Origin of the sequence: Rathayibacter rhapontici, assembly GCF_001995175.1 — a bacterium.
Taxonomy (GTDB): domain Bacteria; phylum Actinomycetota; class Actinomycetes; order Actinomycetales; family Microbacteriaceae; genus Rathayibacter.
The window spans coordinates 1-97,292 of the sequence record NZ_MUKN01000005.1 but is presented as its reverse complement, the minus strand read 5'-3'; the positions used below and the strand labels follow the sequence as shown (position 1 = coordinate 97,292).

The following is a 97,292-nucleotide window of genomic DNA, read 5'->3' as shown; positions in this document are numbered from 1 at the left end:
CCTGCACGCGCACGCGCCCCTCCCGCACGGCGTCGACGGCCTCGGGATCGCCGCCGGTGCTGACGAGGCCGACGGGCGACCAGCGGTCCGCGGCGGCCTCGGGGAGCTCCGACGCCTCGGCGAGACCCGGGAGCGCGACGAGGTTGACCCGCGGAGCCGCGTTGTCGGCCGCGAGGAGCGCGTCGAGCTCGTCGGCCCGCCCCTCCGCGGCCAGGGCGCGGCGCAGCGCCTTGACGATCCAGAGCGGATGCGAGCTCAGCGCGGCGATGCGGTCGTCGGCCGAGACGGCGGCGGCCGAGACGCGCTCCCGCCACTCCTCGGACGAGCCCCGCGAGACCGAGCGCAGTACGGCGTTCGCAAAGGCGACCGCCCCGCGGGAGCCGTCGGCGGCCACGAGCGCGACGCTCTCGTTCACGGCGGCGTGCGGAGCGACCCGGGTGCTGAGCAGCTGGTGCACGCCGAGGCGGAGCGCGTCGAGGACGGGGGCGTCGACGGACTCGATCGGGCGGCCCGCCGCCAGCACGATCACCCGGTCGTAGTAGCCGGACATCCGCAGGGTCCCGTAGCAGAGCTCGGTCGCGAGACCCGCATCGGCCGGCGAGAGCTCGGCGGCGCGGATCCGGCCGGGCAGGACGAGGTTGGCGTAGGCGTCGGACCCGCTGACGGCGCGCAGCACGTCGTAGGCGACGCGGCGGGCCGGCGCCGCCTCGCGGCGGCCGCTCATCGCAGCACCGTGCTCTCGCGCAGGCCCCTGGCCCAGTCGGCGGCGGCCATCGGCTTCTTGCCCGCGGGCTGCACGGTCACGAGCTCGACGGCTCCGTCGCCGGTGCCGACCAGCGCGCGGCCCTGATCGACGAGCACGCGGCCGGGCTCGAGCGCCGGGCCCTCCTGGACCGCACGGGCCGCGAGCACCTTCAGCCGGGCGTCGCCGACGGCGGCGGAGGCGCCGGGCTCCGGAGTCGTGCCGCGAAGGAGCGCGAGGACGCGGGCGCTCGGCGCGGTCCAGTCGAGTCGACCGTCCGACACGTCGAGCTTGGGAGCGAGCGTCACCTCGCCGGACTGCGGCACGGCCCGGGCGGTGCCCGCGGCGATCGCCTCGACGACCTCGACCGTCAGCCCGGCACCGGAGTCGGCGAGCACCTCGAGCAGCTCCCCCGCCGTCCGGTCGCGGACCTCCTCCGACAGCTCCGCGTAGACGTCCCCGGCGTCGAGCTCCGCGACCAGCTGAAACACGCTCGCGCCGATCGTCTCCTCCCCCGCCATCAGCGCGCGCTGCACCGGCGCCGCTCCCCGCCAGCGCGGCAGGAGCGAGAAGTGCAGGTTGATCCAGCCGTGGGCGGGCACGGCGAGCAGCCGGGCGCGCACGAGTCCGCCGTAGGCGACGATCACGCCGAGCTCGGGCGCCAGCGCCTCGAGGCGGTCGGTGACGGCCTCGTCGAGGCGGTTCGCCTTCAGGACGGGGAGGCCGAGCTCCTCCGCGACGACGGCGACGGGCGAGGGCGTCAGCACGCGCTTGCGCCCGACGGGCGCGTCCTCGCGGGTGACGACGGCCACGATCTCGTGACCGGAGGCGGCGAGGGCCCGCAGGGTCGGGACGGCGGGGGCCGGAGTGCCGGCGAAGACGAGGCGCACGAGGGGCTCCTGGGTGGCGGTGGTGCGGGTGGGACTAGAGGATGTCGGGATCGTCGAGGCGGACCCGCAGCTTCGGGGCCGGGCGGAAGCGGCCGGGGGTGGTCGGCGGACGGCGGCGGCGAGTGGCGTTGCGCACGACCGCGGAGCGGAGCCGAGCAGCGACTTCCGCACCGCGAGCGTAGTCGAACCGCACGATGGCCCGGACGGAGCCGTCCTCCAGCCCGACCGGGCCGAGCACCTCGTGCCGGTCGCTCTCGTCCAGCGCGTCGAGCGCCTCCTCGACCGCGTGGGCGTCGCCGCTGACGGTGGCCAGGCGCACCGCGGGCGGGAAGCGCAGGGCGCGCCGCTCCAGCAGCTCGGCGCGGAGGTACTCGGCCTGGCGCCAGGTGGCCAGGGCGGTCGCGATCCGTCCGCCGACTCCGACGAGCAGGACAGGGGCACCGGGCCGGGCCAGAGCGGCGGCGTTCGACCAGGTGCGCAGGGCGTCGTCGGCGACGCGCAGGCTCTCGCGGGCCAGCATCCGCTCGCCGTCGAGGAGGAGGACGGCGTGGTAGCCGCCGTCCGCCCGGGGCTCGGCGCCCCGGGTCGCGACGACCAGCGCGGGCTCGTCCGGCAGGGTCAGCACCGGGCGCTGCCCGTCGGCGACCACCACCTTCGCTCCCGGGAACGCCCGGCCGAGCTCCTCGGCCGTGCGACCGGCGCCGAGGGTCACGAGCCGGAGCGCGGTGGCCTCGCAGACCGAGCAGTGCCACTCGGCGGCGATCAGGCCGCACCAGCCGCAGCTGGGCCGGGCCCCGGCGGCGTGCACGGCGAGCGGACCCTGGCAGCGGTTGCAGCGGGCGACCGTCCGGCAGCGGGCGCAGGCGACGACGGGCGCGTAGCCCGGGCGCGCGACCTGGACCAGGACGGGGCCGGAGTCGAGACCGATGCGAGCCTGCCGCCAGGCCGACGAGGGGATGCGGGCCGCGGCGTCGTGCTCGTCGGCCGCCGACTGCTGGGCGGTCGGCACCACGTGCGGCCGCTTCGCGGGGCGCGGCTCGACCTCCGCCGCGAAGGCGATCTCGACGAGGCGCTCGACCTCGACCGTGCGGGTGTGGCCGAGGAGGACGAGTCCCGCTCCGCTCTGCTCCTGGCGCACGAGCGCGACGTCGCGGGCGTGGGCGTAGGGCGCGAGAGGCTCGGCGAACAGCGGGTCGCCGTCGTCCCAGAGCGCGATCAGGCGCGGGGCCCGCGAGGGCGCGTAGAGCACGGAGCGGTTCCCGACGATCACCCGCGGACCCGGCCCGAGGCAGCGGAGGAACGCTCCGTAGCGCTCCGCTCCCTTCTGCCGGGCGTCGAGCCGCACGACGAGCTCCGCCGGCAGCAGATCCGCCAGCGCGAGCTCGAGCTGCTCCTGGTCGCGGTAGTCCGGCACCGCCAGGATCGCGTCGCCGCCCGCGACCACGGTGTTGCGCGCGAGCTCGGCGAGGGTCAGCGCCCAGCCGCCGACCCATGTGCCCGTCGAGAGCTGCACCGGCGCGGGCACCGCTCCCACGGCGAGGCGGCCGCTCAGGGCCAGGGAGTCGAAGGCGTCGGCGGCGTACCCGGCGACGGGAGCCGCCGCCACGGGCACCGGGACGACGACCGGCTCCGCCGCGAGGTGCGCGCGCTCGACCCGGACGTGCCGGCGCGGCACGGCCAGGCGCAGCACGTCGCTCGCCCCTCCGGCGGCCCGGTCGGCCACCCGGCGCGCCAGTGCCCACACCTCGGGCGTGAGCACGACCACCGGTGAGACCAGCTCCTCGATCGCGCTGAGCGTGCGACGTGCTCGGACCCCTCGCCGACCTCGACGACGAAGGCGTCGGCGATGCGCCCGCCGGTGCGCAACGGGACGCGCACCCGGACGCCCGGGCGCACGTCCGACCGCAGCGACTCGGGGACGGCGTAGTCCAGGAGCCGGTCGAGCTGGGGCAGCGGCGAGTCCAGGAGGACGCGCGCGACGGCGTCCGACGCGCCGGAGGAGGTCTCCACCGCCTGCGCCGCGCCCGCTACGAGAGACCCGCGGCGGAGCGGAGGTCGTCGACGCGGTCGAGGCGCTCCCAGGTGAAGTCGGGGAGCTCGCGGCCGAAGTGGCCGTAGACCGAGGTCTGCGAGTAGATCGGGCGGAGCAGGTCGAGCGCGTGGATGATGGCGGCGGGACGCAGATCGAAGACGGAGCGGATCGCTCCGTGATCTGCTCGTCGGGGATCGTGCCGGTGCCGAACGACTCGACGTAGAGGCCGACCGGAGCGGCCTTGCCGATCGCGTAGGCGACCTGCACCTCGAGGCGCCGGGCGAGACCGGCCGCGACGGCGTTCTTGGCGACCCAGCGCATCGCGTAGGCGGCCGAGCGGTCGACCTTCGACGGGTCCTTGCCCGAGAACGCGCCGCCGCCGTGCCGCGAGGCCCCGCCGTAGGTGTCGACGATGATCTTGCGGCCGGTGAGCCCGGCGTCGCCCTGCGGGCCGCCGATCTCGAAGCGGCCGGTCGGGTTGATCAGCAGGCGGACGGCGGAGGAGTCGAGGTCGACCGTCTCGAGGACCGGCCGGATCACGTGCGCCTCGATGTCGGCGTGGATCGTCTCGGTGCTCACGTGCTCGGCGTGCTGCGTCGAGAGCACCACCGTGTCGATCGAGCGCGGGGTCGTGCCGTCGTAGCCGACGGTGACCTGGGTCTTGCCGTCGGGGCGGAGGTAGTCGAGCTCGCCCGACTTGCGCACGGCCGCGAGGCGCTCGGCGAGCCGGTGCGAGAGCCAGCTCGGCAGGGGCATGTACTCGGGGGTCTCGTCGGTGGCGAAGCCGAACATCAGGCCCTGGTCGCCGGCACCCTGCCGGTCGAAGGCGTCGTCGTCGGCGGCGTCGGTGCGCACCTCGAGAGCGGTGTCGACACCGGCGGCGATCTGGGGCGACTGCTGCCCGATCGAGACGGAGACGCCGCAGGAGCGCCCGTCGAATCCCTTCTCGGAGGAGTCGTAGCCGATCTCGACGATCGTGTCGCGGACGATCTTGGGGATCTCGACGTAGCCGGTGGTCGAGACCTCGCCGGCGACGTGCACGAGGCCGGTGGTGACGAGGGTCTCGACGGCGACGCGGCTCCTGGGGTCCTCGCGCAGCAGCGCGTCGAGGATGCGGTCCGAGATCTGGTCGCAGATCTTGTCGGGGTGCCCCTCGGTCACGGACTCGGAGGTGAACAGGCGGAGCGATCCGGAGGAGGTCATGCGGGGGGTCTCATTTCGTTCCGGGAACTGTTCGGCCGGGGCGTCGGGCGCGGCCGGCTCACGGGGAGCGGGATGACCGGCGACGGCAGCGGGGCGCGGCGGCGTGCGGACACGGATCGCCGGGCTCGGGGGTGTTCCGCGCCCGACCGGCGGAGGTGCCGCGCTCGGACCCGGTCCGCGCACGCACGGGACCGCCTGAGAGCAGCCGCCGTCGGCTAGCGCGCGACCACGTCGAGGACGCGGTCGGCCACCGACGCCTTCGTGCCGGAAGCCTCGATCACTATATCGCCGGCCCGATCCAGGACCACGACGGTGTTGCTGTCGCTCTGGAAGCCCTCGGTCCAGCCGACCCTGTTGAGGACGAGCAGGTCGCAGCCCTTGCGCGCGATCTTGGCGCGTCCGAGGGCCAGCATCGCCTCGCGGTCGGTCTCGGTCTCGGCGGCGAAGCCGACGACGAGCTGGTTCCCCGTCTTCGCCGCGGCGATCTCGGCGAGGATGTCCGGGTTCTTGACGAGCTCGAGGACGAGACGGTCGCCCTGCTGCTCCTTCTTGATCTTCGACTCCGAGACGTCGGCCGGCCGGTAGTCGGCCACGGCGGCGGCCATGATCACGATGTCGGCGTCCGCGGCGGCCGCGAGTGCCGCCTCCCGCAGCTCGAGCGCCGTGCCGACGGCGACGACCTCGACCCCGCGGGGCGCCTCGATGTCGAGGTTGGCGGCGAGCACGGTGACGCTCGCTCCCCTGGCCGCGGCGGCGAGGGCGAGGGCGACGCCCTGGCGACCGCTCGAGCGGTTGCCCACGAAGCGGACGGGGTCCAGAGGCTCGCGGGTGCCACCCGCGGTCACGAGGACGCGGAGCCCCTCGAGGTCGCGCTTCGCGCCGACCGAGCGGCCGTGGACGGCGAGGGCCTCGGCGACGATCGTCGCGGGCTCCTCCATCCGCCCCGGTCCGGAATCGGACCCGGTCAGCTGACCCGAGGCGGGGCCGACGAGGTGCACGCCGCGCGAGCGGAGCGTCTCGACATTCGCGGCGGTGGCGGGGTTCGCCCACATCTCGGTGTGCATCGCGGGGGCGACGACGAGCGGGGCGGTGCTCGCGAGCACGGTGTTGCCGAGGAGGTCGTCGGCGAGCCCGGTCGCGAGCTTGGCGAGGGTGTGCGCGGTCGCCGGGGCGATGACGATCAGGTCGGCCGCCTGGCCGATCGCCACGTGCCGGACCTCGGCGACGCCCTCGTAGAGCTCGGTGTGCACGGCGTTCCGCGAGATCGCCTCGAGAGTCGGCTTCCCGACGAAGCGGAGCGCGGCCTCGGTGGCCACGACGTGGACGTCGTGACCCTCGAGGACCAGCGCGCGCACCACGCCGACCGCCTTGTAGGCGGCGATGCCGCCGGTGATCCCGACGACGACGTTCAGCCGCCGAGCGGTCTTCTGCGAGGAGCGCACCCGGAGGGGGCCGGACTACTCGGCGAGGGGCTGGGCGACGAGCTTGTCCTCGTTGATCTCGTGGAGAGCGACCGAGAGCGGCTTGTCGTCGATGGTCGAGTCGACCAGCGGGCCGACGTTGTCGAACAGGCTGCCCTCGTGGAGGTCGGCGTAGTAGTCGTTGATCTGGCGAGCGCGCTTGGAGGCGAAGATCACCAGCGCGTACTTCGAGTCGACCTTCGAGAGGAGCTCGTCGATGGGCGGGTCGATGATGCCGAGGTTGTTGGCCATGGTGTCTCCTTGTTGGCGTGTCAGCCACTGCGGGGCGCGTGAGCGCCGATCTGCGGCTCCGGAGGAGCTCGACGCGGCGGCGCCTGGGGGCTGGGCCCTGTCGGCGGTCGGGGCGTCGGCCCGGAGGTGGTCGGTGGCCCGGACGTCAGCGGCCCGGGTCGGCGGGCGCGCCGTCGGAACGAGGCGACATCAATTCTACGACCTCGCGAGCCGCTTCGGGCACGGTGCTGTTCACGACCGCGAAATCGAACTCGTCCTGCGCGGCCAGCTCGATGCGCGCGGTCGCCAGACGGCGCTGCTGCTCCTCCGGGCTCTCGGTCCCCCGGCCGACGAGTCGACGCACGAGCTCGTCCCAGCTCGGCGGCAGGAGGAAGACGAGCCGCGCGTCCGGCATCCGCTCGCGGACCTGCCGTGCGCCCTGGATGTCGATCTCGAGCATGACCTGGCGCCCCTGGGCGAGAGCGGCGTCGATCGGCCCGCGCGGGGTGCCGTAGCGGTAGGCGTTGTGGACGGTCGCGTACTCGAGGAACTCGCCCGCCTCGACCATGCGGTCGAACTCGGCGTCGTCGATGAAGTAGTAGCTGACGCCGTCGATCTCGCCAGGGCGCGGCGCACGGGTCGTCGCCGAGACGGACAGCAGCACCTCGGGGTAGTTCTCGCGGATGTAGGTGGACACGGTGCCCTTGCCGACCGCGGTCGGTCCGGCGAGGACGACGAGGCGGGTGCGCTCCCCGCGGCGCTGACGCGCCTCGCGCTGCTCGAGGAACGAGTGCAGCCCCTCCACCTGACGGCGGCCGAGGCGCCCAGGCGCTTGGACGGCGCGATCTGCAGCTGCTCCATCACGCGCGGGGTCTTGACCACGCCGAGGGCGGGCACCGAGCGCAGGAGCTCGCTCACGCGCATCCGCCCCTCGACTCCGGTGGGATCGCTCTGGGCGGCGGCGAGCACCGCCGTCGCGGGACGCTCGCCGGACGCGACGTCCTTCTTCACGCCGGCACGGGCGCGCCGGGCGGCGATGGCCGCGGCGGAGGCGGCGCGGCGGTCGACCTCCGGAGGCGACGGCCGGCGGGCGGCGGCGAGGGACCCGGGATCGGCGGGGGCGGCTTCAGCGGACAAGGGTCTCCTGGATGTCTCGGGCACGGCGGTCGATCTCGGCGGCGATCCCGTCGGGACCGGCACCGAGCACGCTGCGCGACTCGCTCACGAGAGTCGTCGCCGCGAGTGCCCCGAAGAGCCGCGGTGCGTCCGCGGCGCCGGCGCCCTGATGGCCGAAGCCGGGTGCCAGCACCGGGAGCCCGGGGGCCGGCGCCGTGTCCGTCCGGATGCCGTAGTCGCCCAGGGCGACGGTGGCCCCGAGCACGACGCCGATCGAGCCGATCGGGGAGCGCGCGTGGTGCGCGTTCCAGGATGCCACGTCCGCCAGCACGGCGCTGGCCAGCGGGGACCCCGCGTGCTCGCCGTCCTGCACGAGCGCGCGCTGCACGGGTCCCGCCTCCGGGTTCGAGGTGGCGGCGAGGACGAAGACGCCCTTCCCCGCCTCCTCCGCGAGCTCGAGCATGCCGTCGAGGGAGCCGAGCCCCTGATAGGCGGAGGCGGTCATCGCGTCGGCTTCGAGAGGCGAGCCGGGGCGCAGCCACGCCTCGGCGTAGGCGGTGACGCTCGTGCCGATGTCGCCGCGCTTGACGTCGGCGATCACGAGGAGCCCGGCCGCGCGCGCGTCGGCGAGGACGCGCTCGAGCGCGAGGTAGCCCGCCGAGCCGTGGCGCTCGAAGAACGCGACCTGCGGCTTCACCACGCCCACGCGCCCCGCCGCGGCCTCGACGACGCGGCGGCCGAACGACTCCAGCCCCGCGGCGTCGTCGCCCAGCCCCCACGCGTCCAGGAGGAACGCGTGGGGGTCGATGCCGACGCAGAGCTGTCCGTGCTCGTCGAAGGCGCGCTCGAGGCGCGCTCCGAAGGCTCGGTCACGCCAGGCGCTCCGCCCGACGCAGGGCGTAGTCCTGCAGGCTCGTGACCTCGAAGGGCTCGCCAGCCACGTCGAGCGAGGCGACGGCGGCGGCCAGCTGGGCGATGGTGGTGAACAGCGGCTTGTCGGCGGCGACCGCTGCGGCGCGGATCTCGTACCCGTCCGCGCGGGACGCTCCTCCGCTGGGCGTGTTGATGACCACGTCGACCTCGTCCCGGCTGACGAGCTCGACGATCGACGGGGAGTCGCCGACGGCCTCCTCGCTGTACTTGCGCACGACCCTGGTCCGGATGCCGTTGCGGTTCAGCACCTCGGCGGTCCCCTCCGTCGCGAGGATTTCGAAGCCGAGCTGGCGCAGACGGAGCGCCGGCAGGACGATGGCGCGCTTGTCGCGGTCGGCGACCGAGATGAAGACGGTCCCGGAGGAGGGCATGCCGCCGTAGGCCGCGTCCTGGCTCTTCTTGAAGGCCCGGGGGAAGTCGCGGTCGATGCCCATGACCTCTCCGGTCGAGCGCATCTCGGGGCCGAGGAGCGAGTCGACGATCTGGCCCTCCTTGGTGCGGAAGCGCTTGAAGGGCAGGACCGCCTCCTTGACGGCGATCGGCGAGTCCATCGGCACGTCGGAGCCGTCGCGCTCGGGCAGCAGGCCCTCGGCCTTGAGCTCGGCGATGGTCTCGCCGACCATCAGGCGCGACGCCGCCTTCGCCAGCGGGATGCCGAGCGCCTTCGAGACGAAGGGCACGGTGCGCGAGGCGCGGGGGTTCGCCTCGAGGACGTAGAGCACGCCCTGGCCGATCGCGAACTGCACGTTGAGGAGTCCGCGGACCCCGACGCCCTGCGCGATGGCGAGCGTCGCGTCGCGGACCTCGTCGATCTGCCGGCGGCCGAGGGTCACGGGCGGCAGGGTGCACGCCGAGTCGCCGGAGTGGATCCCGGCCTCCTCGATGTGCTCCATCACTCCGCCGATGTAGAGCTGCTCGCCGTCGTAGAGCGCGTCGACGTCGATCTCGATCGCGTCGTCCAGGAAGCGGTCGACGAGCAGCGGGTGCGTCGCGTCGATGATGCCCTGGTCGGCCATCCGCTCGAAGTAGTCCTCGAGCTGCGCGGCGCCGTACACGATCTCCATGCCGCGGCCGCCGAGGACGAACGACGGGCGGACGAGGACGGGGAAGCCGATGCCCGTCGCGACGCCGAGCGCCCCCTCGAGGTCGATCGCGGTGCCGTTGCGCGGCGCGAGCAGACCCGCCTCGTCGAGGATGCGCGAGAACGCGCCGCGCTCCTCCGCGAGATCGATCGCCTCGGGAGTCGTGCCGAGGATCGGGACCCCCGCCTCCTCGAGGCCCTTCGCCAGGCCCAGGGCGGTCTGGCCGCCGAGCTGGACGACGACGCCGACGAGCTCGCCGGACTGCGACTCCGCGTGGATCACCTCGAGGACGTCCTCGAGGGTCAGGGGCTCGAAGTACAGGCGGTCCGAGGTGTCGTAGTCGGTCGAGACGGTCTCGGGGTTGCAGTTGATCATGATCGTCTCGTAGCCGGCCTCCGAGAGGGCGAACGAGGCGTGCACGCACGAGTAGTCGAACTCGACGCCCTGCCCGATGCGGTTCGGGCCGGAGCCGAGGATGACGACCTTGCGGCGGTCGGCCGCCACGACCTCGGTCTCCTCGTCGTAGGAGGAGTAGTGGTACGGGGTGAGCGCGGGGAACTCCCCCGCGCACGTGTCGACGGTCTTGTAGACGGGGCGGACGGCCAGCTCGTAGCGGGTGGCGCGCACCTCGGCCTCGTCGAGACCGCGGAGCTCCGCGATCTGCAGGTCCGAGAATCCGTGGTCCTTCGCCAGGCGCAGCAGCCCCGCGTCCAGCGACGGATGCTCGCGCACCAGGTCGGCGATCTCGTTGATCAGCACGATCTGGTCGAGGAACCAGGGGTCGATCTTCGTCGACTCGAAGGCCTGCTCGACGCTCGCGCCGAGACGCAGCGCCTGCTGCACCGTGACGATGCGGCCGTCGGTCGGGGTCTCCGCGATCTCGAGGAGCTCCTCGACCGAGTGCGTCTGCTCGCCCCAGTGGAAGGAGGAGCCGCGCTTCTCGAGCGAGCGGAGCGCCTTCTGCAGGGCCTGGGCGTAGTTGCGGCCGATCGCCATGGCCTCGCCGACCGACTTCATGGTGGTCGTCAGCGTCTTGTCGGCTGCAGGGAACTTCTCGAACGCGAAGCGCGGGACCTTGACCACGACGTAGTCGAGCGTCGGCTCGAAGCTCGCCGGGGTGACCTTCGTGATGTCGTTCGGGATCTCGTCGAGGCGGTAGCCGATGGCCAGCTTCGCCGCGATCTTCGCGATCGGGAAGCCGGTCGCCTTGGAGGCGAGGGCCGACGAGCGCGAGACGCGCGGGTTCATCTCGATGACGATGATCCGGCCGTCGGCGGGGTCGACCGCGAACTGGATGTTGCAGCCGCCGGTGTCCACTCCCACGTCGCGGATGATCCGGATGCCGATGTCGCGCAGCTTCTGGTACTCGCGGTCGGTCAGCGTGAGCGCGGGGGCGACGGTGATCGAGTCGCCCGTGTGCACGCCGACCGGGTCGACGTTCTCGATCGAGCAGACGACGACCGTGTTGTCGGCGGTGTCGCGCATGAGCTCGAGCTCGTACTCCTTCCAGCCGAGGATCGACTCCTCGAGGAGCACCTCGGTCGTGGGGCTCTGGTGCAGTCCGTCGCCGACCATGCGCACGAGCTCCTCGCGGGTGTACGCGAAGCCGGAGCCGAGACCGCCCATGGTGAAGGACGGGCGGATGACGAGCGGGTAGCCGAGGTCCTCGGCGTACTCGATCGCCTCCTCCACCGTGTGCGCGATGTAGGACTTCGCGACGTCGCGCCCGCGTCGAGCACGAGCTGCTTGAAGATCTGGCGGTCCTCGCCGCGGTTGATCGCCTCGAAGCTCGCGCCGATCAGCTCGACGTCGTACTTCTCGAGGATCCCGAGGTCGTGCAGCTGGATCGCCGCGTTGAGGGCGGTCTGACCGCCGAGGGTCGGCAGGATCGCGTCCGGCTTCTCCTTGGCGATGATCGCCTCGATCGCCTGCGGGGTGATCGGCTCGACGTAGGTGGCGTCGGCGAAGTCGGGGTCGGTCATGATCGTCGCCGGGTTGGAGTTGACGAGGATCACGCGCACCCCCTCGGCGCGCAGGACGCGGCAGGCCTGGGTGCCCGAGTAGTCGAACTCGACCGCCTGGCCGATCACGATCGGGCCGGAGCCGATGACGAGGACGCTGTTGATGTCTTCCCTGCGCGGCATTACTTCTGCTCTCCGGTGGTGCTGGTCGAAAGGATGTCGTTCGCGGGCTCGGCGCCGCCCTGCTCGGTCGTGCGCTGCACGACCATCGCGCGGAAGCGGTCGAAGAGGTAGTTCGAGTCGTGCGGTCCGGCGGCCGCCTCGGGGTGGTACTGCACCGAGAAGGCGGGGATGTCGAGGCAGCGCAGGCCCTCCACGACCGAGTCGTTGAGGCTGTAGTGGCTGACCTCGACGCGGCCGAAGCCCTCGGGCGAATCGAGCTCGCCGTCGATGGGCGCGTCCACCGCGAAGCCGTGGTTCTGCGCGGTGATCTCGACGCGGCCCGTGAGCTTGTCGAGCACCGGCTGGTTGATGCCGCGGTGCCCGAAGGGCAGCTTGTAGGTGCCGAAGCCGAGCGCGCGGCCCAGGAGCTGGTTGCCGAAGCAGATGCCGAAGAAGGGCAGGTCGGCGCGCAGCGTCGTGCGCAGCAGGTCGACGTGGCGGTCGGAGGCCTCCGGGTCGCCCGGTCCGTTCGAGAAGAACAGCGCGGACGGGTCGAGCGCGAGGACCTCGTCGGCGGTGACCGACTCCGGGAGCACGTGGACGTCGAAGCCGCGCTCCGACAGGTAGTGCACGGTCGAGGTCTTCACTCCGAGGTCGATGACCGCGACCGAGCCCACGCGCTCGCCCTGGGCGGGCACCGTGTACTGCTCGGTCGTCGAGACGGCGGAGGAGAGGTTCATCCCCTCCATCTGCGCGCCGCCGAGGACCAGCGCGAGCTGCTCCTCCTCCCCCAGGGCGAGGTCCTCGCCCGAGAAGACGCCGGCGCGCATCGAGCCGGCCGAGCGGATGTGGCGCGTGATCGCACGGGTGTCGACACCCGAGATGCCGACGATACCGTCGGCCTCGAGGTCGTCGTCGAGCGAGCGCTGGGCGCGGAAGTTCGAGACCACGCGGGAGGGGTCGCGGACGACGTAGCCGGCGACCCAGATGCGGCGCGACTCCTTGTCCTCGTCGTTGGTCCCGGTGTTGCCGATGTGCGGCGCGGTCTGCACGACGATCTGCCCGGCGTAGGACGGGTCGGTCAGGGTCTCCTGGTAGCCGGTCATGCCGGTCGCGAAGACGATCTCGCCGAGGGTGCGCCCGCGCGCGCCGTAGGCCTGACCCGAGAATCGTCGCCCGTCCTCGAGGACGAGGACGGCGGTGGGTTCGGTGCTGAGGCGTGACGTTGGCACGGACTAGGAGCTTCTGGTCGGGGGAGGAGCCGCCGTCGGCGGCTCCCGGGGTGGAGGGGGAGGTATCGGGGCCGGCGAGCCGGCGGAGCTCGGCGACGAGGTGCCGGCGCAGGGCCGGCTCGGCGACGCGGAGGTAGGAGTCGACCGTCTCGGCGCCGCGCGGCGACCACGAGAGGACGAGCAGCCCGCCCTCCTCGACGGCGCGGTCGATGGCGTAGCTGCCCTCGCCCGCTCCGCGCAGCAGGGCCGCGGGGATCACGGTCTCGCGCTCGCCGACCGGGGCGAGGACGACGCCGCGCTCGTGCAGCCGCAGCGTCGCCCTCCCGCGGAAGCCGAGGCCCGGCAGCACCACGCGTTCGAGCGGCTGCTCGAAGCGGGTCGTGGCGACGTAGGGCAGCTCGACCGACTCGAGCTCGGCGCCCAGCGACTCGGCCGGCACGGCCTCCGGCGCGAGGTCGGCGGAGCGGCGGCGGCGCGCGCGCCACGACAGGATCATCCCGGCGAACACCAGGACGACGAGCGCGGCGATGACGATCGTGATGACGGACCTATCCACGGGCGGACCTCGCGGCGGCGGCGACCTCGGCGGCGTCGACGAGCTCGCCGTCGAGAACGGTGGGGTAGCCGTGGTGGAACGTCGCGACGACGCGGCCGGGGAGCTCGCGCCCGAGGTAGGGCGAGTTCGCGCTGCGGCCGCGCAGGTCGGCGGTCGAGAAGCGGCGGCGCGCCTCCGGGTCGTAGAGCACGACGTTCGCGGGGGCGCCGACCGCGAGGCCGCGGTCGTAGCCCTCGAGCCTGCCGATTCGCGCCGGCGCGGCGGAGAGGACGCGCGCGACGTCCGACCAGGTCATCCGGCCGTCGTCGACGACGGCGGCGTGGACGACCGAGAGCGCGCTCTCGAGACCGACCATGCCGAAGGCGGCGGCGTCCCACTCGCAGTCCTTGGCCTCGACGGGGTGCGGGGCGTGGTCGGTCGCGACGATGTCGATCGTGCCGTCGGCGAGGGCCTCGCACAGGGCCAGGACGTCCTCGTCGCGGCGCAGCGGCGGGTTCACCTTGAAGCGGGCGTCGTAGCCGCCGCCCTCGTCGCCCCCGGCGATCAGCTGCTCGGTGAGCAGCAGGTGGTGCGGAGTCACCTCGGCGGTCACGTCGATCCCCCGCGCCTTCGCCCAGCGGATCACATCGACGGAGCCGGCGGTCGAGACGTGGCAGACGTGCAGGCGGGAGCGACGTGCTCGGCCAGCAGGACGTCGCGGGCGATGATCGCCTCCTCCGCCACCGCGGGCCAGCCGGTCAGCCCGAGGGCGCTGGAGACGGCTCCCTCGTTCATCTGGGCGCCGATCGTGAGCCGCGGCTCCTGCGCGTGCTGCGCGACGACTCCGTCGAAGGCCTTCACGTACTCGAGCGCACGGCGCATCAGCAGCGCGTCCGAGACGCACTTCCCGTCGTCCGAGAAGACCCGGACCGCGGCCCGGCTGCGGGCCATCGCGCCGAGCTCGGCGAGGGACTCCCCTGCGAGGCCCACGGTGACGGCTCCGATCGGCCGGACCGTCGCGTAGCCGGCGTCCTCGCCCAGGCTCTGCACCTGCTCGACGACACCGGCCGTGTCCTGCACCGGCGAGGTGTTGGCCATCGCGAAGACGGCGGTGAAGCCCCCCGCGGCGGCGGCGCGCGATCCGGTGAGCACGGTCTCGCTCTGCTCGAAGCCGGGCTCGCGGAGGTGGGTGTGCAGGTCGACCAGGCCGGGCAGCGCCAGCAGGCCGTCGGCGTCGACGACGCGGGCCCCGCTGGAGTCGAGGTCGGCGCCGATGTCGACGACGACCCCGCCGTCGATCAGGACGTCGGCGGTGCTCTCGTCGGCGAGGGTCGCTCCCGAGATCAGGATCCGACCGTGTCCGCGGGTGCTCGTCGGTGGCGTGCTCATCAGTGGATCTCCCGTTCGCCGGACAGCAGCAGGTAGAGCGCGGCCATCCGGACCGAGACTCCGTTGGTGACCTGTTCGAGCACCGTGGAGCGGCTCGAATCGGCGGCGGCCGAGGAGATCTCGACGCCCCTGTTCATGGGTCCGGGGTGCATGACGATGGTATCGGGGCCCAAGCGGGCGAGGCGCTCGTCGTCGAGACCCCAGATGCGCGCGTACTCGCGTCCGTTGGGGAAGAAGCCGCTCGACATCCGCTCGAGCTGGATGCGCAGCAGCATCACGACGTCGGGCAGGCCCGAGTCGATCGCGTCGTCGAGGTCGAAGCGGATCGTCGCGGGCCAGCCGGCGGTGTCGACCGGCACGAGGGTGGGCGGAGCGACGAGGGTCACCTCGGCGCCGAGCGCCGTCAGCAGCCAGACGTTCGACCGCGCCACCCGCGAGTGCAGGATGTCGCCGACGATGGTGACCGCGACTCCGTCGAGGCCCTTGCCGCGCGACGCCGACGCGCCGTGCAGCCGCCGCCGGATGGTGAACGCGTCGAGCAGCGCCTGGGTGGGGTGCTCGTGCGTCCCGTCGCCGGCGTCAGGATCGACGCGTCGATCCATCCGCTCGCCGCGAGGACGGCGGGGGCGCCCGAGGCGCCGTGCCGCACGACGACGCCGTCGGCGCCCATCGCGGCCAGGGTCTGCGCGGTGTCCTTCAGGCTCTCGCCCTTCGAGACGCTGGAGCCCTTGGCGCTGAAGTTGATCACGTCGGCCGAGAGCCGCTTGGCGGCCGCCTCGAACGAGATGCGGGTGCGGGTGGAGTCCTCGAAGAAGAGGTTGACGACCGTCTTCCCGCGCAGCGTCGGCAGCTTCTTCACCTCGCGGTTCTGCACGTCCGCCATGTCCTCGGCGATGTCGAGGAGGCCGATCGCGGAGGAGCGGTCGAGGTCCCGGGTGGAGAGCAGGTGCTTCACGCGCCGCTCCGTCCGTCGGTCGCGCCGTCGAGCGCGGGGGCGGACTCGATCGCGACCAGGTCCTCGCCGTCGGTCTCGACCAGGCGCACGTTGATCCTCTCGCTGAGGCTGCTCGGAAGGTTCTTGCCCACGAAGTCGGCGCGGATGGGGAGCTCGCGGTGGCCGCGGTCGACCAGCGCGGCGAGGCGGACGGCCCGCGGGCGGCCGATGTCGCTCAGGGCGTCGAGAGCGGCGCGGATGGTCCGTCCCGAGAAGAGGACGTCGTCGACGAGCACCACGGTGCGGCCGTCGATGCTCGCGGGGACCGTCGTCCTGGCGGGCGTGCGCACGGGGTGCCGGGAGAGGTCGTCCCGGTACATCGTCACGTCGAGAGCGCCGGCGAACACGGGCGACGCCTCGGGCTCGATGCGGGCGATGGTGTCGGCGATCCGTCGGGCGAGGACCACGCCGCGGGTGGGGATCCCGAGGATCACCAGCGACTGCGCTCCCCGGTTCGACTCGAGGATCTCGTGGGCGATGCGCGTCAGAGCGCGCGAGATGTCAGCGCCGTTCAGCACGATGCGTGCCGTCACACCGACCTCCTTCCCCGTCTCTCCGGACGGCCTTAAAGGAAATGTCCCCCCGAGTATAGGGGGAGCTCGACGGCGCCCGGCTCCGTGCGGCCGACGGTGCGGCCGAGGGCCGGAGTGGCCGGCGACCGGTCGCCGGACGTCGCCGTACCCCCTCGAAGGGAGGCGGATCAGCAGAAGAGAACGCCCGTTCCCCCACCGTCCCCGATAGCCTGGCATCCTGTGACGACGGCGCGCCGCCCCTCCTCCCGTCGCACGTTCCGCCCGCCCCTCCCGCGGAACGCCCCCGGCGCACTCCCCCGAGCGACCCGCTCACGTCCCGGCCGCCGTGCCCGCCGGAAGTAAGGATCCTCTCCATGACCACGTCCCCCTTCGGCGCAGCCCCGATCTCGCGCCGTACCGTCCTCGCCGGATCGATCGCGGGGATCGGTGCGACGATCGTGCTGGCCTCCCCCGCGGCCGCGGCGCCGGACTACTCCGTGATCCCCCGGCTGCTCGGCGAGATCTCGCGCACCGACACCGTCCTGTCGCGGGTGGGTCGCACGCCCTACGAGATCATCGACGTCTCGATCGGCGGCGACCGGACCCGGCTCTTCGTGCCGCACAGCGCCGCGCCGAGCCTCGCCTCCGCGCGGACCTTCCTCTGGTACTACCACGCCAACGGGAGCAGCTACGCGGCTCTGTCCGGTGCCTTCCAGTACGCGGCCGATCAGGCCGTGGACCGCGGCTTCGTCTGCATCTGCCCGAACTACGGCGGCAGCGAGTGGACCGGGCCCAAGGCGATCACGGCCCACGGCAACGCCGTGAAGTGGGTCACCGCGCAGTGGAAGGTCGGCGCCAGCTTCCTCCGCTCCAACTCCGGTGGCGGCACCCTGCTGAGCTGGGCGTACGGCAACCGGCTCGTGCCGAACATCCGCGGTGCCTACATCGCCAGCGGCACCTTCGACATGGCCGACATCGCCGAGCGCGATCCTCTGCGCGTCCTGCCGCCTACGGCAACGACCTCTCCACCGTCCCGGCCACGAACCCGGCGCTGCTGCCGCAGTCGGTCTGGGCCGCGACGCGGCTGCGGATCACCGGCTCGGACGACGACACGATCGTCCCGCTCGCGAAGCACGGCCTCGCGCTGCACGAGAAGGCGCTGCCGGTTGCGAAGGAGACGAGCGTCGTCCGCCACTCCGGCGAGGGCGCTCCCTACGGTCACGTGGTGCCGAGCCTCACCAACAAGGACATGCTCGACACGTTCGACCGCTGGCTGGCCGAGGGGCCCGTCGACGGGACGCCGAACCCGCCGCAGCCCGCCGCCCCGGGCGCGGGCACCTACCAGAACGGATCGGCGTCGATCGTCACCGAGGGCACCTGGTCGACGCTCTCGGCCTCGGCCGACAACGGCGGCAGCATCTCCTACTCCACCAGCACGGGAGCCTCGGCGTCGCTCACCTTCACCGGGACCGCCGTGAGCTGGGTCAGCCGCCGCACGAGCTCCTCCGGCACCAACGAGGTCTACCTCGACGGCGTCCTGGTCGCCTCGGTCGACCGCTACAGCGCGTCCACCCAGTACGCGCGCACGGTGTGGACCAGCGGCCCCCTCGCCGCCGGTGCGCACACGATCACGATCAAGCGCGGCAGCACGAGGAACCCGTCCTCGACCGGGTCGAACATCATCCTCGACGCCTTCGTCGTCGAGGACACCCCCTTGACTTCACCGCCGACTCCGGCGGCGGCCGGACCCGGCACCTACCAGAACGGCGACGCGGCGATCGTCACCGAGGGGAACTGGTCGTCGCTGTCGTCCTCCGCGGACAACGGCGGCAGCATCTCGTACTCGACCAGCGTCGGCGCCTCGGCCGCACTGACGTTCTCGGGGACGAGGGTCAGCTGGGTGAGCCGGCGCACATCGTCCTCCGGCACCAACGAGGTGTACCTCGACGGCGTGCTCGTCACCACCGTCGACCGCTACAGCGCGTCGACGAAGTACAACCAGACCGTGTGGACGAGCGACGCGCTCCCCGCCGGCCCGCACACGATCACGATCAAGCGCGGCAGCACCAGGAACGCCGCCTCGAGCGGCTCGAACCTGATCCTGGACGCGATCGTCGTCTCCTGAGACGGGACCGGGCGGCCCGTTGCCGTGAGGGGACGGACCGCCCGGTCGTCGGTGCAGCGCTCGGAGGCGACGGTCAGGCGGGGGTGCGCGACTCCGCCACCGACGCCAGCAGGCCGTTGATGAAGCCCGCGGAGTCGTCGGTCGAGAGGACCGTCGCGGCCTCGACGGCCTCCGAGATGGCCACGCCGTCCGGGACCTGGTCGTTGTGCAGGATCTCCCACACGCCGATCCGGAGGATCGCGCGGTCGACGAGGGGCATGCGCGCGAGCGTCCAGCCCTTCGAGAGGCGCTCGATCAGCGCGTCGATCTCGTCGGCGTTGTCGATGACGCCGTCGACGATCTCCCGCGCGTAGAGCCAGGACGCTTCACGAGCGGGCTCGTGGACCGCTCGCTCCGCCTCGGCACGCAGCGACTCGGTGAGGGGGATCTGCCGGACGTCGGCGTTGTAGATGATGTCGAGGGCGCGCTTGCGCGCCTTCGTGCGTGCGCTCACGGACGGCCCGGCTCAGCTGACGCGGCCGAGGTAGTCGCCCGTGCGGGTGTCGACCTTGACCTTCGTGCCCTGCTCGAGGAAGAGCGGGACCTGGATCTGGTAGCCGGTCTCGACGGTGGCGGGCTTGGTGCCGCCGGTCGAGCGGTCGCCCTGCAGGCCCGGCTCGGTGTAGGTGATCTCGAGCACCACGGAGGCGGGCAGGTCGATGTAGAGCGGGTCGCCGTCGTGCAGCGCCAGGGTGACGTTCTGGTTCTCCAGCATGAAGTTGGCCGCGTCGCCGACGACCGCCTCGGGCACGGTGATCTGGTCGTAGTCGGACGTGTCCATGAACACGAAGTCCTGGCCGTCGCGGTAGAGGTACTGGAAGTCGCGACGGTCGACGTTCGCCGTGTCGATCTTCGCGCCCGCGTTGAACGTCTTGTCGACGACCTTGCCGGTGAGGACGTTCTTCATCTTGGTGCGGACGAACGCGCCGCCCTTGCCCGGCTTGACGTGCTGGAAGTCGATGACGTTCCAGAGCTGACCGTCGATGTTGAGGACGGTGCCGTTCTTGATGTCGGTGGTAGAGGCCATGCGAAGGGGGATCCGTTTCGGTGGAAGTCTGCTGCCGGTGGGCCCGACTCCGGGCGCGGCGATATCGGCCGGTACGGCTGACCCGTCGAGTGTAGTCGATGGGCCGGGCGGGGCCGAGGGAGCCTGGACGCCGGGTGCGAATCCGCACACGGCCCTCGCCGAGGGGGGAGGGTGGGAGCACGTCACGAGAGGAGACCCGCCATGCCGGACGTCACGACACCCTTCGACTCGGGATCGGCCGACGCCGCGTTCGCCGCGGTCCCGATCGTCATCGCCGCGGTCGTCGTCCTGATGGTGGTCCTGATCGTCGTGAACCTGCGACGCGCGAAGAAGCTGGGTGTGAATCCGCTCACCCTCGAGACCGACCTCGCGGCGAAGCTCGCGAAGGACGGCTTCGGCGGCGGGCGGACCCTGCGCGAGCGCCTCGCCGAGCTCGACCGGCTGCGCGCCGACGGCACCCTCACCGCCGAGGAGCACGCCGCGGCGAGACGCGCGGCGCTCGAGGGCCGCACCTGAGCGGAGCGGCCCCGCGGTCCTAGGAGCCGATCTCCTGGTAGGCGGCGAACAGCAGCGACGTCTCGGGCCCCTGCAGGATGCTCGGGCGCGCGATGTCGTCGAGCACGACGAAGCGCAGGATTCCCGCACGGGACTTCTTGTCGCGCTGCATCGCGGCGAGGAGCGTCTCCCAGCGGCCCAGCGGGTAGCTGGTCGGCAGGGTGAGGGACTCGAGGACGCTCCTGTGGCGGTCGACCGCGGCGTCGCTCAGGGTTCCGGTGAGCCGGGAGAGCTCGGCGGCGAAGACCATCCCGACCGAGACCGCCGCGCCGTGGCGCCACTGGTAGCGCTCGGCGTGCTCGATGGCGTGGCCGAGGGTGTGGCCGTAGTTCAGGATCTCGCGGAGCCCCTGGTCGGTGAAGTCCTCGCCGACCACGCGCGCCTTGATGCCGATCGACAGCTCGACCAGGCGCCGGAACTCCTCGGACGTCGGGTCCGTCGCCAGATCGACGTCGGACTCGATGATGTCGAGGATCTGCGGCTCGGCGATCAGGCCGTACTTCACGATCTCGCCGAAGCCGGCGAGGATCTCGTTGCGCGGAAGGCTTGAGAGCACGTCGAGATCGGCGACGACGGCGCGCGGCGCGTGGAAGGCGCCGACGAGGTTCTTGCCCTCGGCCGTGTTGATCCCGGTCTTGCCGCCCACGGCCGCGTCGACCATCCCGAGCACCGTGGTGGGCACTTGCACGACGTCGACACCGCGGAGCCAGGTCGCCGCGACGAAGCCGGCGAGGTCGGTGATCGCTCCCCCGCCGAACCCGACGACGACGTCCGTGCGGGTGAAGTCCGACTGGCCCATGACCTGCCAGCAGAAGGCCGCGACCTCGACGCGCTTGGCCGCCTCCGCATCCGGGACCTCGGCCAGGAGCACCTCGTAGCGCTCGAGCAGGCTCTCGCGGATCTCGGCGGCCAGGACCGCGAGGGTCGGCGGGTGCACGATGAGCACCTTGGCCGCGCGCGGGCCGATGGCGTCGGCGAGGCCGTCGAGGAGCCCGCGGCCGACGGTGATGTCGTAGCCGGTGGCGCCTGTCACGGTGATGGCGGTGGAGCCGTCGTTCATGGGAGTCTTCCGCTCGGGCGGCCGGAGGGGGCCGCCGGGTCGTCTGCACGGCCGCCGGCGGCGGTCGCGTCGTGCCGGGAGTCGTTCCCGCTCGCGCGCACCCAGTCGGCGATCTCCGCGGCGATCGCGGTGATCGGCCGACGAGAGGTGTCGACCGTGAGGTCGGCGAGCGCGTCGTAGAGCGGACGGCGCTGCTCGTGCAGGCGCGTCCAGTCCGCGACTCCGCCGCGCACGAGCGGTCTGCTGCCCGAGCCGAGGCGGTCGCGGACGCCTCGGCCGTCGTGGTCAGCAGGACCACCGGCACCTCGGCCAGATCGGCGCGGGTGAGCGGATCGAGCACCGCTCCCCCGCCGAGGCTGAGCACGACGTCGCGGCGCACCGCGCGGGCGACGACGAGCCGCTCCTCCCGCCGGAAGGCCGCTTCGCCGTGGGCGTCGAAGTAGGCGGAGATGGGGCCGTGGCTCGCGACGAAGTCGGCGTCGGAGTCGACGAACGGCGCGGCCAGGGACTTCGCGACCCGCTTCCCGATGGTGGTCTTCCCGGCCCCCATGGGACCGATGAACACCACTCGGGCGCGGGCCGCGCCGGTATCGTGTCCGGCCATCAGCGCTCTCGCCGCGGGGCGGGGGCGGGCATCAGGACGCTCCGAGGGCCGGGTTGCTCGCCGTGGCGGTCCGCAGCTCGTCCGGGATCGCGTCGAGGTAGCCGCGCAGGTTGCGGCGCGTCTCGCCGATGCTGTCGCCGCCGAACTTCTCGAGGACGGCGTCGGCCAGCACCAGCGCGACCATCGCCTCGGCGACGACGCCGGAGGCGGGCACCGCGCACACGTCCGAGCGCTGGTGGTGCGCGCCGGCCGCCTCGCCGGTGGCGACGTCGACCGTGCGCAGGGCGTGGGGGACGGTGGCGATCGGCTTCATGCCGGCCCGCACGCGCAGGACCGTGCCGGTGCTCATGCCGCCCTCGGTGCCGCCCGCACGGTCGCTGGAGCGCGAGATGCCGGCGGCGTCCTGGAAGAGCTCGTCGTGCGCCTCGGAGCCGCGGCGCGTCGTCGTGAGGAAGCCGTCGCCGACCTCGACGCCCTTGATCGCTTGGATGCCCATGAGCGCGGCGGCGAGCTGCGAATCGAGGCGGCGGTCCCAGTGGACGTAGGAGCCCAGACCCGGCGGCAGGCCGTAGGCGAGGACCTCGACGACGCCGCCGAGGGTGTCGCCGTCGTCGTGCGCCCGGTCGACCTCGGCCACCATCAGGGCGCTCGTCGCGGCGTCGTGGCAGCGCAGCGGATCCGCGTCCAGCGCGTCGACGTCGGCGGCGGACGGCAGGGGCGAGCCCTCGGGGACCCGCACGGGGCCGATCGCGAGGGTGTGGCTGACGAGCTCGATGCCGAGCTCGCCGAGGAAGCGGCGGGCGATCGCGCCCAGGCTCACCCGTGCGGCGGTCTCGCGGGCGGACGCGCGCTCGAGGACGTTGCGCGACTCGGCGAAGCCGTACTTCTGCATGCCGACGAGGTCGGCGTGACCGGGCCGCGGCCGCGTCAGCGCGGCTCCGCGCCCCTTGGGCAGGGTCTCGGGGTCGCGCGGCTCGGCCGACATCACGTCGACCCAGCGCGGCCACTCGGTGTTGCCGATGCGCAGGGCGATGGGGCTGCCCATGGAGGCGCCGTGGCGGATCCCGGAGGAGACGGTGAGCTCGTCCTGCTCGAAGTTCATCCGTGCGCCGCGGCCGTAGCCGAGCTTGCGCCGAGCGAGATCGCTGCGGATGTCCTCGAGTGAGACGGGGACCCCCGCGGGGAGTCCTTCGAGGACGGCGATGAGTTCGGGACCGTGGGATTCCCCGGCCGTGAGCCAACGGAGCATCCTCCGATTCTCGCACACGGGGCCGGAGCGCACCGCCGCAGCGCGGGCCAGCGCTCGGTCCCCGGCCGCTCAGGCGGCGTCGGCCAGGGCGGCGCGCATGGCCGCGAGGACCTCGTCCTCCCGGGGCAGGGGGACTGCGGGATCCCCGGCCACGAAGATCCGGACCTGCACCAGGGCCTGGTGCAGCAGCATGCCGAGCCCGGAGACGACGGGAGAGCCCTCGGCCCGCCAGCGGACGGCGAGGGGGCTCGGCCACGGCGAGTACGCGACGTCGAAGAGCGTCGAGGCGGCGACGACGGCGTCGGGCACCGCGAGAGCCCCGGATGCGCCGCCGGGGAGCGTCGAGACGACGAGCGGACGCGGCTCCCCCGACTCCCAGTCCTCGAACGAGCGGATGTCGAGCACCGCGCCGAGGGCCGCCGCGACCGGGCGCAGGGGCTCGGCGCGCTCCGGCGACCTGGCGGTGACGGTGATGCGGGTCGCGCCCCGCTCGGCCGCGGCGGCCATCGCCGAGGCGGCCGTCGCACCGGCGCGAGGATCTCGACGTGATCGGACGCGGGGACCCCCGCCTCGCTCAGCGCCCGGACGATGCCGGCGACGTCGGTGTTGAAGCCGCGCCGCCGCACGACGCCGTCCGTGCGCTCGATCAGCACGGTGTTGACCGCGCCGGTCGCGCGCGCGACCCGGTCCTCCTCGTCCAGCAGGGGCCGGACCGCGTGCTTCAGCGGCATCGTCAGCGAGAGCCCGTGCCACTGCGCGATCGGATCGGCGAGCACGGCCGCGAGGGCCGCCTCCGTCGTCTCGAGTGCCGTGTAGCTCCAGTCGAGCCCCAGCACGCCGTAGGCGGCGGCGTGCAGGGCCGGCGACTTCGAGTGCGCGATCGGCGATCCGAGGACCGCCAGGCGCGCACCCGACGTCACTGGTACTCCGGGTTCGCCCGCATCCACGACTGCCACTGGTCCACCGCGGCGTTGTGCTCGGCGTCGGTGGTCGAGTACACGGTCTCGCCCGTCTCGAGGTTCACCGTGACGAAGTACATCCAGGTGCCCTCGGCGGGGCGCAGGACGGCCTCGATCGCGACGTCGCCGGGGTTCGAGATCGGAGCGGGCGGCAGGCCGTCGCGCTGGTAGGTGTTGTAGACGTTGTTCACGTCGCCGCGCTCGGCGTCGGTCGTCGACACCCGGTCGGTCGCTCCCGTGCCGTAGGCGACGGTCGCGTCGGACTGCAGCCGCCAGCCCTGGTCGAGGCGGTTCTGGAACACGCGCGCGACCTTCGGGAAGTCCTCGGCGATCCGCGCCTCGCGCTGCACGAGCGACGCGAACACGACGACCCGGTAGCGGTCCTCCGGAGCGACCTGCGCCTCGTCGAGCGCCTGGAACATCCGCGTCACGAGCGTCTGCAGGATGTCGTGCGCGGGGGTGCTCGGATCGACGTCGTACGTCGCCGGGAAGAGGAAGCCCTCGAGGCTGGTCGCCTCGGCCGGGAGTCCGTAGGAGCCGAAGTCCGCGGCGGCCGCCTGGAGCTCCTCGAGGGGCACCCCCGTGCCGTCCGCGATCAGCGGCAGCGCACCCGCGAGGGCCGTCCCCTCGGGGATGACGAAGGTGTTCGCCAGGCGCGTCGAGTCGGAGTCGAGCAGTGCGGCCAGGGCCGACTTCGCGCTCATCTCGGCCTTGAGCGAGTAGGCGCCGGGCTGGAACACCGGCTCGGGCGCGTGGAGACGAGGAGCTCGTAGAAGGGCGCGTACGACTTGATCACGCCGTCCGAGACGAGGTTGCTCGCGATGTCGCTGCCGCCGTCGCCCTGGTGGATCGTGAACACGACCTCGCTCGTCCCGGTGCCGGCGTAGTCGGCCGCCTCCGGTTCGGCGAAGAGCGCGCGGACGGGCTCGACGAACATCGTCACGGCGACGGCGACGAGCGCGACGAAGACGCCGAACGCGAGGAGGCCGCCGATCAGGCCCCGGCGGCTGCGGCGCGCGCGCGGCGCGCCGCCGGAGCGCGCACGACGACGCCGCGTGGAGGCGCCCGCGCGGGGTGGGCGGGCTCGACCGCGGCACCGCGGTCGCGCGCGACGGGGACATCGGGGCCGGAGAAGAGGCGGTCGAGCTGATCCGCGCCGGACGACGACGTCGCGGCCTCACTCGAACCGGGGAGCGGTTCGCGGTCCGGAGGGAGCTGACTCGGCTGATCGGCGCCGCGGTCGTCGCGGCGGCTCGGGGGGACGTCGGTCACGGGTGGGTCGTCCTTCGTTCGGTTCGAGCGGGGATCCGGCGGGGAGACCGCTGGAGCGCTCGGAATCGATGGCGTGCTGCAGGATCACCACGGCGGCGACCTGGTCGATCACGGCGCGGGAGCCGCGGGTGTCGCGTCCGGAGCGGTGGAGGGCGCTCTGCGCCGTCACCGTCGACAGACGTTCGTCGACGAGCCGGACCGGCGCACGGGGCACCGCTGCGGCCAGACGCGCGGCGAACGCGCGCGCGTCGTCGGTGGAGGCCGTCTCGGCCCCCGAGAGCGACAGGGGCAGTCCGACGACGACGCCGACCGCTCCGTGCTCCTCGGCGATCGCCGCGAGGCGCGCGATGTCCGCGCTCCCCTCGGCGTCCTGCTCGCGGGCGACGGTCTCGACCGGCACCGCGAGGAGGCCGTCGGCGTCGCAGCGGGCGACACCGATGCGGGAGCGGCCCACATCGATGCCGAGCCGGACGCCGAACCGCTCCATGCTCAGCGCGTCGCTTCCGCGACCACGGCCTCGAGGGCGGCGCCGATCGCCGAGACGTCCGAGCCTCCGCCCTGGGCGAGGTCCGGCTTGCCGCCGCCACCGCCGCCGAGCACGCCCGCGGCGAGCTTGGCGAGCACGCCCGCCTTGGCGCCGGAGTCGCGCGCGGCCTGGTTGGTCGCGACGATCACGGCGGGCTTGCCCGACACGTCGGCGGCGAGGGCCACGACGGCCGGCTCGGAGCCGAGGCGCTCGCGCACGGAGGTGACGAGCGAGCGGAGCTCGTCGCTCGAGCCCGCCGTGCCGACGTTCTCGGCGACGATCGCGACCCCGTTCACCCGGCGCTGGTTCGCGACGATCGCGGGCACCCGGTCGGCGAGGGCCTTCGCCTCGAAGGCGGCGATCCGCTTCTCGGCGGCCTTGAGGCTCGCGACGAGGTCGGCGATCCGCTCGGGCAGCTGCTCGCGCGGCGTCTTCAGCGACGACGAGATCGTGCTGACGAGTGCGCGCTCGGCGGCGAGATCCTGGAACGCCTCGCGGCCCACGAGCGACTCGACCCGGCGGTTCGTGGATCCGACGGACGACTCGCTGACGAGGCTGATCAGCCCGATCTCGGAGGAGCTCCCCACGTGGGTGCCCGCGCACAGCTCGCGCGACCAGGGGCCGCCGATGTCGACGACGCGCACGACCTCGCCGTACTTCTCGCCGAACAGCGCCATCGCGCCGAGCGCCTTGGCCTCGTCGAGCGGCAGCTCGCGGGTGACGACCTCGAGGTTGTCGCGGATCGCGGTGTTCGCGATGTCCTCGATCTCGCTGCGGGTGTCGAGCGACAGCGCCTGGTTCCAGGAGAAGTCGAGGCGGAGGTAGCCGGCCTTGTTGTAGGAGCCGGACTGGTGCGCCTGCGGGCCGAGGACCTGGCGGAGCGCCGCGTGGATCAGGTGCGTGCCGGAGTGCGCCTGCGTCGCCCCGCGCCTCCAGTCGCGGTCGACGACCGAGGTGGCGGCGTCGCCGACCCCGACCTCGCCGCTCGCGACCTGGACGGTGTGGCTGATGAGCCCCTTCACGGGCTTCTGCACGTCGAGGACCTCGAGGTCGAAGCCGTTGCCGACGATGCGGCCGGCGTCGGCCTCCTGCCCGCCGGACTCGGCGTAGAGCGAGGTGGCCTCGAGGATCACCTCGGCGATGTCGCCCGCCGACGCCTTCGTGACGGACTGCCCGCCGACCACGAGGCCGACGATGCGGGACTCCGTGTCGAGCACGTCGTAGCCGGTGAACAGCGTCTCGCCGTGCGCACGGAACGCCGCGTACACCGAGAGGTCGGCGAGGGCCGACTTCTTCGACTTCGCATCGGCCTTGGCGCGGGCGCGCTGCGCTGACATCAGCGAGTCGAACGCCTCGCGGTCGACGCGGAGCCCCGACTCCTCGGCGATCTCGAGGGTGAGGTCGATCGGGAAGCCGAAGGTGTCGTGCAGGAGGAACGCGGTGTCGCCCGGGAGCGTCTCCGCCTCGGCCTTCTTGGTCTTGAGCACCGCGAGGTCGAGGATCTCGGTGCCCGCGGCGAGGGTGCGCAGGAACGCCTCCTCCTCGCCGAACGCACTCGTCGACAGACGCTCGTACTCCGTCTGCACCTCGGGGTAGGCGGAGGCCATCGCGTCGCGCGAGGCGGCGAACAGCTCCGGGAACACGGCGGTGTCCACGCCGAGCAGGCGCATGGCGCGCACCGTGCGGCGCATCAGGCGGCGCAGGATGTAGCCGCGCCCTTCGTTCGACGGAGTGACGCCGTCGGACAGCAGCATGAGCGAGGAGCGCACGTGGTCGGCGATGACGCGCATGCGCACGTCGTCCTCGTGGTCGGCGCCGTAGCGGCGGCCCGAGAGCTCGGCCGCGCGGTCGAGGACCGGGCGGACCTGGTCGATCTCGTACATGTTCTCGACGCCCTGCTTGAGGAACGCGACGCGCTCGAGACCCATGCCGGTGTCGATGTTCTTGCGCGGCAGCTCGCCGAGGATGTCGAAGTCGACCTTGCTCGTGCCCTCCCCGCGCAGGTACTGCATGAAGACGAGGTTCCAGATCTCGACGTAGCGGTCGTCGTCGGTGGCGGGGCCGCCGTCGATGCCGTAGGCGGGGCCGCGGTCGAAGAATATCTCGGAGCAGGGGCCGGCCGGACCGGGCTGGCCGGTGGACCAGTAGTTCGTGTCCTTGTCCAGACGCTGGATCCGCTCGTCGGGCAGGCCCGCGATCCTCTTCCACAGCGCGATGGCCTCGTCGTCGTCCTTGTAGACGGTGACCCAGAGGTCCTTCTCGTCGAAGCCCAGGCCGCCGTCGCCCTCGGCGCCGGTCAGGAGCTCCCAGGCGTAGCCGATCGCCCCCTCCTTGAAGTAGTCGCCGAAGGAGAAGTTGCCGTTCATCTGGAAGAACGTGCCGTGACGCGGAGTCTTGCCGACCTCTTCGATGTCGTTGGTGCGGATGCACTTCTGCACGCTGGTCGCGCGCGGGTACGGCGCGGGGACCACTCCGGTCAGGTACGGCACGAACGGCACCATGCCGGCGACGGTGAAGAGGAGGCTCGGGTCCTCGCTGACGAGCGAGGCGGACGGCACCACGGTGTGACCGCGGCTTCCGAAGAAGTCGAGCCAGCGGGTGCGGATTTCGGCGGTCTGCATGGGTTCCGTTACGTGTTCGGTCGGTGTCGACGCGGGAGTGGCCGGACGGCCGGGAGTGCGGGCGGGGTCAGCCCTCGCCGATGGCGGCCTTCAACTCGGCCTCCCGCTGGTGGTAGCCCTCGGCGACGGCGTCGCCGAGCTCCTTCGCCTTCCGGTTGATGTCCTCGAAGAGGCGGGCGCCGGCGGTGGTGCGGGCGGCCTGGTGCGCGAGCGCGAAGCCGAGGCCGATCCCGACGACGACCAGGACGAGGTTCTTCACGGTGGTTCCTTCCGCGGCGGTGGGTGACGGACGGCGCGGCGGTGCGCGACGACCGGATCGATTCTAGGGCGCGAGCCTGCGGCTACCGGGAGGAGGACCTGCGGGCGGGCTTGGAGCGCTTCGCCGCGGTCCTCCCGGCGGCCTCCCCGACCTTGTCGGCCGTCCGCCCGGCCACCAGCACCGCGCGGACGCCGGCCGTGAAGCCGGCGAGCTTGATCAGCGGCCCGCCGATGGTCGCCGCCGTGAGGGCGACGAGGGCGTTCACGTTCCCCGTGACCTCGGCCACGTCCTTGGTGATCGTGTCGACGCGGGCGAGCTGCTGGTTCGCCTCGCGGAGCGTGGAGGCCGACTCGTCGAGGATCGGGGTGAGGCCGTCGCTGGCCTGCTTGATCGCCTCGCTGGTGCTGTCGAAGACGCGACCGAGCTTCCAGAGCGGGATCGCGGCGATCGCGACCAGGATCGCGAACACTCCCGCGGCGATGAGTCCTGCGATGTCTCCACCGGACACGGTGACCTCCGTTCGGCGCCGCCCGATGCGGCACTCCAGCCTAGCGACGAGGCGCGGGCGGAGTCGGCAGGCGCCGCGGCAGGCCGCGGGCGGCGGGCGCGGCGTCCCGGGGACGGCAGAAGGCCCCGGCGGTGAGCCGGGGCCTTCTGGGACGTCGGTCGAGCGACCGGGTCAGGAGTGGATCAGCGGGCGGCGTAGTACTCGACGACCAGCTGGACCTCGCAGGTCACGGGGACCTCGGCGCGCTTCGGACGGCGCAGCAGCGTCGCCTGGAGCTTGTCGATCTCGACCTCGAGGTAGCCCGGGGTCTTGGGGAGCACATCGACGTGTCCACCGGCGGCGGCGACCTGGAAGGGCTCGGTGCCCTCGGAACGCTGCTTGACGTGGATGACCTGGCCCGGCTTCACGCGGAAGGAGGGACGGTCGACGATCTTGCCGTCGACGAGGATGTGACGGTGGGTCACGAACTGGCGGGCCTGCGCGGTGGTGCGGGCGAAGCCGGAGCGGAGGACGAGGGCGTCGAGGCGCATCTCGAGGAGCTCGACCAGGTTCTCACCGGTCAGGCCCTGGGTGCGGCGGGCCTCGCCGAAGGCGATGCGGAGCTGCTTCTCGCGGATGCCGTACTGGGCGCGCAGACGCTGCTTCTCACGCAGGCGGACCGCGTAGTCGGAGTCGGCCTTGCGCTTCGAGCGGCCGTGCTCACCGGGAGCGTAGGGACGCTTCTCGAGGTAGCGGGCGGCCTTCGGGGTCAGCGGGATGCCGAGGGCGCGCGAGAGGCGCGTCTTCGAGCGTGAACGTGAGGTGGTCGACACTGTGGTCCTTCCAAGGTCTGAGAGGTTCGGTCGCAGCTCTCGCCGACGGGCTCCGGGTGGAGCACGGGCGCCGTGGTCGTGTCCGCTCGCGGGTGCGCGCGGAAGGGTGACCGCGGTGACGAGCTGCGCGATTCAGAGGGATGCGCTGCTCCGCTCGGCTACAGAGCGGTGGGCAACCGGAGAAGACTATCACGGACGAGCCGCATCCCTCGGCCCGGATGGGCCTCCGCCCGACGACTCACGAGCCCCGGATGATCCTCATCAGCTTCGACAGCCGCGCCGAGACGTCGCGCTCGTTGCCGTGCTCGGTCGGCTCGTAGTACCGGGCGCCGTCGAGCGAGTCCGGCAGGTACTGCTGCTGCAGGACTCCCAGCTCGGCGTCGTGCGGGTAGCGGTAGCCCTTCCCGTGGCCGAGGCGCTTGGCGCCCGGGTAGTGCGCGTCGCGCAGGTGCGGCGGCACCCGGCCCGCCCTGCCCGCGCGCACGTCGGCGATGGCCGCGTCCAGCGCCGTGTAGGAGGCGTTCGACTTGGGAGCGGTCGCGAGGTGGACGACGGCCTGCGCGAGCGGGATCCGCCCCTCCGGCATGCCGATGAGCTGGACGGCGTCCGCGGCCGCCACCGCGATGACCAGCGCCTGCGGATCGGCCATGCCGATGTCCTCCGAGGCCGACACGATGATGCGGCGCGCGATGAACCGCGGATCCTCCCCCGCCTCGATCATCCGGGCGAGGTAGTGCAGTGCCGCATCGACGTCGGAGCCGCGGATCGACTTGATGAACGCGCTGATGACGTCGTAGTGCTCGTCGCCGTTGCGGTCGTAGCGCAGGAGCGCCCGGTCGACCGCGCGCGCCACGACCTCGGTGGTGATGAGCGGGAGCTCGGGCTCCTGGGCGGGGGCGTCCTCCTCGACCGGGGCGGCGGCGTCGTCGTCCTCGTCGTCCTCGTCCTCGGAGTCGGACGCGCGCGCGGCCCGGTCCGCCTCCCTCGCGTCCGAGCGCGCGGACGTCGCCGCCGCCTCGAGCGCCGTCAGCGCCCGGCGCGCGTCGCCCGAGGCCAGCCGGACGATGCTCGCCCGCGCCTCGGGATCGAGGGCGACGGTTCCGCGGAGCCCGCGCTCGTCGACGAGGGCGCGATCGACCAGGATCCCGAGGTCGTCGTCGCTCAGCGGCTCGAGGGTGAGCAGGAGCGAGCGCGACAGCAGGGGCGCGATCACCGAGAAGGACGGGTTCTCGGTCGTCGCGGCGATCAGGATGACCCAGCCGTTCTCGACTCCCGGCAGCAGCGCGTCCTGCTGCGCCTTGGTGAAGCGGTGGATCTCGTCGAGGAACAGCACGGTCGAGGTGCCGTAGAGATCGCGCGTCGAGAGCGCCTCCTCCATCACCTGCCGCACGTCCTTCACTCCGGCCGTGACCGCCGAGAGCTCGACGAAGCGGCGGCCGCTGGAGTGCGCGACGGCCTGGGCGAGCGTCGTCTTGCCGGTGCCGGGCGGGCCCCACAGGATGACCGACACGGCGCCGCGCTCCCCCGTCGTGTCGGCGGCGAGGGCGACGAGGGGCGAGCCCCGCGTCAGCAGGTGGCGCTGCCCGGCGACCTCGTCGAGGCTGCGCGGGCGCATCCGCACGGCGAGCGGAGTCGCCCCCGAGCGGAGTCCTGCCTGCTGCATGGTCATGCGCACCAGCGTAACCAGGGGCTCCGACACGGGCCCCGGCACGGGCGGAGCGCCGTGTGGAGTCGCTGCGCCGATTCTCGTAGGCTCCTCTCGGTCTGCGCCTGCGCGCGGAGCGCCGCGCCGCCGGGGCGCGACCGGAGACGTCGGAGGAACACGTGGCCCAGGGAAAGTCGAACGATCGCGAGGCGCGCACCCGGCTCCGGGCCTACCAGGCCCGCCAGACCCTGCACCGCACGCGGGCGAGGCGCCGCCGACGCGACAACGTGATCGCCGCGGTGGCCGGGGTCGTCGTGATCGCCCTCGCCGTCCTCGCCCAGCTCCTCTACTTCTCGGGCGGACCGGGCACCCCCGTCGCCGAGCCGTCCTCGAGCGCGAGCGCCGCTCGGACACCCGCCCCCACCGGCGAGAACACGGGCGACGTGCCCTCGGCTGACCTCGCCCAGGGCCGCGACTGGACCGGCGAGATGACGATCAACGCCGATCCGCTGGGGATCACGCTCGCGGGCGCCGCGGCCCCGCAGGCCGTCTCCTCCTTCCTCTCCCTGGCGCAGTCCGGCTTCTACGACGCGTCTCCTGCCACCGCCTGACCACCGAGGGCCTGTTCGTCCTCCAGTGCGGCGACCCCGACGGCGACGGCACCGGCGGACCGGGCTACAGCTACGGCCCGGTCGAGAACGCCCCGGAGGACGGGCTGTACCCGGCCGGGACCATCGCGATGGCGCGGCAGTCCGGAAACGGCTACAGCCAGGGCAGCCAGTTCTTCGTCGTCTACGAGGACACCACGCTCCCCGCCGACGCCGCCGGCGGCTACACCGTGATCGGTCAGGTGACCTCCGGGCTCGACGCCCTCGTGGCGGACGTCGTCGCGAAGGGCACGGCCGACGGATCCGCCGACGGCGCGCCCGCCGAGCCGGTCGCGATCACCTCCGTCTCGCTCCAGTAGACGCGCTGCGACCGGCCGTCGCCCGCGGGGCAGGAGCCGGGGGCGCCCCCGTGCAATAGGCTGATCGTCACTGCCCGTTCGCGGCCGAGCGCGGTACCCGGCCTACCGGCCGTCGAGCCCGATCGGCCACCCGACGCGACGGACATCGAACAGCACGACATCGAACAGCAAGGTGAGGCTCCGAGCGATGAGTGACCAGCAGCCGTGGGGACGAGTCGACGACGACGGGACGGTCTACGTCCGAGTCGGAGACGGTGAGCGCGAGGTCGGCCAGTACCCCGATGCCACCCCCGAGGAGGCGCTCGCCTACTACGAGCGCAAGTACACCGAGCTGGCCGGGCAGGTCTCCCTGCTCGAGCAGCGGGCGAAGCGCGGGGCCCCCGCCGCCGACGTCGCCCGGACGGTGCAGTCGCTGACCGCGGCGATCGCCGAGGCGCACGCCGTCGGCGATCTCGAGGCCCTGCAGACCCGCGTCAGCGCCCTGAGCGGATCGGTCGAGGACCTCACCGAGCAGCAGGCCGCCGAGTCGAAGGCCGTGCTGGCCGAGGCACTCGCGTACCGCGAGGCGATCGTGGCCGAGGCCGAGGCCCTCGCGGCCGTGGATCCCGCCAAGACGCAGTGGAAGCAGGCGAGCGCGGCGATCGACGATCTGTTCGCCCGCTGGCAGAGCCACCAGCAGCAGGGTCCGCGCCTCCCCAAGAACGAGGCCAACGAGCTCTGGCGCCGCTTCCGCGGGGCCCGCACCACGATCGAGCAGAACCGCAAGGCGTTCTTCGCCGACCTCGACTCCGCGCACCGAGAGGCGAAGGCGGCGAAGCAGTCGCTGATCGACCAGGCCGAGGCGCTCGTGCCGCGCGGCGCCGACGCGATCCCGGAGTACCGCACCCTCCTCGAGAGCTGGCGGGTCGCCGGTCGCGCCGGCAAGCGGTTCGACGACGCCCTCTGGGCCCGGTTCAAGGCGGCCGGCGATGCGATCTACGGCGCGAAGGCCGAGATCGTCGCGCAGGAGAGCGTCGAGTACACCGAGAACCTCGATCGCAAGCTCGCCCTCCTCGAGGAGGCCGAGCCGCTCCTGCAGGAGCAGGACCGCGAGAAGGCCAAGCGCGCCCTCCTCTCCATCCAGGAGCGCTGGGACGAGGTGGGCCGCGTGCCCCGCGAGCAGGTCCGCACCATCGAGGATCGGCTCCGCAAGGTCGAGGCTCACGTGCGCAAGCTCGACGAGGAGCACTGGAACCGCAGCAATCCCGAGCGCAAGGCCCGCTCCGAGGGCCTCGCGTCGCAGCTCACCTCGGCGATCCAGAAACTGCAGGACGAGCTCGACGAGGCGAAGGCCCGCGGCGACCGCGCCGCCATCGCCCAGGCGCAGGAGGCGCTCGACGCCCGCAAGGTGTGGCTGGACGCCCTGGGCTGATCGGAGGGTCCTCCCTCCCCTGCGCCGATCCCTCCACAGATCGGCGCGAACGCCTCCGGAGGGGAGGCGCGTCGTCCACTCTCGAGGGATGACGCGCCTCCCCTCCGTTCTGCTCCCCGGACACCTCCCGCTCGCCGAGCTGTGCGCCGCCCGCCTCGACGGCGAGCTCCGCGCGCTCGACGAGGGCTTCGTGCTCTGCGATCTGCCGACCGGAGCGGCGGAGCGGGGCGCGGCTCTGCTCGCGGTCCTGCCGCGGGGCACCGTCGCCGACCGCTCGAGCGCCGCGTGGGTGCACGGAGCGATGACCGAGCCGCCCGCGCTGCACAGCGCCTCGATCGACCGGGAGCATCGCCTCCGGCCGCAGCCTCGTGCCCGCGTGCGCTTCCACGAGGTCCGGCTGCCCGCCGCGGACGTCGTCTCGATCGGCGGCTGCCCGGTCACGACTCCGGTGCGCACCCTGATCGACCTGACCCGCGTCCCGGACGCCTGCGACGACTCCCTGCTCCGGTCGCTCGCGCTGACGACCGTCACCGCTCTGGAGGACGTCCTCGCCGCACTCGAGGCGGCGGGGAGCGCCGTAGCAGGACGCCGCATCGCCGAGCGCCGGCTGACGGCCGCGCTGAGCGCGCGGCCGCCGTCAGGGCCTCTCAGCCCGCGTTGACCCGGTACACGTCGTAGACGGCGTCGATGCGCCGGACGGCGTTCAGCACGCGGTCGAGGTGGGTGGTGTCGCCCATCTCGAAGACGAAGCGGCTGATCGCGAGCCGGTCGCTGGAGGTCGACACCGTCGCCGAGAGGATGTTGACGTGGTGCTCCGAGAGCACGCGCGTGACATCGCTCAGCAGACCGGAGCGGTCCAGCGCCTCGACCTGGATCTGCACCAGGAAGATGCTCTTGGAGGACGGCGCCCACTCCACGTCCACGATCCGCTCGGGCTCCTTCAGGAGCTCCTGCACGTTGTGGCAGTTGGCCTGGTGCACCGAGACCCCGGCTCCGCGCGTGACGAAGCCGACGATCTGATCGCCCGGGACCGGGGTGCAGCACTTCGCGAGCTTGACCAGGATGTCCGGCGCTCCCTTGACCAGGACGCCCGACTCGCTGCTGCGGCTCCGCGGTCGCGGGGAGCGCGGCAGCGTGACCTCGTTCTCGTCCGACTCCGGATCGCCCTGGATCGACGCGACGACCTTCTCGAGCACCGACTGCGTCGACACGTGGCCCTCGCCGACGGCGGCGTAGAGCGCCTCCACGTCGTTGTAGCGCAGCTGGCTGGCCACCTCGGTGAAGGTGTCCTGGCTCATCAGCTTCTGCAGCGGCAGGTTCTGCTTGCGCATCGCGCGGGCGATGGAGTCCTTGCCCTGCTCGATCGCCTCGTCGCGGCGCTCCTTCGTGAACCACTGGCGGATCTTGTTGCGGGCCCGCGGGCTCTGCACGAAGTTCAGCCAGTCCTGGCTGGGGCCGCTGTCGGGGTTCTTCGAGGTGAACACCTCGACGACGTCGCCGGTGGTCAGCGAGGACTCGAGCGGCACCAGACGGCCGTTGACCTTGGCGCCCATCGTGCGGTGGCCGACCTCGGTGTGCACGGCGTAGGCGAAGTCGACGGGGGTCGCTCCGGTCGGCAGGCCGATGACGCGACCCTTCGGAGTGAAGACGTAGACCTCCTTCGCTCCGATCTCGAAGCGGAGGGAGTCGAGGAACTCGTTCGGGTCGGTCGTCTCGGACTGCCAGTCCGAGAGGTGCGCCAGCCAGGCGAGGTCGGTGTCGTTCGAGCCGGACGTGGGCACCTTGCCCGTCGCCATCTGCTCCTTGTACTTCCAGTGCGCGGCGATGCCGAACTCGGCGTGCTGGTGCATCTCGTTCGTGCGGATCTGGATCTCGACCGCCCGGCCCTTGGGCCCGACGACGGTCGTGTGCAGCGACTGGTAGAGGTTGAACTTCGGGGTCGCGATGTAGTCCTTGAACCGGCCGGGCATCGGCGTCCAGCGCGCGTGGATCGAGCCCAGCACCGCGTAGCAGTCGCGGACGGAGTTCACGAGCACGCGGATGCCGACGAGGTCGTAGATCTCGTCGAACTCGCGGCCTCGGACGACCATCTTCTGGTAGATCGAGTAGTACTGCTTCGGACGCCCGACGACGCGGCCGCGGATCTTGCCGGCCCGCAGGTCCTCGCCGATCAGGTCGATGACGCTCTGCACGAACTCCTCGCGCTGAGGCGTCCGGCGCTTCACGAGGCTCTCGATCTCGTTGTAGATCTTGGGGTAGAGCACCGCGAACGACAGGTCCTCGAGCTCCCACTTGATCGCCTGGATGCCGAGGCGGTGCGCGAGGGGCGCGTAGATCTCGAGCGTCTCCGTCGCCTTGCGGGCGGCGGACTCGGCGGGCACGAAGCCCCAGGTCCGCGCGTTGTGCAGGCGGTCGGCCAGCTTGATGATCAGGACGCGGATGTCCTTCGACATCGCCACGATCATCTTGCGGACCGTCTCGGCCTGAGCGCTGTCGCCGTACTTGACCTTGTCGAGCTTCGTGACGCCGTCGACCAGCATGGCGACCTCGTCGCCGAAGTCGGCGCGGAGCTCGTCGAGCTTGTAGTCAGTGTCCTCGACCGTGTCGTGCAGGAGGGCCGCCGCGATGGTCTTCGAGCCGATGCCGAGATCGGCGAGGATCTGCGCGACCGCGAGCGGATGGGTGATGTACGGCTCGCCGCTGCGGCGCTTCTGCCCCGAGTGGGCCCGCTCGGCGACCGAGTACGCGCGCTCGATGAGGGCGATGTCGCTCTTGGGGTGGTGCATCCGCACCGTGCGCACGAGGGTGTCGACCGCACCGGAGGGCTGCGCGCGCGAGAAGATCCGGGGGACCAGTCTGCGCAGGGCAGCGGTCGACGACGTGGTCGTGGTTTCCGTCACGCGGGCATCTCCATCGCCCCATTATCGCGCCTGCGGAACGCGCCGCCGACCGATCCGCCCGGGGCGAACCCCGGAGCCGTCAGTCGATGCGGCCGGGGCGCCCCTCGTCGTCGACGACGTCTCCCCCGGCGGCCGCCCACGCGGTCATGCCGGCGTCGACGTTGGCCGCCTCGTAGCCCGCCCCCTCGAGAGCCTGCACGACCATCGCCGAGCGGACTCCCGAGTGGCAGACGACCAGGATCGGCGCCTCGGCGGGCAGCTCGTCCTGCCGTGCGCCGATCTGGTTCATCGGGATGTGGTGGGCGGCGGCGGCGTGGCCGAGCGCCCACTCGTGCGGCTCCCGGACATCGAGGAGCCACACCTCGTCGCGCGCGACGAGTCCGACGGCGTCGACCGCGGAGACCTGCGAGAACTCGGTCATCGCTCCCCCTACGCGCTCTGCTCGACGGCGGGCGAGCCCGCCTTCAGGCGTGCCGCCTCGACGCGCTTGTCGTTGCGGGCGACGTCCACCTCTCGACCGCGCAGCTGCGCGTAGAAGGGCGCCGCGACGAAGATCGTCGAGTACGTGCCGACGATGATGCCGATGAGCAGGGCGAGCGAGATGTCGCGGAGCGTTCCCGCCCCGAGGACGAAGGCGCCGATCACCAGGATCGCGCCGACCGGCAGCGCCGCCACGATCGATGTGTTGATGGAGCGGACCAGAGTCTGGTTCTCGGCGAGGTTCACCGTCTCGGCGAACGTCCTCGTCGTGCTGGTGAGCGACTCGGCCGTGTTCTCGCGGATCTTGTCGAAGACCACCACGGTGTCGTAGAGCGAGTAGCCGAGGATCGTCAGGAGGCCGATGACCGCGGCGGGCGACACCTCCGTGCCGGTGATGCCGTAGACGCCGGCCACGATCACGAGGTCGTGCACCAGGGCGACGATCGCGGCGAGCGACATCTTCCAGGTGCGGAAGTAGGCCCACATGGCGAGCGAGGCCAGCAGCACGAAGATGATCAGAGCCCGCAGGGCCTGCTGCGTGACGTCGTTGCCCCAGGACGCTCCGATGAAGGAGGACGCGACCTGGTCGGTGGGGACGTCGTAGGCCTCTGCGAGGGAGTTGCGGACCGCGGTCGACTCGTCCGTCGAGAGCTGGTCCGTCTGCACGCGGATGGAGTCTCTCCGACGACCGAGACGCGCGGCACGGTCTCGGGCGAGACCGCGGTGACCGCGTCGGTCGCCGTCGCCTGGTCGAGGTCCGACGGCGAGGACACCGTGAACTCGGACCCGCCGGTGAACTCGATGCTGAAGTTGAAGCCGCCGCGGGCGACGGTTCCGAGCACCGTGATCAGGATCAGGGCGAGGGAGATCAGGTACCAGGTGCGGCGCCGTCCGACGAAGTCGATCGAGCGCTTGCCGGTGTAGAGGTCGTTGCCGAACTGCGAGAAGCTGGCCATCACGCGTCCTTGGTCGAGTCGGAGGAGCCGGGAGTGCGCGCCGCCTCGGCGGCCTTGCGCTCGGCGATGGTCTGGCGCTTCGCGGCCTCGCGGGCGGCGGAGGAGCCCTTTCCGGCGACGACGGCGTCCTGCGGGCGGAACGCGGCGCGGCCCCGGTAGACGGCGCCCAGAGCCCGGGGATCGAGCCCGGAGAGCTTGTGCCCGTCCGAGAAGAACCTCGTCGTCGCGAGCAGCTGCAGCATCGGGTGCGTGAAGAGGATCACGACGACGAGGTCGATCAGCGTCGTGATGCCGAGGGTGAAGGCGAAGCCGCGGACGCTGCCGACGGCGAGGATGAACAGCACCACCGCCGCGAGCAGGTTCACCATGTCGGAGGCGAAGATGGTGCGCAGCGCGCGCCGCCACCCGGCCTCGACCGCCGACTCCAGACCGCGACCGTCGCGCAGCTCGTCGCGGATCCGCTCGAAGTAGACGATGAACGAGTCGGCCGTGATGCCGATCGCGACGATCAGACCCGCGACTCCCGCGAGCGAGAGGCGCAGTCCCTCCCGCCACGAGAGGAGCGTCACGACGAGGTACGTGACGACGGCGGCGACGATCAGCGAGGCGATCGTGACCGCTCCGAGCACCCGGTACTGGGCGAGCGAGTACACGACGACGAGGATCAGTCCGATCAGGCCGGCGAGCAGACCGCTCGCGAGCTGCGCGGTGCCGAGGGTGGCCGAGATGCTGTCCGAGCTCTGCACCTCGAAGCCGATCGGCAGGGCGCCGTACTTGAGCTGGTCCGCGAGCGTCTTCGACGACTCCTGGGTGAAGGAGCCCGTGATCTGCGCGTTGCCGTCGGTGATCGCGGCGTTCGTGGACGGCGCCGAGATCACGCGTCCGTCGAGCACGATCGCGAACTGGTTCTGCGCGCCCTGCAGGGCGACGAGGCGGGTCGTGACGTCCGAGAAGGCGGTGGTGCCGGCGTCGTCGAACGAGAGGTTCACGGCCCAGGTGCCGGTGCTGGCCCCCGACTGCGTCGTGACGAGGCCGTTGGAGGCGTCGGCGATGTCCTCGCCGGTCACCTCGACCGGGCCGAGGATGTACTTGACCGTCCCCGTGTCGTCGCAGGTGATCAGCGGCTGGTCCGCGGGGGCGAGGTTGGGGTCCTGGCTGTTCAGGAACGCGCAGTCGAAGGCCGTGTACTGGGCCTCGAGCGCCGGGGTGATGTACGCCAGGTCGCTGGCGTCCGTCGGCTCCGCGGTGGGCTCCGTCGCGAGGGCGGGGTCGACCGGCGTGGGCGTCGGCGACGACGTGGCGTCGCCTCCGACCGCGGTGTTGGTGGCCTGGCTGCCGACGAGGACCGGGCGGAAGTCGAGCTTCGCCGACGCTCGATGCGCTGCAGGGTCTCGTCATCGGGCGTGCCCGGGATGGAGACGACGATGTTGCTCGAGCCCTGCGTCGTGATCTCGGCCTCGGAGACGCCGGACGCGTCGATGCGCTGGCGGATGATCGAGACGGCCTGGGTCAGCTGCTCCGACGAGACCGTGTCGCCGTCGTTCAGCTGGGGCTGGAGCACGATCTGCGTGCCGCCCTCGAGATCGAGAGCGAGCTTCGGAGTCCAGGATCCGCCGCCCCAGAGGACAGCGGCGGTGTTCAGACCGACGAGAGCGAGGATCAGGACACCGAGCCAGCTCAGAGAGCGCCGGGCCTTCCGGACGGGGGTTGATGCGGCCACCCAGGGCTCAGCTTTCTCTTCGGTCGACGATGACGTGCCGGGGCGGACCCGGAGGGACGAGGGGCGGGCAGGGCGCTGGCGCGCCCGTGCCCGCCGAGGAGACTACTGCGCGTCGGGCTTGCGGTCGCGCTCGACCGGGTCGACCAGCGGGTCGGCCTGGTGCGCGGCGTCGCGCTCGCCGAACGCGGGAGCGGTGCCGTCGACGGCGGCGGACTCGTCCTCGTCGACGACGACCTCGTTCTCGCTCGGGTCGATCAGGCGCGCGATGGCCTGGCGGTGGATCGTCAGCAGCGTGCCGGGCGTGGACTCGATGACGATCTTGTTGGCGTCGTCGTCGATCGAGACGACGGTGCCGAAGAGGCCGGAGCCGGTCATCAGCTCGACCCCCGGAACCAGGTTGTTCTTCATGTTCTCCGCATCGCGCTGGCGCTTCTTGTTGTTGCGGAACATGAAGATGATCATCACGGCGAGCAGCAGGACGAGCAGGATGATCGTCGGATCCATGGGTGAGCCTTCCGGAGTGGGTGGCGAGCCCGCGCGGCGTCTCAGCCGGATGCGCGGGATCGAGCGGCCCGTCGGGCCTTGAAGATTATAGGTCATCCCCGAAGAGCGACTGCTGGGATGCGGCGGCCCCGCGGGGGTCGAGCCCGAAATGGCGCCAGGCCGCGGGAGTGGCGACGCGTCCCCGCGGGGTGCGGGTCAGCAGTCCGATCCGCACGAGGAAGGGCTCGACCACCGCCTCGACGGTCTCGGCCTCCTCCCCCACCGAGACGGCGAGGGTGTTGAGGCCGACGGGACCCCCGTCGAACCGGGTCAGCACGATCTCCATGACGGCCCGATCGAGGCGGTCCAGGCCCAGCGCGTCGACGTCGTACAGATCGAGCGCGGCCCGGACGGCCGTGACGTCCGCGCGGCCGCCGTGCACGAGGGCGAAGTCGCGCACGCGCCGAAGCAGCCGGTTCGCGATGCGGGGCGTGCCCCGGCAGCGCCCGGCGATCTCGGCGATCGCCGCGGCGTCGATGTCGAGCTCGAGCAGCCCGGCGGCGCGGGCCAGGACCTGGCGGAGCTCGTCCTCCGCGTAGAACTCGAGGTGCGCCGTGAATCCGAAGCGGTCGCGGAGCGGGTTCGGGAGCAGTCCCGACCGGGTCGTCGCGCCGACCAGGGTGAAGGGGGCGAGGTCCAGCGGCACCGACGTCGCTCCGGCGCCCTTGCCGACCATGATGTCGATCCGGAAGTCCTCCATCGCGAGGTACAGCATCTCCTCGGCGGAGCGGGCCATGCGGTGGATCTCGTCGATGAAGAGGATCTCGCCGGGCAGGAGGGACGACAGGACGGCGGCGAGGTCGCCGGCGTGCTGGATCGCCGGACCGCTCGACAGGCGCAGCGGCGACGAGCTCTCCTCGGCGACGATCATCGCGAGAGTGGTCTTGCCGAGGCCGGGAGGCCCCGCGAGCAGGATGTGATCGGGCGTGCGCGCCTGCATCGCCGCCGCTTTGAGCAGCAGCTCGAGCTGCCCGCGGACCTTGCGCTGCCCGACGAACTCGCGCAGGCTCTTGGGCCGCAGTGCGCCCTCGAAGGCGATCTCGGCCTCGGAGACGACCTCGGGGCCGAGCAGGCCGTCGCCGCTCACGAGCGGGCCGCCGGACCGAGTCGGGCGAGCGCGAGGCGCAGGAGCGCCTGCACGTTCGCGGCATCGGACGCCTGGGCGTCGAGGAGGATCTCGTCGACCACCTCGGCGGCGATCCGCTCGGGCCAGCCGAGGCCGACGAGCGCCGACAGCACGCTCTGCGCGGCGGTCGCTCCCGGACCGGAGCCGCGGGCGGCGCGCGGGCGCACCGCGAGCTTGCCCGCGAGCGACAGGATGATGAGCTTCGCGGTCTTGGGGCCGATGCCCGACACCTTGCGGAACACGGCGTCGTCCTCGTCGGCGACGGCCTGCGCGATGCGCTCGGGCTCGACGGCGCCGAGGACTCCGAGGGCGGACTTGGGGCCGACCCCGGTCACCGCGATGAGGAGCTCGAAGATCTCGAGCTGCTCCTCGTCGGGGAAGCCGTAGAGGGTGAGCGAGTCCTCGCGGACGATGAGCGTGGTCGTGACCGTCGTCTCGTCGCCGACGCGCATCTCGAGCGCGTGCTGCGGAGTCACGTTGACCGCGTAGCCGACGCCGTGGACGTCGATGACGGCGAGACTCCCGCGGGCGGAGAGGACGGTGCCGCGGAGGGAGGAGATCACCGCGTCAGTCTAGATGCTCGAACAGGCGTTCGAGTGGAGGCCTCCGCGGCGCGCCACGCGCGCTGGGCCGGCGTCTCCCCCTCGGCCGCGGACGACGGCCCGGAGGCGAGCGGGGCCCGCCACGCGTGGCAGACCGCGAGCGCGAGCGCATCGGCCGCATCGGCCGGGGTCGGAGGCGCGTCCAGGCGCAGGACGCGCTGGATCATCGCGGTCACCTGCCGCTTGTCGGCGGCTCCGTAGCCCGTCACCGCGGCCTTCACCTCGCTCGGCGTGTGCATGCCGACCGGGAGGGAGCGGCGTGCGGCCGCGACGAGCGCGACTCCGCTGATCTGCGCGATGCCCATGACGGTGCGCACGTTGTTCTGCGCGAAGACCCGTTCGATCGCGACGGCGTCGGGGCGGTGCTCGTCGAGGAGCGCCTCGATGCCGTCGCCCAGCGCGAGCAGGCGCCGCTCGAGCGGGTCGTCGACCGGAGTGCGCAGCACGCTGACGTGCACCAGCGTGGCGCGACGGTCGCGGGCGACGTCGACGATGCCGACCCCGCACCGGGTGAGCCCCGGATCGATCCCGAGGACGCGCATCAGCGCGCGCCGCCCGGACGACCCGGGGTCACCGGGTCACTCCTCGTTCTCGAGCTCGGCGCGCACCTCGGCGGTGATGTCGAGGTTCGTGTAGACGTTCTGCACGTCGTCCGAGTCCTCGAGCGCGTCGATCAGCCGGAACACCTTGCGCGCGGTCTCGGCGTCGGCCTCGACCTGGAGGGACGCGACGAACTCGACGTCGGCGGAGTCGTAGTCGATGCCCGCCTCCTGCAGCGCCGACCGGGCCGGCACGAGCTCGCTCGGCTCGACGCGGACCTCGAAGCTCTCGCCGTGGTCGAGGACGTCGTCGACGCCGAAGTCGAGGACCGCACCGAGGACGTCGTCCTCGGTGACGCTCTCGCCGTGGGGCACGCTGATGACGCCCTTGCGCGCGAAGTTGTACGCCACGCTGCCCGGGTCGGCCATGGTGCCGCCGTTGCGGGTCATGGCGGTGCGGACGTCGGCCGCGGCGCGGTTCTTGTTGTCGGTGAGGCACTCGACCAGCAGGGCGATGCCGTTCGGGCCGTACGCCTCGTACATGATCGTCGTGTAGTCGATGACCTCGCCGGTGAGGCCGGCGCCGCGCTTGATCGCGCGGTCGATGTTGTCGTTCGGGACCGACGTCTTCTTCGCCTTCTGCACGGCGTCGACGAGCGTCGGGTTGCCGGAGAGGTCGGCTCCGCCGATCTTGGCGGCGACCTCGATGTTCTTGATCAGCTTGGCGAACGACTTCGCGCGACGCGAGTCCTTGATCGCCTTCTGGTGCTTGGTCGTGGCCCACTTGGAATGCCCGGACACGGTGCTCCCTCGGAAAATCGTCGTATGCGACCCCCGGAGGCGCCGCTGATAGCTGGATCAGTCTAATTGAGAGCGGGCTGCGCTGATTCGGAGCCGGTCCCTGCCCGGCTCCGCGCGGTCGCGGCGCTCATGTGGAGCCGGTCCTCGCCCGGCTCCGCGCAGTCGGCTTCCCGAAATGGTGCGCCACGTGGAGCGTCCTGCGTCTGGCGACGCCGATCCGCTGACACGCGGATCGCCGGTTCGCCTCGTGGAGCGACACAGCTGTGGCTCGCCGGGAGGGGCTGAACCGCAAGGCAGGACAGGGAGCTGCCGCAGGTCCGGGGGTGCGGGTCTCGATACGGCGCTGCGCGCCTACTCGACCAGCAGTGGGTGCCCTGAAGCAGCGGGGGTGGGATGCCGGAAGGAAGGACGCGGGATCGGCTCCCGCGCGATCGGTGAAGGTGGGCCTCTGTGGAGGAGACCGCCGCCGCCTTGCTGGTCGAGTAGCCCCGAAGGGGCGCATCGAGACCCACGTCTCCCAGAAGATCCGTCTCTTCCCCGCGCCGCGCTGGCACCGGAGGCGGCCGCTGCCGCACGATCAGTGAGGGTGGGTCTCGATACGGCGCTCCGCGCCTACTCGACCAGCAGGGTGGGGCGCACTCCCGGTCTCGGAGGAGCCGGATCGGCGACGACCCACGAGCCGAACCGGCGATTCGCGTGCCAGCGAATCGCCGTAGGCGTTCGCAGGACGCTCCTCCCGCGCGCCCACCTCGGGGAGCCGACTGCGCCGAGCCGGGCAGGGACCGGCTCGGACGCGGTTGCTGAAGTGGCCGGCGCAGCCGGCTACTTCAGCAACCGCGAGAGGACACGATCCGCGAGGGGCTTCCCGTTCGTCTGGCAGGTGGGGCAGTACTGGAGGGTGGAGTCGGCGAAGATCACCTGGCGGACGGTGTCGCCGCAGACGGGACACGGCTCGCCGGTGCGGCCGTGCACGCGCATGCCGAGCTTCTTCTCCTTCTTGAGGTCGGCGGCGTGCAGCCCCTCTGCGCGGCCGAGTGCCTCCTCGAGGGTGTAGCGCAGGGCCGAGTAGAGGCGGTCGAGCTCCTCGTCGCTGAGCGTCGCGGGCTTGAAGGGCGACATCCGTGCGACGTGCAGGATCTCGTCGGAGTAGGCGTTGCCGATGCCGGCGATCCGGGACTGGTCGCGCAGCACGCCCTTCAGCTGGGCACGGCCCGCGGTGGCGAGGATCGCGCCGAGGATCTCGCGGGTGAAGGCGGGGTCCAGCGGATCGGGCCCGAGCCGGGCGACGCGGTCGACGTCGCGCGGATCGGCGACGATCGAGAGGGCGAGGCTCTTCTTCGTGCCGGCCTCGGTCACGTCGATGCCGGAGCCGTCCTCGAGGACGAACCGGGCCGCGAGCGGACCCCGGCCGGGCTTCACCGGCGCGGTGGGCCGCTCCGGTCGCCAGCGCACCCAGCCCGCGCGGGCCAGGTGCAGGAGCACGTGCGCGTCGCCGACCGCGAAGTCGAGGAACTTGCCGTGCCGCTCGACTCCGTGCACCGGCTGCCCGGCGAGGGAGGAGGGCGGGATCGCGACGGTCTTCAGCGCCGAGATCGCGAACACGTCGAGCCGTTCGAGGACGTGACCGCCGAGTCGGCCGTCGAGATCCCGTGCGAGCGCCTGCACTTCGGGGAGTTCGGGCATGGCCCTACTGTGCCCCGCACCACCGACAGGGTCCACCCCCGTGCGGACGGCGACGGTCAGGCTCCGAAGCGCGTGGCCGCGACCTTCCGCAGGAACAGCTCGTGGAAGCGGTAGTCGCCCGTGATCTCCGGGTGGAACGACGTGCCCATCAGGTTGCCCTGCTCGACCGCGACGACCCGGCCGTCGGCGATCGCGGCGAGGGCGGTCGCCCGCTCCCCCAGCTCCTCCACGATGGGCGCGCGAATGAAGACCGCGTGCACGGGAGGGTCGCCGATGACCGGCACGTCCAGGTCGGTCTCGAAGGAGTCGAGCTGATTGCCGAAGGCGTTGCGGCGCACGGTCACGTCGAGGCCGCCGAAGCTGTGCTGGCCCTCGATGCGGTCGAGGACCCGGTCGGCGAGCATGATCAGACCGGCGCAGGTCCCGTAGACGGGCAGGCCCGCCTCGATCGCCTCGCCGATCGGCTCGGCGAGGCCGAACAGGCGCGACAGCTTGTCCATGACCGTCGACTCCCCGCCGGGGATGACGAGGCCGGCGACGGAGGCGAGCTCGGCGGGACGGCGCACGAGCACCACCTCCGCGCCGAGCTCGCGCAGCACGGCCGCGTGCTCGCGGAAGTCGCCCTGGAGCGCGAGGACGCCGACCCGGAGCCCCTCGAGGGACTCGCGCGTCTCGCCCTCCCCCGCGACGCGGGGCCCGGTGCTACCAGCCACGCTCGGAGAGGCGGTGCGGGGCCGGGACGTCGGACACGTTGATGCCGACCATCGCCTCGCCGAGTCCGCGGGACGCCTCCGCGATGACCTTCGCGTCGTCGTAGAACGTGGTCGCCTTGACGATCGCCGCGGCGCGCTTGGCCGGGTCGCCCGACTTGAAGATGCCCGAGCCGACGAAGACGCCGTCGGCGCCCAGCTGCATCATCAGCGCCGCGTCGGCCGGAGTGGCCACGCCGCCAGCGGTGAAGAGGACGACGGGCAGCTTGCCGGTCTGCGCGATCTCGGCGACGAGGTCGTAGGGGGCCTGCAGCTCCTTGGCCGCGACGTACAGCTCGTCCTTGGTCATCGCCTTGAGCCGGTTCACCTCGGCCGAGATGGTGCGGATGTGCTTGGTCGCCTCGGAGACGTCGCCGGTGCCGGCCTCGCCCTTCGAGCGGATCATCGCCGCGCCCTCGGTGATGCGGCGCAGCGCCTCGCCCAGGTTCGTCGCTCCGCAGACGAAGGGGACGGTGAACTTCCACTTGTCGATGTGGTTCACGTAGTCGGCCGGCGAGAGGACCTCGGACTCGTCGATGTAGTCGACGCCCAGCTCGGAGAGCACCTGCGCCTCGACGAAGTGGCCGATGCGGGCCTTGGCCATGACGGGGATCGAGACGGACGAGACGATCGCGTCGATCAGGTCGGGGTCGCTCATCCGAGCGACACCGCCCTGCGAGCGGATGTCGGCCGGGACGCGCTCGAGCGCCATGACGGCGACGGCGCCGGCGTCCTCGGCGATGCGGGCCTGCTCGGCCGTGACGACGTCCATGATCACGCCGCCCTTGAGCATCTCGGCGAGACCGCGCTTGACGCGGCTCGAGCCGAACTGCTCGGACGCGGCGGAGGAGGAGGAAGTGGTGGTGTCGGTCATGATCGCGGGTCCTGTTTCTCTGCTGTGTCTCCAGCCGACGGCTGGGCTCTGTCGCCCGCCGACGGCTGGGCTCTGTCTCGGGCCGACGGCCGGGCGGCGTCTCGAGCCGGATGCGCTGCCGCGTGTGCCGCCGACAGCGCCGTCCAGTCTACCGAGATCCGCCTGCGCGGACCCCGACTACTCGGCCGGCCAGGCGGCGGCGATGCTGGCGCGGACGTCGCCCAGCAGCTGCGGGAGCGCCTTCGTCCGGGCGATGATCGGGAAGAAGTTCGCGTCGGTCGCCCAGCGCGGAACCACGTGCTGGTGCAGATGCGCGGCGATCCCGGCTCCGGCGACCGCGCCCTGGTTCATCCCGAGGTTGAAGCCGTCGTTGTTCGACACCTCGCGGATCACGCGCATCGCGGTCTGCGTGAGCGCGCCGATCTCGGCCACTTCTTCCGGGGTGGCCTCGTCGTAGAGCGGGATGTGCCGGTACGGGCAGACGAGCAGGTGGCCGGAGTTGTACGGGAAGAGGTTGAGCAGCACGTACGCGTGCTCGCCGCGGGCGACGATCAGCGCCTCCTCGTCGCTCAGCGTCGGGGCGACGCAGAACGGGCAGTCGTCGGCGCCGGGCTGCCCCTTCTGGATGTAGACCATCCGATGCGGGGTCCACAGCCGCTGGAACTCGTCGGGGACGCCCGCGAGGTGCGCGGAGCCCTCCGCTCCCTCGGGGACGAGGTCGTCCACGGTCACACCTGCGCCTTCGACGCGATCGCCTCGCGGATCCGCGCCACCGCATCGGCGACGGGGATGCCGTTCTCCTGGGTGCCGTCGCGGAAGCGGAAGCTGACGGCACCGGCGTCGCGGTCCTTCTCGCCGACGATGATCTGGAACGGCACCTTCTGCAGCGTGGCGTTGCGGATCTTCTTCTGCATCCGGTCGCTGGAGTAGTCGATCTCGGCGCGGACGCCGGAGCGCTTGAGCTCGCCCACGACCTCCTCGAGGTAGGGCAGGTACTCGTCCGCGATCGGGATGCCGACGACCTGCACCGGCGAGAGCCAGACGGGGAAGGCCCCGGCGTAGTGCTCGGTGAGGATCGCGAAGAAGCGCTCGATCGAGCCGAACAGCGCGCGGTGGATCATCACCGGGCGCTTCTTGGTGCCGTCGGACGCGGTGTACTCCAGCTCGAAGCGCTCGGGCTGGTTGAAGTCGAGCTGGATCGTCGACATCTGCCAGGTGCGGCCGATCGCGTCGCGCGCCTGCACGGAGATCTTCGGACCGTAGAACGCCGCTCCGCCCGGATCCGGGACCAGCTCGAGACCCGACTCCACCGCGACCGCGCGGAGGGACTCGATCGCCGCCTCCCACTGCTCGGGGGCGCCGACGAACTTCGGGTTCCCCTCCTCGTTGGTGGAGAGCTCGAGGTAGAAGTCGTTCAGGCCGTAGTCGCGCAGGACCTGCAGCACGAACTCGAGGTTGCGGGTGAGCTCGGCCGCCACGTCCTCCTGCGTCACGTAGATGTGCGCGTCGTCCTGGGTGAGCCCGCGCACGCGCGTGAGGCCCTGGAGGGTCCCGCTCTTCTCGTAGCGGTAGACGGTGCCGAACTCCGCGAGGCGCAGCGGCAGCTCGCGGTAGCTGCGTCCGCGCGAGCGGAAGATCAGGTTGTGGAACGGGCAGTTCATGGGCTTGAGGTAGTAGTCCTGGCCCTGGCGGGTGATGTTCCCGTCCTCGTCCTGCAGCTCGTCGAGGTGCATCGGGGGGAACATGCCCTCGGAGTACCACTGCAGGTGACCGCTGGTGGTGAAGAGGTCGCCCTTGGTGATGTGGGGCGTGTAGACGAGCTCGTAGTCGTGCGCGAGCAGCTGCTCGCGCATGTACTGCTCGATCTCGTAGCGGATGATGCCGCCCTTGGGGTGGAACACCGCGAGACCGGAGCCGATCTCGTCCGGGAACGAGAACAGGTCGAGCTCGTGCCCGAGCTTGCGGTGGTCGCGGCGCGCGGCCTCCTCGAGGCGGGCCTGATGCGCGCGCAGCTCGTCCTTCGTCGGCCACGCGGTGCCGTAGACGCGCTGGAGCTGCGGGTTCTTCTCGGACCCGCGCCAGTAGGCCGCGGCGTTGCGGGTGAGCGCGTAGCCGTTGCCGATCATGCGGGTGTTCGGCAGGTGGGGACCGCGGCAGAGGTCCTTCCACACGTTCTCCCCCGTGCGCGGGTCGACGTTGTCGTAGATCGTGAGCTCGGCGCCGCCGACCTCGACCGACTCCTCCTCGCCGCCGCCGCCCTTGATGCCGATGAGCTCCAGCTTGTAGGGCTCCGCGGACAGCTCGGCGCGGGCCTCGTCCTCGGTGACGACGCGGCGCACGAAGCGCTGCCCCTGACGGACGATGCGGTCCATCGCCTTCTCGAGCGCCTTCATCGCCTCGGGCGTGAAGGGCTCCTCGACGTCGAAGTCGTAGTAGAAGCCGTCGGTCACGGGCGGGCCGATGCCCAGCTTCGCCTCCGGGTTGATCTGCTGCACCGCCTGGGCGAGCACGTGCGCGGCGGAGTGGCGGAGGACGTTCAGCCCGTCCGGCGAGGAGATCAGGACCGGCTCGATGCGGTCGCCCGGGACGACGTCGGCGGCCAGGTCCTTCAGCTCGCCGTTCACGCGGATCGCGACGACGGCCCGGTCGGAGAAGTGCGTGAAGCCCGTCCCGGCCTCGGTCACCACCGCGGGGGACTCGATCTCGGACGGATTCGACGGTTCGTTCGACACGCGCGGACACTCCTCAGGGCTTCGCCAACCCCTCGACTTTAGTCGCCCGCGTGCGCGGGGACGTGCCGGAGGGGGGCGGGGCGGCGGCGGACGGACGTCAGCCGAGCACCGCGCGCACGCGCTCGTCCAGGCCGCGCAGGGCGTCCAGGAGCTCGCCGCGATCGGCTCCGGAGAGCAGGAGGTCGTTCTGCACCAGGTGGTGCACCAGCACCGCCTCGACACCCTCGGGCAGGGCGTCCGAGACGAGGGCGCCCTCGAGGACGGCGAGGACCGCCACCACCGCCAGGGCGTCGTCGACGGAGAGCGGCTGCGCACTGCGGTCCGAGTTCATGCATCCGATCCCGGACGCGGGCTGCCGGCGTCCGTCGAGGTCTCCTCCACCTTGGCAAAGGCGTCCGCGGGGAGAGCGCCGGAACGGGCGTCGGCTTCGTTTCCCGTACAGGGGCGGCGTGGACGACTCCGCTCGCCGCACCGACTCCGGGCTGGTACGGTGTGCCGGGCGGGGGCGGCACGCTGTACCGGTACGGTGTGCCACCGCGGCTCCAACGAATACAGGCCGATCAGGAGGACGTTCCGATGGAGAGACGCGTGCAGATCCTCGAGGCCGCCCGCGCGCTCGCAGCCGAGCACGGAGTCGCCGCGCTCAGCGTCCGCTCCGTCGCAGCGCGCGCGGCATCGGCGCCAGCACGCTGCGCCACCACTTCCCCTCGCAGCGCGACCTCTACGACGCGGTGGTCGCCGAGCTCTTCCACCTCGGGCTCGGGGACCTGCGGATCGAGGACCGGCGCGTGGATCCGCTCGAGAGGCTGCTGGAGTGCGTCGGCAGTTCCTCCCGGCCGAGGACGCGCCTCCCGCCCTGGGCGGCTGGTTCGCGCTGCACGCGGCGTCCGCCGGTCCGGGATCGACGGAGCAGGGCCGGGCTCTGGTCGCCGCGATCGACGCGAGCAGCCGCGCGAGCGCCGTGCGCTGGATCGATCTGCTCGCCGCGGAGGGCGTGCTGCGGCGCGGACCCCTGGAGCAGCACGTGGAGCTGATCCTCGCGCTCGTCGACGGACTGCGACTGCGGATGCTCGTGCCCGGGAGCGGGACGACTCCGGGCCGAGCGCTCGAGGTGCTGGCGGCGGCGCTCGAGCGGGCCGTGATCCGCGACTGAGCGTCAGCCCGCGGTGCGGAGCCGGATCGCCAGCGCGTCGAGCCCCGGGCCGATCGCGCCGGAGTCCTCGACCGCGAGCGCGCGGGCCAGCACGTCCCGCTGCCGAGCGTCGAGAGCCTCGGTGCCGACGAGTCCGGCCACCAGCGAGACGAGATCGGCGAGCACCGCCGCGTCCCGTTCCTCGAACCCGTCCATCACGCCTCCTCGCGCCGGGGACAGTCTGCGCGCGGGTCGCGGGGAGCGCCTCCGCACTGCGTGTTCGGGACAGCGCCGTTGGCAACCCCTTGTCGATCCACCGGCTCCGGCGTGGGCTGGAGCCGCCGCACCGCGCCCGTGCGGCTCCTCGACGAAAGGTGCTCCCGTGCTCTCCGACTCACCCATCGGTCCCGTCCTCCTCTCGACGGATCTCGCCGCCTCGCGCAGGTTCTACGCCGACGCCCTCGGCTTGGAGGTGCTGGAGGAGTCCGACTCCGCCATCGCCTACTCGACGGGAGGGACGCGCCTGACGGTGACCGCCAGCACGACCGGCTCGAAGGACGAGCAGACGAAGGCGGCCTGGCGCGTCGGGGACCTCCGCGCCGAGCTCGACGCCCTCGCGGCTCGCGGAGTGACGCCGGAGGACTACGACAGCGACGAGCTGCGCACCGTCGACGGCGTCGCCGATCGCGGCAGCGTCTGGGCGGCCTGGATCCTCGACCCCGACGGCAACGCACTGGGCATCGAGCAGCCGAAGGACTGACGGTCGAGGCCGTCGCCGCGCCCTAGAATCGCCCCATGTCCGACGACTCCCCCCGCACCCCCGCGCCCGGATGGTACCCGCACCCCGCCGACCTCGGCTCGGAGCTCTACTGGGACGGCTCGGCCTGGACCGACCGGTCGCGCCCGTCCGCTCCGCAGGCTCCGCTCTACGGCACGCCGAGCGCGCCGCAGGCCGGTTCGCCCGGAGCGGCGTACGGCACCCCTCCGGCGGCGGCCTCCGGCTCGGATCCGGCGGTCCCGTCCGCAGCGTACGGAGCGGACCCGTACTCGGCCGCCCCGTACGGAGCGAACCCGTACGCCGCGAACCCGTACGACTCCACTGCCGCGTCCGGCCGCAACCCGATGGCGATCGCGAGCCTCGTGATGGGGATCCTCAGCCTCGTGTTCAACCTGCTGTTCGTCCCCTCGATCCTCGCCATCGTCTTCTCCGTGCGCGGACGGGCGGCGGCCTCCGTCACCGGCATCGGCCGGGGCATGGCGACCGCCGGCCTGATCCTGGGCGTCGTGGGCATCGCCGTCGGCGGCCTGATGTTCCTCGTCAACATCGCCGGGCTCCTCTCCCAGCTCGGCAGCTGAGCCGGGTGCGCCGGTCCGACCCCTCCTCGATGCGCCGATGACGCCCCGTCGGAGCGCCCCCTGGCTCTTCGTCGTCGCCGTCTCGCTCGTCGCCCTCGTCCTCCGCGGTCCGATCGTCGCGGTCGCCCCGGTGATCGACGCCGTCCGCGACGACCTGGCCCTGTCCTCCGGTCAGGCGGGGATCCTCACGAGCATCCCCGTGCTCTGCTTCTCCCTCGCGACTCCGCTCGCCCTCCTGGTCATCCGGCGGGCCGGACCGGACGCCGCCGTGACGGCGACGGTCCTCGGCGTCGCCCTGGGCACCGTCGTCCGCTCGGCCGGCGACACCGCCGCGGTCGTCGCGGGCACGATCCTCATCGGCGTCTTCATCACGATCGGCAACGTCGTCGTCCCCGTCGTCATCCGGCGCGACGTCCCGGCTCGGCGGGTCGATCTCACCACCGGCGTCTACACGGCGGCGCTCAACATCGGCTCGACGATCACCTCCCTCGGCACCGCACCCCTGGCGCACGCGCTCGGCTGGCGCGGGGCCCTGCTGGCCTGGCTCGTCCTCTCGGCGCTCGCACTGCTGGGCTGGCTCGCCGTCGCGGGCCCCTCCGGCGCGTTCCGGCCCGTCCCGCGCCCGGTGCCGCCCGCCGGGCCTCGCCGCCGCTCCCCCGCGCGTCTTCCGCAGCGCCACGGTCCTCGCGCTGGCGGTCTGCTTCTCCAGCCAGGCGTTCTCCTACTACGGCGTGACCGCGTGGCTGCCGAGCCTCCTCGTCGACCGCAACGGCTTCTCGGTCGAGACCGCGGGAGCGAGCTCCTCCGTCTTCCAGGTCGCCGCCGTCGTCGGTGCGCTCGGCGTCCCGCTGCTCGTCCGCCGACTCGCCCCGCTGGGCAGCATCGCGCTCGTCGGCTCGCTCTGGTGCACGGTCCCCGCCGGCCTCCTGCTCGCGCCCGACCTCTGGGCGCTGTGGTGCACCCTGGGCGGGATCGCGCAGGGCGGCGGATTCACGGTGGTGTTCGTCCTCGTGGTGCGGCTCTCGCAGTCCGACGCCCACGCGTCCCGGCTCTCGGCGACCGTGCAGGGCATCGGCTACGCGGTCGCCGCGACGGCGCCGACCGTGCTCGGCATCGCGCACGACACCAGCGGCGGATGGGACGCACCGCTGCTGGTCGTCCTCGCGTCGACGACGTCGTTCCTCGTCTTCGGCACGATCGCCGCCGCGCGGCAGCGTCGAGCACCGCGGCTCCCGGCCGGCTGAGCGTCGCCTGACAGCGCCGGGCACCGCCGTCAAGGGCCACCGCGGGATCGCCCGGCACCGTAGCGTGGCCGCATGGCCGAGAAGAGCACGACCCGAGAGAAGAGCGCGCCCGCACCCGACGACGCGCGCAAGCCCGACGAGCTGAGCGACCTGACGAAGCGGTCGTGGGGCTACGTGCTGAAGAAGACCCTCCGCGAGTTCGGCGCCGACCAGTGCACCGACCTCGCCGCGGCCCTCACCTACTACGCCGTCCTCGCGCTCTTCCCCGCCCTGCTGGCGATCGTCTCGGTCCTCGGCCTCTTCGGCCAGGCGCAGGCCACCACCGACACCGTGCTCGAGCTGGTCGGGAACCTCGCCTCCGCGCAGGTCGTCGACGTCCTGCGCGATCCCATCCAGTCGCTCACGAGCTCGCCGGCCGCGGGCGTCGCGTTCGTCACCGGTGTCCTCGGCGCCCTCTGGTCGGCCTCCGGCTACGTCGGAGCGTTCGGCCGCGCCATGAACCGCGTCTACGAGATCGACGAGGGGCGCCCGTTCTGGAAGCTGCGCCCGACGATGCTCGGCGTGACGCTCGCCACGGTCGTGCTGATCGTCGTCGCCGCGCTGATCCTCGTCCTCAGCGGCCCCGTGGCCGAGGCCGTGGGCGACGTGGTCGGCCTCGGCTCCTCCGCTCTCCTCGTCTGGAACATCGCGAAGTGGCCGGTGCTGCTCGTCATCGCGATCGTCATCGTCGCGATCCTCTACTACTGGTCGCCGAACATCCGCCAGCCGAAGTTCCGTTGGATCGGAGCGGGATCGGTCCTCGCCCTGCTGATCTGGCTCGTCGCCTCGCTCGGCTTCGGCTTCTACGTCGCCAACTTCTCGAACTACGACAAGACGTACGGCTCGCTCGGAGCGGTGATCGTCTTCCTGCTCTGGATCTGGATCACCAACATCGCGCTGCTCTTCGGGGCGGAGTTCGACGCGGAGCTCGAGCGCGGCCGCGAGCTGCAGGCCGGCATCGAGGCGGAGGAGACCATCCAGCTCCCGCCGCGGGACACCGCCGCCAGCGACAAGAAGGCCGCCGTGCACGAGCAGGACCTGCGCGACGGCCGGTGGCTGCGCCTCGCGTCCGAGAACAAGAAGTCGGCGCAGGCGGACGACGCGAAGGACGACTCCGCGAAGTGAGCCGCGGGTCTCAGGACTCCGCGGCCCAGAGCGCGCGGTAGGCGGCGGCGCGCTCCTCGTCCGGCGCGATGCCGTACTCCTCGAGCAGGAGGCGGGTGAATCCGTCTCCGTAGTTCCAGCCGAGGCTCATCGCCGCCACGGCGAGGTCGGCCCAGCGGTCGCCCACTCCGAGGTCGCCGACGTCCACCGTTCCGCTCCAGGAGCCGTCGTCGTCGATCATCGCGTTCGGGGCGCAGGCGTCGCCGTGCACGAGCACGGGCTGTTCGGGCTCCGGCACCGCCCCGCGGTGGAACCAGGAGTCGTGGCGGAGCTCGTCCGGCAGGTCGTCCACGGGGACGGCGTGCAGCGCGCGCAGACCCCGAGCGATCGCGCGCACCGCCGTCTCGGGCCGCGCCAGCCAGTGCGGATCGACGGCGCTGCGCCCTGCGACCGGTGCCGTGAGCAGCCACTGGCCGCCGTCCTCGTCCCCCTCGTCCAGCACCCGGGGCGCCGGATGACGGCCCTCCAGCCAGCGCAGCCGCACCGCCTCCCGCCGCAGGTCGATGCCGGTGCCCGCGGGGTTCCACTTCAGGTACCCGGCCGGCACCCGGAACGTCAGCCCGTCCGCCTGGTTCCGCCAGGCGAGCTCGGGCCGCTCCCCGCCGAGCCGTCGGGCGATCGCGGGGATCACGGCCCCCTCGAGCGAGTACTGCCGCGAGAGGTCCGGTCCGGTCATCCCGACAGCCTAGGCATCGCGCCGCACCCTGTGGTCCGACCACATGCTACGGTGTGGTCAGACCACACGAGGAGGAGCGGGATGAGCGACACCGTCGAACGCGCGTGGGAGGCCGTCCTCGCCCACGTCGAGGGCCTCCTGCTCACAGGGGCGGTCGCCCCCGGCGACCGCCTCCCGGGCGAGCGCGCCCTCGCGCTCGAGCTCGGAGTCGGCCGGTCCTCGGTCCGCGAGGCCGTCCGCGTCCTCGAGGTGATGGGACTGGTCCGCACCCGCTCCGGCTCCGGGCCCGCCGCGGGCGCCGTGATCGTGGCGCGGCCGACCGGAGGGATGAGCGCCCTGATGCGCCTCCAGGTCGCCGCGAGCGGTTTCGCCGTGGAGGACGTCGTCCGCACCCGGCTCGTCCTCGAGACCGCCGTCGTCGACGACCTCGCCCGCACCCCCGGTGCGGTTCTGGGCGAGAGCCGTGAGCTGCTCGACGCGATGGACGCCGAGGTGCTCGACCACGACGCGTTCCTCGCCCTCGACGCGCAGTTCCACCTCTCGCTCGCCGAGGCCTCCGGCAACGCGGTCATCGCCGCGATGACCGCGGGCCTGCGCGACGCGGTCGAGAGCTACGTGATCACCGCGGCGCGCACCCTGCCCGACTGGCCGCGGACCCGCGATCGGCTCCGCTCGGAGCACCGCGGCCTGGTCGCCGCCATCGCCGCCGCCGACCCCGACCGCGCCCGCGCGCTCGTCGAGGCCCACATCTCCGGCTACTACGCCGAGACCCACCTGACACCCACCGGAGCGGAGAAGGACTGACCATGGTCGACCGACGAATCCCGAAGGTGCGCGACCTCGCGCCCCTCATGCAGTTCAAGAAGCCCGAGCTCGACCTCAAGAAGGCCCGGCTCGACAAGGCGCTGACGATCCACGACCTCCAGCGCATCGCGAAGCGCCGGACGCCCAAGGCGGCCTTCGACTACACGGAGGGCGCCGCCGAGGCGGAGATCTCGCTCGGCCGCGCGCGCCAGGCGTTCGAGGACATCCAGTTCAACCCGGCGATCCTGCGCGACGTCTCGGAGGTCAGCACCGGCTGGGACGTCCTCGGCGCTCCCGTCTCGCTCCCCTTCGGCATCGCGCCGACGGGCTTCACCCGCATGATGCAGACCGAGGGCGAGATCGCCGGTGCGCGGAACGCGGCGAAGTGGGGCATCCCCTTCTCGCTCTCGACGATGGGCACCACCGCCATCGAGGACGTGAAGGCGGCGAACCCCGACGGCCGCAACTGGTTCCAGCTGTACATGTGGAAGGACCGCGACCGCTCGATGGCGCTCGTGGACCGGGCGGCGGCGTCCGGCTTCGACACCCTCCTGGTGACCGTCGACGTCCCCGTCGCGGGCGCGCGCCTGCGCGACAAGCGCAACGGCTTCTCGATCCCGCCGCAGCTGACGCTGGGCACCGTGGTCAACGCGATGCCGCGCCCGTGGTGGTGGGTCGACTTCCTCACGACCGAGCCGCTGTCGTTCGCCTCGCTCGACCGCTGGTCGGGCACCGTCGGCGAGCTGCTCGACACCATGTTCGATCCCACCGTCGGCTTCGAGGACCTCGCCTGGATCCGCGACCAGTGGCCCGGGAAGATCGTCGTCAAGGGCGTCCAGACGGTCGACGACGCGCGTCGGGTGGCCGAGCTCGGCGTCGACGGCGTCGTCCTCTCGAACCACGGCGGCCGCCAGCTCGACCGCGCCCCCATCCCGTTCCACCTCCTCCCGGACGTGGTGCGCGAGGTCGGCACGGGCAGCACGTCCGGCATGGAGATCCATCTCGACACCGGCATCATGTCCGGCGCCGACATCGTCGCCTCGATCGCTCTCGGCGCGCGGTTCACCCTCGTCGGCCGCGCCTACCTCTACGGCCTGATGGCCGGCGGCGAGGCGGGCGTGAACCGGATGATCGAGATCCTGTCCGAGCAGATCACGCGCACCATGCGCCTGCTGGGCGTGAACTCGCTCGAGGAGCTGAACCCCTCGCACGTCACACAGCTCGAGCGCCTGGTGCCGCGCGCGGTCTCGCCGCAGTTCGTCCTGGCGGACTGAGCTCGATCGGGGCGTCCGGTGCGGCGTCCCGATCGTCAGCGCTCGCGCAGGTAGCGCAGCAGCAGAGTGTCACCGGAGGCGAGGACGTGCGCGAGGCGCTGCGTCCTCGCCTCCGCCTCGCCCCGGGCGATCCGGCCGGCGTCGCCGGCCTCCAGCGTCGGACTGACGGTGAGGTCGAGCTCGTCGACGACGTCGTGCGCGAGGAGCGTGCCCAAGAGCCCCGGTCCGCCCTCGCAGTGGATCCTGGCCAGGCCGCGATCGACGAGGGCGTCGCGCATCCGCACGGCGTCCAGATCCTCGTCACCGCAGACCAGCACGTCGGCCACCTCGCGAGCTCCGCGCGCCGGCGGGAGGGGGACGCCCCCGTGGTGATCACGACCGGGCGCACGGGGGCCTCGGTGAAGATCCGCGAGGCGGGGTCCAGCTCCAGCGAGCCCGACACGATCGCGAACACCGGATGCGCGGGGCGCCCCTCGGCGGAGCGCGCCGAGACCGACTCCTCCCCCAGCACCATCGGCCCGTACCCCTCGGTGCGGACCGTGCCGGCCGCGACCAGCACCACGTCGGCGAGACGGCGGAGGAGGTCGAAAACCCGTTCGTCCGCGTCCCCGCCCAGCGCGCCCGAGACGCCCTCCCGGGTGACCGCGCCGTCGATGCTCGAGACGAAGTTCACCCGGAGCCACGGGTCGGAGGCGTCGGCCGAGTAGAGCGCGAGGAGCGCGTCGTCGTCGAGCGCGGCGAGCGGCGACGGGTGCAGGCGGTCGATCGCGGCGCTCACGCGAGCGTCTCCTCCTCGATGTTGTGACGGACGTGGGCGGGAGCCCGCCAGCCGAGCACCGCCTCGGTCAGCCGGACGGCGTCGACGGCCTGGCGCACGTCGTGCATGCGCACGATGCGCGCACCGTTGAGGATGCAGATCACCGCCGCGGCGAGGGACCCCTCGAGCCGCTCGCCCTGCGGGCGGTCGAGCGTCTCGCCGATGAAGTCCTTGTTCGACACCGCCGCGAGCACCGGGAGCCCCAGCGCGGCGATCTCGCCCAGACGGCGGGTGAGCTCCAGCGTGTGCAGGGTGTTCTTGTTCAGGTCGTGCCCGGGGTCGAGGATGATCCGCTCCTCGGGGATCCCGCCCGCGACCGCCCGGTCCCGCCGCTCGCGCAGGTGCGCGATCACCGACGCGACGACGTCGTCGTACTGGGGCCGCACGGGCTCGCTCCGCGGCTCGCCGAGGCTGTGCGTGATCACGAGCTGCGCCGCGGAGGCGGCGACGACCTCGAGCATGTCCGGGTCGTGCAGCCCGCTGGTGTCGTTGACGACGGAGGCGCCCTCGGCGATGCTCAGCCGGGCCACCTCGGCGCGGGTCGTGTCGACCGAGACGACCACGTCGCTCCGCTCGTGGATGCCGGCGACGACGGGCACCACGCGGTCGATCTCCTCCTGCAGCGAGACGGCGGGGCCCCGGCCGAACGGGACTCCCCCGATGTCGACCCAGTCGGCGCCCTGCTCGGCCGCCCGCACCGAGGCGGCGACCGCTCGATCGAGCGCGAACGTTGAGCCCTTGTCGTAGAAGGAGTCGGGGGTGCGGTTCACGACCGCCATCACGGCGACCTGCCGCTCGAAGTCGAACTCGCGTCCGCCGATGGTGCGGGTCATGCTCCAGCCGTCCCTCTCGGTCCGAGCGCCGACGGATCACCGGCGCGGCCGCCGCCCACCCTAGACGAGACGACTCGGAGGCGGCTGCGGCCCCTCCGGCGGAGTCAGCGGGGTGTCGGGCCCGTGCTCGAGCAGCCGCTGGAACAGCACGTGGTCCTGCCACTCGCCCGCGATCCGGAGGTAGCGGCGTGCGACGCCGATGCGCTCGAACCCGTTGCGCTCCAGCACCGTCTGCGAGCCCCTGTTGTGCAGGAGCGTCCCCGCCTGGACGCGGTGCAGGCCCAGCTCGCCCCCGGCGATCCCCATCGCCGCGCCGACCGCGCGGGTCATCACCCCGCGGCCCTCGAGGCGGGCGTCGAGCCAGTAGCCCATCTCGGCGCTCTCGAAAGCGCCCCGGAGGATGTTCGACAGGGTGATCCGCCCGACGATCTCCTCGCCCTGCACGAGGACGAGGGGAAGCACGCTGCCGGAGCGGTGGGCGAAGAGCGCGTCGGCGATGGCGTCGGTCTGCCCGCCCGCCTCGAAGAACCGGGCCGAGCGCAGCGGCTCCCACGGAGCGAGGTGGCGGCGGTTCCGGCGGTAGGCCTCCGAGAGCGCCGGTCCGTCCTCTCGGGCGACGAGGCGGAGCACCGTGCTCTGGTCGAGTCGGATCGGAGCGGGCACGCCACCGAGGGTAGCCCGCACGGCCGACCGCGCAGAACCTCCGGGCGAGCCGCCGGCGGTGCGGGCCGTTAACGAGGGAACCCCGGCCGAGGGCCGGGGTTCCAGGTGGTGGGCGATACTGGGATCGAACCAGTGACCTCTTCCGTGTCAGGGAAGCGCGCTACCGCTGCGCCAATCGCCCGTTGCTCCGCGAGGAGCGCCTCGTTCGTCGGAACGATCGAGGTGGATACGGGATTCGAACCCGTGTATACGGCTTTGCAGGCCGCTGCCTCGCCTCTCGGCCAATCCACCGTGTATTGGGTTCGGTGTCGGCGGCCCGCGAGGCGAGCCGACCGGGGTGGAGAAGGCCCGGAGGCCCTCTCAGAAACATCGGCCCGGAGGCCGATATTCGAGCGGATGACGAGATTCGAACTCGCGACCCTCACCTTGGCAAGGTGATGCGCTACCGCTGCGCCACATCCGCATGTAGGTCGTATTCAGTTGTATTGCACAAGCACTTCGGAGCTACGTCTTGCCGGACGCTTCCCGTCTTCGCCTCCCCGGCGCTTTCGCTGCCCGGCTCGACCTAGAAGACTTTATAGGACGGCTGCGCGAGAAACCAAATCGAGCGGACGCGGATCCGGGGGACGTCGCCGACTTCCCCGTCTTTCCGCCGGAAACCGCCCCGACACGCCCCGTTCACCCGGGCGTGGCGCGCCGCCGTGGTGCTTTGCGCGGTCCGGGATCCGCTAACATCGTCTCTCAGGCCGTCCACAAGACGTCCTCCTGGGCGATTGGCGCAGTTGGTAGCGCGCTTCCTTCACACGGAAGAGGTCATCGGTTCGAGTCCGGTATCGCCCACCCCCACCCCCGGCCCGTGCAGCAGCGCGGCACCGGGGGTTTTCTCGTGCCCCGCCCGGGCCGTCCCGCTCCGATCCGACCACGAGGTGCCACCCGCCGTGATGGGCCGCTCCCACGCCGTCTCCGGCGCTCTCGCCTGGTCGGTGGCCACCTCCGTGCCGGCGATCGCCGGTCCGCTCGGCATCGCCGATCTGCCGCTCGACATCCGCCTCGTCGGTCTCGCGGTCGCCGCGGGCTGGGCGCTCGCCCCCGATGCCGACCACGCCCGTGCGACGATCTCGCGCTCCGCACCGGGCGCCTCGATCCTGACGGCCACGGCCGGTCGCATCAGCGGCGGACACCGCCACGGCATGCACTCGCTGATCGCCATCGCGGTGGTCTGGTACCTCGTGCCCGTCCTGACGGCGGTGCGCTTCCCGCTCCCTCCGCTGGGCACCGTGTCCCTCGCGGCGCTGCTGACGCTCCCCGCGATCGCCTTCGCGGCGAAGGCCACCAGGGCCGCCCGCTCCTGGCCGCTCGCCTGGGCCGCGGCGACGGTGGTCACCGCGCTCCTGATCGGCCTCGCCGACGGCAGCTGGGCGTGGCTGCGCGTCGCGGCCACCCTCGGCTACTTCGTGCACATCGCCGGGGACGCCCTGACCACCGAGGGGATCAACTGGCTCTGGCCGCTGCGGATCCGGTCGCCCCGGGCGCTCCGCCGCGTCCCGGTGCTGCGACGGCTCTGGACCTCGGGCGGGTACGCCGCGCTGCCGGTCCTCGGCTCGGCAGGCTCCTGGCGCGAGACGATCCTCTACTGGCTCATGTCGGCCGCGACGACGGTGCTGACCGCCGCGCTGCTCGTCTCGGAGCTCCTGCCCGCCTGACGCGTCAGAAGACCTTCCCCGGGTTCATGATGCCCAGCGGGTCGAACACCGCCTTGATGCCCCGCTGCAGCGCTGTCGAGTCCTCCCCCAGCTCCTCCTCGAGCCACCGCCGCTTGAGCAGCCCCACGCCGTGCTCGCCGGTCAGAGTGCCCCCGAGCGCCACCGCCGTGCGGAAGAGCTCGGCGGCCGCCTCCCAGACCTCCACTCCCACCTCGTGCGCACCCGGGGGCAGCACGAAGTTCGGATGCAGGTTCCCGTCGCCGGCGTGGGCGACCGTGGGGATCGACAGTCCGGTGCGCTCCTCGATGCCCCGGATCGCCGCGAACATCGCCGGCAGCGCGGAGCGGGGGACGCAGACGTCCTCGATCAGCACCTCGCCCTCGGCCTCCAGCGCGGGGTGGAACGCCCGGCGCACCGCGAGCAGCGCCTCCCCGGCGGCCCGGTCCTCCGTGGACTCCGCGTCGCCGCCCGCGCCCACGACGATCCGGAGGATCCGCTGAGCCTCCTCCCGGGCTCCCCCGCCGTCGGTCTGCACGAGGAGGTAAGCGGCACCGCGATCCAGCGCCGTGCCCGTGTAGCGGCCGATCGCGGCGAGCGCGGCCTCGTCCATCAGCTCCATCACCGCCGGACGCAGCCGCGCCGCGGTCACCGCAGCGGCGGCCGCGGCGGCGAGGACCACGCTCGGGAAGTACGCCCCGATCGTGACGACCGGACCCTGCGGCACGGGCCGCAGCTTGACGGTCGCCTCGACGATCACGCCCAGCGTCCCCTCCGACCCGGTCAGCAGCGCGGTGAGGTCGTAGCCGGTGACGCCCTTGACGCTGCGCCGCCCGGTGCGCACCAGACGGCCGTCGGGCAGCACCACCGCCAGGCCCAGCACGGCCTCCCGCGTCACCCCGTACTTCGCGCAGAGCAGGCCGCCGGCGTTGGTGGCGATGTTGCCGCCGATGCTCGAGATCGCCTTGCTCGCGGGGTCGGGAGAGAAGATCAGCCCGTCGGCGGCGACGGCGTCCGACAGCGCCTGGTTGATCACTCCGGGCTCCACGACCGCCAGCTCGTCCTCGAGCGAGATCTCGAGGATCCGGTCCATCCGCGCGGTCGAGAGCACGATCGCGCCGCTCGTGGCGACGGCGCCGGCGGCCAGCCCGGTGCCGGCTCCCCGCGGGACGACCGGCACGCGGTGCGCGGTCGCGAGGCGCAGCACGGCCTGGACGCCTCGACGGAGCGGGCGAGCACCAGCGCGAGCGCGCGCTCCCCCGTGGTGAAGCCGGACTTGTCGGTGTGCACCGCCTCGAACTCCCCTCCGGCGACGACGAGCGCCTCGCCGACGGCGTCCTGCAGGGCCCGCAGGATCTCGGTGCTGTCCATGGTCCACTCCGTGCCGTCGCGGTCGATCCTGTCGATCCTTCCACGCGCGAGGGGCAGGATGGAGGGATGACCGGGTGCCCACGATGACCGCCCCCACGAGCGCGGGTCTCCTCCTGCACCGCACCGGCCCCGCCGGGCTCGAGGTGTTCCTCGGGCGGATGGGCGGACCGCTGTGGACGAGGCGTCCGCGCGCCTGGTCGATCCCCAAGGGGCTGCACACCGCGCAGGAGGCGCCGCTGGACGCCGCGAGACGCGAGTTCGAGGAGGAGATCGGCGTTCCCGCGCCGGACCTCGACTACCGGCTCCTCGGCGCGTTCCGGCAGTCCTCCGGCAAGATCGTCACGGTCTTCGCCGGAGCGGGAGGGGACGACGTGCGCTTCGCGGCGAGCAACACGTTCGAGCTCGAGTGGCCGCGCGGCTCCGGCGTCGTCCGCGAGTACCCCGAGATCGAGGCGGCCGACTGGATGAGCGCGGCCCGGGCGCGGACCGAGATCGTCGCCGGTCAGCTGCCGGCGCTCGACGCGCTCGAGGCGGGCCTCCGGAGCGGTCCGGCGTCGTCCGGGACGAGCGGCACCGACGCGTCGTCGTCGGAGCGGACCACCGGGCCCCGCAGCCGCTGAGCCCGCTCCCGGCCGGAGCCGTGTCGTGCGGACGTCCGCCCGGACCCCCTGCCGTGCAGGCGCTCAGGTGTAGAGCGACAGCGGCTGGACCTCGCCGGTGAGGAAGGCCGCGCCCACCTCGAGCTTCTTGTAGTCGACCGGATCGTGCAGCGAGTGCGTGCGGACGTTCCGCCAGTACAGGTCCAAACCCACGGAGCTCTTCGCCGAGCTCGAGCCCGTCGCCTCGTAGACGCGCGACGCGGCGTCCAGCGCCAGATCGTTCGTCACGACCTTCACCTTCGCGATCTCGATCGCCAGTGCCGCACGCGACTGCGCGGTCACGGCGTCGCCCTTCGCGATCTCGGCGTCGTGCAGCACCGCGACCCGGTCGGCGAGCGCCTCCGCCGCTGCCGTGTGCGCGACGAGCTCCCCGTAGAGCCGGCGCACGAACGGGTCCTCGGAGTAGCGGTCCACGCCGCTGAGGAACCACGAATTCGGACGGCCGAGCGTGATCTCCCGCGCCCGGGCGAGCACGCCCTCGGCGATGCCGAGGTAGAGGTTGCCGAAGCCCAGCTGGATGCTCGGCGTGATCAGCGTCGCGAAGGGCTCGTCCGTGAGCGGACCGAGCAGGTCCTCCGGCTCCACGCGCACCGAGGTGAAGCGGACGGAGCCGGACGCGCTCTGGCGCTGCCCGAGGTAGTCCCAGTCGCCCAGCGGCTCGACGCCCTCGCGGTGCCGGTCGATCACGAAGGCGATCGCCGTCCCCGCGTCGGGCCCCTCCGCGATCACCGCGTTCACCAGGGCCACGTCGCCGGCCGACACCCCGGTCGAGAAGCGCTTGAGGCCGTCCAGGCGGTAGCCGTCGCCGTCCGGCGTCAGCCGCAGGTCGGGATCGACGGGGTTCACGGAGTCGCCCCACAGGTGGCGGCCCTCGATGGTCGCGCGGTAGAAGCGCTCCCGCTCCGCCGCCGGCGCCGTGAAGGCGATGTTCGCCGAGTTGACGAAGTGGTAGAGCAGCAGCTGGGCGAGGGAGGCGTCGGCGCGGGCGAGGATCCGCACGACGAGGAACGCGGTGCTCCAGTGCGCACCTCCTCCGCCGAGCTCCCGCGGGTCGAGCAGGTTCACCAGACCCGAGTCGCGCAGCGGCTCGAGCTCCGCTGCCGGGTCCAGGTTCGCGCGATCGCGCTCGAGCACGTCGGCGGCGAGCACGCGGCCCACCTCCTCGGCGATCGCGCTCCAGTGCGCCGTCTCCTCGGCGGAGGCGGTGCCGGTCCAGTGCGTGCGCGGGCGGGCGAGGGTGCTGTCGAGCGTCATCGTGCGGACTCCTGATCGGTGGTGGCGGCGGGCTCCGGCGGCAGGACGGCCAGGACCTCGGGAGGCAGTCCGTCGGCGGCGGAGGGGCCGCCGGCGTAGGCACCGCGGTAGGCGGCGGCGGGGTGGCTGTCGGCGACGCGCGCGTTCCCGGGTCCCTGCAGGTACTCGCGGAGGGTCGATCCCTCGTACTCGTCCCACACGCGTCCGCGGCGGCGCAGCTCCGGGACCGCCAGGTCGACGAAGTCCTCGAAGGTGCCGGGGGTGATGACGTAGGCGAGGTTGAAGCCGTCGATGCCGCCGACGTCGACCCAGCGCTCGAGCTCGTCCGCCACGGTGCTCGGGCTGCCGACGATCACCGGGCCGATGCCGCCGATCGCGAGGAAGTCGGCGACGTCGTCCGGCGTCCACTCGCGGGTCGGATCCGCCTTGGTGAAGATCGAGAGCGCGCTGCGGACCGCCTCGGTGTCCACGTAGCGCAGCGCCTCCTCCGGGTCGTAGAGCGAGAGGTCGAGGCCCGACCAGCCACCGTAGAAGGTCAGGGCGCCCTCGCGGCTGGCGTAGCCGAGGTACTCCTGGTGCTTGGCGCGGGCCGCCTCGTCCGTCTCGGCCACGATGACGGTGGCGAGCACGAGGATCTTGATCGCGTCCCGGTCGCGGCCCGCCGCTCGGTGCGGTCGCGGATGTCGTCCGTCGTCCGCCTCGTCAGCTCGGGGGTGACTCCGTTGATGAAGACCGCCTCGCCGTGACGGGCGGCGAAGTCGCGGCCGCGGGGCGACGCTCCGGCCTGGAACACGACGGGCGTGCGCTGCGGCGAGGGCTCCGCGAGGTGGATGCCGGGGACGCGGTAGAAGCGCCCCTCGTGGGCCACGGGATGCACCTTGCGCGGATCCGTGAAGACGCCGCGCTCGCGGTCGCGCAGCACCGCGCCCTCCTCCCACGAGCCCTCCCAGAGCTTGTACGAGACGTCGAGGAACTCCTCCGCCAGCGCGTAGCGGTCGTCGTGCGGCATTTGCGTCTCGAGGCCGAGGTTCTTCGCGGCGCTCTCGAGGTAGGACGTGACGACGTTCCAGCCGATCCGGCCCTTCGTGAGGTGGTCCAGGCTCGAGAGCCGGCGGGCCAGCGAGTAGGGCTGCTCGTAGGTCGGGGCGATGGTCACGCCGAAGCCCAGATGCCCGGTGACCGCGGCCATGGCCGGGATCTGCAGGATCGGGTCGCCGACCGGGATCTGCGCCGAGTCGATCAGGGCGGGGCCGGCGGAGTCGCGGTACACGTCGTAGACGCCCAGCACGTCGGCGAGGAACAGGGCGTCGAAGGTGCCGCGCTCGAGCGTCCGGGCGAGGGACGTCCAGTACTCGAGGTCGGTGTACCGGTGCGCCTGGCTGTCGGGGTGGCGCCAGAGCCCGGGCGCCTGGTGCCCGACACACGTCATGTCGAAGGCGTTGAGCACGATGCGGCGCGGGCGCCCGCTCGGCGGCTCCTGCTCGAGCGGTGCGTCGTCGCGCGGCGCGTCCTGGGGCAGCGGCACGTCCTGGGGCATGGGGATCCTTCTCGTCGCGGGCGGCGCGGGCAGCGCCTCGGCGGGCTCGACGGTATCCCCGACCCGCGACGCACTCCGCCGCGCGGCGCAACCTTTCGTCACACGGCGCGTGTGTGACGAACCGTGAAGCGGCGGGGCGACGCGGGGCGTCCGCGTCCAGCACGATCGGTGCCGACTCCCCACGACGACCCGGCCCCGGCCCGACGATCAGGACAGACCATGCGATCCACCCGCACCCTCACCGCTTCCGTGGCGCTCCTCGGAGCCGCCGCGCTCGTGCTCTCGGGCTGCAGCCTCAAGACCGGGGCCGCCGCCGACGACTCGGCCGCCGACGCCGCTCCGGCCGCGGCGAGCGCCGCCGTCGACGTCCCGAGCCTCGAGGGGAAGACCATCGGCGTCGCGGCGAAGGACATCGTCCACGACTTCAGCCGCATCGTGTACGAGAGCGTCCAGGACCGGATCGAGGCGCTCGGCGGCGAGGTCGTCGCCACCCAGGCCGAGGCCAAGGACGACAAGCACGTCAGCGACATCGAGAACCTCGTCGCGCAGGAGCCCGACGCGATCATCGTGATCCTCGGCGACGCCACCACCCTCGCCCCGGCGCTGCAGGAGGTCGACGACGCGGGCATCCCGCTGTTCACGATCGACAACGTCTCGCCCCTGTCGATCAACAACGCGACGAGCGACAACTGGCAGATCGGCTCCACGCTCGCCCGCACCATCGCGGAGGACATCGGCGGTCAGGGCCAGGTCCTCGTCTTCAACGGCTTCCCCGGAGTAGCGCCCTGCCGCATCCGCTACAAGGAGCTCGCTCTCGTGCTCGAGGTCTACCCCGGCATCACGCTCATCCAGCCCGAGCTGCAGGACAAGTACGAGGGCACGATCGAGGACGCGAAGCAGCAGATCACCGATGCGCTCTCCCGCTATCCCGAGGGGGAGATCTCGGCGATCTGGTCGTGCTGGGACACGCCGCAGATCGGCGCCGCGCAGGCGGTCGACGCCGCCGGACGCGACGAGATCAAGATCTACGGAGTGGACGCGGACCAGGGCGCGCTGGACCTGATCCTGGACCCGGCCTCCTCCTACACCGCCACCGTCGCCCAGCAGACCGAGGCCATCGGCAGCGGCTCGGCCGAGAACGTCGCGCGCTTCCTCGGCGGCGAGGAGGACAGCGTCCCCACGACCAGCTACTTCGCTCCCGTGCTCATCACGAAGGAGAACGCGGCGGCCACGATCCAGGAGCTCGGTCTCGGTGGCTGACCCGCTCCTGTCCGCGCGGGCACTGTCGATGCGCGGCATCGGCAAGGCGTTCGCGGGCGTGCCGGTCCTGCGCGACGTCGGACTCGAGCTGGCGGCGGGCGAGATCGTGGCGCTCGTCGGCGAGAACGGCGCGGGCAAGAGCACGCTGATCAAGATCCTGACCGGCCTGTACTCGTCGGACGCGGGATCCGTGGCGATCGACGGCGCGCCCGTCGCGATCGCGAGCCCGCGCGACGCCGAGCGGGCCGGCGTGCAGGTGGTGCACCAGGACCGCCACGTCGCGGGCCGGCTGAGCGTCGCCGAGCAGCTCTTCCTCGGCCGGTCGGAGGGGCGCCGCGGCCTCGTCTCGCCGCGCGCCCTGCGTCTGCGGGCCGAGCGCGAGCTGCTCGAGCGCGTCGGACTCGCCCTCCGCGGCGACACCCTGGTCGACGACCTCACCGTGGCCGAGCAGCAGCTCGTCCAGGTGGCGCGGGCCCTCTCCAGCGACCCGCGGGTCCTGGTCCTCGACGAGCCGACCGGGCCGCTGGCCGCGGAGGAGGTCGAGATGCTCTTCTCGGCGCTGCGCCGTCTGGCCGCCCGCGGCACGGCCGTCGTCTACATCTCGCACTACCTGCAGGAGGTGCGCCGCATCGCGTCCCGGGTCGTGGTCCTCCGCAACGGCGCGAACGCCGGCGAGGTCCTCCTGCACGGAGCGCCCGGCGAGCTGGACGACGTGGTGCGGCTGATGATCGGCCGCGACGTCGAGGAGTTCGCCGAGGGACCGGGGCGCGTCGTCGATCGCGACGCCGCCGCCCTGCTCGAGCTCGAGGGGCTCTCGGCGCCCGGGCTCGACCCGCTCTCGCTCGCCGTCCGCCCCGGCGAGGTGGTCGGAGTGACGGGACTCGTCGGTTCCGGCGTCGAGATCCTCGCCGACGCTGTCGCCGGTGTCGTTCCGCACGGGGGCCGGGTGCGGGTCGCCGGCCGCCGCGTCTCCTCCGCCCGCGCCTTCGTGGCGGCCGGCGGCGCGTACGTCCCCAGCGACCGCCGCCGCGACGGGGTGCTCGTCCGGCACACCGTGGCCGAGAACCTCTCCCTCGCTGCGCTGGGCGCCGTCTCGCGCCTGGGCTTCGTGTCCGACCGCCGACGCGAGCGGGCGCTCGCCGCGGAGTGGATCCGCACCCTCGACATCCGCCCCGCCGATCCGGACGCCGTCGTCGGCACCCTGTCGGGCGGCAACCAGCAGAAGATCGCACTGGGCAGGTGGCTCGCCGCGGGTTCCCGCGTCTTCGTGCTGGACTCCCCCACCGCCGGGGTCGACATCGGCGCGCGCACGGCCCTCTACCGGCGGATCGAGGCGCTGGTCGACTCCGGTGCCGCCGTCCTGCTGGTGAGTCTCGACCTCGAGGAGCTCGTGGGGCTGTCGGACCGCGTCGTGGTCCTGCACCGCGGCGCCGTCCGCGCCGAGCTCCCGCGCCGAGACGCGACCGGCGACCGCATCCTCGCCCTCGCCTCCGGCGCCGACGACGCGCCCGTCCCCCAGGAGTCACGATGACCGCCCTCGCCCCGTCCCGCGCGCCCGCGGGGACCGCGCCCCGTCGGCGCGGCCTCGGCGCCCTCGCCGTGATCGGCTACCTCGTCGTCGCCGCCGAGATCCTCCTCTTCTCCCTCGCGTCGCCGTCCTTCGCGACACCCGGGAACGCCGCGACGATCCTCCTGCAGGCGGCCGTGCCCGCGATCGCCGGCTTCGGTCTCGCGATCGTCGTGATCACCGGCGGCGACGACGTCGTCACCGGCGGCATCGACCTGTCCTCCGGCCCCGTGGTCGGGCTCTCCGGAGTCGTCGCCGCCGTCGCCGTGCAGTCCGGCTGGTCGGCTCTCCCCGCGATCGCCCTCGCGCTGCTCGTCAGCGTCGGCTTCGGCGCCGTCAACGGCACGGCCGTGGTGCTGGGGCTCCGCCCCCTGCTCGCCACTCTCGCCACCTCCGGCATCGTCACGAGCACCGTGTTCCTCGCGACCGACAACGTGAAGGTGCCGCTCGAGGACCCGCTCTTCACGTGGCTGCGCTCGGGCACCGTCCTCGGCGTCCCCGCCCCGGTGCTCGTGCTCGGCGCCACCGCGCTGCTCACCGGCCTGCTGGTCGGCCGCACGCCGTGGGGCGTGCGCAGCTACGCCGTCGGCCAGAACCGCACGGCGGCGAGCGTCGCGGGCATCCCCGTCTGGCGCTACGTCGGCGGCAGCTACGTGATCGCCGGGCTCCTCGCCGGCATCGCGGGCATCCTCCTCGCAGCGCGCCTCGCGGCCGCGGTGCCCGGCATCGGCGCGCAGATCCTGCTCGACATCATCCTCACCGCGTTCCTCTCGGTCGTCTTCTCCCGTCGCCTCGTCGTGACGATCGGAGGCACGCTGCTCGCGGCGGTCTTCGTCGCCGCACTCGGCAACGGCTTCACCCTCCTGGGGGTCGGCAGCCAGTGGGTCGGCGCCATCAAGGGGATCCTGATCCTTCTGGTCCTCGGCCTCGCGGCCGTCCGAGAGCGAGGCGCCCGCCGATGAGCACGATCACCCAGGCCCCGCCGGCCACGCCCACCGCCGTCGATCCGGCGGTCCGGTCCGAGCGCCGACGCGCTCTCGCGGTGCGCGTCCTCGCCCCCGGCACCGTCGCGCTGATCCTGCTGGTCTTCGGCACGCTCGCTCCCGGGTACTTCGCCGCGGGCAACCTGCTCAGCGTCCTCAGCGCCGGTGCGATCCTCCTGATCGCCGCCACCGCCATGACCGTCGTCGTCCGCACCGGCGGCATCGACCTCTCGATCGGGGTCGCGATCGATCTGGCCGCCCTCGGCGCCGCCGGTCTCATCGCCGACGGCTACGTGGGCTGGTTCGCCGTGTCGATCGGACTCGCCTTCGGCGCGCTCGCCGGACTCGTCAACGCGGTCCTGATCGTCGTGCTGCGCATCCGCGCCTTCCTCGCGACGCTGAGCGTCTGGTTCATCGGCACGAGCGTCGAGCAGCTCCTGACGGGCGGCGGCGCCCCGGTGTACCTCCGCCGGACGGGCACTCCCGACGACTTCGCGGCGATCGGCAACGCGACTCTCGGCGGCGTCCCGGTGCCGGTCGTCGTCGCCGTCCTGCTGGGGGTCGCCGTCTGGCTCCTGCTGGACCGCACGCGCTGGGGCCGCGTGCTGACCGCGACGGGCGAGCAGCCCACCGCGACGCGCATCGCCGGCCGTCGGACCTCCCTCGTCCTCGCCTCCGCGTACGTCGTCGCGGCCCTGATCGCCGGGGTCGGCGGAGTGGTGCTCGCCTCGCGCAGCTACGGCTTCTCCCCCGCCGGCGGGCAGCCCTACGTGCTCGACGCCATCGGCGCCGTCTTCATCGGCGCGACGCTCAGCAGACTGGGCCGACCGAACATCCTGGGCACCGCCGTGGGAGTGCTGATCTTCGGCCTCCTCAACAACGGCATGGTGCTCATCGGGCTCTCCTTCTATTGGCAGGGCCTCCTGCGCGGAGTCGTCCTGCTGGCGCTCCTGCTCGCCACCGCCGCGCTCCGGCGCGAGAGCATCGCCCCGGCGCTGCGCTCGCTGACGGGAGGCGGGACGCGGGGCCGGCGCCCGGCGCGTCAGTCGGCCGCGCAGTAGACCCGGAGCGCGAGGCGCACGATCCGCACCGACGCCTCCTCGTACCCGTCGCGCCGGCCGTCGAACACCTCGGTCTCGCCGTCGTGCGCCCAGCCCGGGTCGTCGCCGTGCGGTCGGCGCACCGAGATCGTCAGCCGGTCCGTCGAGGAGGACTCCACCACCGGCGCCCGCCAGCCGGGCACCCGACCGACGATCGGGGTCGCCGCGCGGCCCAGCACGAGCGAGATCGCCCCGCGGGTGCGCGGCCGGCGCCCCGCGTGCAGGATGCGCACGTCCAGCTGCCCGTCGTCGAGACGTCGGCGCGCGAGGGGCGTCGCGGTGCGCGGGTGCTCCTGGTTGACGCCCACGAAGTACGACCAGACGAGCTCGCTGCGTCCGTCGCGCCGCAACTCGAACGGGTCGGTGCCGCGCACCACCCGCAGGGCGGCGAGCACCGCGGCGACGGGCTTGCCGAGCACCTTCTCGTGCTTCTCCCGGGCGGCGACGAACTCGGGGTAGACGCCGACCGAGACCGTGTTGAGCACCGTCACGGGCTCGGAGCCGCCGACGACGACCTCCGCCACGTCCACGTCCCGCCGCTCACCGTGCGCGGCCGCGTCGAGCGCGTCCTCGATCGTCAGCAGCCCCAGCGCCTTGGCGAAGTGGTTCATCGTGCCGCCGGGCAGCACGAGCAGCGTCATCCCCTCCGACCGCGCGAGCGCGGCGCCGACCGACATCGTCCCGTCCCCGCCGTACACGCCGAGCACCTCGGGAGGAGAGTCGCCCTCCCGCGCCGACCGCACGACGTCGACGAGCTCCTCCCCGTCCTCGAGGCGGTGCACGCGGGCCTCCGGGAAGCGCTCGAGGATCAGGGGCTCCGGATCGGGCCGGTGCGAGTCGCGACCCGCACCCGGGTTCAGCACCACGAGCAGCGCGGAGCCGTCGCCGAGCGGGCGGGCGCCGACCGGAGGGAGGGTCGCGCGCTCCGAGACCGGCACGTGCCGCGGAGTCGCCGGCACCAGCAGCCGGCCCAGCGTCGCGACGGTCGCGCCGAGCGCGGCACCGCCGAGCACGTCCGACAGCCAGTGCACGCCGACGTGCAGTCGGGAGAAGGCCACGGCGGCGGCCAGCGGAGCGACCGCGGCTCCGACCTTCGGGTTCTCGAGGGCCACCCCCGCGGCGAAGGCGGCGGCGCTCGCCGCATGACCGGACGGGAAGGACGGGGACGTGGGCACGCGGGCGAGCCGCCGTCCGACGGGCACGTCGACGACCAGCGGTCGCACTCCGCCGAAGAGGCGCTTGCCGATCAGGTTCGCCGCGGCGCTGGCCGCGAGCAGCGACAGGACGCCTCTGGCGGCCTCCCTGGGTCGTCCGGCCGCGAGCAGCAGCGCTCCGAGCCCGAACCACAGCACGCCGTGGTCGGCCGCTCGCGAGAGTCCGACCAGGGCCCCGTCGACGAGCACCGGCGAGCGTCGCGCGTTCAGCCGCCGCGCCGCCCGGGCGTCCGCCCGCCGCACCGCCCGCGGGAGGCCGGTGAGGCGGCGGAGCAGGACGAGAGGGGGTCGTGTTCCGCGCAGGGCCATGGCCTCAGCCTAGGAGTCCTGGCCTGACGGAGCGCCGGGGCCTCAGACCTCGCCGAAGCCCGACTCGACGAGATCGCCGAGCCGTCGGACGGCCTCGTCGGCCTCGGAGCCCGTCGCCGAGATCACGACCTCGTCGCCCCGGTTCAGACCCAGCGACATCACTCCGAGCAGGCTCGTCGCGTCCTTGCCGTTCGCATCGATGCGCGCATCGAACGCGGTCGCGAGCTTGACGAACTCGGCGGCGGGTCGCGCGTGCAGGCCGTTGGGATTGATCAGCACGACGCTGCGACGGACCCCCGCCGCAGCGGGCGGCTCCTGGGGGGCGGGCGCTGCCGCTCCCCGAGCCGACTCCGCGGCGCGGACGACCTCGTCGAGCGGGGCTCCGGTCTCGGCCGCGACCGCCGCGGCGACGGCGCCCTCGACCAGCGGAGCGTCGACCAGGCGCACGCGCCCCCGCGCGTCGTCGTCGAGGAACTCCAGCGCCGTCTCGGCCGTCATGATCGCCGACCCCAGGTCGCAGAGCACCACGGCGCCGTCGCCCGAGTCGGCCTCGCCGAGGGCGGCCGTGATGCGGTCGAAGCTGGTGCCGATCCCGCCGTCATCGGTGCCGCCGGCGGCGACGAGCGCGACGGACGGCGCCATCTGCGCCGCGAGCTCCGCCAGGCCCTCCGCGAGGCGGGCGCTGTGCGAGACGAGGACCAGCCCGACGCTCACGCGGCCGCCTCGGCCGCCGCGCGCAGCAGCAGCACGGTCGACACGCTCCCCGGGTCGCGATGGCCGACGGCCCGCTCCCCGAGGTAGCTGGCCCGGCCCTTGCGGGCGACGAGCGGATCCGTCGACTCGGCCCCGGTCTGCGCCGCCTCCGCCGCCGCGGCGAGCACCTCGGCCGGAGCCGCTCCGGCGGACACCGCGGACTGCGCGGCCTCGACCGCAGGGATCCACGCGTCGACCATCGTCTTGTCCCCCGCCTCGGCCTTGCCGCGCAGCACGATGCCGTCCCGAGCGGCGGTGAGCAGAGCGACCACGGCCGGGCCGTCGAGCGACTCCTGCCCCGCGACCGCGGCCGAGGCCTTGAGGAACGCGGTGCCGAAGAGCGGCCCCGACGCACCGCCGACCGTCGAGATCAGCGTCGTCGCGACGATCTTCAGCACCTCCGCCGGTGTGGAGGAGCCGCTCGTCGCGTCGAGCTTCGCGACGACGGCCTGGAAGCCGCGGTCCATGTTCTCGCCGTGGTCGCCGTCCCCGATCGCCCGATCGAGCGTGATCAGCTCGACCCGGTGCTCCGAGATCGACTGCGCCGCCGCCCGCACCCACGCGAGTGCCCACTCGGCGTCGAGCGCCGTCCGTCCGTCCTGCATCGTTCCCTCTCCTGAGACCGCTCCCGCGGCCGTCGTGTCGTGTGCGGTGGAAGCGCCGTCCCCGTCGATCAGCGTCCCCAGCGCAGCGCCGCGGTCTCGACCGGCGCGTCCCAGAGCTCGGTGGTGGCCGCGTCCAGCTTCAGCACGCTCAGCGAGAGGCCCTGCATCTCGAGCGACGTGACGTAGTTCCCGACGAGGCTCCTGGTCACCTCGATGCCCTTCTCGGCGAGCACCTCCGCGGCGCGGCGGTACGCGATGTAGAGCTCGACCAGGGGCGTGCCGCCCATGCCGTTGACGAAGAGCAGCACGCTGTCGCCGGAGGAGAACGGCAGGTCCTCGAGGATCGGGCCGAGGATGCGGTCCACGATCCTGTCCGCCGGCTCGAGGGCGATCTTCTCGCGGCCGGGCTCGCCGTGGATCCCGATGCCGATCTCGATCTCGTCCTCGCCGAGCTCGAAGCTCGGCTCCCCTGCGTGCGGCACGATCGACGGCGACAGCGCGACGCCCATCGACCGGACGTTCGCGTTCACGGCCTCGGCGATCGCCGCGACGGCGTCGAGGGAGTCGCCGCGCTCGGCGGCCGCGCCCGCGATCTTCTCGACGAGGACCGTGCCCGCCACTCCGCGCCGACCGGCGGTGTAGAGCGAGTCCTTCACCGCGACGTCGTCGTCGATGACGACGGAGCGGACCTCGATGCCCTCCGCCGCGGCGAGATCGGCCGCGGTCTCGAAGTTGAGGACGTCGCCCGTGTAGTTCTTGACGAGGTGCAGCACTCCCGCGCCGCCGTCGACGGCCTGCGTCGCCGCGACGATCGGGTCAGGGGTCGGCGACGTGAACACCGGTCCGGGGACCGCGGCGTCGAGCATCCCATGGCCGACGAATCCGGCGTGGAGCGGCTCGTGCCCGCTCCCTCCGCCGCTGACGATCCCGACCTTGCCCGAGCGCGGGGCGTCCACGCGCACGACGAACAGCGGGTCCGCCTCGACCCGGACGAGATCGGCGTGGGCGAGGCCGAAGCCGGCCACGGACTCGGCGACGACGTTCTTGGGGTCGTTGATGAGCTTCTTCATCGAGGTCTCCTCCAGGGTCCGACCACCCCGGAGAGGTCCGGGGCGATCCGGCTCGGGGTGGATCGCGGTCCGCTCCGTCGCGGACAGCGCTCCCACGTTACGCCCTGGCGCCGCGCTCGGGCAGGGCCGCGTCCGCGCGTCCCGGCGTCAGTCCTGCCGCCGCGTCTCGGCGACCCACGCGTCGAGCTTGGCGGTCGCGGCACCGGAGTCGACCGCGTCGGCCGCCCGCTCCATCGCGCTGCGGAAGCGGTCCAGGATCGCGGTCTGGATGAGGGACGGGTCGCGGGCGAGATCGAACGCGATGAGACCGGCCGCCGCGTTCAGCAGCACGATGTCGCGCACGGGACCGCCGTCGCCCGCGAGCACCGAGCGGACCACCTGCGCGTTGTACGCGGCGTCCTTCCCGCGGAGCTGGTCGATGCTCGCCCGGCGCAGGCCCAGATCCCGAGGATCGAGGTCGTGCTCGACGACGAGCCCGCGCGACACCTCCCAGATGTGGCTGTGCCCCGTGGTCGTCAGCTCGTCGAGTCCGTCGTCGCCGCGGAACACCAGTGCGGTCGCCCCGCGGGTCTGGAACACGCCGACGAACAGCGGCACCCGGTCGAGGTGGGCCACGCCGACGGCGGACGCCTCGGGGCGCGCCGGGTTGCACAGCGGGCCGAGGAAGTTGAAGACGGTCGGGATCCCCAGCTCGGAGCGCACGGGACCTGCGTGCCGGAAGCCGGGGTGGAACATCGCGGCGAAGACGAACGCGATGCCGGTGCGCCGGAACGCCTCCGCGACGCGCTCGGCCGACAGGCTCAGGTCGACGCCGAGGGCGCCGAGCACGTCGGAGGAGCCGGAGGACGACGAGGCGGCACGGTTCCCGTGCTTGATCACCGGGGTTCCGGCGGCCGCCGCGATGATCGACGCGGTGGAGGAGATGTTGACGGTGCCGAACCGGTCGCCGCCCGTGCCGACGATGTCCAGCGCCATCGGATCCACGTCCAGCGGCACCGCGTGCTCGAGGATCGCGTCGCGGAAGCCGACGATCTCGTCGACGGTCTCGCCCTTCGCCCGCAGCGCCACGAGCAGCCCCGCGAGCTGCGCCGGAGTAGCCTCGCCCCGCATCACCTGCTCCATCGCCCAGGTCGCCTCCGAGACGCTGAGATCGGAGGATTCGAGGAGAGCACTGAGAATCCGCGGCCAGGACAGGGTTTCCGACATGGCACTCAGATTATCCGGGTACGAACGGCATACGGGAAGTGCGAATCAGCCCTCCGGGCATCGTCCATAATGGTCTGTGTGACGAGCAGCACTCTTACCCCCACGGCCACCGCGCCCGTAGTGAACCGACCCAACCCGGTCGCGGTCGGAACGATCGTCTGGCTGGGCAGCGAGGTCATGTTCTTCGCGGGCCTGTTCGCGATCTACTTCACCCTGCGCAGCACCTCCCCGGAGCTGTGGGAGGCCGAGACGGGCATCCTCAACGTGCCGTTCGCGAGCGTCAACACGGTGATCCTGGTCGCCTCCTCGTTCACGTGCCAGTTCGGCGTGTTCGCGGCCGAGCGGCTCCAGGCGCGCTCCACCGGGCTGAGCCCGTTCAAGTGGGGCATGGTCGAGTGGTTCTTCCTCACCTACGCGCTGGGCGCGATCTTCGTCTGCGGCCAGGTCTTCGAGTACGCCACCCTCGTCTCCGAGGGAGTGAGCCTGTCGAGCAACGCCTACGGCTCCGCGTTCTACATCACCACCGGCTTCCACGCCCTGCACGTCACCGGCGGGCTCATCGCCTTCCTCCTCGTCATCGGCCGCGCGTTCGCGGTCAAGAACTTCGGTCACAAGGAGGCGACGAGCGCCATCGTCGTCTCGTACTACTGGCACTTCGTCGACGTCGTCTGGGTCGGCCTCTTCGTGGTCATCTACTTCCTCAAGTGATGGGTGCCGACCCGATGAACACCTCCACCCCCGATCCCCGCAGGAAGGTTGCCTCGATGGCCTCCCCGAAGACGAAGAGCCGTGCCAAGAAGGGTCGCCGTCACCCCCTGGCCACGCTGGCCCTGATCGCCATCGGCCTCGGACTCACCGGCGGCACCTACGCGGCCGTCGGAGTCGCCACCTCGGCCTCCGCCGAGACCTCCGCCAACAGCCAGCAGACGATCGACGAGGGCTCGAAGCTCTTCGCCGCCAACTGCGCGACCTGCCACGGCCTCGACGCCGCCGGCACCGACAACGCGCCGTCGCTGATCGGCGTCGGCGCCGCCTCGGTCGACTTCCAGGTCGGCACGGGCCGCATGCCGATGCAGATGCACGGACCGCAGGCGCTCGAGAAGCCGGTGCAGTTCACCGACGAGCAGGTCGCCGAGCTGGCCGCCTACGTCGCGTCCCTCGCGCCCGGTCCCGCCATCCCGACCGGCGAGGTCCTCGACGGCGGCGGCGACACCGCCAGCGGTGCCGAGCTCTTCCGCATCAACTGCGCGATGTGCCACAACGTCGCCGGAGCCGGCGGTGCGCTCACCGAGGGCAAGTTCGCTCCCCCGCTGGGCGGCGTGACCGAGGCGCACATCTACGAGGCGATGGTCACCGGCCCGCAGAACATGCCGGTCTTCAACGACCTGAACATCTCGCCCGAGGACAAGCGCGACATCATCTCGTACCTCAAGTACATCGAGGCCAACCCGTCGCCGGGCGGATTCGCGCTCGGCTCCCTCGGGCCGGTCGCGGAGGGCCTCTTCCTCTGGATCTTCGGCCTCGGCGCCATCGTCGCGCTCACGGTGTGGATCACCGCCCGATCGAACTAGTGAACATCCGCGCCCTGACGGGCGTGACAACCCCCACGGCTCCGACCGGAGCCGATAGGCGTGAAAAGGAGAACCATGGCAGAGCACGATGAGGGTGGCACGGACCTCGCCACCTCGTCGGCCACCGGGCACGGTTCGGCTCCGGCCGGCACCGCGGTCGTCACACGGGGCCGGGTCCAGGACCCGGGACTCCCGCCGCACCGCCCCCGGATGACCGATCTCGACCCCAAGGTCGAGAAGCGTGCCGAGCGCACGGTGTACACGCTCTTCTACCTCTCCTTCGCGGGATCCCTGTTCGCGGTCGCCGCGTACATGGCCTTCCCCATCACGGAGGAGATCGAGTCCGTCCGCCTGAACACGCTGTTCATCGGTCTGGGCATGTCCCTCGCCCTGCTCGCGATCGGCATCGCCGCTGTCCACTGGGGCAAGCAGCTGATGTCCGACCACGAGGGCATCGACATCCGCCACCCGGTCCGCTCCTCGGAGGACACCCGGGCCCGCGCCCTCGAGATCTTCGACCAGTCCGACAAGGAGTCCGGCTTCGGCCGCCGCTCCGTCATCCGGAACAGCCTGATCGCCTCGCTGGTCGTCTTCCCGCTGCCGGCGGTCATCCTGTTCCGCGGCCTCGGCCCGCAGGACCAGAACCCCGTCGCACTCCTCAAGACCACCATGTGGAAGGAGGGGACCCGGCTCACGCTGGACCCCTCCGGTGCCCCGATCCTCGCATCGGACGTCACCCTGGCTCCGCCTTCCACGTCATCCCCGAAGGCCTCGACCAGGTCGAGGGCAAGCTCGAGGAGAAGGCCAAGGCCTCCGTCCTCCTGATGCGCCTGAAGCCCGAGGACCTCGTCGTCAGTGAGGGTCGCGAGACCTGGAACTACGACGGAATCGTCGCCTATTCGAAGATCTGCACGCACGTCGGCTGCCCTGTGGCGCTGTACGAGCAGCAGACCCACCACCTGCTGTGCCCGTGCCACCAGTCGCAGTTCGACATCAAGCACGAGGCTGCCGTCATCTTCGGCCCGGCGAAGCGCCCGCTTCCGCAGCTGCCCATCACCGTCGACGACGAGGGCTATCTGGTCGCGCAGAGCGACTTCACGGAGCCCGTCGGACCGTCCTTCTGGGAGCGATGACTCACATGTCCACCACCACACCGTCACGACCCTCGTCGGCGCCCCAGGGCGGCGACGACGGCGTCATCCTCGGCAGCGGCAAGCTGCAGAAGGGCTACGTCGGAGCCGCGTCGAACTACATCGACGAGCGGACGAGCATCTCGGCCGTCGTCAAGGAGTTCGGCCGCAAGATCTTCCCCGACCACTGGTCCTTCCTCCTCGGCGAGGTCGCGCTCTACAGCTTCGTCATCATCCTGCTGTCCGGCACGTTCCTCACGTTCTTCTTCCAGGCGTCCATGGTCGAGACGCACTACGAGGGCAGCTACCTGCCGATGAAGGGCATCGAGATGTCCGCGGCGATGGCCTCGTCGCTCGACATCTCGTTCGACATCCGCGGCGGCCTGCTGATGCGCCAGATCCACCACTGGGCGGCGCTGCTGTTCGTGGCCTCGATCGGCCTCCACATGCTGCGCATCTTCTTCACCGGTGCGTTCCGCAAGCCGCGCGAGCTCAACTGGGTCATCGGCTTCGTCCTCTTCATCCTGGCGATGGCCGAGGGCTTCACCGGCTACTCCCTCCCGGACGACCTGCTCTCGGGCAACGGCCTCCGCATCATCGACGGCATGGTCAAGGGCATCCCCGTCGTCGGCACCTGGATCTCGTTCCTCCTCTTCGGCGGCGAGTTCCCCGGGACCGACATCGTCGGCCGCCTCTACACCCTGCACATCCTGCTGCTGCCGGCCCTGGTGCTCGCGTTCATCGCCCTGCACCTCGTGTTCGTGGTCGTCCACAAGCACACCCAGTTCCCGGGTGCGGGCAAGACCGAGCAGAACGTCGTCGGCTACCCGGTGCTCCCGGTCTACGCCGCGAAGGCCGGTGGATTCTTCTTCATCGTCTTCGGCGTCGTCGTCCTCATCGCGTCGCTCTTCACGATCAACCCGATCTGGAACTACGGTCCCTACGACCCCTCGCCCGTCTCCGCCGGCACCCAGCCCGACTGGTACATCGGCTTCGCGGACGGCGCCCTGCGCCTCGTCCCGCCGGGACTCGAGTGGGCCATCCCGGGCCTGGGCACGCTGTCGTTCAACATCCTCATCCCGCTCGTCGGCCTGGGTCTGTTCATCGTCGCGGTCATGCTCTACCCGTTCCTCGAGGCGTGGATCACCGGTGACAAGCGCGAGCACCACCTGCTCGACCGCCCGCGCAACGCCGCGACCCGCACCGCAATCGGCGCCGCCGGAGTCACGTTCTACGCGGTCCTCTGGGCCGCCGCGTCCTCCGACATCATCGCCACGCACTTCCACCTCACGATGGAGGGCGTCATCCACGCCCTGCAGTTCTGCCTGATCGTCGGCCCGTTCGTCGCGTACTTCATCACGAAGCGCATCTGCCTCGCGCTGCAGAAGAAGGACCGCGAGATCGCGCTGCACGGCTTCGAGTCCGGTCGCATCGTCCGCCTCCCCGGCGGCGAGTTCATCGAGGTGCACCAGCAGCTCGACGAGTACGAGCGCTGGAAGCTGGTCAGCCAGGACGAGTACGAGCCGCTGATGATCCGCCCGAACTCGCGCGGTCGCATCACCGCCCCGCAGCGCGTGCGTGCCGGCCTCTCCCGGTGGTTCTTCGAGGACCGCATCACCCCCGTCACCCAGAAGGAGCTCGAGAGCTCGCACAGCGAGCACTGACCTCCCTCCCCCGAAGCCCGGACGATCCGTCGTCCGGGCCCTTCGTCGTTCCCGGGCGGACTCCGCGCTTCTCCCCCGTTGCCGTCCGCCGCGAGTCGCGATGACACCTGCGCCTGTCGCTCATCGTCATCGCTGCAGTCGGATCGACTCTCAGAGCCGGAGACGTGCTCGTCGAGACGGAGTCGCCGTGGCGGTGGTACTCGGCCGGTCGTGTGACGGCCCCTGTGAGGGCGCCAGGTGGTGGTCGTCGATGCTGCGCGATCCACCGGTGCCGACGCCGTAAGCGGAGGCGCACGAGCCGGGAGCCGGAGAGCGGCCCCGCGTCGAGGAGCCGCAGCCCGGACTGGGCGGCCCGGAGCAGACGGAGGAGCCGTCTCAGGCGAGTCCGGCTCCGGACGAGCACGACCAGCTCGTCGACGAGGCCCTCGCGCAGCAGCGGGTTCCAGGTCGCCGCGCTGCCGAGCATCAGCAGATCGCGGTCTCCGGTCGCCTTGAACCTCCGGACCTCGGGACCAGCGGCGTCGCGCGGCACGATGGGGGTGGTCGATGCACGGCGGGCGTCCGCATCGGCGGTCAGCGAGACACTGACGACCAGGGAAGCGCGGAGTCAGCGTCCGTGCTCAGGAGTTGATCACAGCCGGAGATGCGGCTCACCGACCCCTTCTGAAGGGCCCTTCCCCGTCCGCAGAACATGATTCCCACACGGCCGACACGGCGTGGTCGACCCTCGGCGTGCTCGATGCTCCCGTCCGTCGGCGTCGAACGAGCTCTGGCCGTCGGCTGTCGTCGATCCGGAGCGCGGAATGAGGATCCGCCGTCGACGGGGTGCACGAGAGGGCGCTCACCCGGTAGCCGCTCGTCCACGTCTCCGCCGTGCCACCGCTCACCGTCGTGGTCACCGCCGTCCGCGATCCTGCCTTCCGAGCCCCAGGTGGCGCTGACGAGGTCCAGGAGGCAGTGGAGGCGGCCGTCGGGCGCACTCATGGTCTCAACTGCTGAGGCCCACGGCACCGCGGCGATCACCCCGTCGGATCCCTGGCCGTTCCTGCGTCGACGTGGGACTGCTCACCGACATGACGCGGAACGTGTCGCCGAGCGTCTCCGTGCACCTCCGTCGCCACTCGACCGTGCAGCGGGCCCTGCCGTGCAGCGGGCCCTGCCGTGCACAGCGAAAGGGCCGGGTGCCGGGAGCTGTCGCTCCCGTGCACCCGGCCCTCAGCCGATGTCCTCCGTCTAGCGGGCGAAGTATCCGCGGTAGTACTCGTAGACCCAACCCGTGATCGCGATCAGGAAGATGCCGGCCGCGATGTAGGTGATCCAGATGCCGACGGCGAGGCCGAGGAAGGCCAGAGCCGCCGCACCGCCGAGGATCAGCGGCCACCAGCTCCAGGGGCTGAAGAAGCCGAGCTCCGGGTCCCCGTCGTCGATGTCGGCGTCGAGGCGGTCCTCGGGCAGTTCGGCGCCCTGCGCCTTGTGCACCCGACCGACGTAGAACGCGATGAACGCGCCCAGCACGGCCGAGAGGGTGATCCCGACAGTCCCGACCCACTCCACCTGCTCGGTGTCGATGAGGGACCACACGGTGTACGCGACGGCCGCGAGGAGGAAGAACCCGGCGAGGAGCCAGAACAGATTGACGTTGGCGCGCATGGCCCTACTTCACCGTGCCTTCGGACTTGTCGTACGTGGGGGCGTCCGGAGCGTCCTTCGCCGGACCGATTCCGACGGGGATGCCGGCCTCGGGGTGGTTCAGGTCGAAGGCCGGAGCCTCGCTGCGGATGCGCGGGATGGACGTGAAGTTGTGGCGGGGCGGCGGGCAGGAGGTCGCCCACTCGAGCGAGCGCGAGAAGCCCCACGGGTCGTTCACGGTGACCTTCGGCGCCTTGCGGGCCGTGATGTACACGTTGAGGAAGAACGGGATCAGCGAGACCGCGAGGATCATCGCTCCGATCGTCGACAGCTGGTTCATCCAGGTGAAGCCGTCCTCGGGGAGGTAGCTCGCGTAGCGGCGGGGCATGCCCACGACGCCGAGCCAGTGCTGGATGAGGAACGTGGTGTGGAAGCCGATGAACAGCAGCCAGAAGTGCCACTTGCCCAGCGTCTCGTTCAGCATCTTGCCGGTCCACTTGGGCCACCAGAAGTAGAAGCCCGAGAACATCGCGAAGACGACGGTGCCGAACACGACGTAGTGGAAGTGCGCGACGACGAAGTACGAGTCGGACACGTGGAAGTCGAGCGGCGGCGACGCGAGGATGACGCCGGTGAGGCCACCGAAGGTGAAGGTGATCAGGAAGCCGATCGCCCAGATCATCGGGGTCTCGAAGGTGACCGATCCGCGCCACATGGTGCCGATCCAGTTGAAGATCTTCACGCCGGTCGGAACCGCGATGAGCATCGTCATCAGCGAGAAGAACGGCAGCAGCACCGAGCCGGTGACGTACATGTGGTGCGCCCAGACCGTCACGGACAGCGCGGCGATGGCGATGGTCGCGTAGATCAGCGTCTTGTAGCCGAAGATCGGCTTGCGGCTGAAGACCGGGAACACCTCGGACACGATGCCGAAGAACGGCAGAGCGATGATGTACACCTCGGGGTGCCCGAAGAACCAGAAGAGGTGCTGCCACAGCAGGACGCCGCCGTTGGCCGCGTCGTAGATGTGGGCGTCGAAGACGCGGTCGGCACCGAGGGCGAACATCGCGGCGGCGAGGACCGGGAAGGCCAGCAGCACGAGGATCGACGTCACGAGGATGTTCCACGTGAAGATCGGCATGCGGAACATGGTCATGCCCGGGGCGCGCATCGTGATGATCGTGGTGATGAAGTTCACCGCGCCGAGGATCGTGCCGAAGCCGGAGAGGCCCAGGCCGAAGACCCAGAGATTGCCGCCCAACCCTGGCGAGAACGTCGTGCTCGACAGTGGCGCGTAGGCGAACCATCCGAACGAGGCGGCGCCCTGCGGGGTGACGAAGCCGGCGACCGCGATGAGCGAGCCGAAGCTGTAGAGCCAGTAGGCGAAGGCGTTCAGTCGCGGGAAGGCGACGTCGGGGGCGCCGATCTGCAGCGGCATCAGGACGTTGGCGAAGCCGGCGAACAGCGGCGTCGCGAACATCAGCAGCATGATCGTGCCGTGCATCGTGAACAGCTGGTTGTACTGCTCGCGCGTCTCGACGACGGCCAGGCCCGGCTCGAACAGCTGGGCGCGGATGACCAGCGCCATGACTCCTGCGATGCAGAAATAGATGAACGACGTGATCAGGTACATGTACCCGATGACCTTGTGGTCGGTGGACGTCATCCAGCGAACGAGGACGTTCGCCTTGCGCTCGACGGGCGGGGTGCCGAAGGTGCGGGACGACGGGGCGGGTGCGGTGGCGGTGCTCATGCTCCCCTACTCCTCGTTCTCGGTGCGGACCGGCGCACCGGTTCCGGGAAGGTTGCTGTTGCGGTCGTACTCGGCGCCGAGCTGGCCGGTCTGGCCCGCGTCGCGCAGCGACTGGATGTAGTCGTCGTACGTGTCTCGGTCGACGACCTCGACGTTGAAGAGCATCGCGGAGTGGTACTCGCCGCAGAGCTCGGCGCACTTGCCGGCGTACGTGCCCTCCTTGAGCGGCGTGACGTACATGTAGTTCGTCTTGCCGGGGATCATGTCCTTCTTGTAGAGGAAGTCGACGACCCAGAAGGAGTGGATGACGTCGCGGGCGTCGAGCTGGATCTTGATCTTCTCGCCGACCGGGAGGTACAGGGTGGGCACCTCGGACTCGACGAGCGAGCCGTTGGCGTCGCCGTCGGAGGACTCGTACTGGCCCTGGATGCCGGCGGAGTACACGTCCTCGTCGACGTAGTTGAAGTCCCACGCCCACTGCTTGCCGTAGACCTGGATGGTCTCGTCGGGGTTCTCGTAGGGCTCCTCGATCGCCGCCTGATCACGGGCGGTGAAGGCGAAGAAGCCGATCACCAGGATCAGCGGCACGATCGTGTAGAAGATCTCGATGGGCATGTTGTAGCGGAGCTGCACCGGGAGGCCCGTCTGGCCCTTCCGGCGCCGGTACACGACGACGGCCCAGATCGTGAGCCCCCACGTGACGACGCCGACGGCGAGGAGGACGATCCAGGAGGTGACCCAGAGGCCGATGACCCGGTCGACGTGGTTCGTCGTCCCGGGTTCGGTGGGGAGCCAGCCCTGGAGCTGCTCCTGCGTGCAGCCCGCGAGAACGAGGGCGAGGGCTCCTGCAACGGGGGCAGCGACCCATCTGCGGAGACGGCGATTGAAGCGCACCGGTGACCTTTCGGAAGACTGGGGACCAGTTCACACGAAACTGTATTAGACCGGCTCCAGCCTACCTTCCCCGTCGGGACCGGAGTGCACCGCGGGACGCTCTTGACCTCGGCGGCCGACGGTGCAAAGGACGACGGACGCGCCCGACCGCCCGCTTCTGCGAGCCGTCGGACGCGTCCGGGAGGTGCTGGTGCGGCGTGTCGCCGCCGTCGATCAGTGGAAGCTGTCGCCGCAGGCGCAGCTGCCGCCCGCGTTGGGGTTGTCGATGGTGAAGCCCTGCTTCTGGATGGTGTCCTCGAAGTCGATCGAGGCGCCGTCGAGGTACGGGACGCTCATCTTGTCGACGACCAGGCCCACGCCCTCGAACTCGACCGCCGCGTCGCCCTCGAGGGTGCGCTCGTCGAAGTAGAGCTGGTAGATCAGGCCGGAGCAGCCGCCGGGCTGGACGGCGACGCGCAGGCGCAGGTCGTCGCGGCCCTCCTGCTCGAGGAGGCTCTTCACCTTCGCGGCGGCGACGGGGGTCATCGAGACGCCGTGCGCGGTCTTCTGGTCGACGGTCGATGTCGTGTCGGACATGTCACTCCTCGAGGGGGTCGGTGCGGTGATGACGGCGTGCTGCCGGGGAACGGCGTGCTGCCGTCGGTCGTGCCACACGATTCTACGGTGGCAACTCCCCCGCGGAGCCGGGTATTCCGGATCCGCGCGGGTGCGTCAGCTGCGGTGGGCCGCCGCGCGCAGCAGGAAGAGCGCCTCCGCCTGCGCGGCGCGCTTGAAGACGCCGAGGTGGAGGGACTCGTTGGGGCTGTGCGCGCGCGAGTCGGGGTCCTCGACGCCGGTCACCAGGATCTGGGCCGCGGGGAACTCGCGGACGAGGTCTGCGATGAAGGGGATGCTGCCGCCCGCGCTCGTCTCCAGTGGGTCGCGGCCCCAGGCGTCCGCCATCGCCTGCTTGACCAGGCCCACCGCCCAGCCCGACGTGTCGACGAGGAAGGGCTCCCCCGTGTCGACGTCGTCGATCTCGAGGTGGGCGCCGAACGGAGCGTGATCGCGCAGGTGGCGCTCGAGCGCGGCGAAGCCCTCCGGCGCCTCCTGGCCCGGCGCGATGCGCGCGCTGATCTTGACCCGCACGGAGGGGCTCAGGGTGTTCGAGGCGTCCACGACGCTCGGCGCGTCGATCCCCGTGACCGTGATCGACGGCTTGGACCAGATCCGCGAGAGGAAGGGGCCGGACCCGATCGGCGAGACGCCGTCGAGCAGGCCCGCGTCGCGACGCAGCTCCCCCTCGGTGATCTCGGGGACGGCGCCGTCGTGCTCGCGCAGCCCGTCCACGGCGACCGAGCCGTCCTCGGTCCACAGGGTGGCGAGCAGTCGCACGGTCGCGAGCATCGCGTCGGGGACCGCTCCGCCGAGCATGCCGGAGTGGGAGGCGTGGTCGAGGGTCCGCACCGTGAGCGTGAAGGTGACGTTGCCGCGCAGGCCCACGGTCAGCGACGGGGTGTCCACGTCCCAGTTGTCACTGTCGGCCACGACGATGACGTCGGCGCGCAGTGCGTCGTGGTGCTCGCGGAGGAAGGTGGGGAACGATCGCGAGCCGAACTCCTCCTCGCCCTCGATGAAGAGGACGAGGCCCAGGTCGTGGTCGTCGCCGGCCACCTGGCGGAGCGCGCGGACGGCAGCGAGGTGGGAGACCACTCCGGCCTTGTCGTCGGCCGCGCCCCGGCCGTAGAGGCGGTCGCCGCGCACCGTCGGCTCGAACGGCGGGGTCTCCCAGGAGGACTCCGCGCCCTGCGGCTGGACGTCGTGGTGCGCGTAGAGGAGGACCGTGGGGGCGCCGTTCCGCGCGGCGCGGGTCGCGAGGACGGCCGGCTGCCCGAGCACTCCCGAGTCGCCGATCGTCGACCGGCGGATCGACACGTCCTCGAAGGCGCCGGTCTCCCGGGCGAGCTCGGCGATCGCGTCGGCACTCGCGGCCACCCGGGTGGCGTCGAAGCCGTCCCACGAGACGGACGGGATGCGGACGAGGCGCCCGAGCTCCGCGAGGGAGCGCGGGAGGTCGTCGCGGACGGCGGCCAGGACCGCCTCCTCGGCTGCTGGGAGAGTGGACGTCGGAGTCGGAGCGTCGTGGGCCATGCAGGTAATCTTAAGAGACCCTCGATTCCAAGGACGTTCACCGTGGCCAAGCACCCGATCGCAACCGACACGCCCGACGACGCCGACTCGGCCCCGTCGACCGGCAAGGGGCGGCCGACGCCGACCCGGCGCGAGCGCGAGCTCGCGAACCAGCGTCCGCTCGTGACGACCGACCGCAAGCAGGCCGCACGCGACGCCCGCGAGAAGGCCGCCGTGGCGCGCGAGCAGGCCCGGATCGGCCTCGCCGCCGGCGACCAGCGCTACCTGCCGCTCCGCGACAAGGGCCCGCAGCGCAAGTTCGTCCGCGATTGGGTCGACGCGCGGTTCAGCCTCGGCGAGTTCCTGATCCCCGTCATGGTCGTCGTCCTTCTGCTGAGCTTCTTCCCCCAGCCCGAGCTCCAGTACGTCACCCTCATCGTGCTCTGGGCGTTCTTCCTCGTGGCCGTGCTCGACTGCGTGCTGCTCGGCATGCGCATGCGCAAGAAGCTCGCCGAGCGCTACGGAGCCGACAAGGTCGAGAAGGGCATCCGCTGGTACGCCGCGATGCGCGCCCTCCAGCTCCGCGTCATGCGCCTCCCCAAGCCCCAGGTGAAGCGCGGGCAGTTCCCGGAGTGAGCGCGCTGCGCTCGCTCCGGGAACTGGTGCTCGCCTGCTCGGCCTGCGGCCTCGCCGCGGTCGGCTGAGCGGGCGGTCCTGTTCCAAGAAGCGTCCTGCGTCCGACTAGGTCGATCCGCTGCCACGCGGACCGACCGTTCGTCTTTTCGCGCCCGGGCCGTGAGGTGACTCGTCCTCGAGACGAAGACACGACGACCGAGCGACGAGCTTCGGGGCTGTCGTCGCTGCCCCTCACCGGGATGCCGTCGCACTCCTGATCTCCACGGTCTCCAACGGCCCTCGCTGGAGCCGTCGGGCGCCTGACCTCTGCACTCCGTGAGGTACGTCCCGTATGCGTACGAGTTCGAGAAGTCGAGCTCGCGGTCGAGATCCGAGAGCAGAGCTCTGCGGAGCACTTCGCGCGTCCGACCGATCACCGCAGTTCGGTCTTCGGCAAGGCGTTCCCCTGGAGGCGAACGGGCGATTCGCGTCTCAGCGAATCGACCTAGCCGAACGCAGGACGCTCTGCGGGACGCGACCGCCTCGGGAGGCCGACCGCGCCGAGCCGGGCAGGGACCGGATCGGTGATCAGCGCGGCGCCGACTGCGCCGAGCCGGGCAGGGACCGGCTCGGGATCAGCACCGCGGGCCGGGACCGGATCGGGATCAGCGCAGCGCGCGGTTCAACCCCGCAGCCCACAGGGGGCCCTCGTAGATGAAGGCCGTGTAGCCCTGGACGAGCGTGGCGCCGGCGGCGAGACGCTCCTGCACGTCGGCGGCGGTCTCGACGCCTCCGACCGAGATGACGCAGAACTCCGTGGGGACGACGGCGCGGATCACGCGGAGGACGGCGAGCGAGCGGGCGGCGAGCGGGGCTCCCGAGAGTCCGCCTGCGCCGGCGTCGGCGACGACCGCCGTGTCCGTCTCGAGGCCTTCTCGCGAGAGCGTCGTGTTGGTGGCGATGACGCCGTCGAGCCCGAGTCGCACGGCGAGCTCGGCGACGCGCACGACCTCGTCGTCGGAGAGGTCGGGGGCGATCTTGACGAGCAGCGGAGTCGCGTCGGCCGCGTCCTTGACGGCGGCGAGCAGCGGCTCCAGCTTGTCGATCTCCTGCAGGCCGCGCAGTCCGGGGGTGTTCGGCGAGCTCACGTTGACGACCAGGTAGTCGGCGAGAGGAGCCAGCATGCGGGCGCTGATCAGGTAGTCCTCGATCGCGTCGTCGACGTCGACCGCGCGGCTCTTGCCGATGTTGACGCCGATGACGGGACGTCCCCGCACCCCGCGGAGTCGGGCCAGCCGGCCCGCCGCGGCTCGCGCTCCGAGGTTGTTGAAGCCCATCCGGTTGATGACGGCGCGGTCGGCGACGAGGCGGAAGAGGCGCGGCCGGTCGTTGCCGGGCTGAGGGCGGGCCGTGATCGTGCCGACCTCCACGTGCCCGAAGCCCAGCGCGCCCAGCCCCAGGACGGCCGTGGCGTTCTTGTCGAAGCCGGCGGCGACTCCGAACGGCGTGGCGAAGCGCAGCCCGAGCGTCTCGACCGACGCGTCGTGCCTCGGCATCGTGAACCGCCGTGCGAGAGGCGCGACGAGAGCCAGGCCGCGGATGATCGGGAAGGCCAGGTGGTGCGCGCGCTCCGGATCGATGCGCCGCAGGACGGTGCGGAAGAGGACCGCGTAGAGGGCGGCCATCAGAGCTCGTCCGCCGGGTGCGCGGCCCCGGCGCGCTCGGCGCGCAGGAGGGTGATGGCGGAGTCGAAGTCGTCGAGCGAGTCGAAGGCCTGGTACACGCTCGCGAAGCGGAGGTAGGCGACCTCGTCGAGCTCGCGCAGCGGCGCGAGGATCGCGAGGCCGATGTCGTTCGCGTCGATCTGCGAGGCGCCGGTGGAGCGGATGCTCTCCTCCACCCGCTGGGCGAGCACCGCGAGGTCGGAGTCGGTGACAGGGCGGCCCTGGCACGCCTTCCGCACACCGCTGACGATCTTCTCGCGGCTGAACGGCTCGACGACCCCGCTGCGCTTGATCACGACGAGGCTCGCGGTCTCGGTGGTCGAGAAGCGGCGGCCGCACGAGGGGCACTGGCGCCGGCGGCGGATCGAGAGGCCGTCGTCGCTGGTGCGGGAGTCGATCACCCGGGAGTCGGGGTGCCGGCAGAACGGGCAGAACATCGCGGGGTGCCTCTCGGTTCAGGCGAAGCGCGCGTCGACGGCGTCGCCGTGCGCGGGGAGCGCTTCGGCGTCGCTGAGTGCGCGGATGTGCGGGGCGACGCGCGAGAGGGCGCCGCGGTCGTAGCTGATGAGCTGCTGCGGGCGCAGGAAGGTGTACGCGCCGAGACCCGAGGAGAACCGCGCCTGCCCCATCGTGGGAAGCACGTGGTTGGATCCGGCGAGGTAGTCGCCGAGGCTGACCGGCGACGTCGGGCCGAGGAAGATCGCACCCGCGTCGTGGATGAGCGCGGCGGTCGCCTCGGGGTCGCTCGTGTGCAGCTCGAGGTGCTCGGGTCCGTAGGCGTCGCTGAAGGCGCAAGCCGTCTCGAGGTCGTCCACGATCACGAGCGCCGACTGCGGGCCGTCGAGCGCGATCGCCACGCGCTCCCGGTGGCGGGTCGTCGCGGCCTGGCGCTCGACCTCCGCGCCGACGGCCCGCGCCAGCTCGGCGTCGTCCGTGACGAGCACCGCGGACGCGGCCTCGTCGTGCTCGGCCTGGCTGACCAGGTCGGCGGCGATCAGCCGGGGGTCGCCGGTCGAGTCGGCGATGACGAGGATCTCCGTCGGACCGGCCTCGGAGTCGATCCCGACCTGGCCGAGCACCTGGCGCTTCGCGGTCGTGACCCAGATGTTGCCGGGTCCGGTGATCATTCCGACCGGCTCGAGGCCGATCGACTCGACGCCGTAGGCCAGGGCGGCGACGGCGCCCGCACCTCCTGCGGCGTAGACCTCGTCGATGCCGAGGAGACCCGCCGCCGCCAGGATCGTCGGGTGCACAGCGCCGCCGAACGCCTTCTGCGGCGGCGAGACGATGGCGATGGACTCGACGCCCGCCGCCTGGGCGGGGACGACGTTCATGACGACGCTCGAGGGGTACACGGCCTTGCCGCCGGGGACGTAGAGGCCGGCGCGCGCCACCGGCGTCCAGCGCTGGACCACGGTGGCGCCGTCGTCGAGGACGGTGGTCCGCTCCGGCGGGATCTGCGCGGCGCTGGCGCGGCGCACCCGGACGATCGCCTCGTCGAGGGCGGAGCGGATGGCCGGATCGAGATCGCGGACGGCGGCGGCGATGTGCTCGGCCGGCACGCGGAGGTGCGGCGGGCGGACGCCGTCCAGGCGCTCGGACTGGTCGAGGAGCGCCTCCGCACCTCGGGCGCGGACGTCGGCGATGAGCTCGGCGACGATCGGTCCGACATCGGCGGAGGTGCCCGGGTTGCGCGGCACGAGGGCGAGCAGCTCGGCGGCGGAGGGACGACGGCCGCGGAGGTCGAGAGTCTGGATCATGGCCGCCCCAGTCTACCGGCCACCCCCGCCGCCCTCCGGCGCCGCGGCGCCGCTCCGCTCGGGCTGCGGCCGGTCGCCCGGCACATCGCGCCGATCATGAGCCGGGAGCGAGCCGGCACTGTCGTCTCGACCCGCACGATCGGGGCTCCTCGGATCTGCTCCGCGGGTGCAAGGGTCTCGATACGCCGCTCCGCGGCTACTCGACCAGCAGAATGAGGGCAGCTCCGATCGGCTCCGCAGGTGCGGGCCTCTCGATACGCCGCTCCGCGGCTACTCGACCAGCAGGGGCGGCGGCGAGCCGTCCGTGTGGGGACGCTCGAGGAGCGCGCCGCCGCAGGCGCGCCTCCCCCACCTCGCAGCACCCCCGAGGCGAACCGGTGATCCGCGTCCCAGCGGATCGCCGTAGCCGAACGCACCCCGCTCCACGCGACGCACCCCGTCGCGAAGCCGACCGCGCCGAGCCGGGCAGGGACCGGCTCGGAATCGAACTCAGTACAGGCAGTTGGGGCCCAGCAGCGACTTCAGCTCGCCGAACAGATCCGGGGTGATCCGGACCGGGAACGGCACTTCGAAGACGCGGGCCGTGTCGCCCTTGATCAGCTTCAGCCGCACCTCGGTCGAGCCGGAGTGGCGGATGAGGACGTCGCTGAGCTGCGAGACGGTGTCGGTCGTGGCGCGGGACTCGGGCAGGGACACGGTCAGAGGGCCGGAGTCGCCGTCCTGGTTCATCTCGGGCGCGAAGAGGCTGAACGCGTGCAGGTTCATGCCGTCGTCGCGCATGCTGACGCGGCCGCGGACGACCACGATGGAGTCGTTGGTGAGCGCGGGAGCGAACTCCTGGTACGCCTTGCCCATGAACATGCAGGTGATCTCGCCGCCGAAGTCCTCGACCTGGATCATCCCGTACTGGTTCCCCGACGTCTTCGCCATGCGGTGCTGGACGCTGGTCACGAGCCCGGCGACGACGACCGTCTCGCCGTCGCCGATGGTCTCCGAGACGAGGAGGTCGGCGATGGTCGTGCTGTAGTGCTTGGCCAGCTCCGTCTCGAGGCCTGCGAGCGGGTGGTCCGACACGTAGAGGCCGAGCATGTCCCGCTCGAAGGCGAGCTTGTCGCGCTTGGCCCACTCGGGTCGCTCCGGCACCTGGACCGCCGCCTGCGGTTCGTCCCAGAGGCTGTCGAAGTCGAAGCCGACCTGTCCGTTGGCCTCGTTCCGCTTCTCACCGACGGCCGCCTCGACGGCGTCCTCGTGGATCTCGACGAGGGCCCGGCGCGTGGAGCCGAGCGAGTCGAACGCGCCGGCCTTGATCAGCGACTCGATGGTGCGCTTGTTGGTCGCCTGCATCGGCACCTTGCGGAGGAAGTCGTGGAACGTCTCGAAGCGCCCCTTCTCCTCCCGGGCCGCGCGGATGCCCTCCACGACGTTCGTGCCGACGTTGCGGACGGCGCCGAGGCCGAACCGGATGTCGGTCCCGACCGCCGTGAAGAACCCGATGGACTCGTTCACGTCCGGCGGCAGCACCTTGATGCCCATGCGGCGGCACTCATTGAGGTACGCCGCCATCTTGTCCTTGGAGTCGCCGACGCTCGTCAGCAGCGCCGCCATGTACTCGGCGGGGTAGTGCGCCTTGAGGTAGGCCGTCCAGTACGAGACGACGCCGTACGCCGCCGAGTGCGCCTTGTTGAAGGCGTAGTCCGAGAACGGCAGCAGGATGTCCCAGAGCGTCTTGACGGCCTCCATGGAGTAGCCGTTGCCGGTCATGCCGCCCGAGAAGCCCTCGAACTGCTTGTCCAGCTCCGACTTCTTCTTCTTGCCCATCGCGCGCCGCAGCAGGTCGGCCTGCGCGAGAGTGAAGCCCGCGAGCTTCTGCGCGATCGACATGACCTGCTCCTGGTACACGATCAGGCCGTAGGTGCCGCCGAGCACCTCCGCGAGCGGCTCCTCGAGCTCGGGGTGGATCGGCGTGATCGGCTGGACGCCGTTCTTCCGCAGCGCGTAGTTGGTGTGCGAGTCGGCGCCCATCGGACCCGGCCGGTAGAGCGCCAGGACCGCCGAGATGTCCTCGAAGTTGTCGGGCTTCATCAGGCGCAGGAGCCCGCGCATGGGGCCGCCGTCGAGCTGGAACACGCCGAGGGTGTCGCCCCGGGCGAGCAGCTCGTAGGCCGCGGGGTCGTCGAGCTCGAGGTCCTCGAGCACGAGGTCCTGCCCGCGGTTGGCCCGGATGTTGTCGAGCGCGTCGTCGATGATCGTGAGGTTGCGCAGCCCCAGGAAGTCCATCTTGATCAGGCCGAGGGACTCGCACGCGGGGTAGTCGAACTGCGTGACGATCTGGCCGTCCTGCTCCCGCTTCATGATCGGGATGATGTCGAGCAGCGGGTCGCTCGACATGATGACGCCCGCGGCGTGCACGCCCCACTGCCGCTTGAGGTTCTCGAGTCCGAGCGCGGTGTCGAAGACGAGCTTGGCCTGCGGGTCCTCGGCGATCACGTTCCGGACGTCGACCGCTTCCTTGTAGCGGGCGTGCGCGGGGTCGTTGATCCCGCTCAGCGGGATGTCCTTGCCCATGATCGCGGGCGGCATCGCCTTGGTGAGCTTCTCCCCCATGCCGAACGGGAAGCCGAGCACGCGCGAGGCGTCCTTGAGCGCCTGCTTCGCCTTGATGGTGCCGTAGGTGACGATCTGCGCGACGCGCTCGTCGCCGTACTTCTCGGTGACGTACCGGATGACCTCGCCGCGGCGACGGTCGTCGAAGTCGACGTCGAAGTCGGGCATGGAGACGCGGTCCGGGTTCAGGAACCGCTCGAAGATCAGGCCGTGGCGCAGCGGATCGAGGTCGGTGATCTTCATCGCGTACGCGGCCATCGAGCCGGCACCGGAGCCGCGGCCGGGACCGACGCGGATCCCGTTGCGCTTGGACCAGTTGATGAAGTCGGCGACGACGAGGAAGTAGCCGGGGAAGCCCATCTGCAGGATGACCTGGGTCTCGTAGTCGGCGCGCGCGCGGACCTCCTGCGAGATGCCGTCGGGGTAGCGCTCGTGCAGCCCCGCCTCGACCTCCTTGACGAACCAGGTGTCCTCGGTCTCGCCCTCCGGCACCGGGAAGCGCGGCATGTAGTTCGCGCTCGTGTCGAACTGCACGTCGCAGCGCTCGGCGATGAGGAGCGTGTTGTCGCACGCCTCCGGGTGGTCGCGGAAGACCTGGCGCATCTCGCGCGGCGACTTGAGGTAGAACTCGTCGGCGTCGAACTTGAAGCGCTTGGGGTCGTCGAGCGTCGTGCCCGACTGCACGCAGAGCAGCGCCGCGTGCGACGTCGCGTCGTGCGCGTGCGTGTAGTGGAGGTCGTTCGTGGCGACGAGCGGCAGGTCGAGGTCCTTGGCGAGCCGGATCACGTCTCCGATGACGCGCCGCTCGATGTCGAGGCCGTGATCCATGATCTCGGCGAAAAAGTTCTCCTTGCCGAAGATGTCGCGGTAGTCGGCCGCCGCCTGGCGCGCCTCCTTGTACTGCCCCAGCCGCAGCCGCGTCTGCACCTCGCCGCTCGGGCAGCCGGTCGTGCCGATGAGGCCCTCGGAGTACTGCGAGAGGATCTCGCGGTCCATGCGGGGCTTGAAGTAGTAGCCCTCGATCGACGCCCGCGACGACAGGCGGAAGAGGTTGTGCATGCCCGTCGTCGTCGAGCTCAGCAGGGTCATGTGCGTGTACGCGCCCGAGCCGGAGACGTCGTCGCCGCCGCCGTCGCCCCAGCGGATGCGCGTCTTGTCCGAGCGGTGCGTTCCGGGCGTGAGGTACGCCTCGGTGCCGATGATCGGCTTGATGCCCGCTGCCGTCGCCGTGCGCCAGAAGTCGAAGGCGCCGAACACGTTCCCGTGGTCGGTCACGGCGATCGCGGGCATGCCCTCCTCGACCGCCGCGTCGATGAGCGGCTTCACCCGCGCCGCACCGTCGAGCATCGAGTACTCGCTGTGCACGTGGAGGTGGACGAAGGAATCGTTACTCGGCAAGGATGCGCCTCCGACGGACTGCGAGCGAGGGGACCGGGGAACCGGGCAGGGTCGTGGACGACCGCGGTGAAAAAGTCTAACCGCGCGAGCACGGCCGGACGGCGGGGAGCGGCGGATCGCCCGCCTCGGCTCACTCCCCGCGCAGCACCGAGAGCGCGTGGGCGAGGTCGTCGGGGTACGACGCCTGGAACTCGACCCACTCGCCGGTCCCGGGGTGGGCGAAGCCCAGGCGCACCGCGTCGAGCCACTGGCGGGTGAGCCCGAGACGGGCCGACAGGGTCGGATCCGCGCCGTACATGGAGTCGCCGACGCACGGGTGCCGCTGGGCGGCCATGTGCACGCGGATCTGGTGGGTGCGGCCGGTCTCGAGGTGGATCTCGAGCAGCGACGCGAACGGGAACGCCTCGATCGTCTCGTAGTGGGTCACCGACGGCTTCCCGTCGGCGCGGATCGCGAACTTCCAGTCGGAGGAGGGGTGGCGACCGAGCGGGGCGTCGATGGTGCCCACGAGCGGATCCGGATGGCCCTGCACGACGGCGTGGTAGACCTTCTCGACCCTGCGGTCGTGGAAGGCCCGCTTCAGGTGCGTGTAGGCCCGCTCCGACTTGGCGACGACCATGAGGCCGCTGGTCCCGGCGTCGAGGCGGTGCACGATGCCCGCCCGCTCGGCCGCTCCCGAGGTGGACACGGTGAAACCGGCCGCCGCGAGGGCGCCGAGGACGGTGGGCCCCTCCCAGCCGACAGCGGGATGGGCGGCGACCCCGACCGGCTTGTCGATGACGACGATGTCGTCGTCGTCGTGCACGATGCCGAGGTCGGGGACCGCGATCGGGACGATCCGCGGCTCCTCGCGCGGCGACCACTCGACCGTGAGCCAGGAGCCGGCCACGACACGGTCGCTCTTGTCGAGCACGCGGCCGTCGGCCGTCACTCCCCCGGCCTCCGCGACGTCGGCCGCGAAGGTGCGGGAGAAGCCCAGGAGCTTGGCGACGGCCGCGTCGGTGCGCAGGCCGTCGAGTCCGTCGGGGACGGGCAGGGAGCGGGACTGCACCATCAGGCGCCGGTCCTCGGCTCGTCGCGCGGAGCCTCGGCTCCCTCGGCCGACCTCGCGGCCGCCGGAGCGTCGGACGCCTCCTGGGCCGCCGCGGCCTCGCTCGCCTTCGTCGTGCGCGTGCCGTCGAGGTTGACGCCCCGCAGACTCAGGATCACGAAGATCGCCATCGCCGAGCAGATGGCGATGTCGGCGATGTTGTAGATCGCCGGGAGCAGCCACGGCGTGTAGAGGAAGTCGACGACGTGTCCGAGGCCGAACGACGGCTCGCGGAAGAGACGGTCGAACAGGTTGCCGAGCGTGCCGCCCAGCAGCAGCCCGAAGAACACGGCCCACGCGGCCGAGCGGATGCGGCGGGCGAACCAGACGACCGCCACGACCACGCACGCGGCGATGATCGAGAAGATCCAGGTGGAGCCGCTCGCGAGCGAGAAGGCCGCTCCGGGGTTCTTCACGTAGTGCAGGATCAGGACGTCGCCCAGGACGTGGACGTCCTCGCCGAGCGTGAGGGTCGTCGTGACCAGGTGCTTCGCGATCTGGTCGATCGCGAACACCGCGAGCGCAACGAGGCCGAGGGTGACGAGCACCCTCGGCCTGACGTTCGCTGCGGTGGTGCTACGCACCGAAGCCGGGGAACGAGGACGACTCCGCCGGGACCGGCTGGACGTCGAGCTCGCGGAGCTGACCCTCGATGTAGCTCTTCAGCTTCTGGCGGTACTCGCGCTCGAAGGTGCGGAGCTCGTCGATGCGGTGCTCCACGGTCGCGCGCTCCTCGTCGAGCTTCGCGAGCTGCTGGCGCTGCTTGGCCTCGGCCTCGGCGACGAGGCGGGCGGCGGTGGCCCGGCCCTCGGCGACGAGGGCGTCGCGCTTCTCGGCGCCCTCGCGGACGTGCTCCTCGTGGAGGCGGCGGGCGAGCTGCAGGAGTCCGCTGGAGGACTCGGCCTCGTCGACCGGGGCCGACTGCGACGCGGCGGGAGCGGCG

General features: G+C 72.0%; 78 protein-coding genes, 4 tRNA genes and 17 pseudogenes. 25 read left to right on the top strand and 74 right to left on the bottom strand.

From position 1 onward, the window contains the following. The 14 genes and pseudogenes from B0T42_RS03055 to pyrR all read right to left on the bottom strand — a co-directional run. A partial coding sequence (locus B0T42_RS03055; RefSeq protein WP_274703329.1) for a transcription antitermination factor NusB occupies window positions 1-724 on the bottom strand: 724 nt, incomplete at its 3' end. After that, window positions 721-1,632, bottom strand: a complete 912-nt coding sequence (gene fmt / locus B0T42_RS03050) for a methionyl-tRNA formyltransferase (RefSeq protein WP_077221892.1) — start codon at window positions 1,630-1,632, stop codon at window positions 721-723. The genes fmt and B0T42_RS03055, both read right to left, overlap by 4 nt. A gap of 1,548 nt (window positions 1,633-3,180) precedes the next feature. Beyond that, window positions 3,181-3,642, bottom strand: coding sequence for a primosomal protein N' family DNA-binding protein (locus tag B0T42_RS22195; protein ID WP_342418196.1), 462 nt, complete (start codon window positions 3,640-3,642; stop codon window positions 3,181-3,183). Between the two features lie 17 nt (window positions 3,643-3,659). Continuing rightward, window positions 3,660-4,867 (bottom strand): annotated as a pseudogene (gene metK, locus B0T42_RS03040) (methionine adenosyltransferase). Between the two features lie 215 nt (window positions 4,868-5,082). Further along, window positions 5,083-6,279: a bifunctional phosphopantothenoylcysteine decarboxylase/phosphopantothenate--cysteine ligase CoaBC gene (gene coaBC / locus B0T42_RS03035; protein ID WP_077221898.1), complete on the bottom strand. Its 1,197-nt coding sequence runs from the start codon at window positions 6,277-6,279 to the stop codon at window positions 5,083-5,085. Window positions 6,280-6,324: 45 nt separating this feature from the next. Then, window positions 6,325-6,579, bottom strand: a complete 255-nt coding sequence (gene rpoZ, locus B0T42_RS03030) for a DNA-directed RNA polymerase subunit omega (protein WP_055791825.1) — start codon at window positions 6,577-6,579, stop codon at window positions 6,325-6,327. Window positions 6,580-6,724: 145 nt separating this feature from the next. Further along, a pseudogene (gene gmk / locus B0T42_RS03025) lies at window positions 6,725-7,482 on the bottom strand (guanylate kinase). 202 nt (window positions 7,483-7,684) lie between these two features. Further along, window positions 7,685-8,536: pseudogene (gene pyrF, locus B0T42_RS03020) on the bottom strand (orotidine-5'-phosphate decarboxylase); the annotation flags it as partial. 7 nt (window positions 8,537-8,543) lie between these two features. Then, a pseudogene (gene carB / locus B0T42_RS03015) lies at window positions 8,544-11,833 on the bottom strand (carbamoyl-phosphate synthase large subunit). Beyond that, complete coding sequence (gene carA, locus B0T42_RS03010; RefSeq protein ID WP_077221890.1) at window positions 11,833-13,044, bottom strand: glutamine-hydrolyzing carbamoyl-phosphate synthase small subunit; 1,212 nt, start codon at window positions 13,042-13,044, stop codon at window positions 11,833-11,835. The pseudogene carB and the gene carA overlap by 1 nt, the downstream one beginning before the upstream one ends. Window positions 13,045-13,144: 100 nt before the next feature. Continuing rightward, window positions 13,145-13,540 (bottom strand): annotated as a pseudogene (locus tag B0T42_RS22570) (PH-like domain-containing protein); the annotation flags it as partial. Between the two features lie 52 nt (window positions 13,541-13,592). Further along, a pseudogene (locus tag B0T42_RS03005) lies at window positions 13,593-14,968 on the bottom strand (dihydroorotase). Beyond that, window positions 14,968-15,923, bottom strand: a pseudogene (locus B0T42_RS03000) (aspartate carbamoyltransferase catalytic subunit). The pseudogenes B0T42_RS03005 and B0T42_RS03000 overlap by 1 nt, the downstream one beginning before the upstream one ends. Next, entirely contained in the window at window positions 15,920-16,495 is a 576-nt protein-coding gene (pyrR, locus tag B0T42_RS02995) for a bifunctional pyr operon transcriptional regulator/uracil phosphoribosyltransferase PyrR (RefSeq protein WP_077221889.1), read from the bottom strand. The pseudogene B0T42_RS03000 and the gene pyrR overlap by 4 nt, the downstream one beginning before the upstream one ends. A 1,204-nt stretch (window positions 16,496-17,699) precedes the next feature. Between pyrR and B0T42_RS02990 the strand changes: the two genes are divergently transcribed. After that, window positions 17,700-18,599: a hypothetical protein gene (locus B0T42_RS02990; RefSeq protein ID WP_139344395.1), complete on the top strand. Its 900-nt coding sequence runs from the start codon at window positions 17,700-17,702 to the stop codon at window positions 18,597-18,599. Between the two features lie 73 nt (window positions 18,600-18,672). On the opposite strand, the gene nusB is transcribed toward B0T42_RS02990, so the two are convergent. Together nusB and efp are read right to left on the bottom strand one after the other, a co-directional pair. Beyond that, window positions 18,673-19,092 carry a transcription antitermination factor NusB gene (nusB, locus tag B0T42_RS02985; RefSeq protein WP_077221887.1) on the bottom strand — a complete coding sequence of 140 codons (420 nt, stop codon included), beginning with the start codon at window positions 19,090-19,092 and terminating at the stop codon, window positions 18,673-18,675. 12 nt (window positions 19,093-19,104) lie between these two features. After that, complete coding sequence (gene efp / locus B0T42_RS02980; RefSeq protein ID WP_055791792.1) at window positions 19,105-19,665, bottom strand: elongation factor P; 561 nt, start codon at window positions 19,663-19,665, stop codon at window positions 19,105-19,107. A 201-nt stretch (window positions 19,666-19,866) separates the two neighbouring features. Between efp and B0T42_RS02975 the strand changes: the two genes are divergently transcribed. Continuing rightward, complete coding sequence (locus tag B0T42_RS02975; protein ID WP_077221886.1) at window positions 19,867-20,181, top strand: hypothetical protein; 315 nt, start codon at window positions 19,867-19,869, stop codon at window positions 20,179-20,181. Between the two features lie 19 nt (window positions 20,182-20,200). On the opposite strand, the gene aroB is transcribed toward B0T42_RS02975, so the two are convergent. The 14 genes and pseudogenes from aroB to B0T42_RS02915 all read right to left on the bottom strand — a co-directional run bounded on the left by aroB (window position 20,201) and on the right by B0T42_RS02915 (window position 31,759). Continuing rightward, window positions 20,201-21,280: a 3-dehydroquinate synthase gene (gene aroB / locus B0T42_RS02970; protein WP_077221885.1), complete on the bottom strand. Its 1,080-nt coding sequence runs from the start codon at window positions 21,278-21,280 to the stop codon at window positions 20,201-20,203. Continuing rightward, complete coding sequence (locus tag B0T42_RS02965; RefSeq protein ID WP_077221884.1) at window positions 21,277-21,513, bottom strand: nucleoside/nucleotide kinase family protein; 237 nt, start codon at window positions 21,511-21,513, stop codon at window positions 21,277-21,279. The genes aroB and B0T42_RS02965 overlap by 4 nt, the downstream gene beginning before the upstream one ends. Before the next feature lie 23 nt (window positions 21,514-21,536). After that, window positions 21,537-21,830 (bottom strand): annotated as a pseudogene (locus B0T42_RS22565) (shikimate kinase); the annotation flags it as partial. A gap of 85 nt (window positions 21,831-21,915) precedes the next feature. After that, window positions 21,916-23,133, bottom strand: coding sequence for a chorismate synthase (gene aroC, locus B0T42_RS02955; RefSeq protein WP_077221883.1), 1,218 nt, complete (start codon window positions 23,131-23,133; stop codon window positions 21,916-21,918). A gap of 69 nt (window positions 23,134-23,202) precedes the next feature. Continuing rightward, window positions 23,203-23,640, bottom strand: coding sequence for a hypothetical protein (locus tag B0T42_RS20970; protein WP_236720084.1), 438 nt, complete (start codon window positions 23,638-23,640; stop codon window positions 23,203-23,205). A gap of 203 nt (window positions 23,641-23,843) precedes the next feature. Then, window positions 23,844-23,969, bottom strand: a pseudogene (locus tag B0T42_RS20965) (shikimate dehydrogenase); the annotation flags it as partial. Between the two features lie 80 nt (window positions 23,970-24,049). After that, window positions 24,050-24,832 (bottom strand): endolytic transglycosylase MltG, encoded by a 783-nt coding sequence (mltG, locus tag B0T42_RS02945; protein ID WP_236720078.1) that lies wholly within the window; start codon window positions 24,830-24,832, stop codon window positions 24,050-24,052. Next, the gene (locus B0T42_RS20960) at window positions 24,793-25,035 is read right to left on the bottom strand and encodes an endolytic transglycosylase MltG (RefSeq protein WP_236720077.1); all 243 of its coding nucleotides are present in this window, start codon (window positions 25,033-25,035) and stop codon (window positions 24,793-24,795) included. The genes mltG and B0T42_RS20960 overlap by 40 nt, the downstream gene beginning before the upstream one ends. Window positions 25,036-25,269: 234 nt before the next feature. Continuing rightward, window positions 25,270-25,851 carry a Holliday junction resolvase RuvX gene (ruvX, locus tag B0T42_RS02940; protein ID WP_446737349.1) on the bottom strand — a complete coding sequence of 194 codons (582 nt, stop codon included), beginning with the start codon at window positions 25,849-25,851 and terminating at the stop codon, window positions 25,270-25,272. Window positions 25,852-25,853: 2 nt separating this feature from the next. Beyond that, window positions 25,854-28,511, bottom strand: coding sequence for an alanine--tRNA ligase (alaS, locus tag B0T42_RS02935; protein WP_077221881.1), 2,658 nt, complete (start codon window positions 28,509-28,511; stop codon window positions 25,854-25,856). 67 nt (window positions 28,512-28,578) lie between these two features. Beyond that, entirely contained in the window at window positions 28,579-28,770 is a 192-nt protein-coding gene (locus B0T42_RS02930; RefSeq protein ID WP_077221880.1) for a hypothetical protein, read from the bottom strand. An 82-nt stretch (window positions 28,771-28,852) separates the two neighbouring features. Then, the gene (locus B0T42_RS02925) at window positions 28,853-29,278 is read right to left on the bottom strand and encodes a DUF948 domain-containing protein (protein ID WP_077221879.1); all 426 of its coding nucleotides are present in this window, start codon (window positions 29,276-29,278) and stop codon (window positions 28,853-28,855) included. Between the two features lie 182 nt (window positions 29,279-29,460). Further along, the gene (gene rpsD, locus B0T42_RS02920; protein WP_077221878.1) at window positions 29,461-30,090 is read right to left on the bottom strand and encodes a 30S ribosomal protein S4; all 630 of its coding nucleotides are present in this window, start codon (window positions 30,088-30,090) and stop codon (window positions 29,461-29,463) included. Between the two features lie 238 nt (window positions 30,091-30,328). Then, window positions 30,329-31,759 carry a replication-associated recombination protein A gene (locus B0T42_RS02915; RefSeq protein WP_083741859.1) on the bottom strand — a complete coding sequence of 477 codons (1,431 nt, stop codon included), beginning with the start codon at window positions 31,757-31,759 and terminating at the stop codon, window positions 30,329-30,331. A gap of 155 nt (window positions 31,760-31,914) precedes the next feature. Here B0T42_RS02915 and B0T42_RS22190 point away from each other — a divergent pair, with 155 nt between their 5' ends. From B0T42_RS22190 to B0T42_RS02900, 4 genes are all read left to right on the top strand, one after another. Continuing rightward, window positions 31,915-32,346: a hypothetical protein gene (locus tag B0T42_RS22190; RefSeq protein WP_342418195.1), complete on the top strand. Its 432-nt coding sequence runs from the start codon at window positions 31,915-31,917 to the stop codon at window positions 32,344-32,346. Beyond that, entirely contained in the window at window positions 32,343-32,702 is a 360-nt protein-coding gene (locus tag B0T42_RS22185; protein WP_342418197.1) for a peptidylprolyl isomerase, read from the top strand. The genes B0T42_RS22190 and B0T42_RS22185 overlap by 4 nt, the downstream gene beginning before the upstream one ends. A gap of 187 nt (window positions 32,703-32,889) precedes the next feature. Beyond that, window positions 32,890-34,113 (top strand): DUF349 domain-containing protein, encoded by a 1,224-nt coding sequence (locus B0T42_RS02905; RefSeq protein ID WP_077221877.1) that lies wholly within the window; start codon window positions 32,890-32,892, stop codon window positions 34,111-34,113. 88 nt (window positions 34,114-34,201) lie between these two features. Further along, complete coding sequence (locus B0T42_RS02900; RefSeq protein WP_077221876.1) at window positions 34,202-34,774, top strand: type IV toxin-antitoxin system AbiEi family antitoxin; 573 nt, start codon at window positions 34,202-34,204, stop codon at window positions 34,772-34,774. Here B0T42_RS02900 and B0T42_RS02895 read toward each other — a convergent pair. The 15 genes and pseudogenes from B0T42_RS02895 to B0T42_RS02825 form a co-directional block, all read right to left on the bottom strand. Beyond that, a complete protein-coding gene (locus B0T42_RS02895) occupies window positions 34,761-37,013 on the bottom strand; it encodes a RelA/SpoT family protein (protein ID WP_055791761.1) in 2,253 nt (750 codons plus the stop codon). The two genes, B0T42_RS02900 and B0T42_RS02895, sit on opposite strands and share 14 nt — an antisense overlap. A gap of 79 nt (window positions 37,014-37,092) precedes the next feature. Then, window positions 37,093-37,434: a rhodanese-like domain-containing protein gene (locus B0T42_RS02890; RefSeq protein ID WP_077221875.1), complete on the bottom strand. Its 342-nt coding sequence runs from the start codon at window positions 37,432-37,434 to the stop codon at window positions 37,093-37,095. An 8-nt stretch (window positions 37,435-37,442) separates the two neighbouring features. Beyond that, a pseudogene (gene secF / locus B0T42_RS02885) lies at window positions 37,443-38,449 on the bottom strand (protein translocase subunit SecF). Beyond that, window positions 38,449-40,169, bottom strand: a pseudogene (secD, locus tag B0T42_RS02880) (protein translocase subunit SecD). The pseudogenes secF and secD overlap by 1 nt, the downstream one beginning before the upstream one ends. A gap of 102 nt (window positions 40,170-40,271) precedes the next feature. After that, entirely contained in the window at window positions 40,272-40,673 is a 402-nt protein-coding gene (gene yajC, locus B0T42_RS02875) for a preprotein translocase subunit YajC (RefSeq protein ID WP_158078023.1), read from the bottom strand. Between the two features lie 85 nt (window positions 40,674-40,758). Then, complete coding sequence (ruvB, locus tag B0T42_RS02870) at window positions 40,759-41,799, bottom strand: Holliday junction branch migration DNA helicase RuvB (protein ID WP_077221873.1); 1,041 nt, start codon at window positions 41,797-41,799, stop codon at window positions 40,759-40,761. Then, window positions 41,796-42,401, bottom strand: coding sequence for a Holliday junction branch migration protein RuvA (gene ruvA, locus B0T42_RS02865; RefSeq protein WP_056867234.1), 606 nt, complete (start codon window positions 42,399-42,401; stop codon window positions 41,796-41,798). The genes ruvB and ruvA overlap by 4 nt, the downstream gene beginning before the upstream one ends. After that, window positions 42,398-42,982 (bottom strand): crossover junction endodeoxyribonuclease RuvC, encoded by a 585-nt coding sequence (gene ruvC, locus B0T42_RS02860; RefSeq protein WP_077221872.1) that lies wholly within the window; start codon window positions 42,980-42,982, stop codon window positions 42,398-42,400. Before ruvC ends, ruvA begins: the two co-directional genes overlap by 4 nt. Before the next feature lie 36 nt (window positions 42,983-43,018). Further along, window positions 43,019-43,780 (bottom strand): YebC/PmpR family DNA-binding transcriptional regulator, encoded by a 762-nt coding sequence (locus B0T42_RS02855; protein ID WP_055791739.1) that lies wholly within the window; start codon window positions 43,778-43,780, stop codon window positions 43,019-43,021. An 822-nt stretch (window positions 43,781-44,602) separates the two neighbouring features. Beyond that, window positions 44,603-45,463, bottom strand: a complete 861-nt coding sequence (locus B0T42_RS02850) for an Fpg/Nei family DNA glycosylase (RefSeq protein ID WP_077221871.1) — start codon at window positions 45,461-45,463, stop codon at window positions 44,603-44,605. 56 nt (window positions 45,464-45,519) lie between these two features. Then, window positions 45,520-46,062 (bottom strand): pyridoxal 5'-phosphate synthase glutaminase subunit PdxT, encoded by a 543-nt coding sequence (pdxT, locus tag B0T42_RS02845; protein ID WP_236720081.1) that lies wholly within the window; start codon window positions 46,060-46,062, stop codon window positions 45,520-45,522. A gap of 103 nt (window positions 46,063-46,165) precedes the next feature. Continuing rightward, entirely contained in the window at window positions 46,166-47,086 is a 921-nt protein-coding gene (pdxS, locus tag B0T42_RS02840) for a pyridoxal 5'-phosphate synthase lyase subunit PdxS (protein WP_077221870.1), read from the bottom strand. Between the two features lie 177 nt (window positions 47,087-47,263). Next, window positions 47,264-47,812 (bottom strand): HIT family protein, encoded by a 549-nt coding sequence (locus B0T42_RS02835; protein WP_446737350.1) that lies wholly within the window; start codon window positions 47,810-47,812, stop codon window positions 47,264-47,266. A gap of 2 nt (window positions 47,813-47,814) precedes the next feature. Continuing rightward, entirely contained in the window at window positions 47,815-49,788 is a 1,974-nt protein-coding gene (thrS, locus tag B0T42_RS02830) for a threonine--tRNA ligase (protein WP_201788474.1), read from the bottom strand. A gap of 127 nt (window positions 49,789-49,915) precedes the next feature. Next, on the bottom strand, window positions 49,916-50,149 hold the full coding sequence (locus B0T42_RS02825) for a hypothetical protein (RefSeq protein ID WP_077221868.1): 234 nt from the start codon (window positions 50,147-50,149) through the stop codon (window positions 49,916-49,918). Between the two features lie 483 nt (window positions 50,150-50,632). Between B0T42_RS02825 and B0T42_RS02815 the strand changes: the two genes are divergently transcribed. Beyond that, entirely contained in the window at window positions 50,633-50,971 is a 339-nt protein-coding gene (locus B0T42_RS02815; protein WP_077221866.1) for a TetR family transcriptional regulator C-terminal domain-containing protein, read from the top strand. A gap of 3 nt (window positions 50,972-50,974) precedes the next feature. On the opposite strand, the gene B0T42_RS19885 is transcribed toward B0T42_RS02815, so the two are convergent. Further along, window positions 50,975-51,166 carry a hypothetical protein gene (locus tag B0T42_RS19885; protein ID WP_158078022.1) on the bottom strand — a complete coding sequence of 64 codons (192 nt, stop codon included), beginning with the start codon at window positions 51,164-51,166 and terminating at the stop codon, window positions 50,975-50,977. Window positions 51,167-51,332: 166 nt separating this feature from the next. Here B0T42_RS19885 and B0T42_RS19880 point away from each other — a divergent pair, with 166 nt between their 5' ends. The 4 genes and pseudogenes from B0T42_RS19880 to B0T42_RS02795 all read left to right on the top strand — a co-directional run bounded on the left by B0T42_RS19880 (window position 51,333) and on the right by B0T42_RS02795 (window position 54,714). After that, window positions 51,333-51,710, top strand: a complete 378-nt coding sequence (locus B0T42_RS19880; protein WP_158078021.1) for a VOC family protein — start codon at window positions 51,333-51,335, stop codon at window positions 51,708-51,710. A gap of 35 nt (window positions 51,711-51,745) precedes the next feature. Further along, on the top strand, window positions 51,746-52,306 hold the full coding sequence (locus tag B0T42_RS02805) for a DUF4190 domain-containing protein (RefSeq protein WP_077221864.1): 561 nt from the start codon (window positions 51,746-51,748) through the stop codon (window positions 52,304-52,306). A gap of 37 nt (window positions 52,307-52,343) precedes the next feature. Then, window positions 52,344-53,550 (top strand): annotated as a pseudogene (locus tag B0T42_RS22180) (MFS transporter). A gap of 72 nt (window positions 53,551-53,622) precedes the next feature. Continuing rightward, entirely contained in the window at window positions 53,623-54,714 is a 1,092-nt protein-coding gene (locus tag B0T42_RS02795; protein WP_077221863.1) for a YihY/virulence factor BrkB family protein, read from the top strand. Between the two features lie 10 nt (window positions 54,715-54,724). Here the strand turns inward: B0T42_RS02795 and B0T42_RS02790 are convergent, their stop codons facing one another. Beyond that, window positions 54,725-55,429, bottom strand: coding sequence for an aminoglycoside 3'-phosphotransferase (locus B0T42_RS02790; RefSeq protein WP_077221862.1), 705 nt, complete (start codon window positions 55,427-55,429; stop codon window positions 54,725-54,727). An 81-nt stretch (window positions 55,430-55,510) separates the two neighbouring features. Between B0T42_RS02790 and B0T42_RS02785 the strand changes: the two genes are divergently transcribed. Continuing rightward, complete coding sequence (locus tag B0T42_RS02785; RefSeq protein WP_077221861.1) at window positions 55,511-56,233, top strand: FadR/GntR family transcriptional regulator; 723 nt, start codon at window positions 55,511-55,513, stop codon at window positions 56,231-56,233. Between the two features lie 2 nt (window positions 56,234-56,235). Then, a complete protein-coding gene (locus B0T42_RS02780; RefSeq protein ID WP_077221860.1) occupies window positions 56,236-57,507 on the top strand; it encodes an alpha-hydroxy acid oxidase in 1,272 nt (423 codons plus the stop codon). A 35-nt stretch (window positions 57,508-57,542) separates the two neighbouring features. Here the strand turns inward: B0T42_RS02780 and B0T42_RS21860 are convergent, their stop codons facing one another. The 7 genes and pseudogenes from B0T42_RS21860 to B0T42_RS02750 all read right to left on the bottom strand — a co-directional run bounded on the left by B0T42_RS21860 (window position 57,543) and on the right by B0T42_RS02750 (window position 60,283). Next, window positions 57,543-57,833: a dihydrofolate reductase family protein gene (locus B0T42_RS21860; RefSeq protein ID WP_269087489.1), complete on the bottom strand. Its 291-nt coding sequence runs from the start codon at window positions 57,831-57,833 to the stop codon at window positions 57,543-57,545. A gap of 53 nt (window positions 57,834-57,886) precedes the next feature. After that, window positions 57,887-58,180, bottom strand: a pseudogene (locus B0T42_RS21855) (dihydrofolate reductase family protein); the annotation flags it as partial. A 101-nt stretch (window positions 58,181-58,281) separates the two neighbouring features. Then, window positions 58,282-59,157, bottom strand: a complete 876-nt coding sequence (folP, locus tag B0T42_RS02770) for a dihydropteroate synthase (RefSeq protein WP_077221859.1) — start codon at window positions 59,155-59,157, stop codon at window positions 58,282-58,284. Window positions 59,158-59,217: 60 nt separating this feature from the next. Further along, a complete protein-coding gene (locus B0T42_RS02765) occupies window positions 59,218-59,820 on the bottom strand; it encodes a GNAT family N-acetyltransferase (protein ID WP_236720074.1) in 603 nt (200 codons plus the stop codon). A gap of 106 nt (window positions 59,821-59,926) precedes the next feature. Beyond that, window positions 59,927-60,001, bottom strand: a tRNA-Val gene (locus B0T42_RS02760). Between the two features lie 39 nt (window positions 60,002-60,040). Continuing rightward, window positions 60,041-60,111, bottom strand: a tRNA-Cys gene (locus B0T42_RS02755). Window positions 60,112-60,211: 100 nt separating this feature from the next. Continuing rightward, window positions 60,212-60,283: transfer RNA gene (locus B0T42_RS02750), tRNA-Gly, on the bottom strand. Window positions 60,284-60,587: 304 nt separating this feature from the next. On the opposite strand from B0T42_RS02750, the gene B0T42_RS02745 reads away from it, so the two are divergent. Beyond that, window positions 60,588-60,660 (top strand) — tRNA-Val (locus tag B0T42_RS02745). Window positions 60,661-60,761: 101 nt separating this feature from the next. Continuing rightward, window positions 60,762-61,523 carry a metal-dependent hydrolase gene (locus tag B0T42_RS02740; protein ID WP_077221858.1) on the top strand — a complete coding sequence of 254 codons (762 nt, stop codon included), beginning with the start codon at window positions 60,762-60,764 and terminating at the stop codon, window positions 61,521-61,523. Between the two features lie 4 nt (window positions 61,524-61,527). Here B0T42_RS02740 and B0T42_RS02735 read toward each other — a convergent pair. Then, window positions 61,528-62,891 (bottom strand): annotated as a pseudogene (locus tag B0T42_RS02735) (FAD-binding oxidoreductase). 83 nt (window positions 62,892-62,974) lie between these two features. Between B0T42_RS02735 and B0T42_RS02730 the strand changes: the two are divergent. Further along, window positions 62,975-63,511 carry an NUDIX hydrolase gene (locus tag B0T42_RS02730; protein ID WP_077221857.1) on the top strand — a complete coding sequence of 179 codons (537 nt, stop codon included), beginning with the start codon at window positions 62,975-62,977 and terminating at the stop codon, window positions 63,509-63,511. Window positions 63,512-63,574: 63 nt separating this feature from the next. Here the strand turns inward: B0T42_RS02730 and B0T42_RS02725 are convergent, their stop codons facing one another. Together B0T42_RS02725 and B0T42_RS02720 are read right to left on the bottom strand one after the other, a co-directional pair. Continuing rightward, complete coding sequence (locus B0T42_RS02725; protein ID WP_077221856.1) at window positions 63,575-64,804, bottom strand: acyl-CoA dehydrogenase family protein; 1,230 nt, start codon at window positions 64,802-64,804, stop codon at window positions 63,575-63,577. After that, a pseudogene (locus tag B0T42_RS02720) lies at window positions 64,801-66,233 on the bottom strand (LLM class flavin-dependent oxidoreductase). The gene B0T42_RS02725 and the pseudogene B0T42_RS02720 overlap by 4 nt, the downstream one beginning before the upstream one ends. A 327-nt stretch (window positions 66,234-66,560) precedes the next feature. Here B0T42_RS02720 and B0T42_RS02715 point away from each other — a divergent pair. The 4 genes from B0T42_RS02715 to B0T42_RS02700 are packed head-to-tail and all read left to right on the top strand — an operon-like array spanning window position 66,561 to window position 71,212. Then, window positions 66,561-67,601: a sugar ABC transporter substrate-binding protein gene (locus B0T42_RS02715; RefSeq protein WP_077221855.1), complete on the top strand. Its 1,041-nt coding sequence runs from the start codon at window positions 66,561-66,563 to the stop codon at window positions 67,599-67,601. Then, window positions 67,594-69,132 (top strand): sugar ABC transporter ATP-binding protein, encoded by a 1,539-nt coding sequence (locus B0T42_RS02710; protein WP_077221854.1) that lies wholly within the window; start codon window positions 67,594-67,596, stop codon window positions 69,130-69,132. Before B0T42_RS02715 ends, B0T42_RS02710 begins: the two co-directional genes overlap by 8 nt. After that, window positions 69,129-70,130: an ABC transporter permease gene (locus tag B0T42_RS02705; RefSeq protein WP_077221853.1), complete on the top strand. Its 1,002-nt coding sequence runs from the start codon at window positions 69,129-69,131 to the stop codon at window positions 70,128-70,130. The genes B0T42_RS02710 and B0T42_RS02705 overlap by 4 nt, the downstream gene beginning before the upstream one ends. Next, on the top strand, window positions 70,127-71,212 hold the full coding sequence (locus B0T42_RS02700; RefSeq protein WP_077221852.1) for an ABC transporter permease: 1,086 nt from the start codon (window positions 70,127-70,129) through the stop codon (window positions 71,210-71,212). Before B0T42_RS02705 ends, B0T42_RS02700 begins: the two co-directional genes overlap by 4 nt. On the opposite strand, the gene B0T42_RS02695 is transcribed toward B0T42_RS02700, so the two are convergent. From B0T42_RS02695 to trpD, 5 genes are all read right to left on the bottom strand, one after another. Then, window positions 71,194-72,774: a bifunctional phosphatase PAP2/diacylglycerol kinase family protein gene (locus B0T42_RS02695; RefSeq protein WP_077221851.1), complete on the bottom strand. Its 1,581-nt coding sequence runs from the start codon at window positions 72,772-72,774 to the stop codon at window positions 71,194-71,196. The two genes, B0T42_RS02700 and B0T42_RS02695, sit on opposite strands and share 19 nt — an antisense overlap. Before the next feature lie 42 nt (window positions 72,775-72,816). Further along, window positions 72,817-73,488 (bottom strand): dihydroxyacetone kinase phosphoryl donor subunit DhaM, encoded by a 672-nt coding sequence (gene dhaM / locus B0T42_RS02690; protein WP_077221850.1) that lies wholly within the window; start codon window positions 73,486-73,488, stop codon window positions 72,817-72,819. Continuing rightward, window positions 73,485-74,132 carry a dihydroxyacetone kinase subunit DhaL gene (dhaL, locus tag B0T42_RS02685; protein ID WP_077221849.1) on the bottom strand — a complete coding sequence of 216 codons (648 nt, stop codon included), beginning with the start codon at window positions 74,130-74,132 and terminating at the stop codon, window positions 73,485-73,487. Before dhaL ends, dhaM begins: the two co-directional genes overlap by 4 nt. A 68-nt stretch (window positions 74,133-74,200) precedes the next feature. Further along, a complete protein-coding gene (dhaK, locus tag B0T42_RS02680) occupies window positions 74,201-75,202 on the bottom strand; it encodes a dihydroxyacetone kinase subunit DhaK (RefSeq protein ID WP_077221848.1) in 1,002 nt (333 codons plus the stop codon). A 147-nt stretch (window positions 75,203-75,349) separates the two neighbouring features. Further along, the gene (gene trpD / locus B0T42_RS02675) at window positions 75,350-76,408 is read right to left on the bottom strand and encodes an anthranilate phosphoribosyltransferase (RefSeq protein WP_077221847.1); all 1,059 of its coding nucleotides are present in this window, start codon (window positions 76,406-76,408) and stop codon (window positions 75,350-75,352) included. A gap of 69 nt (window positions 76,409-76,477) precedes the next feature. Here trpD and ctaE point away from each other — a divergent pair, with 69 nt between their 5' ends. The 4 genes and pseudogenes from ctaE (at window position 76,478) to qcrB (ending at window position 80,773) form a co-directional block, all read left to right on the top strand. Beyond that, window positions 76,478-77,116 (top strand): aa3-type cytochrome oxidase subunit III, encoded by a 639-nt coding sequence (ctaE, locus tag B0T42_RS02670; protein WP_077221846.1) that lies wholly within the window; start codon window positions 76,478-76,480, stop codon window positions 77,114-77,116. 56 nt (window positions 77,117-77,172) lie between these two features. Next, the gene (qcrC, locus tag B0T42_RS02665) at window positions 77,173-77,979 is read left to right on the top strand and encodes a cytochrome bc1 complex diheme cytochrome c subunit (RefSeq protein ID WP_077221845.1); all 807 of its coding nucleotides are present in this window, start codon (window positions 77,173-77,175) and stop codon (window positions 77,977-77,979) included. 75 nt (window positions 77,980-78,054) lie between these two features. Further along, window positions 78,055-79,112 (top strand): annotated as a pseudogene (qcrA, locus tag B0T42_RS02660) (cytochrome bc1 complex Rieske iron-sulfur subunit). Between the two features lie 5 nt (window positions 79,113-79,117). After that, on the top strand, window positions 79,118-80,773 hold the full coding sequence (qcrB, locus tag B0T42_RS02655; protein WP_077221844.1) for a cytochrome bc1 complex cytochrome b subunit: 1,656 nt from the start codon (window positions 79,118-79,120) through the stop codon (window positions 80,771-80,773). A gap of 1,233 nt (window positions 80,774-82,006) precedes the next feature. On the opposite strand, the gene B0T42_RS02650 is transcribed toward qcrB, so the two are convergent. The 5 genes from B0T42_RS02650 to B0T42_RS02630 all read right to left on the bottom strand — a co-directional run bounded on the left by B0T42_RS02650 (window position 82,007) and on the right by B0T42_RS02630 (window position 87,179). Further along, on the bottom strand, window positions 82,007-82,423 hold the full coding sequence (locus B0T42_RS02650; protein WP_056867259.1) for a cytochrome c oxidase subunit 4: 417 nt from the start codon (window positions 82,421-82,423) through the stop codon (window positions 82,007-82,009). A gap of 4 nt (window positions 82,424-82,427) precedes the next feature. Beyond that, window positions 82,428-84,155, bottom strand: coding sequence for an aa3-type cytochrome oxidase subunit I (ctaD, locus tag B0T42_RS02645; protein ID WP_077221843.1), 1,728 nt, complete (start codon window positions 84,153-84,155; stop codon window positions 82,428-82,430). Between the two features lie 6 nt (window positions 84,156-84,161). Beyond that, window positions 84,162-85,049, bottom strand: coding sequence for an aa3-type cytochrome oxidase subunit II (gene ctaC, locus B0T42_RS02640; RefSeq protein WP_055791662.1), 888 nt, complete (start codon window positions 85,047-85,049; stop codon window positions 84,162-84,164). Window positions 85,050-85,262: 213 nt separating this feature from the next. Beyond that, on the bottom strand, window positions 85,263-85,625 hold the full coding sequence (gene erpA, locus B0T42_RS02635; RefSeq protein ID WP_056867261.1) for an iron-sulfur cluster insertion protein ErpA: 363 nt from the start codon (window positions 85,623-85,625) through the stop codon (window positions 85,263-85,265). 135 nt (window positions 85,626-85,760) lie between these two features. Next, complete coding sequence (locus B0T42_RS02630) at window positions 85,761-87,179, bottom strand: dipeptidase (protein WP_077221842.1); 1,419 nt, start codon at window positions 87,177-87,179, stop codon at window positions 85,761-85,763. A gap of 42 nt (window positions 87,180-87,221) precedes the next feature. On the opposite strand from B0T42_RS02630, the gene B0T42_RS02625 reads away from it, so the two are divergent. Then, window positions 87,222-87,794: a DUF3043 domain-containing protein gene (locus B0T42_RS02625; RefSeq protein WP_077221841.1), complete on the top strand. Its 573-nt coding sequence runs from the start codon at window positions 87,222-87,224 to the stop codon at window positions 87,792-87,794. A 644-nt stretch (window positions 87,795-88,438) separates the two neighbouring features. On the opposite strand, the gene B0T42_RS02620 is transcribed toward B0T42_RS02625, so the two are convergent. The 7 genes and pseudogenes from B0T42_RS02620 to B0T42_RS02590 all read right to left on the bottom strand — a co-directional run. After that, window positions 88,439-89,458, bottom strand: coding sequence for a quinone-dependent dihydroorotate dehydrogenase (locus B0T42_RS02620; protein WP_077221840.1), 1,020 nt, complete (start codon window positions 89,456-89,458; stop codon window positions 88,439-88,441). Further along, window positions 89,458-89,934 (bottom strand): transcriptional regulator NrdR, encoded by a 477-nt coding sequence (nrdR, locus tag B0T42_RS02615; protein WP_077221839.1) that lies wholly within the window; start codon window positions 89,932-89,934, stop codon window positions 89,458-89,460. The genes B0T42_RS02620 and nrdR overlap by 1 nt, the downstream gene beginning before the upstream one ends. 18 nt (window positions 89,935-89,952) lie before the next feature. Beyond that, entirely contained in the window at window positions 89,953-91,257 is a 1,305-nt protein-coding gene (hisD, locus tag B0T42_RS02610; protein ID WP_077221838.1) for a histidinol dehydrogenase, read from the bottom strand. A gap of 489 nt (window positions 91,258-91,746) precedes the next feature. Then, window positions 91,747-95,208, bottom strand: a complete 3,462-nt coding sequence (gene dnaE / locus B0T42_RS02605; RefSeq protein ID WP_236720079.1) for a DNA polymerase III subunit alpha — start codon at window positions 95,206-95,208, stop codon at window positions 91,747-91,749. Between the two features lie 181 nt (window positions 95,209-95,389). Next, window positions 95,390-96,310 (bottom strand): RluA family pseudouridine synthase, encoded by a 921-nt coding sequence (locus B0T42_RS02600; RefSeq protein WP_077221893.1) that lies wholly within the window; start codon window positions 96,308-96,310, stop codon window positions 95,390-95,392. Between the two features lie 2 nt (window positions 96,311-96,312). Beyond that, window positions 96,313-96,897 carry a signal peptidase II gene (gene lspA / locus B0T42_RS02595; protein WP_077221836.1) on the bottom strand — a complete coding sequence of 195 codons (585 nt, stop codon included), beginning with the start codon at window positions 96,895-96,897 and terminating at the stop codon, window positions 96,313-96,315. A 28-nt stretch (window positions 96,898-96,925) separates the two neighbouring features. Beyond that, a pseudogene (locus B0T42_RS02590) lies at window positions 96,926-97,292 on the bottom strand (DivIVA domain-containing protein); the annotation flags it as partial.

Excerpts from the sequence above, each read along its gene's own strand:
- rpoZ (WP_055791825.1), bottom strand. The coding sequence starts at position 6,579 with ATGGCCAACAACCTCGGCATCATCGACCCGCCCATCGACGAGCTCCTC.
- efp (WP_055791792.1), bottom strand. The coding sequence starts at position 19,665 with ATGGCCTCTACCACCGACATCAAGAACGGCACCGTCCTCAACATCGAC.
- B0T42_RS02975 (WP_077221886.1), top strand. The coding sequence starts at position 19,867 with ATGCCGGACGTCACGACACCCTTCGACTCGGGATCGGCCGACGCCGCG.
- aroB (WP_077221885.1), bottom strand. The coding sequence starts at position 21,280 with ATGAACGACGGCTCCACCGCCATCACCGTGACAGGCGCCACCGGCTAC.
- aroC (WP_077221883.1), bottom strand. The coding sequence starts at position 23,133 with ATGCTCCGTTGGCTCACGGCCGGGGAATCCCACGGTCCCGAACTCATC.
- B0T42_RS20970 (WP_236720084.1), bottom strand. The coding sequence starts at position 23,640 with ATGGCCGCCGCGGCCGAGCGGGGCGCGACCCGCATCACCGTCACCGCC.
- ruvX (WP_446737349.1), bottom strand. The coding sequence starts at position 25,851 with ATGGAGCGGTTCGGCGTCCGGCTCGGCATCGATGTGGGCCGCTCCCGC.
- alaS (WP_077221881.1), bottom strand. The coding sequence starts at position 28,511 with ATGCAGACCGCCGAAATCCGCACCCGCTGGCTCGACTTCTTCGGAAGC.
- B0T42_RS02915 (WP_083741859.1), bottom strand. The coding sequence starts at position 31,759 with ATGACCATGCAGCAGGCAGGACTCCGCTCGGGGGCGACTCCGCTCGCC.
- B0T42_RS02905 (WP_077221877.1), top strand. The coding sequence starts at position 32,890 with ATGAGTGACCAGCAGCCGTGGGGACGAGTCGACGACGACGGGACGGTC.
- B0T42_RS02900 (WP_077221876.1), top strand. The coding sequence starts at position 34,202 with ATGACGCGCCTCCCCTCCGTTCTGCTCCCCGGACACCTCCCGCTCGCC.
- B0T42_RS02890 (WP_077221875.1), bottom strand. The coding sequence starts at position 37,434 with ATGACCGAGTTCTCGCAGGTCTCCGCGGTCGACGCCGTCGGACTCGTC.
- yajC (WP_158078023.1), bottom strand. The coding sequence starts at position 40,673 with ATGGATCCGACGATCATCCTGCTCGTCCTGCTGCTCGCCGTGATGATC.
- ruvC (WP_077221872.1), bottom strand. The coding sequence starts at position 42,982 with ATGCGCGTCCTCGGGATCGATCCGGGGCTCACCCGGTGCGGGGTCGGC.
- B0T42_RS02850 (WP_077221871.1), bottom strand. The coding sequence starts at position 45,463 with ATGCCCGAACTCCCCGAAGTGCAGGCGCTCGCACGGGATCTCGACGGC.
- pdxS (WP_077221870.1), bottom strand. The coding sequence starts at position 47,086 with ATGACCGACACCACCACTTCCTCCTCCTCCGCCGCGTCCGAGCAGTTC.
- B0T42_RS02825 (WP_077221868.1), bottom strand. The coding sequence starts at position 50,149 with ATGAACTCGGACCGCAGTGCGCAGCCGCTCTCCGTCGACGACGCCCTG.
- B0T42_RS19885 (WP_158078022.1), bottom strand. The coding sequence starts at position 51,166 with ATGGACGGGTTCGAGGAACGGGACGCGGCGGTGCTCGCCGATCTCGTC.
- B0T42_RS02805 (WP_077221864.1), top strand. The coding sequence starts at position 51,746 with ATGTCCGACGACTCCCCCCGCACCCCCGCGCCCGGATGGTACCCGCAC.
- B0T42_RS02795 (WP_077221863.1), top strand. The coding sequence starts at position 53,623 with ATGGCCGAGAAGAGCACGACCCGAGAGAAGAGCGCGCCCGCACCCGAC.
- B0T42_RS02790 (WP_077221862.1), bottom strand. The coding sequence starts at position 55,429 with ATGACCGGACCGGACCTCTCGCGGCAGTACTCGCTCGAGGGGGCCGTG.
- B0T42_RS02785 (WP_077221861.1), top strand. The coding sequence starts at position 55,511 with ATGAGCGACACCGTCGAACGCGCGTGGGAGGCCGTCCTCGCCCACGTC.
- B0T42_RS02780 (WP_077221860.1), top strand. The coding sequence starts at position 56,236 with ATGGTCGACCGACGAATCCCGAAGGTGCGCGACCTCGCGCCCCTCATG.
- folP (WP_077221859.1), bottom strand. The coding sequence starts at position 59,157 with ATGACCCGCACCATCGGCGGACGCGAGTTCGACTTCGAGCGGCAGGTC.
- B0T42_RS02740 (WP_077221858.1), top strand. The coding sequence starts at position 60,762 with ATGGGCCGCTCCCACGCCGTCTCCGGCGCTCTCGCCTGGTCGGTGGCC.
- B0T42_RS02730 (WP_077221857.1), top strand. The coding sequence starts at position 62,975 with ATGACCGCCCCCACGAGCGCGGGTCTCCTCCTGCACCGCACCGGCCCC.
- B0T42_RS02725 (WP_077221856.1), bottom strand. The coding sequence starts at position 64,804 with ATGACGCTCGACAGCACCCTCGCCCGCCCGCGCACGCACTGGACCGGC.
- B0T42_RS02715 (WP_077221855.1), top strand. The coding sequence starts at position 66,561 with ATGCGATCCACCCGCACCCTCACCGCTTCCGTGGCGCTCCTCGGAGCC.
- B0T42_RS02705 (WP_077221853.1), top strand. The coding sequence starts at position 69,129 with ATGACCGCCCTCGCCCCGTCCCGCGCGCCCGCGGGGACCGCGCCCCGT.
- B0T42_RS02700 (WP_077221852.1), top strand. The coding sequence starts at position 70,127 with ATGAGCACGATCACCCAGGCCCCGCCGGCCACGCCCACCGCCGTCGAT.
- B0T42_RS02695 (WP_077221851.1), bottom strand. The coding sequence starts at position 72,774 with ATGGCCCTGCGCGGAACACGACCCCCTCTCGTCCTGCTCCGCCGCCTC.
- dhaL (WP_077221849.1), bottom strand. The coding sequence starts at position 74,132 with ATGCAGGACGGACGGACGGCGCTCGACGCCGAGTGGGCACTCGCGTGG.
- dhaK (WP_077221848.1), bottom strand. The coding sequence starts at position 75,202 with ATGAAGAAGCTCATCAACGACCCCAAGAACGTCGTCGCCGAGTCCGTG.
- trpD (WP_077221847.1), bottom strand. The coding sequence starts at position 76,408 with ATGTCGGAAACCCTGTCCTGGCCGCGGATTCTCAGTGCTCTCCTCGAA.
- ctaE (WP_077221846.1), top strand. The coding sequence starts at position 76,478 with ATGGTCTGTGTGACGAGCAGCACTCTTACCCCCACGGCCACCGCGCCC.
- qcrC (WP_077221845.1), top strand. The coding sequence starts at position 77,173 with ATGGCCTCCCCGAAGACGAAGAGCCGTGCCAAGAAGGGTCGCCGTCAC.
- qcrB (WP_077221844.1), top strand. The coding sequence starts at position 79,118 with ATGTCCACCACCACACCGTCACGACCCTCGTCGGCGCCCCAGGGCGGC.
- B0T42_RS02650 (WP_056867259.1), bottom strand. The coding sequence starts at position 82,423 with ATGCGCGCCAACGTCAATCTGTTCTGGCTCCTCGCCGGGTTCTTCCTC.
- ctaD (WP_077221843.1), bottom strand. The coding sequence starts at position 84,155 with ATGAGCACCGCCACCGCACCCGCCCCGTCGTCCCGCACCTTCGGCACC.
- erpA (WP_056867261.1), bottom strand. The coding sequence starts at position 85,625 with ATGTCCGACACGACATCGACCGTCGACCAGAAGACCGCGCACGGCGTC.
- B0T42_RS02630 (WP_077221842.1), bottom strand. The coding sequence starts at position 87,179 with ATGGCCCACGACGCTCCGACTCCGACGTCCACTCTCCCAGCAGCCGAG.
- B0T42_RS02620 (WP_077221840.1), bottom strand. The coding sequence starts at position 89,458 with ATGGCCGCCCTCTACGCGGTCCTCTTCCGCACCGTCCTGCGGCGCATC.
- nrdR (WP_077221839.1), bottom strand. The coding sequence starts at position 89,934 with ATGTTCTGCCCGTTCTGCCGGCACCCCGACTCCCGGGTGATCGACTCC.
- hisD (WP_077221838.1), bottom strand. The coding sequence starts at position 91,257 with ATGATCCAGACTCTCGACCTCCGCGGCCGTCGTCCCTCCGCCGCCGAG.
- dnaE (WP_236720079.1), bottom strand. The coding sequence starts at position 95,208 with ATGCTCGACGGTGCGGCGCGGGTGAAGCCGCTCATCGACGCGGCGGTC.